Genomic DNA, 112394 nt, shown 5'->3' with positions numbered 1-112394 from the left:
CCGGGATGCGCCCCGAGGAGGCGGAGGAGGCGCTCGCCGAGGCGTTCGCCCGGGCCTGGTCGCGCTGGGCGAAGGTGCGGACCCTCGAGGCGCCCGAGGCCTGGGTCGTGCGGACCGCGGTGAACGCCAACATCTCCTGGTGGCGCAAGCGGCGCCGGGAGTCGCCGGCGGCCGTGCCGACCGACGCCACCCCGACCGGGGAGGACCACCGCGCCGACCTGGTCGCGGCCCTGCGGCTCCTGCCGCCCCGGCAGCGCGAGGTGGTGGTCCTGCGCTACCTGCTCGACCTCGACACCGCGCAGACCGCCGCCCGGCTCGGCATCGCGCCGGGGACGGTGGCCTCCCAGCTCCACCGGGCGCTGGCGACGCTCCGCTCACACCTCCACCAACCCGAGAGGAGCCACTGATGGACACGAGCAGGGACGTGCGGGGCGAGCTGCGGGCGCAGACGTCGCACCTGACCATGGAGACACCGGTCGAGAGCATCCTCGCCCGGGGCGACCGGCTCGGCCGGCGTCGCCGCCGGGCCGTCGCCGGCGGTGTGGTGGCCGCGGCCGCCGTCGGCGCGGTGGGCGTGCTGGGTACGTCGGTGATGGCGCCGCCGGGCAGCTCGCCGCTGGTGCCGGAGGCCCGGGCCGCGTGGGGACCGGCGATGGTGAACCTGCCGGCCCCGGAAGCCGGCGAGACCGGGCGGGAGTGCGCCCGGCACGTGCGCGACCTCGGCGCCGACCTGGCGCCCGGCGCGGACCCGGTGGCGGCCGACACCCGCGGGGGGCAGACCGTCGCGGTGTACCGGGCCGGAGGGAGCTACGCCCTCTGCACGCTCCGGGAGGAGGCCCGGCGCGGGACCCGGCTGCGCAGCGCGGTCGTCGGCCGCTGGGACGGCCTGCGGCCCGGTGCGGACGTCGGGCTGATCGGCCTGACCGCCGCCTCCGACGACCCGGACGCGCCGGCCCGCGACGTCGCCGGTGCGCTCCGCGTCGGGCCCGGCGTCGAGCAGGTCACGGTGGACGTGGACGGGCAGGTCCTGGACGCCGCGGTGGGCGGGGGAGTGGCGATGTTCTGGCTGCCCGACGGGCTCACGTCGCCGGAGCTGGCCGACGTGCGTGCGACGGCGTACGACGCCGACGGCACCGAGCTGTCGACGGCCACGCCGTTCTGAGCCCGCCGTCCTGAGCGCGCCGTCCTGAGCCGGCCCCGGCCGCGGACCGCGGCCGGGTCAGTCGCCCTTGACGTTGACCACCTGCCGCAGCGTGTGGCGCACCTCCACCAGGTCGGCGGCGTCGGCCATGACGACGTCGATGTCCTTGTACGCCGCGGGGATCTCGTCGATGAACGCGTCGGTGTCGCGGTACTCGATGCCGGCCATCGCCGTGCGCAGGTCGTCGCGGGTGAAGGTCTTGCGGGCCCGGGTGCGGGAGTAGTTGCGACCGGCCCCGTGCGGGGCGGAGCGGAGCGAGTCGGGGTCGCCCCGGCCGACGACGACGTACGACGCCGTGCCCATCGAGCCGGGGATGAGGCCGGGGCGGCCGGCCTCGGCGTTGGTCGCCCCCTTGCGGGAGAGCCACACGTCCTCGCCGAAGTGGTGCTCGGGCTCGGTGTAGTTGTGGTGGCAGTTGATCTCCTCGACCCGCTGCACCGGCACCCCGGTCCACCGCTCCACCTCGGTGACGAAGCGGTCCATCATCTCCTCGCGGTTGAGCAGCGCGTAGTGCTGGGCCCACTGCATCTCGCGGATGTAGGCGTCGAACGCCGGGGTCCCCTCGGCGAGCCAGGCGAGGTCCCGGTCGGGGAGCTCGACGCCCTCGCGCTCGCACCGCTGGCGGGCGACCGCGACGTGCTTCTGCGCGATCTTGTTGCCGACGCCGCGGGAGCCGGAGTGCAGGAAGAGCCAGACCCGGTCCTCCTCGTCGAGGCTGACCTCGATGAAGTGGTTGCCGGACCCCAGGGTGCCCAGCTGCAGCTCCCAGTGCTTCGCGTAGGACGCCGGGTCCAGGCCGATCCCCTCGGCCTCCCGCCGCAGCACCGCGAGCCGGTCGCGGGTGTGGTCCCGGGTGACCGCGTCGTTGCGGGCCCCGGCCGAGAGCGGGACCGCCCGCTCGACCGCCTCGCGCAACCGCCGCCGGTCGGCGGGCAGGTCGTCCGCGGAGTGCTGGGTGCGGACGGCGATCATCCCGCAGCCGATGTCGACGCCGACGGCGGCCGGGATGATCGCGCCCTTGGTCGGGATGACCGACCCCACGGTGGCGCCGAGCCCGAGGTGGGCGTCGGGCATCAGGGCGACGTGCGGATGGATGAACGGCATGGACGCGGTCGTGACGGCCTGGGCGCGCGTGCCCTCCTCGAGCACCGACGCCCAGCTGAGCAGGGTGGGGGAGATCCGTTCCACCCGGTGCCCGTACCCCGCGCGGTCCGCGTCGTGACCCCCGTTTCACCACCGTCCCCACGGGGCACTTGGGCGCGGTGAGGACACGAGCGATCGGCAACGACCACGTCGGCCAGGTGCAGGTCGGGGCCATCGGCCTCGGGCTGATGACCTTCGACCAGTCCGGGAGCCAGCCGCGCGAGCAGCTCGCCGACACCGTGCGGGCGGCGCTCGACGCGGGCGTCACGCTCTTCGACACCGCCGACGCCTACGGGCCGGGCGAGGAGAAGGGCGCGGACGCCCAGGGCGCCAACGAGCGGCTGGTCGCCGGCCTGCTCGACGAGCTCGGCGTGCGCAGCCAGGTCCTGCTCGCCACCAAGGGCGGGCACGTCCGCACCGAGGGCGGCGGCTGGGACACCGACAGCTCCCCCGAGCACCTCCGGCAGGCGGTCGACGCCAGCCTCCAGCGGCTCGGGGTCGAGCAGATCGCGCTGTGGCAGCACCACCGGCCCGACCCGGCGGTGCCGTACGACGAGGTCATCGGGACGCTCAAGGAGATCGCCGACAGCGGGAAGGTGCGGATGGTCGGCCTCTCGAACGCCGACCCCGACCAGATCCGTGCCGCGCACCAGGTGCTCGGCGGTGCGCTGGTGAGCGTGCAGAACCAGTTCTCCCCGGCGTTCCGCTCCAGCCGCCCCGAGATCGACGTGTGCGAGGAGCTCGGCCTGGCGTTCCTCCCCTGGAGCCCGCTCGGCGGCCTGGGCGACGCCAAGTCGCTGGCCGAGAAGCACCCGGCGTTCAAGGAGGTCGCCGACGCCCGCGGTGTCAGCGCCCAGCAGGTGGCCCTGGCCTGGGAGCTCGCCCAGTCGCCGGTCGTCATCCCGATCCCCGGCGCGAAGCGGCCGCAGTCGATCACCGACAGCGCCGCGGCCGCCGAGCTCGAGCTCACCGACGACGAGCTCTCCCGGCTGAACGCCGACTAAGACGTCCCTGTGGTGGTGGACGGGTACGACGAGGGTCCGCCGGCGGCGATCGACCGGCTGCTGGAGGAGTGCCGACGCGGTCTCGACCGGGTCCGGCCGGAGGACCTCCCAGCGGCCGTGGCCGCCGGCGCCCTCGTCGTCGACACCCGTCCGGTCGAGCAGCGCGAGCGCGACGGCGAGCTGCCCGGCGCGGTCGTCGTCGACCGCAACGTCCTGGAGTGGCGGCTGGACCCCGGCTGTGCGCACCGCCTCCCCGGCATCGACCACGACCCCGAGCGCCGGGTGGTCGTGGTGTGCAACGAGGGCTACAGCTCCAGCCTCGCCGCGCGCACCCTGCAGCGTCTCGGCCTGGTGAACGCCACCGACCTCGCCGGTGGGTTCCAGGCCTGGCTCCACGTGGACCCGCGCGAGGGTCTCCCCGCAGCCCGGTCGGGTACCGCCCCCGGCATGATCCGACGCGTCGTGGGTGAGGGACTGCTGGCCGGGGCCGTCGGGGTCGCGGTGATGACCCTGGGCGAGAAGCTAGAGCAGCGGCTGACCGGCCGCCCGGACTCCTACGTGCCCGCACGCGTGCTCGAGCGGCTCACCGCGCTGCCCGAGCAGGCCGGGGGCCGCGCGGTCGCCACCAACTGGGCGATGCACCACGGCCAGGCCGCCCTCGTCGGCGTCGTCCGCTCGGTCATGGCCCACGCCGGTCTCCGCGGGCCCGTGGCCTCGGCGAAGTTCGCGGTCATCCGGCTGACCACCGACCAGGTGCTCGAGAACGCCACCGGCGTCGGGGCGCCCCCGCAGACCTGGCCCCGCGGCGAGCTGGCCGTGGACCTGCTGCACAAGGGCGTGTACGCCGCCGTGACCGGCCTGGTGGCCGACGCGCTCGCGGCCCGCAACGGGCCCGGGCCCGGGCAGCGGCACGCCGCCGTGGCCCCCGGGCGGGTCGGCGACGTGGGGCCGCTCCCGCGCGAGGCGGTCGGAACGCCCTAGCCGGACCCCGGCCGCACCGAACGGGCCGCGGCTAGGCCTGCCAGGTGCGGACCCAGAGCCCGTTCTCGGAGGCCACGAGCTGCTCCAGCGAGCCGTCGGAGACCGGTGCGGCGGCGTCGGTGACGACGTACCCCAGCTCCCCGCGCGTGGCCAGCTGCTGGCCCAGCACGTTGTCGCCCTGCTCGGCGAGCATCTCGTTGAGCCGGGCCAGGACGCCGGGCACGTTGCGGTGCAGGAAGCCGAGGCGGTGGCCGGAGCCGAGCACCGGGACGTTGACGGCGGGGAGGTTCACCGACAGCGCGGTGCTGCCGTGCTGGGCGAACGACGCGAGCTTGCCCGAGACGAACCAGCCGATCTCCTCCTGCGCCTCCTGCGTCGAGCCGCCCACGTGCGGGGTGAGGATGACGTTGTCCAGGCCCCGCAGCGGCGACTCGAACGGGTCGCCCTGCGCCTTGGGCTCGACCGGGAACACGTCGAGCGCGGCACCGGCGATGTGGCCCGCGAGGATGTGCTCGCGCAGCGACTCGGTGTCGACGACCATCCCGCGCGCGGCGTTGACGAACATCGCCCGCGGCTTCATCTTCGAGAACTGCTCGTGCCCGAAGAGGCCGGCGTTGCCGGGGCGCCCGTCGATGTGCAGGCTCACCACGTCGGAGATCGCGAGCAGCTCGTCGAGGGTCGACATCCGCCGGGCGTTGCCGTGCGCGGGCCGGTCGGCGGTGTCGAAGAAGACGACCCGCATGCCGAGGGCCTCGGCGACGGTCGACAGCTGCGTGCCGATGTTGCCGTACCCCACGATGCCCAGGGTCCGCCCCCGCACCTCGTGGCTGCCCTTGGCCGACTTGTCCCACACGCCGGCGTGCATCTTCTCGATCTTCTCCGGCAGCCGGCGGGCCAGCGCGATGATCTCGCCGATGACCAACTCCACGACGCTGCGCGTGTTGGAGTACGGCGCGTTGAACACCGCCACCCCGCGCTCGGTCGCCGCCGGCAGGTCGACCTGGTTGGTGCCGATGCAGAAGCAGCCGATCGCCAGCAGCTCGGGCGCGTTGGCCAGCACCTTCGCCGTAACGTTCGTGTTGGAGCGGATGCCGAGCAGCGAGACGCCGGCGAGCGCCTCGACCAGCTCGTCCTCGGAGAGGGAGCGGCTCAGCAGCTCGACCTCGTACCCCTTGGCCTCGAGCGACTCGACGGCCACCTGGTGGATGTTCTCCAGCAGCAGTGCCTTCACGGTCACGACCCTAGGACCGTCCGACCCCGACCTCCGATTCGCCGCGGGGTGGTGAGACGGCGCGGGGACCGTGTGGGGGTGTGTGGTCGAGGAGGCAGGGAAGCATCAACATCCCAAGTGAACCTGGGATGTTGACGCTTCCCTGCTGTTGCAACGGCCGCGAAGCGTGAGAAAAGCGCGGCCAGTGGTCCCACTTGCCCCCAGACGCCCCACGCGCCCCAGGACCACAGGGGCCAGGCGTCCGGCGGGTGGCCGACGCGACGGTCAGGGCTTCAGCCAGTGCGGGTGCACCTTGTCGCCCTTGCAGACCCAGCGCCTGCCGGCGGCGTCCCAGCCGCTCTTGCCGTAGCTGGCCTGAGGGCAGAACTGGCCGCCCTTGATGCAGGTCCCGCTGGAGGTCTTGGTGCAGGGCTTCTTGGCGACGACGACGGAGACCGCGCCGTCGCCGACGGGGGCCGGCGCGGCGACGGAGGGGCCGCCCACGAGGGTGACGGCGGCGACGACGGAGGTCGCGAGCAGGGTGCGGATCTTCATGACGCCGAAGGTAAAAGGTTGCCGGCGTCAATGAGTGCGCATCGGGACACAACCGTGCTCCTGGCGCACTTGACCACCCGATCGGACCACGCCACCCCCAGGGTGCGACGGCGTCAGGCCGGCAGGTCCTCGGCGTCGACGATCCGGTAGGCGTACCCCTGCTCGGCGAGGAACCGCTGCCGGTTGGCGGCGAAGTCGGCGTCGACGGTGTCGCGGGAGACGATCGTGTAGAAGTGCGCGGTCTTGCCCTCGGACTTCGGCCGCAGCAGCCGGCCGAGGCGCTGGGCCTCCTCCTGGCGGGAGCCGTAGGAGCCGGAGACCTGGATGGCGACCTCGGCCGAGGGCAGGTCGATGGAGAAGTTCGCGACCTTCGAGACCACCAGCAGCCCGACCTCCCCGGAGCGGAACGCCTCGAAGAGCCGCTGGCGCTCCTTGACCGGGGTGTCGCCCTTGATGACGGGGGCGTCGAGGGAGGCGGCGAGCTCGTCGAGCTGCTCGATGTACTGCCCGATCACCAGCGTCGGCTGCCCCGGGTGCGAGGCGACGATGTCCCGCACGACGCGGGTCTTCTCGGCGGTGCACGAGGCGAGCCGGTAGCGCTCCTCGGGCTCGGCGACGGCGTACACCAGCCGCTCGTCGGTCGGCAGCGTCACGCGGACCTCGACGCAGTCGGCCGGGGCGATCCAGCCCTGGGCCTCGATGTCCTTCCACGGCGCGTCGTACCGCTTGGGGCCGATGAGGGAGAACACGTCGCCCTCGCGGCCGTCCTCGCGCACCAGCGTGGCGGTCAGCCCGATCCGGCGGCGCGCCTGCAGGTTCGCGGTCATCCGGAAGATCGGCGCCGGCAGCAGGTGCACCTCGTCGTAGACGACGAGGCCCCAGTCGCGGGCGTCGAGCAGCTCGAGGTGGGGGTAGACGCCCTTCCGCTTGGTGGTCAGGACCTGGTACGTCGCGATGGTGACCGGACGGACCTCCTTGACCGACCCGGAGTACTCGCCGATCTCGTCCTCGGTCAGGGAGGTACGGCGCACCAGCTCGTCCTTCCACTGCCGCGCCGAGACCGTGTTGGTGACCAGGATCAGCGTGGTCGCTTTGGCGTGGGCCATCGCGGAGGCGCCGACGAGCGTCTTGCCCGCCCCGCAGGGCAGCACGACGACGCCGGACCCGCCGTGCCAGAAGGACTCGGCCGCGTCGCGCTGGTAGTCGCGCAGCTGCCACCCGGACTCGTCGAGCTCGATCGGGTGGGCCTCGCCGTCGACGTACCCCGCGAAGTCCTCGGCGGGCCAGCCGATCTTCAGCAGCGCCTGCTTGAGGTTGCCCCGCTCGGAGGCGTGCACGACCACGGAGTCGTCGTCGATGCGGGCGCCGATCATGCCCTGCACCTTCTTGGCCCGCAGCACCTCCTCGAGCACCGGCCGGTCGGTCGAGGAGAGCACCAGCCCGTGGGTGGGGTGCTTCTCCAGTCGCAGCCGGCCGTAGCGGGCCATCGTCTCGGCCACGTCGACGAGCAGCGCGTGCGGGACGGCGTAGCGGCTGTACTCCAGCAGCGTGTCGACGACCTGCTCGGCGTCGTGGCCGGCGGCGCGGGCGTTCCACAGCCCCAGCGGCGTGAGCCGGTAGGTGTGCACGTGCTCGGGGGAGCGCTCGAGCTCGGCGAACGGCGCGATCGCCTTGCGGCAGTCGGCCGCGCGCTCGTGGTCGATCTCGAGGAGCAGGGTCTTGTCGGACTGGACGATGAGGGGGCCGTCGTTCATCGGGTGCTCACGCGGGGAGGACCGCCTTCTGCCGGGCGCGGTACGCCGCCACGTTGGCCCGCGAGGAGCAGCGGTCCGAGCAGTAGCGGCGCGACTGGTTGGGGGAGGTGTCGACGTACACCTGGTGGCACCGGTCGGCCGCGCAGACGCCGAGCCGGGTCGGACCGAGGTCGCACACGAGCGTCATCAGCCCGAGGAGCGACTCGCCGACGAGCAGCTCGGCCACCGAGGCGGTGCGGCTGGCGACGTGGACGTGCAGGCGGCCGTCGTGCCCGGAGATGCGCGGGCTGACCGGGTGCCGGGCCATCAATTCGTTGAGGCCGTCGACGACCGCGGCGACGTCGCGGGCCGCGGAGGCCTCGAAGACCGGGCGCAGGTCGCGCTGGTGCCGCCGCAGCAGCATGCAGTCGCGGTCGGTCGCGCGCTCCTGAAGCCAGGGCCGGTCCGCGAGGTGCGCGACGAGCGCGTCGACGTCGACGAGGTCCGCGTTGAGCAGCGCTGCCGACTGCTCGGCGTACCGGATGAAGTCCACCCGCGGAGTCTACGGAGACGGCTCAACGGGCCGGACGCTCGTGATCCGGTGGGCCGCGAAGGTGCGCAGGTCGTCGCTGCGGTGGTCGTGCGCGGTCAGCTGGCCGCCCTCGACGGAGACCGGGTCGACGATCCGCTCGGTGGAGGTGCCCTGGTTGTCGACGTAGGCGATCAGCACCGGGGTGCGGGACTCCACGGCCCCGCGGAGCGCGGCCAGCGAGCCGCTCGGGGACAGCTGGGCGGCCTGCGCGGTGGCCGGCCGTGCGGACGCGGCGCGGTCGCCGGAGCGGATCGCGGTGACGACCGCGGAGGCGGTCGCGGCCTGCCGGGCGGCGGTGCGGGCCGGGACCCGCCGGTCCTTCGGGGTGCGGGCGCGCAGCACGTCCGGGCGGGCGACGTGCACGGTGCCGTCCGGGGCCTCCACGACGGGTGCTCCGCCGAGCTCGCGCAGCCGGGGGAGGAGCACGTCGAGCGGGGTCGTCGAGACCAGCACCGTCGGCGCGATCCGGCGCAGCCCGAGCCCGGCGGCCCGCGGGTGGTGCTCGAGCTCGGTCAGCGCCGAGGTGTCGTCGGAGCGGAGGAAGGCCTCCACCGCGCCCACCCGGACCGCCCCGTAGGTGCGCGCGGTGTCGTCGACGAGGTACGTCAGCGGCTGGGGGACCGGGGTGCGGGAGACCGACGAGACGAAGTCGTGCAGCTCCACCGCCGTCCACCCCGAGTCGAGCGCCCGGCGCACCGAGCCGGGCGTGAAGCGGTAGACCGTCGCCCCGCCGCGCGACTCCACGTCCGCCACGACCTGCAGGCGCCGCGCGAGCGCGGACTCCAGCGGGCCGGGCGCGACCGCGGTGAGGTCGGCTTGCAGCAGCACGTGGTCGACCGGCTCGGGCAGCAGACCGGCCAGCGCCTCGGTGGGGTCCTCGCCCGCGAGCAGCGGCCGGGAGTACGTCGCCAGGCCGCCCAGCCCCGCCACGCCGAGCGCCGCGGCCTCGACCAGCGCGGCCGCGACCTGGTCGGCGCGCGTGCGGGGCCGGCGCGGGCGCAGCCATCCGACGCGCGCGACCACCGAGGGCGGACCGGTCCCGCTGGCGACGACCTGCCCCGCGGGCAGGCCGGCCAGCACCTCGAGCGTCATGCGGCGCGCCTCCGCGGCCGTCGCGGAGGACAGCTCGGGCTGCAGCGCGTTCCAGGCCTTGCCCTGGGGGTCGCGCTGGCCGACGAGGCTCGGCAGGCGGGGCGTGTCCAGCCAGGCCCGGGCCAGGGCGGCCCACCGCGGGGCGGGGTCCTGGGCCGACCAGGTGTCGAAGAGGTCGGTCGGCACCCACGCCGGGTTGCCGTCGCGGTCGGCGGTGGTCGCGACCAGCCCGGCGGCGTGCGCCACCTCGACGACGAGCGCCGCGGTCGGCTCGTCGAGGTGCAGCAGCACCGCGGTCGCCTTGAGGTCGCGCACCCCCAGGCCCCCGCTGCGCAGCGCCGTCGGCGGGCTGGTTCCCCAGTGGTCGAGGAGGAGCTCGACGCGGCGTACCAGCTCGAACGCCGCGCCGGCCGCCGCCCGGTCCACGAGCGTGCCCGAGCGGTCGGAGGTGACGACCTCGGGGACCTCGTCGACCGGCTCGCGGGTGGTGGTCCCGCCGCGGAGGGCGAGCCCCACCTCGCCGGGCAGCACGACCGTCCCGCCGCCGCGGGGGACGAGCAGCCGGCGTGCGAGCAGCTCCTCGGCGAGCGTCGCGGCGTCGGCGACGGACACGTGGTGCCTCGAGGTGCCGGTCGTGGCCTCGCCGCCCTGCTCGGCGACGACGTCGAGCAGCGTGCGGGCGGCCGGCGAGAGCTCGCCGATCCGCCGCTCGACCTCGGCGGGCGCGGGGGCGTCGGGGGAGCGGGGGTGCAGCCCGCTGGTGCCGCCGCCGCGGACGCCCGCCATCGCCTCGGGCACGCCCGTCAGCGCGCGCAGCCCCGCCGTGGACTCCCAGGCCAGGGCCAGGTCGAGCAGGCGGTCGAGCGCCGCGGTCGTGGCCTCCGGGCTGGCCCGGACCAGGGTGAGGAGTTCCTCGGGTGTGGTTTGACCTGCGACGACGAGGGCATCAAGGACGCAGAGCTCGAGCCGTGTGAGGTCGTCGAGCGCACGGACGAGGGACGAACGAGTGGCCGCGCGGGACGCCAGCTGGCCGGAGTCATGAGGGGCGGGAGTGGCGAGATCGGGACGCTCGTGCAGGAGCCGGGACAAGCGGTCGTCCGACCAGCTGCGCAGCTGGTCGGCGAGCGAGCGGTGTCCGGACATCCCCTCAACGCTACCGAGCGGCGCGTGAAGGCCGTCGAGCTCCACCACGGGGCGGCCACCGACGTCGGCCTGGTGCGGGAGGTCAACGAGGACGCCTTCCTCGCCGCGCCCCCGGTCTTCGTGGTCGCCGACGGGATGGGCGGGCACGAAGGGGGCGACGTCGCCAGCGCCATCGTCGTCGAGGAGTTCGGGCGGCTGGCCGACGCCGGCTACGACCCCGCCCGCGGCGCCGAGGTGATCGCGGCGACCCTGCGCGACTGCCAGCGCCGGATCTCCGAGTACGGCGCCGCCCAGCGTGCCCGGGGCGCCAGCCGGTTCCACGCGGGGACCACCGCGGTGGTCGCGCTGCTCGTCGAGGACGACGGGGAGCCCAAGTGGCTGCTGGCCAACCTCGGGGACTCGCGGATCTACCGGTACGTCGACGCGCGGCTCGAGCAGGTCAGCGTCGACCACAGCGTGGTGCAGGAGCTCGTCGAGGCCGGCGCGATCACCGAGGACGACGCCGCGGTGCACCCCGAGCGGCACGTCATCACCCGGGCGCTCGGCGGACCCGAGGGTGCCGAGGCCGACTACTTCCTCCTGCCGCTGCCCTCGGTCGAGCGGCTCGTGCTTTGCTCCGACGGCGTCACCGGCATGATCGGCGACGACCACATGGCCGAGATCCTCGGCCGTGTCGAGGACCCGCGCGACGCGGCCGACCACCTCGTCGGTGCCGCGCTGGCGGCCGGCGGCAAGGACAACGCGACGGTCGTGGTCGTCGATGTGGTGGGATTGGTCAGCGAGTTCTCCTACGACTCCGACGCCCAACGGGTGAGTCTCGAGCAGAAACTGGGAGCCCTTCCGTGAGCGAGCAGACGACGACCCGGTCCTACCGGCCGGGACAGTGGTTCGGGGTGCTCGGCAGCCGGACCACCGTGCTGCTGCCCCCGACCGAGCGCGCCCGCGCGGCGGCGCTGTGGCCGCTGGTCGACGACGGGGCCGACGCCGACGTCCTGCTGGACGCGCTGCTGTCCGACGGGTTGCGGGCGGTGCCGGCGTTCGTGCTGGCCACCACCGCCGAGGACGGCTCGACGCGCCTGCTCGTCCGCGGGCGGGTCCGGGTCACGGTCGCCGCCGACGGCGAGACCGTCGAGGTCGACGGCGCCTCGGCGACCACCTGGGTCGAGCGCTCGTGGGTGTCCGTCTCGGCGCTCTCGGTCGTCCTCGACGAGCGTCCCGGCGGCCCCGACCTCACCGTCGCCGACGGGCTCGTCCGCCTCTCACGGCTGCAGGAGCCGGCCGAGGCTCCCGGCGCCGGCCCGGTCGCCCGGCCGGTCGCCGACGAGCCGGAGTTCGGCCCGGAGCCGGAGACCGAGCTGGGCGAGGTCGCCGACGAGGAGACCGACCACGGGTCCGACCACGGGTCCGGACCGGACCGGACCGACGACGAGCCGCCGACGACGTCCCTCCCGCCCGTCCCGGCTCCGCCCTCGTCCCCGCCGCCCCCACCGCCCGCGCCGCCCGCGCCGCCCGCGCCGCCGACCCTTCCCCCGCCGCCCCCCGCGCCGCCGACGCCGCCTCCGCCGGTGCTGCCGCCCGACATCCCGCCCCCGCCGCCCGGCCCGCCGCCGGCACCGCCGGCTCCCCCGGCCGCGCCCGACACGGCCGCCACCGACGTGGTGGACCACGACGGCGAGACCCGGGCCGGCGCGGCCGACCCGGCGGCGTACGAGCGTCCCCACTCGGGCATCCCCGGCCAGCCCCAGGCGCCGGCGGTCACCTCGCGCCCGGTCGCCCGGCTGGTGGTGTCCAACGGCGAGACGATCGACGTCGACCGCGCCGTGCTCGTCGGGCGGGCGCCCGAGGCGCGCCGGTTCACCTCGACCGAGCAGCCGCGCCTGGTCACCGTGCCGAGCCCGCAGCAGGAGATCTCCTCGACCCACCTCGAGGTGCGTCCTGGCTCCGGCGCGGACCACGGCCTGGCCGTGGTGACCGACCTCGGCTCGACCAACGGCACCGTCCTGGTGCAGCCCGGCCTCGGGCCCGAGGAGCTGCAGCCCGGCATCGCCGTCCAGCTGATCCCCGGTGCCGTCATCGACCTGGGCGACGGCGTCACCATCCAGGTCACCAAGCCCTGATGGCCGGCGACGCACCCGCCGCCGCGACCACCTTCCCGGCGGCGGAGCTCGACCGGCGGTTCTACGCCTTCGCCGTCGACCGGCTCATCGCGTGGGGCGCGTACGCCGTCGCGGGCCTCCTCGCCTGGCGGTTCCTCTTCGAGGAGGGCCGGACCTGGACCGGGGTCGGCGTGCTGGTCGGTGTCGTCGTCGTGGTGTCCCTCCTCTTCTCCCTGCTCCTGGGCCTGCGCGGCACGTCGCCGGGACGCGCGCTGCTCGGCCTGCGCGTGGTCCACGAGTCGACGGGCGCGCCGATCGGCGTCCCTGCCGCGATGCTGCGCTCGCTCGTGCTCGGGCTGGCGGCCGTGCCGACCTTCGGGTTCGGCCTCGCGACGCTGGCCTGGACCGCCGTGATGGACCGCAGCGGCCAGCGCCGCGGCGCGCACGACCGGCTCACCCGTGCCGTCGTCGTCGACGTGCGGCCGGTGCCGGTCATCGTCGAGGAGGTCGCGGCGGCCCCGCGCCACGTCGTCAACCTGACGGCGATGCGTCTCGTCCCGGCACCGCCCGCGGTCACGACCCCGTCCGCCCCGCCGCGCGCCCCCCGCCCCGCGGCGCCGCCCCCCTCGGCGGTGCCCGCACCCGTCCTGCCCCCGCCCGCGGCCCCCCGGGCGGACCCGCCGCCCGCCCCGCCCCTGCCGCCGCCGCCCGCGCCCCCGACCACCACGACGCCGGCCACCACCACGACGCCGGTGCCGACGCCGGCGGCCGCACCCGCAGCGCTCACGCCGACCACGCCGACCACGCCGCCCCCGCCGCCGCGCGCCAAGCGCCGCAAGCTCGGCCCGCCGCTGGTCGACGAACCCGCCCCGACCACGCCGGAGTCGGCCGGCACGATCGGCCAGGGGACGCCCGCCCCGGCCCACGCGGCCGCTCCGCGCAGCCACACGACGGCCGAGCGGACCGTCATCCGCGCGAGCGGCACCGGTCCGGCCCGCTGGCGGGTGGGCTTCGACAGCGGCGAGTCGTTCGTGGTCGAGGGGCTCGTGCTGGTCGGCCGCCGACCTGAGCCGCGGCAGGGGGAGCCGGTGCGCCACCTGGTGCCGCTCCGCTCCGGCGACATGTCGCTGTCCAAGACCCACGCCCAGGTGCAGGTCGCGCCGGACGGCGTCCTGGTCGTGATGGACCGCGGCTCGACCAACGGCTCGGTCCTCGTGCGCCAGGGGGTCTCCCGGCCGCTGGCGGCCGGCAAGGCGACCACGTTGCTCGAGGGCGACCTCGTCCGGTTCGGCGACCGGCACATGACGGTCGCCCGGGAGGGCTGAGCCGTGGCCGGGGGCCTGGTCTGGTACGTCTCCTACGGGTCGAACATGGCCGCGGACCGCCTGGCCTGCTACCTGCAGGGCGGCTGTCCTCCCGGCGGCAACCGGCACAACCCGGGGGCCCGGGACACCTCGCCGCCGCTGCGCAGCATGCCGGTCGACCTGCCCGGCACGACGTACTTCGCCGGCCGGTCGCCGCAGTGGGGCGGCGGCGTGGCGTTCTACGACCACGCCCGCCCCGGGGCGACCGCGGCCCGGGCCTACCTGGTCACCGCCGGGCAGCTCGCCGACATCGCGGCCCAGGAGATGTACCGCCTCCCGGCCGACGGGGACCCCATCGAGGAGCTGGTGCTCGACCCGCTCGACGGCGGCCGGCACGAGGCCGGGCCGGGCCACTACGAGACCCTGGTCGAGGTGGGAGGGGTCGACGGCCACCCGCTGCTGACCTTCACCGCCCCGCACGGGGCCGACCACGTGCCGCACACCCGCCCCGCCGACGCCTACCTCGCCGTCATGGCCGCGGGGCTGCGCGAGTCCCGCGGCTGGTCGGAGGCGGAGGCGGCGGCGTACCTCGCGTCGCTCCAACGACCCGCGGGCGGGGACCTGCCCTAGGTTGCCTGGCATGACGTTCGAGCACGAGGAGTCCACGACCACCACCGCCGGCCCTGGCGCCGTCTGGACGCTGTGGGCCGATGTCGGCAGCTGGCACGCCTGGGACCCGGCGGTCGAGGCCGTCGCCCTGGAGGGCACGTTCGGCGAGGGTGCGGCCGGGACGATGACGCTCGCGGGCGGCGTCGAGGCGCCCTTCACCCTCGAGGTCGTCGAGCCGGGCAGGCGTTACCTGGACCGGCTGACCATGGGCGAGCTGGTCATCGAGATCGACCACGTCGTGCGGGCGGAGGGCGACGGGGCGGTCGTCACGGTCGCCACCACGGTCACCGGGCCCGGCGCCGGCGACGTCGGCCCCATGGTCACGCGGGACGCCCCGCTCGCCCTGGCGCGGCTCACCGCCCTGGCCGAGGGCCTCAGCGACGGCCGGTGACGGCCACGGGCACCCGCGTGGTCGTGCCCGACCCGCCGCGCCACACGACGTACCCGTCGTCGGGCCCGGCCGACACCGACACGGTGTAGGTCGCGCTCTCCCCGGGGCCGAGCCGGACGGCGGCCGGGCGCACCCGCACGCGGCCGGCGAAGCCCGTCGCCCAGGAGGAGAAGTAGCGCGCCCGGCCGGTGACGTTGGTGACGGTCCGGGTCGCGGTGCTCCTGCCGGTCAGCAGGATGGAGGGCGTGTTGAGGTCCCCGTCGAGCTCGCTGTCCAGCCAGGCGCGGTAGTCGCCCGGCGCGACGAGGTGGACCAGTCCCGGACGACCGGCGCGCTCGGGACGCAGCCGGCCCGCGCCGGTGCGCAGGACCCCGCCGGCGACGGGGGAGGCGGTCGTCGCCAGCGCCGAGCGCACGGCGGTCGCCGACCAGGTGGGGTGCCGCTGGCGCAGCAGCGCCGCGGCGCCGGAGGTGTACGCCGTCGCGGCGGACGTGCCCGCCGCGAGGTCCCACGGTGCCGCGCGGCCGGCGGCCGGGACCGCGGAGAGCACGCCGCTGCCGGGCGCGACGACGTCGGGCTTGACCAGGTCACCGGACGGGTCGCCGCCGCTCGACCAGGCCAGGACGCGGTCGGGGGCGGGCGCGGTGCCGACCGCCCGCAGCGTGGCCCGCCCGGCGGGGTGCCCGGCGAGCCAGCGGTCCAGGACCCGTCCGTTGCGCCGGTCCAGGTGGACGGTCGGGACGTGGTGGAAGTCGGCGTCGGTGGAGCCGGGGCGGACGTTGGTCAGCACCATGCCACGACCGTCGGCGTGCTCGACGGCCCGCGACTTCTCCACGCGCGCCACCGAGCCGCCGCGGTCGCAGACCACGACCCGGCCGGCGACCGCGGCGGCGTCGAGGCTGCCCGGTGCGCACACGCGGGCGCGCTCGCGGCCGGCGCCCGGCACGGCGACGTCGGCGCCGCGGACCAGCCGGGCCGGGCCGACCGCACCGGCCGAGGAGGTGGCCCCGGTCAGGGTGGGCCCGCCGGCCAGCGCGACCCGGCCCAGGCGCTGGGGCCCGGCGGCGGCACCGACCGTGGTGACCCACGGCCCCGGGTGCCCGGCGTAGGCCTTCCGGGCGTCGTTGCCGGCCGCGGCCACGACCGCGACGTCGGCCTCGGCCGCCCCGAGCAGCGCGCGCTCGAGCGCGTCGTACCCCTCGCCGCCGCCGACGGCGACGTTGAGCACGTCCACGCCGTCGGAGACGGCCTGGTCGACCGCGGTGACGAGGTCGGAGGTCGCGCAGCCGTCGTCGCGCGGGTCGGGTGCGGTCCAGCAGGCCTTGTAGACCGCCAGCCGTGCCTGGGGAGCGACGCCGCCGAACCGGCCGATGCGCCGGTCGCCGACCCGCACGGTGACGCCGCTGTTGCCGGCCGCGATGGAGGCGAGCTGCGTGCCGTGGCCGTCGTCGTCGACCGGGCTCAGCGAGGCGCCTGCGGCCAGGCGGTCCGCGCCGAAGCCACGGACGAACCAGCGGGCGCCCACGACCTTGCGGTTGCACCGCTCGCTCGGCCAGTCCGCGGCGGCCTCGCACTCACCGGCGAACCGCTCGGGTGCCCGGCCGAGGCGGGGCACGTCGGCGAACAGCGGGCTCCCCGGTGCCAGCCCGGAGTCGACCATGCCGATGACCACCCCGGCACCTCCACGCGTGCGGGCGACGCCGCCGGCCGGGGCGGTCGCGCGCGCGGCCCGGCCCGCCAGCGGGCGCACCTCGTCGCGCTCGACGAGGGCGACGGCGGGGTCGGCCCGCAGCGCAGCGACCTGGGCCCGTCCCAGCCGGACCGCGAAGCCGTTCAGCGCCGTGGTCCAGCGGTACGCCGGCGCCGGCGCGTCCACCGCCGCCAGGAGGGCGTCCTGCTGGCGCAGCAGCGCCTCGCGCGACCAGGGGGCGGGCAGCCCGCCGCGGTGACCGGCGAGACCCGGCCCGGCCAGGGTCACCAGGTGCATCCGCTGCCCGGCGGGCTCGAACGCGACGTCCTCGGCCGTCGCCGTCGCCGGGGCGGCCGGTCCGGCGAGGCCGGCCAGCACCAGGGCGGGCGCCGTCAGGGCGGCGGCGAGCACGCGTCGTACGCGCACGGTCGTCTGCCTCACTGCTGCCCCTTCCGTCCCAGGAGTCCTCCATTGTGGCCCACGCCCGCGCCTCGTGGGCGGGATCGTGCGCCTCGCGGTCTCCCGACTACCCTCGCCGGGTGTCTGCTGCTGCCTCGACCGACGACCGGCTGGTGGTCGGGTTCGACCTCGACATGACGCTGATCGACACCGCGCCGGGCTTCGGCTCGGTGCTCCGGGCGCTGGGTGCCGAGCTCGGCGTGGACTTCCCGGTCGAGGAGATGACGGCCCGCCTCGGACCACCGCTCGACCTGCTGTTCGAGCCCTACCTGGCCGCCGAGGCCATCCCCGCGGCCGGCGACCGGTTCCGCGCGCTCTACCCCGACCACGCCATCACCTCGGTACCGCTGCTGCCCGGGGCGCAGGAGGCGCTGCACGCCGTCCGCCGCCGGGGTGGTCGCACGATCGTCGTCACCGGCAAGTTCCCGGAGAACGCGCGCCTGCACCTGGACCACCTCGGCCTCGAGGTCGACCACCTCGAGGGCTGGGTCTGGGGCGTGGGCAAGGCCGCGGTCATGCGCCGCGAGGGCGCCTCGATCTACGTGGGCGACCACGTCCACGACGTCGAGGGGGCGCTCGCCGCCGACGCGCTCAGCGTCTCGGTGCTGACCGGCGGCTGCACCCGTGAGGAGCTGCTCGAGGCCGGCACGCACGTCGTCCTCGACAGCCTCGGCGAGTTCCCGGCCTGGCTCGACGGGCACCTCGGCGCGGCCTGACGCCGCCCTCCCGATCGCACCCGGAAGGCGGTGGCCGGGGGCTTGGCCGTCCTCGTAGGCTGTGCCGTCGCCCGGCAGGTCGCCGGCGCGCAGCGAGCAGAAGAGGTCAGACCGTGCCCACTGGCAAGGTGAAGTGGTTCGACGCCGGCAAGGGCTTCGGCTTCCTGTCCCAGGAGGACGGGCCGGACGTCTACGTCCACGCCGACGCCCTGCCCGAGGGCATCACCACGGTCAAGCCGGGCACCCGCGTCGAGTTCGGCATCGCCCAGGGCCGCCGCGGCGACCAGGCCCTCAAGGTCCGCATCCTCGACCGGCCGGCCTCGGTCTCGCGCCAGCAGCAGGCCGCCCGTCGGCGCCGGCCCGAGGAGATGGCCCCGATCGTCGAGGACCTGATCCGCCTCCTCGACGGCGTGGGGGAGGCCTACCGCCACGGCCGTCATCCCGACAGCCGCACCGCCGCCCCGACCGCCAAGCTGCTCCGCGCGCTCGCCGACGAGCTGGAGCTCTGAGCGGCCGGACCGGCTAGGTCGGCCCGTCCCGGCGCAGCCGCGGCATCGGCTGGGTGTCGGGCAGGTCGTCGTACGCCACGGGGGACCGCGTCGGCTGGTCGGGCTGAGCGTGCTCGACACCGCCGGGCGCCGGCTGGTCCGCCGGCTGGTCGTCGTACGGGTGCGCGGCGCGGGCCGCGGCCGAGCGTCGGCCGAGCAGGACGTACGCCGTCCACGCGCCGAGCACCGCGACCGCGACGCCGAGCCCGAGCCGGGCGGGCTCCAGCGGCAGCGCGATGCCGATGAACCCGCCGACCACCCAGGCCACCTGCAGCGTGGTGTCGCTGCGGGCGAACGCGCTGGCCTGCACCCGCGAGGGGATGTCGCGCTGGATCGTGGAGTCGAGGCAGAACTTCGCGAGCGACTGCGCGAGCCCGGCGGTCAGGCCCAGCACGGCCAGCCACAGGACGCCGTAGAACAGCGTGGCGAGCAGCACCGCGACCAGGTCGGCGACCAGCGCGAGCACCACGGTGAGCGCGGGGTTGATCCGCCGCAGCATGGAGGCGGCCGCGACGCCGGCGGTGTTGCCGAGCCCGGCGGCGCCGACGACCAGGCCGATCATCACCTCGGCGGACAGCGACGTCTCGGGTGGGTTCTCGCGCAGCAGGAACGCCATGAACATCAGCAGGAAGCCGGAGAGGAACCGCGGCCCGCAGTTGGCCCGCAGCGCGAACGCCACCGCCGCGGGGATCCGGGTGCGCGTCCGGCGCCCCGGCTCGGCGCCGGTCGACCCGCGCAGCACCATGTCCTCCTCGCCGACGCTGGAGTCGACGGCGGCCGGCAGGCGGATCGCGCAGACGGTGGCGAGGACGAAGAGCAGGAACGCGTAGCGCAGGCTCCACTCGGGGCCCGCGAGGGAGGCCAGCCCCGCGAGCGGGGCCGAAACGGCGGCCCCGACGATCCCCGAGAGGCTCACCCGCCCGTTGGCCTTGACGAGGGTGAAGCCCGCCGGGAGCAGACGCGGTACCGCGGCGGCCCGCGTCACGCCGTACGCCTTGGAGGAGACGAGGACGCCGAGCGCGGCGGCGAAGAGCCAGGGGGAGTCGCCGGTCACCGACGTCGCCAGCGCCCAGCAGAGGAACGCGCGCAGCGCCATCGTCGCGCCGATCGCCCACCGGCGGCCGTGGGCGAACCGGTCGAGGAACGGCCCGATCAGCGGCGCGACCACCGCGAACGGCAGCATCGTCAGCCCGAGGAACAGCGCGACCTGGCCGCGCGCCTCGCCGGAGGGCACCTGGAAGAACAGGGAGCCGGCCAGCGAGATCGCGACGGCCGCGTCGCCCGCGGTGTTGAAGAAGTGCATCTGGATGAGCCGGGCGAGCCCGGACTCGCCGGCGCCCTCGGCGTTCGCCGCGCGGGTCGCCTGCCGGCCCAGGTAGCGGCTGGCCCGCCCGGTCGCCCGTCCGGCCGCGGCGACGCCACGGGCGGTGGCGCGCGCGCCGGTGCCCAACCCGGTGCCCAGCCCGCTGCCCGCCCCGGCGCCCCGCCCGCTGCTGCTGGCTCCAGCCGCGCCGTCGGCCGCCCCGTCGGCGGCCGGGCCGGGCTCGGGACGGTCGGACGTCATGGGCCCATCCTGCCGTGCCCCCGGAGGCCGCCCGGTGCCGACACCCGCCCCGAGATGGCAGAGCGTGGGGCGATCAGTCACACTCTGGTCCGTGACGACTCTCGTGCGCGCCAAGCCCGACTCCGCCGCCGTGGCGGCGGTCGACGTCGCCCGCGCCGCCCTCGTGGACGAGGTCGGCCCCGCCGACGTCGGCGAGCACCTCGGCCACGTCGTCGAGGGCGAGCGGCTGGTCACCCACCTGTTCGCCTGCGAGCGCGCGGGCTACCGCGGCTGGCACTGGTCGGTGACCGTGGCCCGGGCGCCCCGCCAGAAGAACGTGACGGTCGACGAGGTCGTGCTGATGCCCGGCGACGACGCGATCGTCGCCCCGCCGTGGGTGCCCTACCGCGAGCGGATCAAGCCCGGCGACCTCGGCCCCGGCGACCTGCTGCCCGTCGAGGACGACGACCCGCGCCTCGTGCCGACGTACTCCTACGGCGACGACCCGCTCGACGCCGACGACCGCGCCCAGGTGCGCCAGGTCGCCCAGGACCTCGGCCTCGGCCGGGTCCGGACGCTCTCGCCGGAGGGTCGCGAGGCCGCCGCGCAGCGGTGGTACGACGGCGACCAGGGCCCGTCCTCGCCGCTGGCCCAGGCCGCGCCCGAGCCGTGCACCACCTGCGGCTTCCTGCTGCGCATCAACGGCCCGCTCTCGGAGCTGTTCGGAGTCTGCGCCAACGGCGACGCCAACGACGACGGCCGGGTCGTGTCCTTCGACCACGGCTGCGGTGCCCACTCCGAGGTCCGGCTGGCCAAGAAGCACGAGCCGCAGCCGCTCCCCGAGCCCGTGATCGACACGATCACCCTCGACGACCTCGAGCGCTTCTGACCCTCGGGGGTCAGTCGGCGGCCGAGAGCAGCCAGACGGCGTAGGAGTCGTCCGGCGGGTGCAGCTCGTAGCTGCCGGCGCGCAGGTCGACGCGGAGCCCCTCCGCCGCGGCGTCCGCGGTGAAGTCCGCGGCGGACCAGCGGCGTGCGGCCGCCGGGGCGCCGCTCAGGTGGAACCCGGCGAGCACGCGGCCACCCGGGGCCAGCAGCGAGCGCAGGTGCGCGAGGACGCGCCGCTCGGTGCCCTCGGCGAGGAAGACCAGCACGTTGCCGACGCACACGACCAGGTCGAACGTGCCGACGTCTGCGGGGGAGAGGGCCAGGACGTCGGCCTCAACGACCTCCAGCGCGGGATAGGTGCGCCGCGACTGGGCCACCAGGTCCTGGTCGGGCTCCACCGCGAGCACGTCGTGCCCGCGGTCGGCGAGGGCCGCGGCCACCCGGCCCATCCCGGAGCCGACGTCGAGCACGCGGGCGCCGCGGGGGAGCAGGGCGTCGGCCAGCCGCGCCTCGCCGTCCACGTCTGCGCCGGCCTCCACCAGGCGCGCGAAGTTCTCGGCGTACCCGCCCCGGGCGGAGCCCGCCAGAGCCCACCTGGTCGGCGGCGGGTCCCCGTCGGCGACCCGCCGGACGGGCTCAGCCATCCCGCTGCTCGTCGCGGGCGACGCGGGCCCTGCGGCGGCGACGGCAGTACTCCAGCCCGAACAGGCCGAGCCCGAAGCCGGCCAGGCAGGTCCACAGCCACCAGGTGCGGCCGTCGTCGGCGAGGCGGCCGTAGAAGGGCAGCAGCGCGAGGAACCCGACGAGCCAGAGCGCGACGCCGACCTCGACCGTGCGGACGCCGTCGACGTCCAGCGGCTCGACGTCGGCGACGTGGAAGGTCCGGCTGCCGAACTCGTGCTGCGTCGGCTGGTCGTCGCGGAGCTCCACGCGAGACAAGGTACTCCGGGGGCCGCCGGGTCTGACATGCTGACCGCCCGTGAGCATCGACTCCTACTTCCGCGTCAGCGAGCGTGGTTCGACGATCGGCCAGGAGGTCCGCGGCGGCGTCGTGACCTTCCTGACGATGGCCTACATCATCGTCCTGAACCCCCTCATCCTCGGTTACGTCCAGGACTCCGAGGGCAACTTCCTCGCCGGCGGCGCCGACGGTCCCAACCTCCCCGCCATCGCCGCCGGCACCGCACTGGTCGCCGGCGTGCTGACGATCCTGATGGGCGCGGTGGCCAACTTCCCGCTGGCGCTCGCCGCGGGCCTGGGCCTCAACGCCTTCGTCGCGGTCTCCATCGCGGCCCAGTCGACCTGGGCCGACGCCATGGGCCTGGTCGTCCTCGAGGGCATCGTGATCCTCGTGCTGGTGCTGACCGGCTTCCGCACCGCGGTCTTCCACGCCGTCCCGACCCAGCTGAAGGTCGCCATCTCGGTCGGCATCGGCCTGTTCATCGCACTCATCGGCTTCGTCGACTCGGGCTTCGTCAGCCGGATCCCGGACGTCGCACAGTCGACGGTCCCGGTCCAGCTCGGCACCAGCGGGCGGCTCGAGGGCTGGCCGGTGCTGGTCTTCGCGGCCGGCCTGCTGCTGCTGATCGCCCTGTGGGTACGTCGCGTGAAGGGCGCCATCCTGATCACGATCGTCGTGGCGACGGTCGTGGCGGTCGTGCTCGACGCCGTCCTCGACCTCGGCGGGCGCAGCGCCGACAACCCGGGCGGGTGGTCGCTGACCGTGCCGTCCTTCGACGGGTTCGTCGACGTCCCCGACTTCGGCACCCTGGGGGAGTTCTCGCTCTTCGGCGCCTTCGACTCCATCGGGATCGTCGCGGCGCTGCTGCTGGTCTTCTCGCTCATGCTCGCCGACTTCTTCGACACCATGGGCACGATGACCGCGATCGGCGCGGAGGCCGGGCTCAACGACGCCGAGGGCGTCCCGCCGCACGCCGAGCGGATCCTCGTCGTCGACTCGGTCGCGGCGATCGCGGGCGGCGCCGGCGGCGTCTCGTCGAACACCTCCTACATCGAGTCGGCCTCCGGCGTCGGCGAGGGCGCGCGCACCGGGCTGTCCTCGATCGTGACCGGAGTGCTGTTCCTGCTCGCGACGTTCTTCACGCCGATCGTCGAGGCGATCCCGTCCGAGGCGGCGGTCCCCGCGCTGGTCCTCGTCGGCTTCCTGATGATGCAGCAGGTCACCGAGATCAGCTGGCACGACCTGGAGATCGCCATCCCGGCGTTCCTGACCATCGTGCTGATGCCGTTCACCTACTCGATCACCGCCGGCATCGGCGGTGGCTTCCTCGCCTACCTGCTGATCAAGCTGGTCGTCGGCAAGGCGCGGGAGATCCACCCGCTGATGGCGCTGGTCGGGGTGCTCTTCGTCGTGTACTTCGCGATCGACCCGCTCACCGACTGGCTCACCTGACCGCCGCCGGTCGCCGGACCGGACCCCGTCGCAGAGGCCCTTCCCCGTCACCGGGGGAGGGCCTCTCCTCGTCGGAATAGTTAGCAAGGGTAATGAGTTACGCTAACGACATGCCCACCGTGGAGAAGATCGCCCGCACCGACGCCGGACTGGCGTCGGAGCTCCGGTTGTCCGTCATGCGGCTGCGCCGGCGGCTCGCGAGCGAGCGCCACCCCGACAACGAGCTGTCCATCGCCCACATGGGCGTCCTCGGCTGCCTCTTCCGCCACGGCGGGCTCACCGTCGGCGAGCTCGCCGCCGCGGAGCGGGTCCAGCCGCCGAGCATGACCCGGACGGTCAACGGCCTCGAGCAGGGTGGGTACGTCACCCGCCGCCCGCACGAGTCCGACGGCCGCCAGGTCGTCGTGGAGCTGTCCGACACCGGTCGCGCCACCGTGCTCGCCGACCGCCGCCGCCGCGACGAGTGGCTGACCCGGCGGCTGCGCGAGCTGACCCCCGACGAACGAGCGGTCCTGCGCCGGGCCGCCCCGATCCTGGAAAGACTGGCCAACGCTTGAGCCCCACCTTCCGCTCCCTCGCCAACCCCAACTACCGCCGGTACGCCGCCGGTGCCGTCGTCTCCAACACCGGCACCTGGATGCAGCGCGTGGCCCAGGACTGGCTGGTGCTGCACCTCGCCGTGAACGGCGGCACCGCCGTCGGCATCACGACAGGTCTGCAGTTCCTGCCCGCCCTGCTCCTCTCGCCCTTCGCGGGCGTCGTCGCCGACCGCTTCCCCAAGCGCCAGCTGCTGCAGGTCACCCAGGTGATGATGGCGGTGCCGGCGTTCCTCCTCGGCCTCCTCGCCGCGACCGGCGTCGCCGAGGTCTGGCACGTCTACGTCCTCGCCCTGGTCTTCGGCATCGGCACCGCGATGGACGCCCCGGCGCGCCAGTCGTTCGTCAGCGAGATCGTCACCGCCGACGACCTGACCAACGCCGTGGGCCTCAACTCCGCCTCGTTCAACGCCGCCCGCATCGTCGGCCCGGCGATCGCCGGCGTGCTGATCGGCGCGCTGGGCGGCGGCACCGAGGCGACCGGCTGGGTGATCATGGTCAACGCGGTCACCTACCTCGCGCCGATCCTGGCGCTGCGCGGCATGGACGCCAGCCGCCTCACGCCCGCTCCCACCCAGCGCCGGCACCCCGGGATGATCCGCGAGGGGGTGCGGTACGTCGCCGGGCGGCCCGACCTGGTCCTGGTGCTGGTCGTGGTCTTCGTCGTGGGCACCTTCGGCCTGAACTTCCAGATGACCTCGGCCCTGATGGCCACCGACGTCTTCGGCAAGGGCGCGACGGAGTACGGGCTGCTCGGCACCTTCATGGCCGTCGGCTCGCTGACCGGCGCGCTGCTCGCGGCCCGCCGCCCGGTGGTGCGGCTGCGGCTGGTGGTCGGTGCGGCGGTGGTCTTCGGCGTCGCCGAGGTCGTCGCCGGGCTGCTGCCGACGTACGTCGCGTTCGCGGTGTGGATGCCCGCCCTGGGCCTGTCCGCGCTCACCATGATCACCGCCGCCAACACCCTCATGCAGGTCTCCACCGCGCCCGCGCTGCGGGGCCGCGTGATGGCCCTCTACCTGATGATCTTCATGGGCGGGACCCCGCTCGGCGCGCCCGTCGTGGGCTGGGTGGGGGAGACCTTCGGTGCCCGCTGGACCCTCGTGGGCGGAGGGGCGATCACCCTGGTCGGCGTGGCCCTGGCGGTGGCGTGGTACCTGGCCCGCTCGGGCGGCCTCTCGCGCGTTTTGACCCCCGTAGGGGCGCCGGGTAACCTCGGTCCTCGTGTCTGGGACAACCAGGCCGTTGCGCGTGCGCAGAAGTAGTCGGCGGGAACGGACCGTCGTACTTGGAGCACGCAAGCCTCGCCACCGCCCCGGTGGTGGCGCCGTGTCGGGCGACACGCCCGACCTCGGGGGCGAGCAGCGCCGGTTGGGAGCACCACCCGGCACACCAGCAGGACATCGTGCGCAGCACCGTGCCGCGTACTGAGAGCCGACAAAGAAGGGGAACCACCCGGTGCCCACCATTCAGCAGCTGGTCCGCAAGGGCCGCCAGGACAAGGTGTCGAAGAACAAGACGCCTGCCCTGAAGGGCTCGCCGCAGCGCCGAGGCGTCTGCACGCGCGTCTACACCACCACCCCGAAGAAGCCGAACTCCGCCCTCCGCAAGGTCGCCCGCGTGCGCCTGTCCAGCGGCGTCGAGGTCACGGCGTACATCCCGGGTGTGGGCCACAACCTCCAGGAGCACTCGATCGTGCTCGTGCGCGGCGGCCGGGTGAAGGACCTCCCCGGTGTGCGCTACAAGATCATCCGCGGCACGCTCGACACCCAGGGCGTGAAGAACCGCAAGCAGGCTCGCAGCCGTTACGGCGCGAAGAAGGAGAAGAGCTGACATGCCGCGCAAGGGTCCGGCCCCGAAGCGGCCGATCGACGTCGACCCGGTCTACGGGTCGCAGCTGGTCTCCCAGCTCGTCTCCAAGGTGCTGCAGGACGGCAAGAAGCAGGTCGCCCAGCGCATCGTCTACTCCGCGCTCGAGGGCTGCCGCGAGAAGACCGGCACCGACCCCGTCGTGACGCTCAAGCGTGCGATGGACAACGTCAAGCCGGCCATCGAGGTCAAGTCCCGCCGCGTCGGCGGTGCGACCTACCAGGTCCCGATCGAGGTCAAGGGCACGCGCGGCACCACGCTCGCGCTGCGCTGGCTCGTCGGCTACGCGCAGGACCGTCGCGAGAAGACGATGTCCGAGCGCCTGATGAACGAGATCCTCGACGCGTCCAACGGCCTCGGTGCCGCGGTGAAGAAGCGTGAGGACACCCACAAGATGGCCGAGTCGAACAAGGCCTTCGCGCACTACCGCTGGTGACCTCGGGCGGGGGCGGCGCAGGTCGCCCCCGCTCCACCCGCAACCACCCACTTCTTTCAAGGGACGCTGACTAACGTGGCAGTCGACATCACCACGGACCTCAACACGGTCCGCAACATCGGCATCATGGCGCACATCGACGCCGGCAAGACCACCACCACCGAGCGCATCCTGTTCTACACCGGCATCACCTACAAGATCGGTGAGGTCCACGAGGGCGCGGCCACGATGGACTGGATGGAGCAGGAGCAGGAGCGCGGCATCACCATCACGTCCGCCGCGACGACCTGCTGGTGGAAGAACCACCAGATCAACATCATCGACACCCCCGGCCACGTGGACTTCACGGCCGAGGTCGAGCGCTCGCTGCGCGTCCTCGACGGCGCCGTCGCGGTGTTCGACGGTGTCGCCGGTGTCGAGCCGCAGACGATGACGGTGTGGCGCCAGGCCAACAAGTACTCCGTCCCCCGCATGTGCTTCGTCAACAAGCTCGACCGCACCGGTGCGGACTTCTTCCGCTGCGTCGACATGATGGTCGAGCGCCTCAACTCCACCCCGCTGGTCCTGCAGCTCCCCATCGGTGCCGAGAGCGACTTCCTCGGCGTCGTCGACCTGGTCGGCATGCGTGCCCTGACCTGGCGCGGCGAGACCAAGATGGGTGAGGACTACTCGGTCGAGGAGATCCCCGCGGACATGGCCGAGCAGGCCGCCGAGTACCGCGAGAAGTTCCTCGAGACCCTCTCCGAGGCCGACGACGCCATCATGGAGAAGTACCTCGAGGGCGAGGACCTCTCCGTCGAGGAGCTCGAGGCCGCGATCCGCCGCGCGACCCTGGCCGACAAGGTCAACCCGGTCCTGTGCGGCACCGCGTTCAAGAACAAGGGCGTGCAGCCCCTGCTCGACGCGGTCGTCAAGTACCTGCCCTCGCCGCTCGACATCGAGGCCATCATCGGCCACTCGCCGAAGGACGAGGCCGTCGAGATCGCGCGGAAGCCCTCCGACGACGAGCCGTTCTCCGGCCTCGCCTACAAGATCGCCTCCGACCCGCACCTGGGCAAGCTGATCTACGTCCGCGTCTACTCGGGCAAGCTCGAGGCCGGCTCGACCGTGGTCAACTCGGTCAACGGCAAGAAGGAGCGGATCGGCAAGGTCTACCAGATGCACGCGAACAAGCGTGAGGAGATCGCGTCGGTCGGCGCCGGCCAGATCGTCGCCGTCATGGGCCTGAAGGACACCAAGACCGGTCACACCCTCTGCGACCCGCAGAACCAGGTCGTGCTCGAGTCGATGACCTTCCCGGCCCCGGTGATCGAGGTCGCGATCGAGCCCAAGACCAAGTCCGACCAGGAGAAGCTGGGTCTCGCGATCCAGCGCCTCTCCGACGAGGACCCGACCTTCACGGTCAAGACCGACGAGGAGACCGGCCAGACGATCATCGCCGGCATGGGCGAGCTCCACCTGGAGATCCTCGTCGACCGGATGAAGCGCGAGTTCCGCGTCGAGGCGACCGTCGGCAAGCCGCAGGTGGCCTACCGCGAGACCCTCCGCAAGGAGGTCACGAACCACAGCTACACCCACAAGAAGCAGACCGGTGGTTCGGGTCAGTTCGCGAAGGTCGTCGTCTCCCTCGGCCCGAACATCGACCCCGAGACCGGTACCGGTGCGGGCTACGAGTTCGTGAACAACGTGTCCGGTGGACGCGTGCCGAAGGAGTACATCCCCTCGGTCGACCAGGGTGGCCAGGAGGCCATGGAGTTCGGCATCCTCGCCGGCTTCCCCATGGTCGACGTGAAGTTCTCGCTCGAGGACGGCGCCTACCACGACGTCGACTCCTCCGAGCTCGCGTTCAAGATCGCCGGCAACCAGGCCTTCAAGGAGGCCGCCCGCATGGCGAAGCCGGTCCTGCTCGAGCCGATGTTCGCCGTGGAGGTGACCACGCCGGAGAGCTTCCTCGGCACGGTCATCGGCGACATCAACAGCCGACGGGGCCAGATCCGAGCGCAGGAGGAGCGTCACGGCGACATCGTCGTCAACGCCCTCGTGCCGCTCTCCGAGATGTTCGGGTACGTTGGCGACCTGAGGTCCAAGACCTCCGGGCAGGCGTCGTACTCGATGGAGTTCGACTCGTACGCCGAGGTTCCCACGAACATCGCCGACGAGATCATCAAGAAGGTCCGCGGCGAGTGATCCTCGCCGGTCCGCTGAACATCCTTGTTCGGGGGACCGGACCCTCGGCACCACCCAGCTAGTACGAGTCAGGTAACAACCACACCAGGAGGAGCCCACCGTGGCTAAGGCGAAGTTCGAGCGGACCAAGCCGCACGTCAACATCGGCACGATCGGTCACATCGACCACGGCAAGACCACGCTGACCGCGGCGATCACCAAGGTCCTGCACGACAAGCACCCGGACCTGAACGCCGCCTCGGCGTTCGAGGACATCGACAAGGCTCCCGAGGAGCGTCAGCGCGGCATCACGATCTCGATCGCGCACGTCGAGTACCAGACCGAGTCGCGTCACTACGCGCACGTCGACTGCCCGGGTCACGCTGACTACATCAAGAACATGATCACCGGCGCGGCCCAGATGGACGGCGCGATCCTCGTGGTCGCCGCCACCGACGGCCCGATGCCGCAGACCCGCGAGCACGTGCTGCTCGCGCGCCAGGTCGGCGTCCCCGCCCTGGTGGTCGCGCTCAACAAGTGCGACATGGTCGACGACGAGGAGCTCATCGAGCTCGTCGAGATGGAGGTGCGCGAGCTCCTCAGCGAGTACGAGTTCCCGGGCGACGACATCCCGGTCGTTCGCGTCGCGGCGTTCCCGGCCCTGCAGGGCGACGCCAAGTGGGGCGACTCGATCGCCGAGCTCATGCAGGCGGTCGACGACTACATCCCGACCCCCGAGCGTGAGACCGACAAGCCGTTCCTCATGCCCGTCGAGGACGTCTTCACGATCACCGGTCGTGGCACCGTCATCACCGGTCGCATCGAGCGCGGCATCGTCAAGGTGAACGAGGAGGTCGAGATCGTCGGCATCCGCGAGGGCTCGATGAAGTCCACGGTCACCGGCGTCGAGATGTTCCGCAAGCTGCTCGACGAGGGCCAGGCCGGTGAGAACGTCGGTCTGCTCCTCCGTGGCACCAAGCGCGAGGACGTCGAGCGCGGCATGGTCGTCATCAAGCCGGGCACCACGACCCCGCACACCAACTTCGAGGCCTCGGTCTACATCCTCTCGAAGGAGGAGGGCGGCCGCCACACGCCGTTCTTCAACAACTACCGCCCGCAGTTCTACTTCCGCACGACGGACGTGACCGGCGTGGTGACCCTCCCCGAGGGCACCGAGATGGTCATGCCGGGTGACAACACCGAGATGTCGGTCGAGCTCATCCAGCCCATCGCGATGGACGAGGGCCTGCGGTTCGCGATCCGTGAGGGTGGCCGCACCGTCGGCGCCGGCCGGGTCACCAAGATCACCAAGTGATCCCCGCGGTCGCTGACCGCACCTGACACACCAGATCGGCCCCGGACCCCTGTGGTCCGGGGCCGATCTGCATTCCCGAGGAAAGGTCCCATGGAGCGCCCCGTCACCCCCGCCCGCCCGCACCACAAGCTGACCGAGGACGGTCGGCGGATGCGTGAGGTGCTCAGCTACTCGCGCCGGGGCAGCCGGTTCACCCCGCGGCAGGCCGAGGCGTGGGCCGCGCACCAGGAGGCGTGGGTCATCCCCGACGAGGCCGTCGACCGGCCCGGGTTCTCCCTCGAGCAGTGGTTCGGGCGGCGCGCGCCGCTGGTCGTCGAGATCGGCTCCGGGGTCGGCGAGGCGACGGCCGCGCTGGCGGCGACGCGACCGACGTACGACGTGCTGGCGTTCGAGGTCTGGCGCCCCGGCGTCGCCGACACGCTGTGGAAGCTCGCCGAGGCCGGCGCGGAGAACGTGCGCCTCTGCGGCGTCGACGCGGTCTGGTCGATGGAGCACCTGCTGGGGGAGGGGGAGGTCGAGGAGCTGTGGACGTTCTTCCCCGACCCGTGGCGCAAGACCCGCCACCACAAGCGGCGCCTGGTCTCCCCGGACTTCGCGCGGCTCGCGGCGAGCCGGCTGCGGCCGGGCGCGGTGTGGCGGCTCGCGACCGACTGGGCGGACTACGCCGAGCAGATGCAGGAGGTGCTCGACGCGGAGCCGGCGCTCGAGGGCGGCGTCGTCGAGCGCTGGGCCGAGCGGCCGGTCACCCGGTTCGAGCGCAAGGGGACCGAGGCCGGGCGCACGATCACCGACTTCTGCTACCGCCGCACCTGAGCGGCGTGTCGTACGTCGCGCGGCCGGCGGGCCGGGGTAGTGCCGGCGGATTTGGTCCCGGTCCTGATCTCTGCCAAGATGGTCCGGTTGCTCCGGCGGGTCGCCGGGGCGCGCCGCACATCTTGACTTCTGAATCGCGTCTCCCGCCCCCGGTCCGCCGGGCCTGGAACGAGTTCGGTGGTCGGCTGTGCGCCGCGCTGGACCAGGAGACCCGATCAGCCCGACGAACCGTCGGGCGCCAGCGCAAGAACCCAGCAGGATCCCGGTCCTGTGTCACGTCCAGAGGTCGCGACACGCCCGACCGCGGGGGTCGGGGGTTCGGGTGGTGGGGCCAGGGCGGGACAGACCCAAACCGGGGGACGTCCCGGGACATGCACGCGGCAGATGAGAAGTAAGGACGAGAGAGACCTATGGCGGGACAGAAGATCCGCATCAGGCTCAAGGCCTATGACCACGAGGTGATCGACACCTCGGCGCGGAAGATCGTTGACACGGTGACCCGCACGGGCGCCCGCGTGGCCGGCCCGGTGCCGCTGCCGACGGAGAAGAACGTCTTCGTCGTCATCCGCTCGCCCCACAAGTACAAGGACTCCCGCGAGCACTTCGAGATGCGCACCCACAAGCGCCTCATCGACATCATCGACCCCACGCCGAAGACCGTCGACTCGCTCATGCGGCTCGACCTTCCGGCCGGCGTCGACATCGAGATCAAGCTCTGAGGTCTGACGAGATGACTATCGAACGCAACGTGAAGGGCCTGCTGGGCACCAAGCTCGGCATGACCCAGCTCTGGGACGAGAACAACCGCGTCGTCCCCGTGACCGTGGTCGCCGCGGCCACCAACGTGGTCACCCAGGTCCGCACGCCCGAGACCGACGGCTACAACGCCGTCCAGGTCGGGTTCGGCGAGATCGAGGGCCGCAAGGTCACCAAGCCGCAGGCCGGGCACTTCGCCAAGGCCGGCACCACCCCCCGCCGCCACCTGCTGGAGATCCGCACGGCCGACGCCACGGCGTACACCGTGGGCCAGGAGCTCTCCGTCGACACCTTCGCCGCGGGCGAGGAGATCGACGTGACGGGCACCAGCAAGGGCAAGGGCTTCGCCGGAACCATGAAGCGCCACGGCTTCTCCGGTGTCTCCGCCTCGCACGGTGCGCACCGCAACCACCGCAAGCCCGGCTCGATCGGCGCCTGCGCCACCCCGGGCCACGTGTTCAAGGGCACCCGGATGTCGGGCCGCATGGGTAACGACACCGTCACCACCCAGGGCGTGACCGTCCACGCCGTCGACGTGGAGAAGGGCCTGATCCTGCTCAAGGGCGCCGTCCCCGGCCCCAAGGGCGGCCTCGTGGTCCTCCGCACGTCCGCCAAGTCCGTTTCTACTGGCAAGGAGGCGTGAGCATGGCCGCCAAGACCGTCAAGGTCGACCTTCCTGCCGAGATCTTCGACGTTGCCGTCAACGTCCCGCTGATCCACCAGGTCGTCGTCGCCCAGCAGGCCGCTGCCCGTCAGGGCACCCACTCCACCAAGACCCGCGGCGAGGTCCGCGGTGGTGGACGCAAGCCCTACAAGCAGAAGGGCACCGGCCGCGCCCGTCAGGGCTCGACCCGCGCGCCGCAGTTCGCCGGCGGTGGCACCGTCCACGGCCCGCAGCCGCGCAGCTACGACCAGCGCACCCCCAAGAAGATGAAGGCCGCTGCCCTGCGCGGTGCCCTCTCCGACCGGGCGCGCAACGACCGGATCCACGTGGTCGAGGGTCTCGTCGAGGGCACCGCGCCCTCGACCAAGGCCGCCATCGCCGCGCTCGCCGGTCTGTCCGACCGCAACCGCTTCCTCGTGGTGCTCGAGCGCACCGACACCGTCACCTGGCTGTCGCTGCGCAACGCCCCCGAGGTGCACATCGTCGCCGTCGACCAGCTCAACACCTACGACGTGCTGGCGTCCGACGACGTGGTCTTCACCCAGGGCGCGTACGACGCGTTCGTCACCGGTGCCGCCCGCGCCTCCGAGCGCAAGGCCACCATCGTCGAGGCCCCGGCCGACGACGCGCAGACCGAGGAGGCCTCCCAGTGAGCACCCTGCACAAGGACCACCGCGACATCCTGCTCGCCCCGGTCGTCTCGGAGAAGAGCTACGGGCTCCTCGACGCGAACAAGTACACGTTCCTGGTGCGCCCCGACGCCAACAAGACCGAGATCAAGATCGCGGTCGAGAAGGTCTTCGGCGTCAAGGTCACCTCCGTGAACACGATCAACCGCCCCGGCAAGACGCGCCGTACCCGCACGGGCATCGGCAAGCGCAAGGACACCAAGCGCGCGATCGTCAGCCTCGCCGAGGGCCACCGCATCGACATCTTCGGAGGTCCGGTCTCCTGACCGGGCACCCAGGACTAGAGGACTGAGCTAAATGGCTATCCGCAAGTACAAGCCGACCACCCCGGGCCGTCGTGGCTCGTCGGTCGCCGACTTCGTCGAGATCACCCGGACGACGCCGGAGAAGTCGCTGACGCGTCCGTTGCCCAAGAAGGGCGGCCGCAACAACCAGGGCCGGATCACCACCCGGCACCAGGGCGGCGGTCACAAGCGTGCGTACCGCATCATCGACTTCCGTCGCTACGACAAGGACGGCGTCCCCGCCAAGGTCGCGCACATCGAGTACGACCCGAACCGCACGGCGCGCATCGCGCTGCTGCACTACGCCGACGGCGAGAAGCGCTACATCGTGGCGCCCAAGGGCCTGACGCAGGGCACCGCGGTCGAGTCCGGCCCGAACGCCGACATCAAGCCCGGCAACAACCTGCCGCTGCGCAACATCCCGGTCGGCTCGACGATCCACTGCGTCGAGCTCCGCCCGGGCGGCGGCGCGAAGATCGCCCGCTCCGCCGGCAACAGCGCCCAGCTGGTCGCCCGTGAGGGCAGCCGCGCCACGCTGCGCATGCCCTCGGGCGAGATGCGCTTCGTCGACGTCCGCTGCCGCGCGACGGTCGGCGAGGTCGGCAACGCCGAGCAGTCGAACATCAACTGGGGCAAGGCCGGCCGCATGCGCTGGAAGGGCAAGCGCCCGACCGTCCGCGGTGTCGTCATGAACCCGGTCGACCACCCGCACGGTGGTGGCGAGGGCAAGACCTCGGGTGGTCGTCACCCGGTGTCCCCGTGGGGCAAGCCGGAGGGTCGTACGCGCAAGCGCAAGGCCTCCGACTCCCAGATCATTCGTCGCCGCAAGTCCGGCAAGGGTAGGAAGTAACTGACATGCCTCGCAGCCTGAAGAAGGGCCCCTTCGTCGACGACCACCTGATGAAGAAGGTGGACGCCGAGAACGAGAAGGGCAGCCACAACGTCATCAAGACCTGGTCGCGCCGCTCGATGATCGTCCCGGCGATGATCGGCCACACGATCGCCGTCCACGACGGCCGCAAGCACGTGCCGGTCTTCGTGACCGACTCGATGGTCGGCCACAAGCTCGGCGAGTTCGCCCCCACCCGCACCTACCGCGGGCACGTCAAGGAAGACCGGAAGGGACGCCGTCGATGAGTGTCACCGAACGTCAGCGCACGAGCGCGCGCCGCGAGTCGCTCCTCGGCGACCAGCCGGGCGCCTTCGCCAGCGCCCGCTTCACGCGGATCACGCCGATGAAGGCACGCCGCGTCGTGGACATGGTCCGCGGCATGGGTGTCGACGAGGCCCTGGCCCTGCTGCAGTTCGCTCCGCAGGCCGCCTCCGAGACCGTCTACAAGGTCCTCGAGAGCGCGATCGCCAACGCCGAGACCACCGAGGGCCTGGACCGTGCCGACCTGGTCGTCTCGGTCGCGCAGGTCGACGAGGGTCCGACGATGAAGCGGTGGCGCCCCCGCGCCCAGGGTCGTGCGACGCGCATCAACAAGCGCACGAGCCACATCACGCTCGTCGTCCAGCCGGCTGGCGTGGTCGCGGCGAAGAAGACCGCCCGGAAGAACGGAAAGAGTGCCTGATGGGCCAGAAGATCAACCCGAACGGCTTCCGCCTCGGCATCTCCACCGACCACAAGTCCCGGTGGTACGCCGACAAGCTGTACAAGTCCTACGTCGGCGAGGACGTCGCGATCCGCAAGCTGCTCTCCAAGGGCATGGAGCGGGCCGGCATCTCCAAGGTCGAGATCGAGCGCACGCGTGACCGCGTCCGGGTGGACATCCACACCGCGCGTCCGGGCATCGTCATCGGTCGCCGTGGCGCCGAGGCCGACCGCATCCGCGGCGAGCTCGAGAAGCTGACCGGCAAGCAGGTCCAGCTGAACATCCTCGAGGTCAAGAGCCCCGAGGTCGACGCGCAGCTGGTCGCCCAGGGCGTCGCCGAGCAGCTCTCGGGTCGTGTGCAGTTCCGCCGAGCCATGCGCAAGGCGATGCAGACGACGATGCGCTCGGGTGCCAAGGGCATCCGGATCCAGTGCTCCGGCCGCCTCAACGGCGCCGAGATGTCGCGCACCGAGTTCTACCGCGAGGGTCGCGTCCCGCTGCACACCCTGCGTGCGGACATCGACTACGGCTTCTACGAGGCCCGCACGACCTTCGGCCGCATCGGCGTGAAGGTCTGGATCTACAAGGGCGAGGTCGCCGGCACCCGTGCCGAGCGCCAGGCCCAGGCCGCTGCCCGCGCCGGTGTCCCCGGCCGCGGTGGCCGTCCGACCCGTGGTGGCGAGCGCCCGAGCCGTGGCTCGCGCGGTGACCGCCCCACCCGTTCCGACCGCGGCGGCGACGCCCCGGCCGTGACCGAGGCGCCGGCCGGCGGCGACACCGCCCAGGCCACCACCCCGGCAGAGACCCAGGAGGGCTGACCTCATGCTGATGCCCCGTCGTGTCAAGCACCGCAAGCAGCACCACCCCAAGCGGACCGGTATGGCCAAGGGTGGCACCACGCTCGCGTTCGGTGACTTCGGCATCCAGGCGGTCGAGGGTCACTACGTGACCAACCGCCAGATCGAGTCGGCGCGTATCGCGATGACGCGCCACATCAAGCGTGGCGGCAAGGTGTGGATCAACATCTACCCCGACCGCCCGCTGACCAAGAAGCCGGCCGAGACCCGCATGGGTTCCGGCAAGGGCTCTCCCGAGTGGTGGGTGGCGAACGTCAAGCCCGGCCGCGTCATGTTCGAACTCTCCGGTGTCACCGAGGACGTCGCTCGCGAGGCCATGCGCCGCGCGATGCACAAGCTCCCGATGAAGTGCCGGTTCATCTCGCGAGAGGCGGGTGAATTCTGATGGCCAACGGTACGAAGGCCCACGAGCTCGACGAGCTCAACGACGTCGACCTCGAGGCGAAGCTGCGCGAGGCCAAGGAGGAGCTCTTCAACCTCCGGTTCCAGGCGGCCACCGGCCAGCTGGAGAGCCACGGCCGGCTCCGCACGGTCAAGAAGGACATCGCCCGGATCTACACCGTGGTGCGCGAGCGCGAGCTCGGCATCCGCACCGCTCCGGGTACGGACAACGAGGATGGTGCCGCATGAGCGAGCAGACCCCGACCGCGGAGCGCAGCTCCCGCAAGGTCCGCGAGGGCCTGGTCGTCAGCGACAAGATGGACAAGACCGTGGTCGTGTCCGTCGAGGACCGCGTCAAGCACGCCCTGTACGGCAAGGTCATGCGCCGCACGAGCAAGCTGAAGGCGCACGACGAGGCCAACGAGTGCGGCATCGGCGACCGCGTGCTCCTCATGGAGACCCGCCCGCTGTCGGCGACCAAGCGCTGGCGCGTCGTCCAGATCCTCGAGAAGGCCAAGTAGCACCCTCCCCGCCCACCGGCGGGAGGTCCACGACAAGTTCGGCCAGGCTCGACGACCGTGAGTCGTCGAGAACCGGCACGACAACCAGGAGAAACTGATGATCCAGCAGGAGTCGCGACTCAAGGTCGCCGACAACACCGGTGCGAAGGAGATCCTCTGCATCCGTGTTCTCGGTGGCTCGGGTCGGCGCTACGCCGGTATCGGCGACGTCATCGTCGCCACCGTGAAGGACGCGATCCCCGGTGGCAACGTCAAGAAGGGTGACGTCGTCAAGGCCGTCGTCGTGCGCACCGTCAAGGAGCGCCGCCGTGCCGACGGTTCGTACATCCGCTTCGACGAGAACGCCGCCGTGATCCTCAAGAACGACGGCGAGCCGCGAGGCACCCGCATTTTCGGCCCCGTGGGCCGCGAGCTGCGCGAGAAGAAGTTCATGAAGATCATCTCGCTCGCGCCGGAGGTGCTCTGAGTCATGGCGAAGAGCGTGAACATCAAGAAGGGCGACACCGTCAAGGTGATCGCAGGCAAGGACAAGGGTGCCGAGGGCAAGGTCATCAAGGTCCTCCGTGAGGAGAACCGGGTGGTCGTCGAGGGCGTCAACCGGATGAAGCGGCACACCAAGGCCGTCAACCAGGGTGGCACCACGAGCACCGGCGGGATCATCACCGCCGAGGCCCCGATCCACGTCTCCAACGTGATGCTCGTCGAGGGTGACGGCGTGACGCGCGTCGGCTTCCGTCGCGACGAGGTCACCAAGCGCCGCCCGGACGGCTCGACGTACCAGGCTGAGCGCAGCGTCCGCATCTCGCGCAAGACCGGCAAGGAAATCTGATGACCGAGACCCAGACCTCCGCTGCGGCCACCCCGCGGCTGAAGACGCGGTACCGCGAGGAGATCCTCCCGGCGCTGCAGAGCGAGTTCGAGATCGGCAACGTCATGCAGGTCCCCGGTCTGGTGAAGATCGTGGTCAACATGGGCGTCGGCGAGGCGGCTCGTGACTCCAAGCTGATCGAGGGTGCGGTCAAGGACCTCACCGCGATCACCGGCCAGAAGCCGCTCGTCACCAAGGCCCGCAAGTCGATCGCGCAGTTCAAGCTGCGCGAGGGCATGCCGATCGGTGCGCACACCACGCTGCGCGGCGACCGCATGTGGGAGTTCCTCGACCGGCTGCTGTCGCTCGCGCTGCCCCGCATCCGCGACTTCCGCGGCCTCTCGCCCAAGCAGTTCGACGGCCGTGGCAACTACACGTTCGGTCTGACCGAGCAGGTCATGTTCCACGAGATCGACCAGGACCGGATCGACCGGTCGCGCGGCATGGACATCACGATCGTGACCACGGCCACCAACGACGACCAGGGTCGGGCGCTGCTCAAGCAGCTCGGCTTCCCGTTCAAGGAGAACTGACATGGCGAAGACCGCCCTCAAGGTCAAGGCCGCCCGCAAGCCGAAGTTCGCTGTGCGCGGCTACACCCGCTGCCAGCGCTGCGGCCGCCCGAAGGCCGTCTACCGCAAGTTCGGCCTGTGCCGGATCTGCCTGCGGGAGATGGCCCACCGTGGCGAGCTGCCCGGCGTGACCAAGTCCTCCTGGTAATCAACCCTCTACAACGATCGCTGCAGGTCGCACCTGAGATGCAGGTGCGAAACCACGGTGGAGAAAGGGCCTCACGGCCATGACGATGACTGACCCGATCGCAGACATGCTTACTCGTCTGCGCAACGCCAACCAGGCGTACCACGACGCGGTGTCCATGCCGTACAGCAAGCTCAAGCAGGGCGTCGCGGAGATCCTCCAGCAGGAGGGTTACATCACCTCCTTCGAGGTGAAGGAGCCGACCGAGGGCGAGGTCGGCAAGACGCTGACCATCACCCTCAAGTACGGCCGCAACCGCGAGCGCTCCATCGCGGGCGTCCGCCGCATCAGCAAGCCCGGTCTCCGGGTGTACGCCAAGCACACGGGTCTCCCGAAGGTGCTCGGCGGCCTGGGTGTCGCGATCATCTCGACCAGCCAGGGCCTGCTGACCGACCGCCAGGCCAACCAGAAGGGCGTGGGTGGGGAAGTCCTCGCCTACGTCTGGTGACGACGAGAACTGCGAAGGAGTACTAGAAGCATGTCGCGTATTGGCAAGCTCCCCGTCGCGGTCCCGTCCGGCGTCGACGTGGCGATCACCGGCCCGGTCGTGACGGTCAAGGGGCCCAAGGGCACCCTGTCCCACACCGTCGCCGAGCCGATCACCGTCGAGCAGGGCGAGGGCGTCCTGGACGTCAAGCGGCCCGACGACGAGCGCATCAGCAAGTCGCTGCACGGCCTGACCCGCACGCTGGTCAACAACATGGTCGTCGGCGTCACCGAGGGCTACGAGAAGAAGCTCGAGATCGTGGGCGTCGGCTACCGCGTCCTCTCCAAGGGTCCGACCCAGCTGGAGTTCCAGCTCGGCTACTCGCACCCGATCGTGTTCGACGCCCCCGAGGGCATCACGTTCACGGTGGAGGGCCCGACCCGCCTCGGCGTCCAGGGCATCGACAAGCAGCTCGTCGGCGAGACCGCCGCGAAGATCCGCAAGCTGCGCAAGCCCGAGCCCTACAAGGGCAAGGGCGTCCGTTACGCCGGCGAGCAGATCCGCCGCAAGGTCGGAAAGGCTGGTAAGTGACCATGGCCATCTCGCTCAAGAACAACAAGCACACGGCTGCCCGGGTCAAGTCGCGCCTGCGTCGTCAGGCCCGTGGCCGCAAGAAGGTCGCCGGCTCCGCCGAGCGCCCTCGCCTGGTCGTCACCCGTTCCGCGAAGCACATCACCGTGCAGGTCGTGGACGACAACGTCGGCCAGACCCTCGCGTACGCCTCCACCATGGAGTCGGACCTGCGGGGCTTCGAGGGTGACAAGACCGCCAAGGCCAAGCGCGTCGGCGAGCTCGTCGCCGAGCGTGCCAAGGCTGCCGGTATCGACGGCGTGGTCTTCGACCGCGCCGGGAACAAGTACCACGGTCGCGTCGCGGCCCTGGCCGACGGCGCCCGCGAGGGCGGCCTGACCTTCTGATCGCAAGAGCTGCAAGAGAGAGAAGAGGAACAGTCTCATGAGCGGAGCCCAGCGCAGTCAGCGCGGTGGCGAGCGCCGAGGCAACCGCGACGACCGTCGCGGTGGCCAGGCTGCTGACAAGACCGCCTACATCGAGCGCGTCGTTGCGATCAACCGTGTCGCCAAGGTCGTGAAGGGTGGCCGTCGCTTCAGCTTCACCGCCCTGGTCATCGTCGGTGACGGCGAGGGTCTGGTCGGTGTCGGCTACGGCAAGGCCAAGGAGGTGCCCGCGGCGATCGCCAAGGGTGTCGAGGAGGCGAAGAAGGCTTTCTTCCGCGTCCCCCGCATCCAGGGCACGATCCCGCACCCGGTCCAGGGCGAGAAGGCGGCTGGCGTCGTCATGCTGCGTCCGGCCGCGCCCGGTACCGGCGTCATCGCCGGTGGCCCGGTCCGTGCGGTCCTCGAGTGCGCCGGCATCCACGACATCCTGAGCAAGTCGCTCGGGTCGTCGAACCAGATCAACATCGTCCACGCGACGGTCGAGGCCCTGCGGATGCTCGAGCAGCCGGAGGCCGTCGCGGCCCGTCGTGGGCTGCGGGTCGAGGACGTCGCCCCGGCGGCGCTCCTCCGGGCTCGCCTCGAGGTGCCGGCGGGTGTCTCCGAGGAGGTGTCCTCCTGATGGCGCAGCTGAAGGTCCAGCAGAAGAAGTCCACGATCGGCTGCAAGGCCAACCAGCGCGAGACCCTGCGCACGCTCGGTCTCAAGCGGATTGGCGACGTGGTCGTCAAGGAGGACCGCCCGGAGATCCGGGGCATGGTCCACACCGTCCGTCACCTGGTGACGGTCGAGGAGGTCGACTGACATGACGCTCAAGCTGCACCACCTGCGTCCCGCCCCGGGCGCCAAGACCGCGAAGACCCGTGTGGGTCGCGGTGAGGGCTCCAAGGGCAAGACCGCGGGCCGCGGTACCAAGGGCACCAAGGCTCGCTACCAGGTCCCCTCCGCCTTCGAGGGTGGCCAGATGCCGCTCCACATGCGGCTCCCGAAGCTCAAGGGCTTCAAGAACCCGTTCAAGGTGGAGTTCCAGGTCGTCAACCTCGACCGCCTGGGCGAGCTGTTCCCCGAGGGTGGCCAGGTCACCGTCGAGGACCTCATCGCCCGCGGTGCCGTCCGTGACGGTCACCCGGTCAAGGTCCTCGGCCAGGGCGACATCTCGGTGAAGGTCCAGGTGAGCGCGAACGCGTTCTCCGCCTCCGCCAAGCAGAAGATCGAGGCTGCAGGCGGCACGACCACCGTCCTGTGATCGTTGTCCCGGGAGGGGCGCGGCGCGGCTGCTGAACTCAGCAGGCTCGTGCCGCGCCCCTTCCGCGCATCACCATCCGGTACGTCACTCTCCACCAGCGTCCCGACCACCCCGGTCGGAGACGTGACAGCGACACCTGCCTGTTAGGCTTCCGGGGCTCGCCGGTCGCCGGGAGGCGGCCTCCAGCAGGGAAAAGAGGAACTTCGTGCTCAGCGCGTTCGTGAACGCATTCCGGACTCCGGACCTGCGGCGCAAGCTGCTCTTCGTCCTGATGATCGTGGCGATCTTCAGGCTCGGGTCCCAGATCCCCGCGCCCGGTGTGAACGTCGGCAACGTCCAGTCCTGCATCGACCAGGTCGAGGACAACAGCGTCTACAACCTGATCAACCTGTTCTCGGGCGGGGCGCTCCTCCAGCTGACGATCTTCGCGCTGGGGATCATGCCCTACATCACCGCCAGCATCATCCTGCAGCTGCTCGTCGTGGTCATCCCACGGCTCGAGGCGCTGAAGAAGGAGGGCCAGGCGGGCCAGACCAAGATCACCCAGTACACCCGGTACCTGACGCTGGGGCTCGCGCTCCTCCAGGCCACCGGCATCGTCGCCCTCGCGCGCTCGGGCAACCTGCTGCAGGGATGCACCGAGCCGCTGCTGCACAGCAACGGCACCGGGACGTTCCTCGTCATGGTCGTCACGATGACCGCCGGCACGGCCGTCATCATGTGGCTCGGCGAGCTCATCACCGAGCGCGGCGTCGGCAACGGCATGTCGATCCTGATCTTCACCCAGGTCGTCGCGACGTTCCCGGCCTCGATGTGGGACGTCCAGAAGCAGCAGGGCTGGTGGACCTTCGGCATCGTGCTGATCGTCGGCCTCGTGATCGTCGCCGCGGTCATCTTCATCGAGCAGGCCCAGCGGCGGATCCCGGTGCAGTACGCCCGGCGGATGGTCGGCCGCAAGATGTTCGGCGGCAGCTCGACCTACATCCCGCTCAAGGTGAACCAGGCCGGCATCATCCCGGTCATCTTCGCCTCGTCGCTGCTCTACCTGCCCGCCATGGCGGTGCAGTTCAACAGCAACGCGGACTCCGCGCCGCTGCGCTTCATCAACAAGTACTTCGTGACGGGGGACAACCCGCTCTACATGGCGGTCTTCTTCCTGCTCATCGTCTTCTTCACCTACTTCTACGTGTCGATCACCTTCAACCCGACCGAGGTGGCCGACAACATGAAGAAGTACGGCGGCTTCATCCCCGGGATCCGGGCGGGCAAGCCGACCGAGGACTACCTGTCCTACGTCCTGTCCCGCATCACGCTGCCGGGCGCGGTCTACCTCGGTCTGATCTCGTTGATCCCGCTGATCGCGCTCGTGCTGATCAACGCCAACCAGAACTTCCCGTTCGGCGGCACGTCGATCCTGATCATGGTCGGCGTCGCCCTCGACACGGTGAAGCAGATCGAGAGCCAGCTCCAGCAGCGCAACTACGAAGGGTTCCTCCGTTGAGGCTGATCCTGATGGGCCCCCCGGGAGCCGGCAAGGGCACCCAGGCGAAGTTCGTCGCCGAGCACTTCGGCATCCCCGCGATCTCGACCGGTGACATCTTCCGCGCCAACGTCTCCCAGGGGACCGAGCTGGGCATCGAGGCCAAGCGCTACATGGACGCGGGGGAGTACGTCCCCGACGAGGTCACCAACCGGATGGTGCGCAACCGCATCGACGAGGAGGACGCCAAGCCCGGCTTCCTGCTCGACGGCTACCCGCGCACCCTCGCGCAGGTCGAGGAGCTCGACGGGATGATCGCCTTCACCGGCCACTCCCTCGACGCCGTGGTCTGCCTGACCGTCGACGCCGACGAGATCGTCCAGCGGCTGCTCCAGCGCGCGCAGGTCGAGGGCCGGGCCGACGACACCGAGGACGTCATCCGGCGTCGCCAGGAGGTGTACGTCGAGCAGACCGAGCCGCTCATCGCGGTCTACGGCGAGCGCGGCATCCTGGTCTCGGTCGACGGCATGGGCGAGGTCGACGAGGTCACGAAGCGGATCTTCGACGCCCTCGACGCCATCCCCGAGTCCTGACCGGGACGGGGCCGGGCTGATGGGGCTGCGCGACCGGGGCGTCGAGATCAAGACCCCCGAGCAGATCGCGTCGATGCGACGCGCCGGGCTGGTCGTGGGGGAGACCCTCGAGCTGCTGCGCGGCCACGTCCGCGCCGGCACCAGCACCGGTGAGCTCGACGCCATCGCCGAGGACAACATCCGCTCCTCCGGCGCGACGCCGTCGTTCAAGGGCTACCACGGCTTCCCCGGCTCGATCTGCGCCTCGGTCAACGACGAGGTCGTCCACGGGATCCCCGGCGACCGCGTGCTGGCCGAGGGCGACGTGGTCTCGATCGACTGCGGGGCCATCGTCGACGGCTGGCACGGCGACGCCGCGGTCACGGTCGCGGTCGGCGCCGTGCCGGCCGAGGTCACCGAGCTGATGCGGGTGACCGAGGAGGCGATGTGGCGCGGGATCGCGGCAGCCCGCCTGGGCGGCCGGGTCACCGACATCTCCCACGCCGTCGAGCAGCACGTGCGCTCGCAGGGGTCCTACGGGATCCTCGAGGACTACACCGGCCACGGCATCGGCTCGGCCATGCACCAGCCGCCCGACGTCCCCAACTACGGCCGGCCGGGCCGCGGCCCCAAGCTGGTCCGCGGCCTCGCGCTCGCGGTCGAGCCCATGGTCACCCTCGGCGGCAAGGACGTCTCGACGCTCGCCGACGACTGGACGGTCGTCACCGACGACGGCACCTGGGCCGCCCACTTCGAGCACAGCTTCACCCTCACCGAGCGCGGCGCCTGGGTGCTCACCGCGCTCGACGGCGGCGAGGCGGCCCTGACCGCGCTCGGCGTGCCGTACGGCGGCTCCTGAGCCGCCCGGCCCGCTCGCACCGCCCGGCCCGCGGGGGTCGCGGACGCCCGGGATGGGTAACGCACCCCCAAGCCCGTGCGAGGATGTCCCCCGCAGGGGGGAGTATTCCTTCGCCGCGGTCTCGTCAGCACGTCCGGTGATCCGAACCGGTCCGGGGCCGTGGGTCGCCACCGCGGCGGAAGAGACCTCTGACGTTCTGTCGTCCGCCTGACCAGGAGGAACCCTGTGGAAGTCTCCGCCCTCGAGTGGGGCATCACGATCGGCATCACCGTCGCGGTGCTGCTCTTCGACGTCGTCGTCATCGCCCGCAAGCCGCACGAGCCCTCGCTGCGCGAGTGCACGGTCTACCTGAGCATCTACGTCGGTGCGGCGATCATCTTCGGCGCCTGGGTGTGGATCTTCCACGGGCACGACTTCGGGATCGAGTTCTACACCGGCTGGTTGGTGGAGTACTCGCTGTCGGTCGACAACCTGTTCGTCTTCATCGTCTTGATGTCGGCGCTGGCGGTGCCGCGCAAGTACCAGCAGGAAGCCCTGATGGTGGGCATCATCCTGGCGCTGATCTTCCGCGCGATCTTCATCGCGGTCGGCTACCAGCTGGTCGAGAACTTCTCGTGGGTCTTCTACATCTTCGGCGCGTTCCTCATCTACACCGCCGTCAGCCTGGTGCGCAGCTACCGGGGCGGCGAGGAGGAGCACCCGGAGGAGAACCGCCTGGTGAAGTTCGCCCAGCGCCGGCTCAACGTCGCCGAGGACTACCGCGGCCTGAGCCTGTGGTGGAAGGAGAACGGCGTCCGCGTCGTGTCCCCGATGCTCATCGTGATCGTCGCGCTCGGTGCCACGGACATCATGTTCGCGCTCGACTCGATCCCGGCGATCTTCGGCATCACCCAGGAGCCGTACCTCGTCTTCACGGCGAACGTCTTCGCGCTGATGGGCCTGCGCCAGCTCTACTTCCTGCTCGGCGGGCTCCTGCAGCGGCTGGTCTACCTCTCGCTCGGGCTCGCGTTCATCCTGGCCTGGATCGGCGTCAAGCTGATCGTCCACGCGCTGCACGAGGGCCACGTCATCGGCTTCGAGGTGCCCACCCTGGCGAGCCTCGCGGTCATCATCCTGACCCTGGCGATCACCGCGTGGCTGAGCCTGGCCAAGACTCGGCGCGACGAGAAGGCCGAGATGACGGCCTCCAACCCGCCGGCGCCCAAGCCCTCGGAGTGACGGAATAGGGCGGGGCCGGGTCGGCGTTCCCCGGGGGATGACCGACCACAGCCCCGCCCTCTCCGTGCTCGACCTGGTCCCGGTCCGCAGCGACCAGGCGACCACCGACGCCCTGCGTGCGTCGACGTCGCTCGCCCGGGCGGCCGACCGCCTCGGCTTCCGTCGCTACTGGGTGGCCGAGCACCACAACATGGCTGCCGTCGCCGCCACCAACCCGCCGGTGCTCATCGGCGTGCTGGCCGCGGCGACGGAGCGCATCCGGCTGGGGTCCGGGGGAGTGATGCTCCCCAACCACGCACCGCTCGTGGTGGCCGAGCAGTTCGCGCTGCTCGAGGCGGCGTTCCCGGGCCGGATCGACCTGGGCATCGGCCGCGCGCCGGGCACCGACCCGGTGACGAGCTGGGCGCTGCGGCACGGCGCCGGCGGGGTGAGCGACGAGGCTGTCACCCGGTTCCCCGAGTACGTCGACAACGTGCTGGCGATGATGGACACCGCCGGCGTCGGGATCTCGGTCCAGGGCCACACCCACGCGCTGCGGGCGACCCCGGCCGCCACCTCGGTGCCGACCATCTGGCTGCTCGGCTCCTCGGACTACTCGGCGCGCCTCGCGGCGGAGAAGGGCATGCCCTACGTCTTCGCCCACCACTTCTCCGGGCAGGGGACCGCCGAGGCGCTCGAGCTCTACCGCAGCACCTTCCAGCCCTCGCCCGAGCTGGCCGAGCCGCGCACCTTCCTGACCGTCAACGCCGTCGTGGCCGACGACGCGGCGGAGGCACGCCGGCTGGCGCTGCCCCAGCTGCAGATGATGCTCGCGCTGCGCACCGGCCAGCCGCTGGGTCCGGGCCGCCTGGTCGAGGAGGCCGAGAAGCTGCAGGCCGAGATGCCGCCGGCGCACCAGCAGCTCATGGACTCCATGGCCGAGCGCTGGATCATCGGTGGCCCCGAGGAGTCCCGCTCGCGCCTGGCCGGGCTGGCGGCGACGTACGGCGTCGACGAGGTCATGGTGGCCCCGGTCGCCGCGGCGTACGTCGGCACCGAGCCGACCGCGAGCCCCACCCGCGAGCGCACGCTCGAGCTGCTCGCGGCCTGAGACGTCCTCCGGGCGGCACGCCCGGGGGTGTGCGCACCTCCCCGCACGGATTCGTGTTATGGGGCGCGGTGCGCCTAGACTGCAACGTCGGCCCAACGTGGGTCTGTTTCGTGGTGCCTCGCGGCTGCCCGGAGCCAGTGCGGACGTCCCGCTCCTCGGAGCGATCGTCGGTGCGTGCCGGGAAGAGGACCACGGACGGCTGCACGAGGTCCACCGGCGCGCTGGAGACAGCACGCCGGAGGTTCCCGGGCCACCCGCAGGCGGTCCGCGCCGCAGGCGGTGCAGACACGGTGGACGACGACCGACAACAGATTGTGGAGGACATGCCGAAGAAAGAAGGCGTGATCGAGATCGAGGGCACCGTCGTGGAGGCCCTGCCCAACGCCATGTTCCGCGTCGAGCTGAGCAACGGCCACAAGGTTCTCGCCCACATCAGCGGCAAGATGCGGCAGCACTACATCCGGATCCTCCCCGAGGACCGCGTGGTGGTGGAGCTCTCGCCGTACGACCTCACGCGGGGTCGCATCGTCTACCGCTACAAGTAGCAGCCGACCCACCAGAAGGGCCTGAACAATGAAGGTCAACCCGAGCGTCAAGAAGATCTGCGACAAGTGCCAGGTGATCCGTCGCCACGGCCGCGTCATGGTGATCTGCGAGAACCCTCGCCACAAGCAGCGCCAGGGCTGAGTCCCGCTGCCGCCGGCCCCCGGGCCGCGCACAACTGAACAACAACAACGTGATCGCTCACCCGCCACCCGGCGGGTCAACCACCTCCGGTGCAGAGGCCGGAGCCTGGTCCACCACGGACCAGGGCGCGACACGACCGACACCTCTGCGGAACTGCAAAGGAACGCCACATGGCACGCCTCGTTGGTGTGGACCTCCCGCGCGACAAGCGCATCGAGATCGCACTCACCTACATCTACGGCATCGGCCGTACCCGCTCCCAGCAGCTGCTCGCGGCCACCGGGGTCAACCCGAACCTCCGCGTGCACGAGCTGGGTGACGAGGAGCTGGTCAAGCTCCGCGACGAGATCGAAGCCAACTTCAAGATCGAGGGTGACCTCCGTCGCGAGGTCCAGGCTGACATCCGCCGCAAGATCGAGATCGGCAGCTACCAGGGTCGCCGCCACCGCATGGGCCTCCCGGTCCGCGGTCAGCGCACCAAGACCAACGCGCGTACCCGCAAGGGCCCCAAGCGCACGGTTGCCGGCAAGAAGAAGGCCAAGTGATCCGACGCCTCGGCGTCTCACTGCCTTCCACCTCACAGACCAGCTAACTCAGGAGATACTGCATGCCTCCCAAGAGCCGCAACGCGGCCGGCGCCAAGAAGGTGCGCCGCAAGGAGAAGAAGAACGTCGCCCAGGGCGAAGCCCACATCAAGAGCACGTTCAACAACACCATCGTCACGATCACCGACCCCACCGGTGCGGTGATCTCGTGGGCCTCGGCCGGCACCGTCGGCTTCAAGGGCTCGCGCAAGTCCACCCCGTTCGCCGCGCAGATGGCCGCTGAGGCCGCCGGTCGTCGGGCGATGGAGCACGGCATGAAGAAGATCGACGTCTTCGTGAAGGGCCCGGGTTCGGGCCGCGAGACGGCGATCCGCTCGCTGGGTGCGATCGGCCTCGAGGTCGGCACCATCCAGGACGTCACGCCCGCTCCGCACAACGGCTGCCGCCCGCCCAAGCGCCGCCGCGTCTGATCGCCCGCTGAGAACAGGAGACTTTGAGAAATGGCCCGTTACACCGGCCCCATGACCCGGAAGTCGCGCCGTCTCGGCGTCGACCTCGTCGGCGGTGACGGCGCGTTCGAGCGTCGTCCCTACCCCCCTGGCCAGCACGGCCGCGGCCGCATCAAGGAGAGCGAGTACCTCCTGCAGCTGCGCGAGAAGCAGAAGGCCCGCTTCACGTACGGCGTGATGGAGAAGCAGTTCCACAACTACTACACCGAGGCCTCGCGTCGCGCCGGCAAGACCGGTGACAACCTGCTCCAGCTGCTGGAGTGCCGCCTCGACAACGTGGTCTACCGCGCCGGCTTCGCCCGGACCCGCCGCCACGCCCGCCAGCTGGTCGTCCACGGCCACTTCAAGGTCAACGGCAAGAAGGTCGACATCCCGTCGTACCAGGTGAGCGCCCACGACGTCATCGACGTCCGGGAGAAGTCGCTCGAGACCACGCCGTTCATCGTGGCCCGCGAGACCCACGGCGAGCGCGTCGTCCCCGCCTGGCTCGAGGCGCTGCCGACCCGCATGCGGATCCTCGTGCACCAGCTCCCCGTCCGGGCCCAGATCGACATCCCGGTCCAGGAGCAGCTCATCGTGGAGTACTACTCCAAGAAGTGATCCGAGGGGGCTCCGCCTCCTCACCCCTCGTCGGGGTCCGGCCGGCTCCGGCCGCCGGGCCCCGTCGGGACCCAGCTACAACTTCCGCCGACTGCAGTTCGGGCCCGTCATATAGCGGGTGGGCCCGGGAAGGAAAACACCAGTGCTGATCGCACAGCGCCCCACCCTGTCGGAAGAGACCGTCGACGAGTTCCGCTCGCGGTTCGTGATCGAGCCCCTCGAGCCCGGCTTCGGCTACACGCTCGGCAACTCGCTGCGCCGTACCCTCCTGTCGTCGATCCCCGGTGCCTCGGTCACGAGCATCAAGGTCGACACCGTCCTCCACGAGTTCTCGACGATCGAGGGCGTCAAGGAGGACGTCACCGAGATCATCCTGAACCTCAAGGGCCTCGTCGTCTCCTCCGAGCACGACGAGCCGGTCACCATGTACCTGCGCAAGTCCGGTGCCGGTGACGTCACCGCCGCCGACATCGCGCCCCCGGCCGGTGTCGAGGTGCACAACCCCGACCTGAAGATCGCGACCCTCTCGGAGAACGGCAAGCTCGAGATGGAGCTCGTCGTCGAGCGTGGCCGCGGCTACGTCTCCGCGGTGCAGAACAAGGGCGCCGACAACGAGATCGGCCGGATGCCGGTCGACTCGATCTACAGCCCCGTGCTGAAGGTGACCTACAAGGTCGAGGCCACCCGAGTCGAGCAGCGCACTGACTTCGACAAGCTCGTCATCGACGTCGAGACCAAGCCGTCGATCCGTCCCCGCGACGCGATCGCCTCGGCCGGCAAGACCCTCGTCGAGCTCTTCGGCCTCGCCCGTGAGCTCAACGTCGAGGCCGAGGGCATCGACATCGGCCCCTCGCCCGTCGACGAGCAGCTCGCCGCCGACCTCGCCCTCCCGGTCGAGGACCTGCAGCTGACCGTCCGGTCCTACAACTGCCTCAAGCGCGAGGGCATCCACACCGTGGGTGAGCTCATCAGCCGCTCGGAGCAGGACCTGCTCGACATCCGCAACTTCGGTGCGAAGTCGATCGACGAGGTCAAGGCCAAGCTGGTCGAGATGGGTCTGTCCCTCAAGGACAGCGCCCCCGGCTTCGACGCCGCCGCCGCCCTCGCGGCGTACGGCGACGACGACGACGACGCGTTCGTCGAGGACGAGCAGTACTGAGCTGGACGGCGGGAGCGTGTCGCCAGTGGGACTCCGTCCCACGCGGCTTCGCCGCCGGGCGACACGCTGCCCCGCTCAGCAGTTGACGTGGGTGCCGCTCGAGGTCCACTGGCGGCCCTCGGGCCGCCATCTCGGGTGACCACCGCGTCGCACGACTGAGACAAGCTGACCGAGGGCGAACCCGCCCGCGGCCTACTACCCCGGTACCTGGTACGGCCGGGGAGGAACGAGAGAGACATGCCGAAGCCCACCAAGGGTCCCCGCCTCGGCGGCGGCCCGGCGCACCAGCGCCTCATCCTGGCGAACCTGGCCACCCAGCTCTTCGAGCACGGCCGGATCGTCACGACCGAGGCCAAGGCGCGCGCGCTGCGCCCGCACGCCGAGAAGCTGATCACCAAGGCGAAGAAGGGCGACCTGCACAACCGCCGCGAGGTCCTCAAGACCGTCCGCGACAAGGGTGTCGTCCACACGCTCTTCACCGAGATCGCGCCGACCTTCTCCGAGCGCCCGGGTGGCTACACCCGGATCACCAAGCTCGGCCCCCGCAAGGGCGACAACGCCCCCATGGCGGTCATCGAGCTGGTGACCGAGGCCTACGCCCCGTCGGCCCCCAAGGCGAAGGCCGCGCCGGCCGCCGCCGCGGCGCCCGCCGAGGAGACCGTCTCGGAGGACACCACCACCGAGGCCGGCCCGACCGAGCTCGCCGAGGAGGCCTCCCCCGAGGAGAGCGTCGTCGCCGAGGAGGGCACCGAGCTCACCGAGCCCGTGTCCGAGGAGGCCGCCGAGGCCGAGGCCGCTGCGGAGTCCGAGGACGAGTCCAAGGCCTGATCGGCCGCAGCGATCCACCTGCACCACCACCGACCCGCCCGGTCCTCCGGGCGGGTCGGTGCCATTTCCGGGGGCGCGCGGCCCGGCGGCTACCAGCCGCCCTCGACCAGCCGGACCGCCTCGGGGAGCGTCAGCCCCGCGCGGCGCGCGGCAGCGACGTACGCCGCCCCTGCCCGCTCGGCCTCGGCCCTGGTCCCGGCGTCCGCCCCGGCGGGCCGGGAGGCGACGAAGGTGCCGCGACGGCCCTCGGTGACCACGACGCCGTCGGCCTCCAACGCACGGTAGGCCTTGGCGACGGTGTTGACCGCCAGACCCAGCTCGGCGGCGACGCCCCGCACCGTCGGGAGGCGCGTGCCGGCGGGTAGGTCGCCGGCGGCCACGCGACCCGCGAGCTGGGCCCGCAGCTGCTCGAACGGCGGGGTCGGGTCGGCGGCGTCCAGCGGGTGCACCTGCATGGCGTCACCCTAGGGTGGCGCCATGGAGCCGGGTGCGGAGCAGGACGTGCTGGTGGTGGGGGAGTCGCTCGTCGACGTCGTGCGCGCGGCGGACGGGACGACGCGCGAGCACCCCGGGGGCAGCGCGGCGAACGTCGCCGTCGCGCTGGCCCGGCTCGGGCGGCCCGTGCGGTTCGCGACGGCGTACGCCGAGGACGACCACGGGGCGATGCTCGCCGAGCACCTCGCCGGCTCCGGCGTCCGGCTCGCCACCGACCCCGCGACGATCAGCCGCACCTCGACCGCGCTCGCCACGATCGGCACCGACGGGGCGGCCAGCTACACCTTCGACCTGGCCTGGGAGCTCGGGCCGGTGGACCCGGACCCCGCGCCCGTCGTGGTGCACACCTGCTCCCTGGGCGCGGTGCTGGCGCCCGGCGCGGAGGACGTCGTCGCGCTGCTCCGGCGGCTGCGGGACCGGGCGACGGTGACGTACGACGTGAACGCGCGGCCGGCGGTCACCGGCACCGGACCGGACGTGGTCGCCCGGGTGGAGCGGGTCGCGGCACTGGCGGACCTGGTCAAGGCCAGTGACGAGGACCTCGCCGCCCTGTGGCCGGACCTCGACGAGGCCTCCGCCGTCTCCCGCCTGCTGGACCTCGGGCCGGCCGCGGTGGTGGTGACGCGGGGTGGCGAGGGGGCGACGTGGACCGGTGCGCGGAGCGCGGTCGAGGTGGCCTCCCTGCCGGTCGAGGTCGCGGACACGATCGGGGCCGGCGACACCTTCGGGGCGGCGCTGGTCGACGCGCTGTGGGAGCGGGGCCTGCTCGGCGCCGACCGGCGCGCGGCACTGGGCGCGATCGGCGACGAGGAGGTGGCCGCCGTGCTCGACCACGCCGCGCGGGCGGCGGCGGTGACGGTGTCCCGGCCCGGCGCCGACCCGCCGTACCGCCACGAGCTCTGACGCGGCGGCCTGAGGCAGCTCGCTAGGGCGCCAGCCACTGGTGGACGAGCGGCACCACCGAGGCGCCCTCGCCGCTCGCGGCCGCGACCCGCTTCATCGAGCCGGCGCGGATGTCGCCGGCGGCGAAGACGCCGGGCAGGGTCGTCGCGAGGTTGGCGGGCGGCAGGCCGTCGTGCCAGCGGTCCTTGGGCACGTCGCGACCGGTGAGCACGAAGCCGCGGTCGTCGCGCGCCACGGCGTCGGGCAGCCAGTCCGCCTGCGGCTCGGCGCCGAGCAGGAGGAACAGGCCTCCCACGCTGCGTCGCGTGAGGGTCCCGTCGCGGGTGTCGCGGACGGAGATCCACTCCAACCGGCCGTCGCCGCCGCCGTCGACCACCTCGCTGCAGGTGGTCACCGTGATCCGGGGGTTGTAGGCGATCTCGCCGAGGAGGTACTGCGACATGGTCTCGGCCAGGCTGGGGCGGCGGACGAGGACGGTGACCGAGCGGGCGAAGCGGGCCAGGTGCACCGCGGCCTGGCCGGCGGAGTTGCCGCCGCCCACGACGACCACGTCCTGGTCCTCCATCTCGCGCGCGGCGGTCATCGCGGCACCGTAGAAGACGCCGCTGCCCACCAGCTCCTCGAGCGGCTCGACCCGGAGCTTGCGGTAGGCGACGCCGGTCGAGACCACCACGGCGCGGGCGGCGACGTCGCCGCCGTCGGTGCGCACGACGTGCGGCACCTCGCCCTCGCCGGGCACCAGCCCGTGCACGGTCCAGCCGGTGACGAAGCGGGTGCCGAACCGCAGCGCCTGGTTCCGCGCCCGCTGGGCCAGCCGCATCCCGGAGATGCCGCGCGGGAAGCCCAGGTAGTTGCGGATCATCGAGCTGGTGCCGGCCTGCCCGCCGATGGCCTCGGCCTCCAGCACCACGCAGGTGAGCCCCTCGGAGGCGGCGTACACCGCCGTCGCCAGCCCGGCCGGCCCGCCGCCGACCACGCACACGTCGACGGTGCCGTCCACGTCGAGGTCGCTCGGCGCGCCGTACAGGCTCATCGCCACGGTGCGCACCGTGGCGTCCTCGACGACCGGGCGCTCGGGCGCCCACACGAGGGGGTACGCCGCGTCGTCGGAGCCGTCGCCGAGGAGGTGGCGCGCGACGGGGTCGTCGGGGTGGTAGACGCGGCTGGCCATGCCCATCCGGTCCAGGAAGTCGCGGATGGCGAGCACCCGGCCGTCGCGGACGGGGCTGATGATCTTCGCGGAGACGACCTCCGGCTCCGCGATGGTGGCGCCCCAGTCGCTCAGCAGGTCGGTGACGGCGTGGTGGAACTCCTCGTCGCGGGTGCCGCGCGGCATCAGCAGGTAGGCGTCGTACTTGCCCTTGGCCATGCCCGCGCGCAGGGCGGGGGCGTCGGCCAGGAACCGGTCCCAGTGCGCGGCGATCATCCGGCGGGCGTTGGGGACGACGGCACGCCAGCGGTGGAAGCCCTCGAGCACGTGGCAGTCGGGCAGCACCGACTCGGCGACGAACATCGCGACCGTGCCGCCGCCCGCCACGATGTCGCGGGCGACCTCCTCGGCCTCCGCGCAGCTGCGGGCGCAGCGCACGTCGTACTCCCGCTCGTAGCGTCCGAAGGCGTCCTGGAGGTCGTCGACGTGGTGCTCGGAGACCAGGACGATCGCGGGGGGTGCGCTCACGGGGACAGCGTACGGAAGGATGAGGGGGTGCGGATCCGGATCGACCTCGCCTACGACGGCGGCGGCTTCCACGGCTGGGCGGCCCAACCCGGTCTGCGGACCGTGCAGGGGGAGCTCTCGGCAGCCGCGGCGACCGCGCTGCGGGTGCCCTCCGTGCACCTGGTGTGCGCGGGCCGCACCGACACCGGCGTCCACGCCCGCGGGCAGGTGGTCCACCTCGACGTCGAGCCCGAGGCACTGGCCCACTCGGCCGGCCGCTCCCCGGACCCGCCGCTCGAGGCGCTCGTGCGGCGGCTCAACGGCATCCTCCCCGCCGACGTGCGGGTACGCCGCGCGGTCGAGGCGGCACCGGGCTTCGACGCCCGCTTCTCCGCGCTGTGGCGGCGCTACGCCTACCGGGTCGCCGACAGCCCGGCGGCCGTCGACCCGCTGGTGCGCGGCCACGTGCTCGCGTGGCCGCGCCCGCTCGACGTCGACCTCCTCAACGAGGCCGCCGTCCTGCTCGTCGGCCAGCACGACTTCGCGTCGTTCTGCAAGCAGCGCGAGGGCGCGACGACGATCCGCGTGCTGCAGGAGCTGTCCTGGCGGCGGCTGCCGTCGGGCGTGCTGGAGGCGACCGTGCGCGCCGACGCGTTCTGCCACAGCATGGTGCGCTCGCTGGTGGGTTGCCTGATCGCCGTCGGCGAGGGCCGCCGGCCGGTGGCCTGGGCCGGCGACGTCCTGGCCGCCGAGCGCCGCGACGCCTCCGTGGCCGTCGTGCACGCGCACGGACTGACGTTGGAGGAGGTGGCTTACCCGCCCGACGCCGAGCTCGGGGCGCGGGTCGAGCTCACCCGCGCGAGGAGGACCGCACCGTGACCGATGCCCACCCCGAGGACCAGCCCGAGGACCAGCCCGAGGACCAGCCCGAGGACCTGCCCGGGCAGGACGAGCACTACTTCTCCGCCGACCCGACCGTGCCGTTCAAGCGGGCGGCGGTGACCGCGGAGGTCTGGGGGCGGAGCCTGTCCCTGGTGAGCGGTTCCGGCGTCTTCGCGCGCGGTCGCGTCGACATCGGGACCGCGGTGCTCTTCCGCGAGACCGAGCCGCCCGCCGGCGGGCGGGTCCTCGACCTGGGCTGCGGCTACGGCGTCATCGGGCTCGCGGTCGCGGTCTGCGCGCCGGGGTCGACGGTCACCGCCGTCGACGTCAACGAGCGGGCGGTGCTGCTCGCCAACGAGAACGCCGCGGCGCTCGGCGTCGCCGACCGCTACCGCGCCGCGGTGCCGGACGCCGTCGACCCGCACGCGACGTACGACGAGATCTGGTCGAACCCGCCGATCCGCATCGGCAAGCAGGCGCTGCACGAGCTGCTGCTCACCTGGCTGCCGCGGCTGGCGCCGCACGGGCGGGCGGTCATGGTCGTCGGGAAGAACCTGGGCGCGGACTCGCTGCAGCGGTGGCTGGGCGACCAGGGCTTCCCGACGACCAGGCTCGCGTCGGCCAAGGGCTTCCGCGTGCTGGAGTCGCGCCGGGGCTGAGGCCGCCCCGGCCCGCCGTCAGGCCGTCAGGGGGCGAGCCGGCCGAGGAACCCCGTCTTCTGCTCGGTCGCGCGCTGCTGCTCGCCGGCGAAGGAGCTCACGACGACCAGCGCGCCGGTCAGCGCGGGCACCACCCACTGGAGCGCGGCCAGCTGCTTCTGGGCCTTCGCGACCTCCGGCGGGGTCCCCGCCTCGGGCTCGGTGCCCGAGGCTGCGGGCATCTGGGTCTCCTGGGAGACCTTCTTGCCCAGCGCGCGGGAGTACGCCGTCGCCCCGAGCGCGGCCGCGGTGAGGGCGGTCTTCGCGACCACCATCGAGCCGACGCCCTCCTGGCCGGCGACGCGGGTCTTGTTGCCGCCGAGCTGGCCGATGCTGCCGACGAGGTGGGCGCCGATCGCCGCGGCGTTCACGGGGGTCCAGCGGTCCCAGCCGGTGTTGGCCACGGCGCCGACGTCGGTGGAGGAGGTGGCCTGCGCGGCGGCGGGGTTGAGGGCGACGGCGTTGGCGAGCGTGCCGCCGAACCAGGCCGCGAGGCCGACGTCGTGCAGGGAGCGGGAGAGCGTGTTTCGAGCCATGGTCGGGTGACCTCCGGGGTCGATGGGGGAGCCCTCGCGGTACCCGTGGGGTGCCTGCGGATACGGCCGACGGCGCCTTGTCGGTGTGGCGTCGGCGTGGCGTCAGATGCGCTCGATGCTGAACGCCACGATGAACCCGACCGTGGCGAGCAGCCCGGCGTAGAGATGGGTGTCCTCGAACGCCTCCGGGATCATCGTGTCGGCGATCATCGCGAGGATCGCCCCGGCCGCGACTGCGGTGATCACGGCGATGGTGGTCGGCGAGGCGCCGTCGAGCAGGAGCGCGCCGAGCAGGCCGGCGAGGCCGCTGGCCACCGCGATGCCGCCCCAGACGCCGAAGACGTAGCGGGCGCCGCGGCCGCTGCGCTTCATGCCGGCCGCGGAGGAGAGGCCCTCGGGCAGGTTGGAGATGAAGATCGCGGCGAGCACGGGCACCCCCACGCCGCCCCCGCCGAGCAACGAGATGCCCAGGACGACCGACTCCGGGATCCCGTCGAGCAGCGCGCCGACCGCGATGGCGGCGCCGCTGCCCTGCTGCTCCTCCTCCGAGGCCTGCTGGTCCTGCGAGCGCTTGCGGTGACGGGCGCCGCGGCGGGCCAGGGCGATGTTGGCGGCGACGTACACCACCGCGCCGCCGAGGAAGCCGGTGGCGGTCGCCGCGAGGCCGCCGGTCCGCTCGGCCTCGTCGACGAGGTCGAAGGCGAGGGCGGACACCAGCACGCCGGAGCCGAACGCCATGACGCCGGCGACCACCCGCTGCGGGACGGCCACGAACCACGCGACGAGCGCGCCGACCACGAGCGCGCCACCGGCCAGGAGCCCCCAGCCGCCGGCCTGGAGCCACACGGGTACGTCGGTCACGGAGCCACGGTGTCCCGCCGGGCGCCGGCCAATCAGTCGTGCCCCCTCCCGGCCTGTGTCGGTCGAGCGGCGAGCCCCGGCGAGCGTCGTCGAGACCCCGCGCTGCTGGTCGAGCAGCGAGCCCCGGCGAGCGTCGTCGAGACCCCTGGCAGCCGACCTACGGCCTGCGGGTCGTGGGTGGTCGCGGTGGAGGCAACTAGAGGACGGGCACACCGTGGGTCGCGCGCCGTCGCCGGCCCGCTGCTGGTCGAGCAGCGAGCGCCAGCGAGCGTCGTCGAGACCCTGCACCGCTGGTCGAGCAGCGAGCCCCGGCGAGCGTCGTCGAGACCCCCTGTCGCCGATCCACAACCGTGCGCACGAACCTTCCATTCGAACACACGTACGAGTATAATAAGACCATGGCCCTCACCGCGACCCTCGAGCACCCGCTGGACACCCCAGCCGACGTGCTGCGCCTCGCCCGGGCCAGCCAACGCGCCGCGAACGCCGCCGAAGCCGAACTCCTCCAAGCCGCGGTCCAGTGGTGCGTCATGCACCCCGCCGAATCAATCAGCACCGCCTCGGCGTGGTCGACGCTGAAGGGGTTCGGCGACAAAGCCATCGGCCTCGCCGGGGACGGCGCACCGTTGGTGAGCGAGTTCGCCGTCATCGAGTTCGCCGCCGGGATCGGGAAGTCCGAGGACGCCGGCCGCGCCTACCTCGCCGAGGCCCTCGAGCTGCGCTACCGCCTCCCCCGGACCTGGGCGAAGGTCACCAACCTCGCCCTCCCCGCCTGGAAAGCCCGGTCCATCGCCCGCCGCACCCTGCACCTGCCCAAAGCCGGTGCAGGATTCGTGGACACCCACGTCGCCCCCGTCGCCGCCACCATCGGCCCCGCCGCGCTCGACCGGCTCCTCGACGAAGCACTCGTCCGGTTCGACCCCGCCGAAGCCGAACGAGTCCGGCACGAACGCACCGAAGCCCGCCACTTCACCATCCAGACCCAACAGGTCTCCTACGACGGCCACGTCGACATCTGGGGCACCCTCGACCTCGCCGACGCCCTCGACCTCGAGGATGCGATCACCAAGGGCGCCGCCCGCCTCGCCCAACTCGGGTCAACAGAGGCCGAAGGCGCACGGCGGGCGATGGCCGCCGGCGACATGGCCCGCCGCCAGCTCCAGCTGCAGTTTGACACCGACCCCACACCCCTCGTCGTCCACGTCCACCAGGCCCCCGGCCCCGATGGGGAACCGGTCCTGGACGGCGTGACCCGGGTCGAAGCCACAAGGGGGTTCGTGCTCACCACCCAGCTCGCCGAGTGGTGCACCCGCGCCGCCCGCGACGGCGCACACATCACCATCAAGCCCGTCATCGACCTGACCGAACGGATCCACGTCGAGGCCTACGAGGTCCCCGACCGCCTCTCCGCCCAGACCAGGCTGCGAGACCACCACTGCGTCTTCCCCTGGTGCACCCGCCCCGCCCACACCACCAGCAAGGTCGACGACGACCACGTCGTCCCCCACAGCAGGGGCGGCCCCACCGCCACCGAGAACCTCACAAGTTGCAAGTACGCCCTCCGCCGCCAGCTGCTCGCGGCGCGTCGATGTGGCACCCGGCGCTCGTCAATTACCGTTGGTCCGTGGGAAGAAGCTTCGGAAATTTAGTTGAGATCGGTGGCGTCGTCGCCGGATTGGGCGGTACCTTCGCGGCCGCCTTCTGGATCTATGCCGCAGAGGCAGATGGTGTCTCCGTCTGGCAATGGCAGATGTGGATCGCGGTGTCGGCAATCGCACTTGGTTTAGTTCTCATGATCGCGGGAGCGACTGGCGGCGGCGCCGGAACACCACCGTCCCAAAGCCAGCGCGGCGGGAAGGGATCCCGAAATTTTCAGGCAGGGCGCGATCTGACGGTGCGTATGGACGGAGGTGACGAGTGAGGCAGCGTCCGAACGAGCAAGAGCAGTCCGGCGGGGAGAACTCGACAAATCTTCAAGCCGGTGGCGATCTCGTCTATATCGGCCCCTCGCGCGAAGAAGTCAAGGAAATCGCACTGGCGGTCTTCCAACAGAACTTCTTGGAACTCCGGGGAATCGCTGAGGACGTTGCTCTTGCCCGAGCAGACAAGATCACAACCGAGTTTCTCACTAAAATGTACGCAGAAGCGCCCGAGGCTGCGGAACGTTTCAGTGATCCAGATGTCCAGCGGTCCGTCTTCAATGCTCAGCGCGAGTACGCGTGTTCAGGTGAGGACGACCTCGGCCAGGTCCTAGTGGACTTACTGGTCGACCGCGTGAAAGAAGACGATCGCAATCTGCGAACCCTCGCTTTGAACGAGGCGATAACTGCCGCTCCCAAACTCACCGAGGCCCAACGGCGGGCGATCGCACTTGCCTTCCTCGTTCGCTACACACGCGTGCCTGCTATCTTGCCCAATGCGCAGTCGGTCATCGATGTTCGGTTGCGTGGCACGATGCTGACCCTTCCAGTTCCGACGGAACCGTTGCGGGACGTTGACTTCCAGCACATCGAATATGTGGGAGCCGGGGCGGTCTCCATCAGTGAGGTCGGACTCGGTGACGCAATCAGAACGTCGCAAACCTCCGCATTCACAAACGGTTTCTCCGCGGAGCAAATGCCAGAGGACCTGCGTGATTCCCCACTTCGACACCGATTGCTAATGCCGTGTTTCAGAAATCCAGAGAATTTTCAACTCCAGGTTCCGGCGACACAAGACGTGGACGACCTAATCAAGACCTTGGGTGCAGAGCACCTGCGCAGTTCCGTGGTTCAAGTTCAGGAGCTCGGGGTGTTGAGCGGAGCTGAGGTCGAAGCCGACCTGAAGGCACGCGCTCCTGATGTTGCGGCCCTGTTCGAAGAATGGAATGGGACGGCCCTGAAGAACGTTACGCTCACGTCGGTGGGGCTGGCACTCGGACACGCATACTGGAGACGGTTCGGCGGAGACGCCCCACTCAGCGTGTGGCTGTGAGGGCGAGGGTCGTGGTCCGCGATGCGAGGGCTCTTGACTTGAAGTAGCAACGTAACTCGGGACGCGCCGGGGCTGGACCCCGTCGCGGCGAGAGGTGGTCGGCGGGCCGGGGGGTGGGGGTGTCTCTCGGGTCGCAGGGGCCCCGGGCGCGCGAGGGACGAGCGCGGTTGGGGTGGCGACACACCCCCGCCCGGCCCGCCGATCGCCGGACAGGTGGAGCGGACCTGTGCCACGATGCGTTCAGCAACTCGTGCTGCGGCACCTACACCTCAGTTCTTACATGCGCACTCCGGGTCCGTGGGCCGTCCTGCGGGGAAGTAACTAGGCGCGTTACCGGCAGCTTCGACATAGCAAGCACCCGTTGAACGACGGGGCAGACGGCTTGGGCCCCGCCTTGCGTTCGATGGCTGCCGCCGTTGCTGTGGCGACTCCGGGATCTCCGGGCGGGACCGACATTCCCTGTCGGCTCGTCACACGGAGTGTTCTCGTGTCTGAATCTCGTCTCATCCAGCCCGACGCGGGCTGGGTTCTCTCGCTCCACCCCCCGCCGGTGAGGCCGGTGGCTGTTTCGTTCCCTCCTACCGGCCCGCGCGGGCGTGGGTGCCTGCGGGCGCTGCATCTGATCCGGAGCGGTCGCGCCTGGAGGCCGCGCGCCGGGCGAAGAAGAAGGTCCGGGTCTACTGCGCCGGTAACCGACTCAACCGGCTCGGGACGTTGACCTACGCCGGGGCTGGGTGTCACGACCCCGCGCAGCTTCGTCAGCATGTGGCGGCGTTCTTCCGGGCGCTGCGTGCGGAGATGGGCGGCAAGCCCTTTCCGTACGTGTGGGTTCCGGAGTGGCACAAGTCCGGCCACGGGCTGCACGTGCACTTCGCGGTTGGCCAGTTCATCCCTCGCGGGCGGATCCAGTCCGCGTGGGGTCGTGGGTTCGTCCACATCAAGCGGCTCTCGGACCTCCCGGTGGGCTCGACCTCCTTGAATGAGGCACGCCGCGCGGCGGGATACCTGTCGAAGTACGTGACCAAGGCGTTTAACCCCGCCGAGCGCGAGCACCTGCTGGGGCTGCACCGCTACGAGGTCGGCCAGGGCTTCCAGCCGCCGGTCCTGCGCCTCTCGGGCATCTCTTCGGCGATGGTGCTGCACAAGGCGTCCACGGTCATGGGTGGTCCGCCGTCGCGGTCGTGGTCCTCGGCCGATGCGGAGGATTGGAAGGCGCCGCCGGCGGTGTGGTTCGCATGGGACTAAGCCAGTTCTCTGCCGAGGAGGTCGCGGCCTTCGTGCGGGCCTCGTGTGCCGCGCAGGGAGTCCAGGTGAAGGTCACCGATCCGCTGGTCGTGCGGCGGGTGGGGGTGCTGCTGGGCGGGCCGCCGGGTGGCTCGCGCGCGCACCCGCGGAGCGGGAGCACGCGAGACGCCGGGGGTCGCTCAGTGGCGCCACACGACGCAGACGCGGCCGGGGTCCAGCGCCTGGGCCCCGGGGGTGCCGGGCCCGATCACGACGTGATCGACCAGGGCCTCGACGATCGCGTGCTGCCGGGAGAGGTTGAGCGATTGCCACGATCGGCTTAGCGCCTCCCCGTTGCCCACCAGCCCGGTCAGTGCGGTGGTGTGGGTGATCGCTGCGAGCTGCCGTTGGGTGGTCATCAATCGCTGCTCGATGGGCTTCCTGGCGGTCATCCACTCGCGCATGCTGATGTCGCCGTTGGCGAATGCCAGGGCGAGCTGCTCCAGCCGCTCGGTCGCCTCGTCCAAGGCTGTCGTGAGGTCAGCGGCACGCTCGTCGCTGCTGCTGCGCCCGGCCAGGGTGTCGGCCAGTTCGCTGGTGTCGAGCCGGTAGAGCACGGCATCGGCCACGAAGCGCTCCAGGGGATCGGCGGTGATGGCCAGGCCACCGCATCCCCCGTGGTCGGGGCCTGAGAGGCACACGTAGCGGCGGCTGGTCTTGCGGGCGCTGGAGTACAGGCGGACGCCGCACTTTCCGCAGCGCAACATGCCGGAGAGCAGGTAGCGCTGGGGGGCGCGGCGTCCGCTGTTCTTCTTCTCGGCGTACTTGGCAAGGATCTGGCGGTGCTGCTCCTCGGTGATGATCGGGTCCCATTGTCCAGTGGCGGCGATCTGACCCCGATGGACCCGGAACCCGGCGTACCGGGGGTTGATCAGCATGTTCTTCAAGGTGCTGGTCTGCCAGTCCGAGCCGGTCACCGTCGGCACCTCATTCGCGCTCAGCCAGGCCGCCAACGAGCGGGTCGACTCACCGGCCAGGAACCGGGCGACCAACTGGCGGTAGACCTCGGCCTCGTCTGCCCGGACCGTGACGAAGTCGGCCTCGTAGCCGAAGGGCCGAGTGGCGCCCTTGTGCGGCTTGCCCTCGGTCGCGTTCTGCTGGTGCTTGCGTGCCACCCGGCGGGACTTGTCAGCCGATTCCTTCGCCGCCATCGCCGCCATCACCCGCGCCATCATCAGGCCGTCGCCAGAGAAGACGTCGGTGTCACCGGTGACGAACTTGACCTGGCGCACCCGCGCCCGGTCCAAGGCGCCTAGGAACTCTTCGAGCTCGATGGGTCGCCGGGTGAGGCGATCGATGTGGTACACCAGCACGCCATCGACCAGCCCGTCGGCCAGGTCCGCCAGCATGCGCTCGTACTCCGGCCTGCGCTTGCCGGAGTAGGCCGAGATGTCGTTGTCGACGTACTCCCCGGCGACCTGCCAGCCCAACCCAGCGGCCAACTTTCGGCAGTCCTCGACCTGCCGAGCGACGCCCGCGCCGGTTCCCTCGATGTCACTGGAGATCCGGGCGTAGACCGCTGCGCGGTTCGGGGTGCTCACGGGCGGTCACATTAGCGACGAACGAGCAACATCGCCCCACTGTGCAGGCGCCACCACCGCGTCAAGACCCACACCGGCTGGCACCAACACACACCCCAACCAGGGACCTACCTCTGGCGCAGCCCCACCGGGCAGACGTACCGGGTCGACCACCGAGGCACCCACGACCTCGACACCCACGCCCCTGGCCCAGCCCCACCCGACCAATAGCCCACCCCGCCCCACACCCCGCCGGAGCAACCAACCGGCGGGGCACAGGCACGCCCGCCGCGACCTCGACCGTGGTGTGCTGGTGCCATGAGGGCGACGCGTGCAGGAGGGGCCGTGCTGCTCGTGGTCGTCCTGGGCGCATGCTCCCCGGGAAGCGGCGGTGAGGACACTCCCGGGTCGGGCCCGGGTCCGGTCGACGAGGTGGCGGCGGTCGACGGGCCGCCGTGCCCGCCGCGGCTGCCTCAGGCGGAGGACGGGACCAGCGGGTTCGGGACGACCGAGCCGGCCGCTTCGACGCCCGACCTGGCTGGCGCCGATCGGGCGTGGACGTGCAGCTACCGGGCGGTCGAGGGCCACCGGTCGTCGGTTGGCGCGGTGTACCGCTGGGAGCGCCAGGGTGCGCCGACGACGGTGCCGGAGGCCCGTCTCGTCCGCGTGGACCGAGCACTCGCCGCCCTGCGCCCGGTCAAGGCGACGCGGGCGTGCACGGCCGACCTCGGTCCGCGCCACCTCCTGGTGCTGGCACACGAGGGCGACCTGACCGCGGTTGCCGTCGACGACTTCGGTTGCGACGACGTGCGACTGAGCGACGACCCGTCGACGACGGCACCCGGCGAAGGACGAGGCGAGGGCGAGGGCGAGCACGGCCGAGCGGTCCCCGGCGTGCTCGCCGGCGGCGGGGAGCTGCTCGACGCCCTCGGCCTCGGCTGACCGCGACCCGGGGTGTGCCCGGGGTGTGCCCGGCGGGTCAGCCGTGCAGCACCGCGCGGAACAGCGCGCAGGTCTCCTCGACGGCCGCCTGCGCGGCGGCCGAGTGCCGACCCATGTCGACGAATCCGTGGATGAGGCCGGGGAAGGTCCGGTTCTCGACCGGGACCCCCGCATCGGCGAGCGCCCGGGCGTAGGCGTTGCCGTCGTCGCGCAGCGGGTCGAACTCCGCGGTCACCACGACGGCGGGGGCGAGGCCGTCGAGGCGGCCGTTGAGCGGCGAGAGACGCGGGTCGGACAGGTCGCCGGCGGTGCCGACGTACTGCGCCCCGAACCACTCCATCGTGCGCTGGTCGAGGAAGTACCCCTCGGCGTTGTCGGTGTGCGAGGGGTAGGACCCGCCCATGTCGGTGACGGGGTAGACCAGCAGCTGGCCGGCGAGCGGACGGTCCTCGTCGCGGAAGGCCTGGGCGACCACGGCGGACAGGTTTCCGCCGGCCGAGTCGCCGGCCACGGCCATCCGGTCGTCCCCGCCGAGGTCGGCGAGGGAGTCGGAGACCCAGCGGGCGGCGGCGAGGGCGTCGTCCACGCCGGCGGGGAACGGGTGCTCCGGCGCGAGCCGGTAGTCGACCGAGACGACGACGGCGTCGGACAGCGTGGCGATGGTGCGGCAGGTCAGGTCGTGGGTGTCGAGGTCGCCGATGACGAAGCCGCCGCCGTGGAAGAACGCGACGGTCGGGAGGGTGTCCGCACCCGCGCGGGGGCGGTAGACCCGGGCCGGGCGCTCGCTGTCGCCACCGGGCACGGTGATCTCCTCGACCACGTCGACGGCGGGGACGGACGCGGGGTCGCGCAGGTCGACGGTGAGCACCCGGAAGCCCTGGCGCGCCTGCTCGGGCGACTGCTGCCACATCGGCGGGTGGCCGGCGCCGGCCATCAGGCCGAGCAGGCCGGCGAGCTGGGGGTCGAGGTCCGGGTGCAGCGTCACGAGCGTCCTCCTGGGAGCCGGGTGCGGGTGGGGTGGAACCGGGTCAGACGAAGGCGTTGATGCCGGTCTCGGCACGCCCGATGAGCAGCTTCTGCACCTGGCTGGTGCCCTCGTAGAGCGTCATCACGCGAGCATCGCGGAGGTACTTCTCGACCGGGTGGTCGTCGACGTACCCCGCGCCACCGTGGACCTGGATCGCGTTGTTCGCTGCGCGGACGGCGGCCTCGGAGGCGAAGAGCTTCGCCTTGGAGGCGGCGACCCCGAACGGCTCGCCGCGGTCGATGAGGTCCGCGCACCGCCACACCAGCAGCCGCGCGGCGTCCGCGTCGAGGGAGATGTCGGCGATCATGTCCTGGACGAGCTGGAAGCCCGCGATGGGGCGGCCGAACTGGGTGCGGCTCGTGGCGTACGAGACCGCCGCCTCCAGGCAGCCCTGGACGATGCCGACGCAGCCGGCGGCGACCGAGACCCGGCCCTTGTCCAGGGTGGTCATCGCGATCTTGAAGCCCTGGCCCTCCTCGCCCAGCCGGGCGTAGGCGGGGACGCGCACGTCGTCGAGGTAGAGCTCGGCGGTGGCCTGTCCCCGGAGCCCGAGCTTGCCCTTCACCTCGCGTGCCTCGAAGCCCGGCGCGTCGGTGGGGACGAGGAAGGCGCTGACCCCGCGGGCGCCGGGTCCGCCGGTGCGGGCGAAGACCAGGGCCACCTGCGCCCAGGTGCCGTTGGTGATGAAGAGCTTGCGGCCGGTGATGACGTAGTCGTCGCCGTCGCGCACCGCCCGCGAGGTGAGGTTGCCGGCGTCGGAGCCGGTGTCGGGCTCGGTCAGCCCGAAGCAGCCGAGGACCTCGCCCGACGCGATCCGGGGCAGCCACTCCTGCTTCTGCTCCTCGGTCCCGGCCGCGAGGATCGACTTGCCGACCAGGCCGTTGGAGACCGACACGATCCCGCGCAGCGCGGAGTCGGCCCGGCCCAGCTCCTCCATCGCCAGCACGTACGTCAGGTAGTCGCCGCCGAGCCCGCCGTACTCCTCGGGGATGGTCAGCCCGAAGAAGCCGATCTGCGCCATCGCGGGGATGATCGCGGTGTCGACGGCCTCGCGACGGTCCCACTCGGTGCGGTGCGGCACGGCTTCGCGCTCCAGGAACTCCCGCGCCAGCGCCCGGAAGCCCTCCTGCTCGTCGGTGAGGCTGAGGTCCATGCGGTCATCCTGCCCGGGCGGGCCGAACCGCGGGGCAGGACCCGGGGGTCAGTGGTGGGCGGGCGCCCGGTCCTGCCGACGCTCCCACCAGCCGCAGCCCGCGAGGACCAGCCCGGCGAGCGCGCCGCCGGCCACCACGTCGACGACGTAGTGCTCGGCGAAGTAGACCAGCGCCAGCGACATCGCGAGCGGGTACGCCGCGAGCAGCCACCGCCAGCGGGTGCGCAGCCGCAGGATCCCGTAGCCGGCGACGAGGAACGCGATGCCGGCGTGCAGCGACGGCATGGCGGCCACGGGGTTGCCGACGCCCTGCAGGACCAGGTCGAAGCGACCCAGGCCGAGGTCGGCCCAGCCCCGGCTGGTGATCCGGGTGACCTCGCCCATGTAGCCGTCCCGCGACGCCATCCACGGCGGCGCCATCGGGTAGAGGATGTAGACGACCAGGGCGCCGAAGTTGATCGCCAGGTAGCGCCGCATCCAGCGCACCCACTCCGGGCGGCTGCGCAGCCACAGGACCGCCGCGAGGGTCAGGCCGGTGACGAAGTGCGAGGCGTAGACGGTCGTCAGCGCGACGTCGTACCAGCGAGGCGCGGAGTCACGCACGCACGGGTCGCCGCACCACGCCGCCTGCAGGTGCTCGGTGGGGGTCGTGCCGCCGCCGAGCCACTCGTCGACGCGGATGGGCATCGTGACGTGCACCGGCAGGCCGAGCTCGTCGGTGAGCCCGCGGCTGTAGAAGTAGACGACCAGGCCGACCACCGGCGGCCACCAGTCCCGCAGGAACTGCAGGTGGTACCGCGGTCGTTCGCCGACGTTCCAGGCGATCGTGCCGAGCCAGAGCCACACGAACACCTGCACGGTGTCGTTGGGGATGCCGAGCACCTCGGACCAGGCGACCAGCGCGACGACGTAGACGGCCATCGCGACGACCCGTGCGGGGCGGCGGGTACGCCGCGCCGGCGCGAGGCCGGGCTCGGCCGAGGGGTGCTCGGGCACCTCCTCGACCTGTGTCACGCGCCTCATCCTAAAGAGGGGTCTGGGTCGTCCGCGAGCACACCGCGGAGACCTGCGCGACACCTCGGGTGCAACCCGAGCGGGCGGGACGGCGGGCGGGACGGCGGGGGGACAGTTAACGAGGTGCGCCGCCGGGGTCGGCTCGCGCACAATCAACGCTCGTGGGCCATGTGGACGTCGCCGGGGTGCGCTACGAGCTGCCGGACGGGCGGGTGCTGCTCGACGAGGTGTCCTTCCGGGTGGGGGAGGGCCAGAAGGTCGCGCTGGTCGGCGCGAACGGCGCCGGCAAGACCACGCTGCTGCGGATCATCACCGGCGAGCTCCAGCCGCACGCCGGCGTGGTGACCCGCAGCGGTGGGCTGGGCGTGATGCGTCAGCAGGTCGCGCACGGGTCGACGACGGTGGCCGACCTCCTGCTCAGCGTCGCCCCGCCCCGGGTCCGCGCGGCGGCTGCCGAGGTGGACCGCCTCGAGCTGGCGCTCATGGACACCGACGACGAGCGCACCCAGCTGGCCTACGCCACGGCCCTCGCGGAGTACGCCGACGCCGGTGGCTACGACGTCGAGGTCACCTGGGACGTCTGCACCACGGCCGCGCTCGGCGTGTCGTACGACCGGGCGAAGTACCGCGAGCTGACCACGCTCAGCGGCGGCGAGCAGAAGCGCCTCGTGCTGGAGGTGCTGCTGCGCGGGCCGGACCAGGTCCTCCTGCTCGACGAGCCGGACAACTACCTCGACGTGCCCGGCAAGATCTGGCTCGAGGGCCGGATCCGGGAGTCGGACAAGACCGTGCTGATGATCAGCCACGACCGTGAGCTGCTGGACAACACCGCCACGCGCGTCGTCACCGTCGAGCTCGGCAGCGGCGGGCACGCCGCCGGCAACACCGTGTGGACGCACCCGGGCGGCTTCACCTCCTACCACCAGGCGCGCGCCGACCGGTTCGCCCGCTTCGCCGAGCAGCGCAAGCGGTGGGAGGAGGAGCACGCCAAGCTCAAGCAGCTGGTGCTCCACTACAAGATCAAGTCCGAGTACAACGACGGCATGGCCTCGCAGTACCGCGCCGCCCAGACCCGGCTGCGCAAGTTCGAGGAGGTCGGCCCACCGACCGAGCAGCCCCGCGAGCAGCAGGTCACCATGCGGCTGCGCGGCGGGCGCACCGGCAAGCGGGCGGTGGTGTGCGAGCAGCTGGAACTCACCGGGCTGATGCGCCCCTTCGACCTCGAGGTCTGGTACGGCGAGCGGGTGGCCGTGCTCGGCTCGAACGGGTCGGGCAAGTCGCACTTCCTCCGCCTGCTGGCGGCCGGCGGCAGCGACCCCGACGTCGAGCACCGGCCGGTCGGGGAGGTCGCGGTCGCGCCGGTCGCGCACACCGGCCGGGCCAAGCTGGGGGCCCGGGTGCGCCCGGGGTGGTTCGTGCAGACCCACGAGCACCCCGAGCTGGTGGGCCGCACCCTGCTGGAGGTGCTGCACCGCGGCGACGGGCACCCCGGCGGGCGCCAGGGCCTGGGGCGGGAGCAGGCCGCACGCGTGCTGGACCGCTACGAGCTGGCGCACGCGGGCGAGCAGACCTTCGAGTCGCTCTCCGGCGGCCAGCAGGCGCGGTTCCAGATCCTGCTGCTCGAGCTGTCGGGCGCCACGCTGCTGCTGCTCGACGAGCCCACCGACAACCTCGACGTCCAGAGCGCGGAGGCGCTCGAGGAGGGGTTGGCGGCGTTCGACGGGACGGTGCTGGCCGTCACGCACGACCGCTGGTTCGCCCGGGGCTTCGACCGCTTCCTGGTGTACGGCGCCGACGGGGCGGTCTACGAGTCCGACGGCCCGGTGTGGGACGAGGGCCGGGTGGCCCGGGCGCGGTGATCGGCCCCGGGGCCGCCCGGCCCCTGCCGGCAGGGTTCAGTCCTGCGTGGCGTCCGAGTCGAGCTCGAGGGTGACCGTCTGCTCGTCGTCACCGCGGAGGAAGGTCACCTCGACCTCGTCGCCGGGGCGGTAGGAGCGGATGGTGGCCACCAGCGAGTCGGCGCTGGAGATCATCGTGTCGTCGACCTTGGTGATGACGTCGTCGGACTCGATGCCCGCCTCGTCGGCGGTCGAGCCCGGGGTGACCTCGCCGACCCGGGCGCCGACCACGTCGCTGTCCTGCTCGGGCTGCTGCGGCTGCTGCTGCGGGCCGAGCTGGCCCTCGAGACCCTCGGGGAGCTGCACGGTCGCGGCGTCGCCGACGGTGATCCCGAGCCGGGCGTGGGTCGGCGTCTCGCCGTCGGTCATCTGCTCGACGATCGGCATGACGGGCTCCATCGGGATCGCGAAGCCCAGGCCGATCGAGCCGGACTCCGAGCCGGCGCTGTCCGAGGCGGTGCGGATGGAGGAGTTGATGCCGATCACCTGGCCGGCCATGTTGACCAGCGGGCCGCCGGAGTTGCCGGGGTTGATCGCGGCGTCGGTCTGGATCGCGGGGTAGGTGGTGGCGTTCTGCTGGTCGTCGGTGCCGACGTTCACGGGGCGGTCCAGCGCGCTGACGATGCCGCTGGTGACCGTGGACTCCAGGCCGAACGGCGACCCGATGGCCACGACCTGCTCGCCGACGTCCAGCGCCTCGGAGTCGCCGATCGTCGCCGGCGTGAGGTCCTCGACGTCCTGGGCCCTGATCACCGCGGTGTCGGTGAGCGGGTCGGTGCCGAGCACCTCGGCGTCGGCGCGGGTGCCGTCGTTGAACGCCACCGTGATCTCGCCGCCGTCGGCGGCCAGGTCGACCACGTGGTTGTTGGTCAGGATGACCCCGTCGGAGCTGAGGACGATCCCGGAGCCGGAACCGGCCTCCTGGCTCCCGGTGACCTCGATCTGGACGACCGACGGCAGCACCGTGGCGGCGACCTGCTGGACCGACCCCTCCGGGGCCGGCTCGTCGGAGGTGCTCACGACCTGCGAGGTCGTCCGGTCGCTGCCGCCGGTCGAGGACGAGCCGTCGTCGTCGTACGCCGACCAGAGGGCCGCGCCGCCGATGCCGGCGCCGCCGCCGACCACGAGGGCACCGGCCAGCACGGCCGCGGCGAAGCCGGACCGGCCGCGGCGCGGGGGAGCGCCGGCGGGTGCCGCGGGCGCGGCGCCGGCGGGCGGGCCGGTCGGCGCCGGCCCGGCGGGGTACGCCGGCTGCGCGGTGGTCGGCTGGTCGTCCCCAGCGGGGCGGCCCCCGGTGGGGGCGCCCCCGGTCGGACGCAGCGGGGCGGTGTCGTCGTGGGGGAATCGGTCGCGCTCGGTCATGTCTCCACGGTGCCCAGCGGGTCTGTGACGATCCTGAGACTGCGCTGGAGGTCTGTGCAGAACCCTCGACGGCACTTGTGATCTGAGCCACAATCACGCCCATGACGGCTACCGCACCTAACCCGGACCTCGACGCCCCCGCCCCCGCCCCGGTCTTCGTCGACGACCGCCTGGCGCACTGGGCGCGCACGACCCCCGACGCGGAGGCGATGACCTACCTCGGGCGCACCTGGACCTGGGCGCAGTGGGACGAGCGGGTACGCCGCGCGGCCGGCGCCCTGCAGGACCTCGGGGTCGGGCGGGGGGACGTCGTGGCGTTCCTCGACAAGAACCACCCGGCGTGCGTGGAGCTGTCGATGGCGGCCGGGTCCCTGGGGGCCGCGAACGCGATCATCAACTGGCGCCTGGCCGGCGACGAGGTCGACTACGCGGTCAACGACTCCGGCGCGAGGGTGCTGGTCGTCGGCCGCGAGCTGATGCCCACCATCGAGGCGATCCGCGACCGGCTGCCCCGCGTCGAGCACGTCGTGGAGGTGACTCCGGAGGGGGAGGAGGGCGACGGGTGGGAGCGGCTGCTCGCCGCCGCCACGCCGGTCGGCCGGCAGCCCGACGTCGAGCCGGGCGACGTGTGCCTGGTGATGTACTCCTCCGGCACGACCGGTCGACCCAAGGGCGTCATGCTCACCCACGCCAACATGGTCAGCCACACGGTCAACGCCCACGACGGGTGGGGCTTCGAGCCGGGTGACAAGTCGATGGTCGCGATGCCGCTCTTCCACGTGGGCGGCTCGTCGTACGTCCTGTTCGGCATCCACGACGGCATCCCCAGCGTGATGACCCGCGACCCCGACGGCATGTCGCTGGCCGGCGCGATCCTCGCCGGGGCGAACCGCACCTTCCTGGTCCCGGCGGTGCTCGCCCAGGTGCTGCAGTCCGGCGAGGACGCGGTCAAGCTGTTCGGGGCGCTCAAGACCTACACCTACGGCGCGGCGCCGATGCCGCCGCCGCTGCTCCGGGCGGCGATGCAGGCCTGGCCCGACACCGACTTCATGCAGGTCTACGGGCTGACCGAGGTCGCCGGCGTGGCCACGCACCTGATGCCCGAGGACCACCGCACCGCCGAGGCGTCGGGCCATCCCGAGCGGCTGGTCTCGGCGGGCAAGGCGGTGCCCGGGGTCGAGATCCGGATCGTCGACCCGGCCACGCTCGAGGACCTCCCGGTGGGCACCCACGGCGAGATCTGGCTGCGGACGCCACAGCTGATGAAGGGCTTCCTGAACAAGCCCGAGGCGACCGCCGAGGTGGTCGTCGAGGACGGCTGGTTCCGCAGCGGCGACATGGGCCGGCTCGACGAGGACGGCTACCTCTTCGTCGAGGACCGGCTCAAGGACATGATCATCAGCGGCGGCGAGAACATCTACAGCCCCGAGGTCGAGCGGGTCCTCGCCGAGCACCCGGCGGTCATGGAGGTCGCCATCATCGGCGTCCCCGACGACACGTGGGGGGAGTCGGTCAAGGCGGTCGTCGCGCTGCACCCGGGCGCCTCGGCGACCGAGGAGGAGATCGTCGCCTACTGCCGCGAGCACCTCGCCCACTACAAGTGCCCGCGCAGCGTCGACGTGCTCGAGGCGCTGCCGCGCAACCCGACGGGCAAGATCCTCAAGCGCGAGCTGCGCGCGCCGTACTGGGAGGGGCGCAGCCGCGGCGTGAACTGAGGCAGGAGGAACGGGCCGGGACCGCGCCGGCCACGCCGGGGTAACAGTCCCCCCACAACCCCCACGGCACCGCTCCGCCCCTGCGAGCGTCCCGCGGGATCCGCAACAGGGGGAGTGGTGTCGCCATGCGTGCACGCGTGCGTGGAGGTCGGGGTCGAGCCCTGGTCGGTGTCGTAGGGGCCGTCGGAACCGTAGGGGCCGTGCTGACCGGACTCGTCCTCCCGCCGGGCGCCGCGGTGGGCGCCGCCTCGGCACCCGCGGCCACGGCCTGCGTGGAGGTGACCAACGCCTTCGGGGAGGCGACCGGCTGGACGGAGTTCGTCGCCGGCGACGGCCGGCGGACCTCGGAGTCGGAGGGGACCGTGGCGTACGGCGGCGACCTGGTCGAGAGCTGGATGACCGTCGGTGGCCACCTGCAGGGCAGGTGGCCGGCGGGCGACCCCGCGCTCGTCGTCGCCGGCCGGGCGGGCACCTTCAACCTCAACGCCGGGAGCGCCTGGTTCGGGCCCGGGCAGGGCGCCGGGCACCAGGTCAACTACAACGGCGGGGGCCGCCTGCTGGCGAGCAACCCCGTCGACTTCGCTGCCGGCTTCGCGCACCTCGAGGCGCTCTCGGCCACGCTGGGCGCAGCCGCCGACACCGGCGCCGTCGTCGAGCAGGGCGACCTGCAGAACCGGGTGCTGGTCCTGCGGGGCACCGACCCCCGGCTCAACCTGGTGACGCTGACCCCGGCGCAGCTCGCCACCGCCCGGACCATCGCGTACGACGTGCCGTCCGGCTCGGCGCTCGTCGTCAACGTGCCCGGCGCCTCGGTGGCCTTCCCCGACCACGTGAAGAACACGCTGACCCCCGGCGGCGCGCAGCCGACCACCGCGGGCGTCCAGGCGCGGGGGCCGGTCATCTGGAACTTCCCCGGCGCCACCGACGTGGCGCTGCGCCTCGGCTCGGACCTCGGCGGCCACGTGCTCGCGCCCCGCGCAGCGGTGAGCGCCCGCAACGTGGTCGTCGGCCAGGTCATCGCCGCGTCCTTCGACTCCACCAACGAGACCCACGTGGCCTTCCTGCCCACCTTGGTCTGCCTGCCGGGCACGCCCGCCACCCCGCCCGCGCGGCCGGACGTCGCCGTCACCAAGACCGCCTCGACGCCCACCCCCGCCGGGGGCTCGACGCTGACCTGGACGCTCACCGCGCGCAACGTCGGCACGGCCCCGGCGCCGGCGACCGTGGTCACCGACGTCCTGCCCGCGGGCGTCACCCCCGGGCCGCTGCCGACCGGCTGCACGCTCGCCGCCCGGACCGTGACCTGCGCCGCCGGGACGCTCGCGCCCGGGGCGAGCGACTCCTTCCCGGTCGTCGTCGTGGTCGACCCGGTCGCGGGCGCCGGGGCGCCGGCCGACCGGTGGCTGCTGCACGAGCTCACCCCCACCAAGCAGGAGCAGCACGTCGACCTCGGGCCCGGCGAGACCCGCTCGGTCACCGCGACGTGCGCCGCGCCCGACGCGCTGGTCAGCGACGGGCAGGCCCGGGTCGACCACGTCGACCAGGGCACCGGCTCCCTCACCGACGTGCGCGTGCTGCGCTCCGAGGCCACCGGACCCCGGTCGTGGAAGGTCGTGCTGCGCAACGACGCCACCGGTCGCGCCCAGGCGAAGCTGTTCCTCGTGTGCCTGCCGGGCAGCACCGAGGTCACCGGGGGCCACCGGCACCCGCTCGCCCTGGACCCGGCGGCCGTCGCCGCGACGCCGACGTGGGGCACCGGCCGGCAGACCGCGACGCTGGCGTGCCCCGCCGGCACCGCGCCGGTCGCGCCCGGCTTCGCGCTGGCCGGCGGCGCCGCCCGCTGGTCGGGGTCCGAGTCGGTCACGGGCGGTTGGCGCTTCACCTTCGACGTCACCGACCCCGCCACGGTCGCCCTGTCGCTGCGCTGCCTGCGCCGGGAGGTCGCCGCCGTCGACGGGCACACCCACGACCTGCGGCTCGACCACGTCGTCCGGACCGTCACGCTCCCGCCCGGCCGGGTCGTCGAGGAGCAGGTCACCTGCGCCGACGACGCCAAGGGGGTCCTCGCGACCTGGTCGCTGCCGACCGGGGTGGTCCAGCTCGGCAACGACCCGCGGCTCAAGGCGCGCGCCTTCCGGCTGCTCAACACCACGAGCGTCCCGCAGCAGGCGGTGGTCGACCTCGAGTGCCTCGCCGACCGGCCGGGCCCGGAGGTCCGCGGGCACGACCTGCCCGTCGTCCTCGCCAACACCGCGACGGTCACCACGAGCGGCGACGACGCCAGCGCGTCAAACGACACCGCCACCTCGGTCGTCACCGTGACCCCGGGCCGGACCACCGCGGTGCCGGCGGCGGCGCGGGTCGCCGGGCGGACGGTCGTGCTGCCGGTGGTCTCCTCGATGCCCGGTGCGGCCACGATCACGGTGCGGGGGAGCGGCGCCCGGGCGCTCGGGCGCGCGACGGTCGTGCTCCGCCCCGGCGGCGTCGCCACCGCGCGCGTGCGGCTCACGGGGTCCGGCCGCACGGCGGTGCTGCGCTCCGGCCGGGTCGCCGTCGAGGTCGACCCGGCCCGGGGGCCCACCACGCGGCGTACCGTCCGGGTGGGGTGAGCCGGCGGCCGCGCAGCCTCAGACGGGCAGGCCGGCGGCGCGGAGCCGGGCGCGGGTGTCCTCCGCGCCGGTGAACAGGACGCCGGTCATGCCGAGCGCCCGCGCCGCCTCGCTGTTGCTCGCCCGGTCGTCCACGAACGCCAGGGCGGCCAGCGGCAGGCCCATCCGGTCGGCGACCAGTTCGTAGGCGCGGCGGTCGGGCTTGGCGACCCGCTCGGTGCCGGAGACGACCACGCCGTCGAGCAGCGCGATCACCTCGAAGCGCTCCGGCGCGTGCGGGTAGAGCTCGTCGGACCAGTTCGTCAGCCCCCACTGCGGCACCCCCGCCGCGTGCAGCTCGCGCACCAGGTCCGCGGTGCCGGGGACCTCACCGAGCAGGGAGGCGGCGAAGTTCGCCCGGTAGGCCAGCGCGTGCTCGACCCAGTGCGGGTGGGTACGGCGCACCTCGGCCTCGGCGTCGTCCCAGGTGCCGCCGGAGTCGGGGCCGTGGTTCCACGCCATGAAGTCGAAGTCGGTCGCGGCCAGGAAGCGCCGCGCCTCCTCCTCGCCCACGCCCGCCGCGATCGCGGCGACCGGGTCCCAGTCGATGAGGACGTTCCCGAAGTCCCACACCACCCCCTCGACGCGCACGACCCCGGACGGCTGGCCGTCCGGGGTCGTGGGGTGGTGCGGGTCGCCGGTCAGGCCCACCGCTCCGAGGCCGGGACGAAGTCCAGGCCTCGGTCGCCGGTGTAGATCTGCTTCGGGCGGGCGATCTTCTGCTCCTTGTCCTGGACCAGCTCGTGCCACTGGGCCAGCCAGCCCGGGGTGCGGCCGATCGCGAAGAGGACGGTGAACATCTCCGGCGGGAACTGGAAGGCCTCGTAGATCAGGCCGGAGTAGAAGTCCACGTTGGGGTAGAGCTTGCGCTTGACGAAGTACTCGTCCTCGAGCGCGATCTTCTCCAGCTCCAGGGCGATGTCGAGCAGCGGGTTGGTGCCGGTCACCTCGAAGACGTCCGTGGCGGCCTTCTTGATGATCCGGGCGCGCGGGTCGTAGTTCTTGTAGACCCGGTGGCCGAAGCCCATCAGGCGCTCGTTGCCGTCCTTCACGCCGGCGATGAAGGCCGGGATGTTCTCCTTCGAGCCGATCCGGCGCAGCATCCGCAGCACGGCCTCGTTGGCGCCGCCGTGCAGCGGGCCGTAGAGGGCGCCGACGCCCGCCGCGACCGCGGAGTACGGGTCGACCTGGGTCGAGCCGACCGAGCGCACGGCGTTGGTCGAGGCGTTCTGCTCGTGGTCGGCGTGCAGGATGAACAGCACGTCGAGCGCCTTGACCAGCCGCTCGTCGGCCTCGTACTTCGACTCGCTCATCTTGAACAGCATCGAGAGGAAGTTGGCGGTGTAGCCGAGGTCGTTGTCGGGGTAGACGTACGGCTTGCCCTGCGCGTGGCGGAACGACCAGGCGCCGAGGGTCGGCATCTTCGCGATCATGCGCACGATCTGCATGTGCCGGTTGTCGTCGTCGCTGATGTTGCGCGCGTCGGGGTAGAACGTCGACAGGGCCCCCACCGACGCCATCAGCATCCCCATCGGGTGCGCGTCGTACCGGAAGCCCTGCATGAAGCTCTTGACGTTCTCGTGCACGAACGTGTGGTAGGTGATCTCGTGCACCCAGGCGTCGTACTGCGCCTTGTCGGGCAGCGATCCGTGGATCAGCAGGTAGGCCACCTCGAGGAAGGTGGACTTCTCCGCCAGCTGCTCGATGGGGTACCCGCGGTACTCGAGGATCCCCTTGTCACCGTCGATGTAGGTGACCGCGCTGCGGCACGAGGCGGTGTTCACGAAACCGGGGTCGTAGACGGCCAGGCCCGGAGCGTCCTCTCCGGCCTTGATCTTCCCGAGGTCGGCGGCCTTGATGGTGCCGTCGAGGATCGGGACGTCGTACTCCTGTCCGGTGCGGTTGTCGCGGACGGTGAGAGAGTCAGTCACGCTGCCCAACCTAGACCGCGGTTGGCAACCGCGTTAACCCGGTGTCCCGCGAGGCGGTCATCGGGGCCCTCTCGTTTTGACCGGGCCCGCGCCCCAGCCGTAGTCTTGCCGGTCGCGACTCCTGCCGCGCTCGTCCCGTTCCGCGGGGTGGGTGCAGATCCGGACGCCGACGTACGTCGGGCGAGCCGGGCCGTGTTCGTCAGAAGCCGCAGCAGCACCACCCGGCCGGGCCCACTGGCCGGGAACCACGAACGAAGAGAGCAGAACAGACGTGCGTACGTACGCCCCGAAGCCCGCTGACATCCAGCGCGAGTGGCACGTGATCGACGCGACCGACATCGTCCTCGGTCGCCTCGCCGTGCAGAGCGCCAACCTCCTGCGTGGCAAGCACAAGCCGATCTTCGCGCCGAACGCCGACACCGGCGACTTCGTCATCGTGATCAACGCCGAGAAGGTCGCGCTGTCGAGCAACAAGAAGACCACCAAGATGGCCTACCGCCACTCCGGCTACCCGGGCGGCCTCTCGGCCACCCCGGTCGGCGAGCTCCTCGAGAAGGACGCCCGCAAGGTCATCGAGAAGGCGGTCTGGGGCATGCTCCCCAAGAACCGCCTCGGTCGGCAGATGCTGAAGAAGCTCAAGGTCTACAGCGGCCCGAACCACCCGCACCAGGCCCAGAAGGCCGTCCCGTTCGAGATCACCCAGATCTCCCAGTAATCGACTGCCCTACCGAAAGTCTGAGTGAGGATCACCGTGGCTGAGACCACCGACACCACCACCGAGGTCGAGGAGACCTACGAGGTCAACGAGCAGGGCGTCGCCTACAGCTCGGAGAGCGCGCCGTCCGCCGACGCGCCGGCCCGTCCCGCGACCATCGCCCCCGGCGCGGCCACCGGCCGCCGCAAGGAGGCCGTCGCCCGCGTCCGCATCGTGCCGGGCACCGGCGTCTGGACCGTCAACGGACGGACCCTGGACTCCTACTTCCCGAACAAGCTGCACCAGCAGGTCGTGAACGAGCCGTTCGCCGCCCTGCAGCTCGAGGGTCGCTTCGACGTCATCGCCCGCATCCACGGCGGCGGCATCACCGGCCAGGCGGGCGCCCTGCGCCTCGGCGTGGCCCGCTGCCTCAACGCGATCGACCTCGACGCGAACCGCCCGACCCTGAAGAAGGCCGGGCTGCTCACCCGCGACGCTCGCGTCATCGAGCGCAAGAAGGCCGGTCTGAAGAAGGCGCGCAAGGCGCCGCAGTTCAGCAAGCGCTGACGTCCCGCGTGGGTCGTCTCTTCGGCACGGACGGGGTCCGGGGCCAGGCGAACGGTGTGCTCACCGCTTCGCTGGCCCTGGACCTTTCCGTTTCCGCCGCTCGGGTCCTCGTCGACCGAGGCGAGTTCAGCGGGTCCCGCCCGCTGGCCGTCGTCGGTCGCGACACCCGCATCTCCGGTCAGTTCCTCGAGCACGCGGTCGTCGCGGGCCTCGCGTCCGCGGGCGTCGACGTGCTGCGCGTCCGCGTCGTGCCCACGCCCGGCGTGGCGTACCTGACCGACGCGCTCGGCGCCGACGTCGGCGTCGTCATCAGCGCCTCGCACAACCCGATGCCCGACAACGGCATCAAGTTCCTCGCGCGCGGCGGCGTCAAGCTCGACGACGCCCTCGAGCAGGCGATCGAGGGGCTCATGGGCCAGCCCTGGCAGGCCCCGGTCGGCGGCGACGTCGGCCGCGTCACGCCGTACGCCACGCCGATCGACGAGTACGTCGACCACCTGGTCGGCACGGTGCAGCCGCTCCGCGGGCTCCGCGTCGTGCTCGACTGCGCCCACGGCGCCGCGTCCGTCGCCGGGCCGCGTGCCCTCGAGGCCGCCGGTGCGACCGTGATCGCGATCAACGCCTCGCCCGACGGCCTCAACATCAACGACGGCTGCGGCTCCACCCACCTCGGCCCGCTGCAGGCGGCCGTCCGCGAGCACGGCGCCGACGCGGGCTTCGCGCTCGACGGCGACGCCGACCGCTGCCTGGCGGTCGACGCCTCCGGCGAGGTCGTCGACGGTGACCAGATCCTCGCCATCCTCGCCCTCGGCCTGCGCGACGCCGGCCACCTCAAGGACGACTCGGTCGTCGCCACCGTGATGAGCAACCTCGGCTTCGTCCGCGCGATGCGCGAGGCCGGGATCGCGGTGCGCCAGACCGCGGTGGGGGACCGGTACGTCCTCGAGGAGATGAACGCCCACGGCTTCTCCCTCGGCGGCGAGCAGTCCGGCCACGTGATCATGCGCGAGCACGCCACCACCGGCGACGGCACCCTGACCGCCCTGCACGTGCTGGAGCAGATGGCGATCACCGGCCGCTCCCTGGCCGACCTCGCGTCGGTCATGACCCGCTTTCCCCAGGTCCTCGTCAACGTCCCCGGCGTCGACAAGACCCGCACCGACGACGAGGCCCTCTCCGCCGCGGTCGCCGCGGAGGAGGCCGCCCTCGGCGACACCGGCCGGGTGCTGCTGCGTCCCTCCGGCACCGAGCCGCTGGTGCGCGTGATGGTCGAGGCGCCCACCGAGGACGCCGCCCGCGGCGTCGCCGACCGGCTCGCCGGCGTCGTCCGCGACCGGCTGGCCCTGGCCTAGCCGGACCCGGCCCGGCCCGGCTGGGCTGGGTCGGGCCTGGCCGGGGTCCGGCTAGAGCTTGCGCAGCCGCACGTACCGCACCGAGTGGTCGCGGTCCTTGCGCATGACCAGGGTGGCGCGGGAGCGGGTGGGGAGGATGTTCTCCACCAGGTTGGGGCCGTTGATGGTGTCCCAGATCCGCTCGGCCTCGGCGACGGCCTCCTCGTGGGTCAGCGCGGCGTACTTGCTGAAGTAGCTGCCGGGGTCGCGGAACGCGGTCTCGCGCAGGCGCAGGAACCGGGAGACGTACCAGTCGCGGATCTTGTCGCGACCGGCGTCGACGTACACGCTGAAGTCGAAGAAGTCGCTGACTGCCAGGCTCGTGCGGCCGTCGTCGCGCACCCGGGCGGGCTGCAGGACGTTGAGGCCCTCGACGATGACGATGTCGGGCCGCTTCACGACGACCTTCTCGCCGCGGACGACGTCGTAGACCAGGTGTGAGTAGACCGGCGCCTCGACCTCGTCCTTGCCGGACTTGATGTCGACGACGAAGCGCAGCAGCGCGCGCCGGTCGTAGGACTCCGGGAAGCCCTTGCGGTGCAGGATGCCGCGCCGCTGCAGCTCGGAGTTGGGGTAGAGGAACCCGTCGGTGGTGACCAGCGCGACGTTCGGGTGCTCGGGCCAGTGGGCCAGCATCTGCTGGAGCACGCGGGCGGTGGTCGACTTCCCGACCGCGACCGAGCCGGCGACGCCGATGACGAACGGCGTGCGCGGCGGCGTGCGCCGGTGCAGGAAGTCCTCCTGCTTGCGGTGCAGCCGGCCCGCGGCCTCGACGTACAGGCTCAGCAGGCGGCTCAACGGCAGGTAGACGTCGCGGACCTCGTCGAGGTCCAGGTTGTCGCCGAGGCCGCGCAGGGTGCGGATCTCCTGCGCGCTCAGCGGGCTCTCCGCGCCGGTGCCGAGGGCGGCCCAGGCGCTGCGGTCGAGCTCGATGTAGGGCGACGGCTCCTTGTGGGACTCGTCGTGGTGCGCGGAGCCGGGTCCGACGACCGGACCCGCCGTGCCGGACGACCCATGCGACATGGCGGCGATTGTTGCAGCCGCGCGACGAAGCGGGGCGCGCGGTCCCACGTCGTTAGAGTGGGGCCCATGTGCGGGATCGTCGGGTACGTCGGGGACAAGCAGGCCCAGGACGTCGTCATCGAGGGGCTGCGCAGGCTGGAGTACCGCGGGTACGACTCTGCCGGGATCGCCCTCGTCGACGGCGGAACCATCGCCTCTGCGAAGAAGGCCGGGAAGCTGGCCAACCTGGAGAAGGTCATCGCCGACCAGCCGTTGCCGGCGTCGACGACCGGGATCGGGCACACCCGGTGGGCGACCCACGGTGCGCCCAACGACCCGAACGCCCACCCCCACCTCGGCTCGGCGGGCCGGGTGGCGCTGGTGCACAACGGCATCATCGAGAACTTCGACGACCTCCGCGCCCGGCTCGAGGCGGACGACCACGTCCTGCTCTCGGAGACCGACACCGAGGTCGCGGCGCACCTCCTGGAGCTCCAGGTGGAGTCCGGCGTCGACCTGACCACCGCCATGCAGCGGGTGTGCCAGCAGCTCGAGGGCGCGTTCACGCTGGTCGCGGTGGACGGCCAGGACCCCTCGCGGGTGGTGGCCGCCCGCCGGAACTCCCCGCTGGTCGTGGGCCTGGGCGAGGGCGAGAACTTCCTCGGCTCGGACGTGGCGGCGTTCATCGAGCACACCCGTGAGGCGCTCGAGCTGGGCCAGGACCAGGTCGTGACGATCACCCGCGAGGGTGTGGAGGTCACGACGTTCGACGGTGCGCCCGCCGAGGGCGTGCGCTACCACGTGGACTGGGACCTCTCGGCCGCCGAGAAGGACGGCCACGACTGGTTCATGCGCAAGGAGATCTTCGAGCAGCCCCGCGCGGTCGCGGACTCGCTGCTGGGGCGCCACACGCGGACCGGTCTGCTGCAGCTGGACGAGATGCGCCTCTCCGACCAGGAGCTGCGCGACATCGACAAGATCATCATCATCGCGTGCGGCACGTCGTTCTACGCGGGCCTGGTGGCGAAGTACGCGATCGAGCACTGGACGCGGGTGCCAGTCGAGGTCGAGCTGGCCAGCGAGTTCCGCTACCGCGACCCGATCCTCGACTACTCCACGCTGGTCGTGGCGATCTCGCAGTCGGGGGAGACCGCGGACACCCTGCAGGCGATCCGGCACGCGCGCACCCAGCGCTCGAAGGTGCTGGCGATCTGCAACACCAACGGGTCGACGATCCCGCGGGAGTCCGATGCGGTGATCTACACCCACGCGGGCCCGGAGATCGGGGTGGCCTCGACCAAGGGGTTCCTGACCCAGCTGGTGGCCTGCTACCTGTTGGCGCTGTACCTCGCGCAGGTCAAGGGCACCCGGTACGGCGACGAGATCACCGAGATCATGCACCAGCTCGAGGCGGTGCCCGACCAGATCGCGTCGGTGCTGGAGCGCTCCGAGCAGGTCTACGAGCTGGCGCGCTCGCACGTGGAGACCCGGTCGGTGCTGTTCCTGGGGCGGCACGCGGGCTACCCGGTGGCGCTGGAGGGGGCGTTGAAGCTCAAGGAGCTGGCCTACATCCACGCCGAGGGGTTCGCGGCCGGCGAGCTCAAGCACGGGCCGATCGCGCTGGTCGAGGAGGGGCTGCCGGTGCTGTGCGTCGTACCTCCGCGGGGTCGGGACCAGCTGCGGGAGAAGATGGTCTCGGGGATCCAGGAGGTCCGGGCGCGCGGTGCGCGGACGATCTGCCTGGTCGAGGAGGGTGACGACTCGATCGAGCCGTACGCCGACCACGTGATCCGCCTGCCGCGGGTACCGGTGCTGCTGCAGCCGCTGGTGGCGGTCGTGCCGCTGCAGCTGTTCGCCTGCGAGCTGGCCACCGCGATGGGCCACGACGTCGACCAGCCCCGCAACCTGGCCAAGTCCGTCACCGTCGAGTGAGGGCGGTCCGGTCGTGCCGGTGATCGGCGTGGGGATCGACGTCGTCGACATCGAGCGGTTCGGGGTCTCCCTGTCGCGGACGGCGGGGCTCAGCGCGAGGCTCTTCACCCCCGAGGAGGCGTCGCGCCCGCTGGCCTCGCTGGCGGCCCGGTTCGCCGCCAAGGAGGCACTGGCCAAGGCCCTCGGCGCGCCCGTCGGCCTCGCCTGGCACGACGCCGAGGTGGTCTCGGAGTCCTCCGGCCGCCCATTGATGGAGATGCGCGGCTCGGTGCTCGCCCGGGCCGAGGAGCTCGGCGTCGCCTCCGTGCACCTCTCGCTCTCCCACGACGCCGGCGTCGCCTCCGCCGTCGTGGTGCTGGAGTCCTGAGCCGCCTCCGGATCGCGGTCGTGTGCCCCAGGACGCGTCAGGCCGCGGCGTCGGGCACACAACCCGGCACGCCGAGCGCCAGCAGGTCGCGCGCGACGTCGTCGGGCTCGTGCAGGAGCTCGTACGCCGTGCAGCGGACGACGATCCGGTCGCGGCCCGCCAGCCGCCGGGTGCGTCGCAGGTCGTCGGTGTACTGGCGGACCTCCATGTGGAAGTCGCCGTCCACCTCGAGCACCAGCGTGGTGCCGTCGGGAAGGGGCCACTCGCAGTCGGTGAAGCGGCGACGGCCGGCGGAGTCGACGCGAGCGACCTGGCGGCGTGGCTGAGGCATGCCGTAGCGGCGGCAGAGCCGTCCGACGGCACGCTCCGCGCCGGAGTGGGCGCCGGCGTCGGCGTGGCTGAGGGTGGCCGAGAAGGACCGGCCGCCCCGCAGGGGGCGCAGCTGGTCGATCCACTCGATCATCCGCGACGGGGTCGAGAGGCGCTGCTGGACGCAGGCGGCTACCAGGGCGTGGGCCGGGCGGACCGGTGCGACGTACGCCGCGTGCAGGAGGACCGCGGGCTCGAGCTCGCAGCGCGGGATACCTGGCCTCGTGGACCGGAGGAGGTCGAACGGCCGTCGGCTCCGGAAGAACCGCACGCCGTCGACCGCCTCGAAGGCGAGCTGGTCGTCCACGAGGACGGTGACCTCGGTCGCCTCCCACCCCCGGAGGCCGTGACGAGCCGCGGCGGTCAGGCCGCCGAGCATGCTCCGGGGCCCGGCGTGGAGGACGGCGGACCACTCGCGCTGCTCGGCGGTCAGGGTGCCGGTCACCGTGCTGACCACCCGGGGGGTCGCGAGGGTCCAGCGCCCGGCAGCCAGCTGGTTCCGGACCCGGTCGGCGTCGATCCCGAGCGCGAGCAGCTGGCGCCGTGCGACCACGCCGTGCTGGCGATCCAGCAGCGTCGTCAGGGCGGGCTCCATGGCGACGAGGGTGACCGGTCCGCGCGTCTCGTGCTGGAGCCTCTCCACAGCCCACCCGCCCAGTCCGGGTCGTGTGCCCGAGGACGCGACGGAGCGCGTCGTCAGGCACACGACCCGTCGCCGCGCCCTCCACGTCCCGGATAGCGTCGCGCCCATGCGGTACGCCCACACGGTCGAGCAGGTGCGAGCGGCGGAGCGGGAGCTGATGGCCCGGGTGCCGGAGGGGACGCTCATGCAGCGGGCGGCCACCGGGCTGGCGCACGCGGTGGTCGACCTCCTCGGGAGCGCGTACGGCGCACGCGTGCTGCTGCTGGTCGGGCCCGGGGACAACGGGGGCGACGCGCTGCACGCCGGGGCGCTGCTGGCCCGGCGCGGCTGCGCGGTGGAGGCGGTGCTGGTGGCCGAGCAGGCCCACGAGGGCGGGCTGGCCGCGCTCCGGGCGGCCGGCGGACGGGTCGTCGACCGACCGACGCGCAGGCCGGACGTGGTCGTCGACGGCATCGTCGGCATCGGGGGCCGGCCGGGGCTGGCACCGGCGGCGCAGGCGGCGCTGGAGCAGGTGGCGGGGGTGCCGGTCGTGGCGGTCGACGTCCCGTCCGGCGTCGACGTCGACACCGGACGGACCGACGGCGCGCACGTGGTCGCCGACCTGACCGTCACCTTCGGCACCCACAAGGCCGCGCACCTCGTCGACCCCGCGGCCGAGGCGTGCGGCACGGTCCACCTCGTCGACATCGGCCTCGACCTGCCGCCGGCGGGCGTCGAGGCGCTGCAGGCCGAGGACGTCGCCCGCCTGCTGCCGCGCCCCCGGCCGCAGGACCACAAGTACACGCGGGGCGTGGTCGGCGTCCGCGCCGGCTCGGCGCAGTACCCGGGCGCCGGGCTGCTCAGCGTCGCCGGTGCCGCGTGCGGCCTCGCCGGCATGGTGCGGTACGTCGGCGAGCAGCCGGTCGCGGACCGGGTGCGCGAGGCCCACCCGGAGGTGGTCGGCGCCGGCCGCGTCCAGGCGTGGGTCGTGGGGTCGGGCGGTGGCGAGCACGCGGACGAGGCGCTCGAGGAGGCGCTGGCCGACGAGGTCCCGACCGTCGTCGACGCCGACGCGCTGCAGCACGTCCGGCGCGGGCCGCGCGACCTCGTGCTGACCCCGCACGCCGGCGAGCTCGCCGCGATGCTCGGGCGCGAGCGCGCGGAGATCGAGTCCGACCCGCTCGGCTGGGCCCGCACCGCCGCGGGGGAGCACGACGCGGTGGTGGTGCTCAAGGGCCGCCACACGGTGACCGCGCGGCCCGACGGGCGGGTGCGCATGACGACGACCGGGACCCCCTGGCTGGCCACGGCCGGCGCCGGGGACGTGCTCGGCGGGGTGATCGGGGCGCTGCTCGCCGCGGGCCTCGAGCCGTTCGACGCGGCGAGCGTCGGCTCGTGGCTGCACGGGGCCGCCGCGACCCTGGCCGGCGCCGGTGGCCCGCTCGTCGCGACGGAGGTCGCTCGCGCCCTGCCCGCCGCGGTGCGGAGCCTGCCCCGACCCTGAGCGGGGCCGGGTGGGAGAATGGCCGGCCATGAGCCCCCTGCCGGTCCCGCGCGCCGAGGTCGTCGTCGACCTCGCGGCCGTCCGGCACAACGTCCGCCGGCTCACCGAGCACTGCGGCGTGGCGATGATGGTGGTGGTCAAGGCCGACGGGTACGGCCACGGCATGGTCGAGGTCGCCCGCGCGGCCCGCGCCGCCGGCGCGCCGTGGCTCGGGGTCGCCACGATCGACGAGGCGCTCGCGCTGCGTGCGGCCGGCGACACCGGTCGGGTGCTGTGCTGGCTGACCGTCCCGGGGGAGGACTACGACCGCGCGATCGCCGCCGACCTCGACCTGACGGCGTACTCCCTTGCCGAGCTGACCGAGGTCGAGGCCGCCGTCCGCCGCACCGGCACCCCCGCCCGTCTCCAGCTCAAGATCGACACCGGTCTCTCCCGGGGCGGCGCGACGCCCGCCGACTGGCCGGCGCTCGTCGCCGCGGCGCGCGAGGGCGAGCTCGGCGGCCACTGGCGCGTCACCGGTACCTGGTCCCACCTCGCCGCCTCCGACGAGCCCGACCACCCGGCCAACGACAGCCAGGAACGCGTCTTCCGCGAGGCCCTGGCGGTCGTCGAGGCCGCCGGCCTGGAGCCGGAGGTCCGGCACCTCGCCAACAGCGCGGCGGCGGTCCTGCGGCCGAGCGCCCGGTTCGACCTCGTGCGGTGCGGGCTCGCGTCGTACGGCCTGGACCCCGCGCCGGGCCACACCCCCGACCTGGGCCTGGTCCCGGCGATGACCGCGCGGGCGACGCTGGCGATGGTCAAGGACGTCGAGCCCGGCGCCGGTGTCTCCTACGGCCACACCTGGGTCGCGGACCGGGCCACGACGCTGGGCCTGGTGCCCGTGGGGTACGGCGACGGCGTGCCGCGCTCGGCCAGCGGCGCCGCCTCGGTGGCGGTCGCCGGGAAGCAGCGGCCGGTCCGCGGCCGGGTGTGCATGGACCAGCTCGTGGTCGACCTCGACGGCGACCGGCCCGAGCCGGGGGAGGACGTCGTGCTGTTCGGCACCGGGCACGACGGCGCGCCGACGGCGCAGGACTGGGCCGAGGCCGCCGGCACCATCAGCTACGAGATCGTCACGCGGATCGGCGGCCGGATGACCCGCACCCACCTCCACGGCGAGCCCGACGGCGAGCCCGACGGCGGGCCCGAGGCATGAGCCCCCGCCGTGCTCTCGCCGGCGCCGCCCTCGGCGCGACCGGCATCGCCGCCGCCGGCACCGTCGTCGGCGTCACCCGCCGCCGACGCGAGCTGTCCCGCCGGCCGGCCCCCGGCACCGCCGACCACCCCGACGTCCCGCTGGGGTCGCTGCGGTCCGAGCCGCTGACGGTCGTCGCGGACGACGGTGTGCCGCTGCACGTGGAGGTCGACGAGCCGGAGGTCCCCAGCGACGTCACCGTCGTGCTGTGCCACGGGTACGCCCTCACCCTGGACTGCTGGCACTTCCAGCGGCTGCACCTGCGCCGCGCCGGGGTCCGCGCCGTCCTCTACGACCAGCGCTCGCACGGCCGCTCGGGCCGGTCCGCGGGCGAGGACGCGACGATCGACCAGCTCGGCCGCGACCTGCACCGGATCATCGAGGAGGTCGTCCCCGACGGGCCGGTCGTCGTCCTGGGCCACTCGATGGGCGGGATGACGGTCGTCGCGCTGGTCGAGCAGCACCCCGAGCTCTTCGGCGACCGGGTCACCGGGGTGGGCCTGGTCTCGACCACGGCCGGCGGCCTCGACGTCGGGCGCCTGCTGCTGCCGGTCGTCCCGGCACGGATCGGCCTGCCGCTCGCGCAGCGGACGATCGCCACGCTGGCCCGCCGGCACCGCAGCGTCGACCGGTTCCGCCGGCTCGGCAAGTCGGTCGCGATGGTCGCCACCGACCTGTTCGCGTTCGGCGACGACGTGCCGGCGTCGTACGTCGAGTTCGTGGACTCGATGCTCTCGGCTACGCCGTACGAGGTGGTCGCGCAGTTCTTCCCGGCCTTCGGCGGCCTGGACAAGTTCGACGCCGTGGAGGTGCTCGGCCGCGTGCCCACGACGATCATCTGCGGCACGTCGGACCGGTTGACGTCGATCGGGCACAGCCGCAAGCTGCACGCCCGGATCGCCGGGTCCCGGCTGGTCGAGTGCGAGGGCGCCGGCCACATGGTGGTGCTGGAGCGGCACCAGCAGGTCGACGCGGAGCTCGACCGGCTGCTGGCCGCCGTGAGCGAGGAGGCGGTGGCCCGGTGAGCGACGTCCAGGTGGTCCGCGTGGGGCCGGAGGCCGCCGCGCAGGTGCTGCAGGTGGTGCGGGAGGCGTTCGCCGCCCGGCCGCCCCTCGACCCGCCCGCCGACGCGCTCGGCGAGACCGAGGAGACCATCGCGACGATGCTCGCGCCGCACGGCGGCCTCCTCGCCCTCCTCGACGGGGAGCCGGTCGGCGCGCTCGTCCTCGACCCGGTGGGGAACACCGTCTACCTGCGGCGCTTCGGGGTCGTCCCCACGGCGCAGGGCCACGGCATCGCCGGCAGGCTCATCGAGGCGGTCGTCGACCACGCCGAGGGGTACGACGACGTCACCGTCGTGGCCCGTGAGGAGCTGCCGCGGACGATCCGGTTCTGGGACCGGCAGGGCTTCCGCGAGATCGCCCGGCGCTCGCCGCTGGTCGAGATGCGCCGCCCCCTGCGGACCGCGGTCTTCCAGGCACCGACGCCCGACGCGATGCACGCGCTCGGGCGCTCGCTGGCCGGCCAGCTCGCCCCCGGCGACCTGATCGTGCTCAGCGGCGAGCTGGGCGCGGGGAAGACCACGCTGACCAAGGGGATCGGCGCCGGCCTCGGTGTCCGCGGGGAGATCACCTCGCCCACCTTCGTCATCGCGCGCGTGCACCCCTCGCTCGTCGGGGGCCCGGACCTCGTCCACGTCGACGCCTACCGGCTCGGTGGCATGGAGGAGCTCGACGACCTCGACCTCGACACCGACCTCGACCACGCCGTCACGGTCGTGGAGTGGGGCGAGGGCCTGGCCGAGGGGCTCACCGACTCCCGGCTCGAGGTCCGGATCGTGCGGGCCCTGGCCGACGAGGTGGCCGACGACCCCGACGACGAGCTCGACCCGCGGCGGGTCGAGATCACCCCGGTGGGCCCCCGGTGGCACGCCCTCTCCTTCCGAGGACTCGGATGACCCTGCTGCTCGCCCTGGACACCGCCACCCCCTACGTCACCGTCGCGCTGCACGACGGCGACGACGTCGTCGCCGAGCTCGTCTCCGAGCGCGCCATGAAGCACGGTGAGCAGCTCGCCCCGCTCGTCGCCGACGCCCTGGCGCAGGTCGGCGCCGTCCGCCAGGACCTCACCGCGGTCGCCGCCGGTGTCGGGCCGGGCCCCTTCACCGGCCTCCGCGTCGGGCTGGTCACCGCGCGCACGCTCGGGTTCGTGCTGGACGTTCCGGTGTACGGCGTGTGCTCGCTCGACGTGCTCGCCGCGGAGGCCGTCGCGGCGGGGATCGGTGCCGACTTCTGCGTGGCGACCGACGCCCGGCGCAAGGAGGTCTACCTGGCGACGTACGACGCCGACGGCACGCGCCTGGACGGGCCGGTCGTCGAGCGCCCGGCCGCGGTGGCGAGCGAGCGGCCGGTCGTGGGCGAGGGCGCGGTGCTCTACCCCGAGTCGTTCCCCGACGCCCGTGGCCCGGTCCGCCCGAGCGCCGGCTGGCTCGCGCGGGTGGTGACCGAGGAGCGCGCCGAGCTGCTCGACCCCGAGCCCCTCTACCTCCGCCGGCCCGACGCCGAGCTGCCGGGCAAGCCGAAGCCGGTCTCGTGACCGTCCGGACCGCCACCCCCGAGGACCTCGACGCGGTCGTCGCCCTGGAGGACACCTGCCTCGGCGACGACGCCTGGTCGCCCGGGCTGGTGGCCGAGGGCCTGGCCGGGAACGTGCCGACCGTGGTCTACCTGGTCGCCGAGGCCGGGACGACCGTGGTGGGCCACGCCGTGGCCAGCATCGTCGCCGACATCGCCGAGCTCCAGCGGATCGCCGTCGACCCCGACCACCGCCGGGGCGGGCACGCGAGCGCGCTGCTCGACGAGGTGGTGCGCCGCTCGAAGGAGGGCGGCGCCGAGCGGCTCCTGCTCGAGGTGCGCGAGGACAACGCCGGGGCGCTGGCGTTCTACGCGGCGCGCGGGTTCGTCGAGGTCGACCGCCGACGGCGGTACTACCGCGACGGGGCGACCGCCGTCGTGCTGCGCCGCGGGCTGCGCAAGGGCTGCTGAGCGGCCCGCGTCGGGGCCAGCACCCACCTCGCGCGCGGCGCGCCGCACGGCAGCGCGCACAATGGGGGCGTGACGGACGCGCCCCTCGTGCTCGGTATCGAGACCTCCTGCGACGAGACCGGTGTCGGCATCGTCCGCGGCCACGACCTGCTGGCCGATGCGGTCGCCAGCAGCGTCGACGAGCACGCCCGCTTCGGCGGCGTCGTGCCGGAGGTCGCCAGCCGGGCCCACCTCGAGGCGATGGTGCCGACGATCGAGCGGGCCTGCGAGACCGCCGGCATCCGGCCCTCCGACGTCGACGCGGTCGCGGTGACCAGCGGCCCCGGCCTCGCCGGCGCGCTGCTCGTCGGCGTCGCCGCCGCCAAGGCGCTCGCGATCGGGCTCGACAAGCCGTTGTACGGCGTGAACCACCTCGCCGCGCACGTCGCCGTCGACCAGCTCGAGCACGGCGCCCTGCCCGAGCCCTGCATCGCGATGCTGGTGAGCGGCGGCCACTCCAGCCTGCTGCGGGTGACCGACGTGACCGGTGCCGAGGGCGGGGTGGACCCGATGGGGGCGACCATCGACGACGCGGCCGGCGAGGCCTTCGACAAGGTCGCGCGGCTGCTCGGCCTGCCGTTCCCCGGGGGGCCGCACATCGACCGGGCGGCCCGGGAGGGCTCCTCGGTCTACGTCGACTTCCCGCGCGGCCTCACCTCCCGCCGCGACCTCGAGCGGCACCGGTTCGACTTCTCCTTCTCCGGCCTCAAGACCGCCGTGGCGCGGTGGGTCGAGGCCCGTGAGCGGTCCGGCGAGCCGGTGCCCGTGGCCGACGTCGCCGCGTCCTTCCAGGAGGCGGTCTGCGACGTGCTGGTGCGCAAGGCGCTCGACGCCGCCGCCTCCGAGGGCATCGAGGACCTCCTCATCGGCGGCGGGGTGGCGGCCAACTCCCGGCTGCGCCACCTGGCCGAGGAGCGGGCCGCGAAGCTCGGCATCCGGGTCCGCGTGCCGCGGCCGGGCCTGTGCACCGACAACGGCGCGATGGTCGCCGCCCTCGGCGCCGAGATGGTCGCCCGCGGCCGGACGCCCTCCGCGCTGGACCTGCCCGCCGACTCCTCGCTGCCGGTCACCGAGGTCCTCGTCTGAGTCGTGCTCGGCAGTCCCGTGCCGGGATCAGCCGGCCGGGCCCGGGGTGAGCAGGACGGTCCAGGTCGTGGCCTTGGCCGACGCGGCGTCGGCGGTGGCGGCGAGACCGCCGGTGCTCCCGGTGGGGACCGGACCGCCCGGGTCGGTCAGCAGGGTGGTGGTGCGTCCGCCGCCGGTGCCCGCGGAGGCCGAGCGCACCTGCTCGCCGGCCGGTGGGGTCCAGGCGGTCGTGGACGAGGACCGGTCCGACCAGTACGACACGCGCCAGGTCCCCGGCGAGGCCACCGTGGCGAGGGGTGTCACGTGCACGGCGGTGCGCGCCGGCTCGCCGGCGGCGACAGCCCCCGCGAACGGCCCGGTCGTCCGGGTGCCGCGGTACGCCGCCAGGGTGAGCGACCCCTTCACCAGCTGGGTCGGGAAGCCGACCGCCACGTCGGAGCCGGCGTCCTCGGCCGTCGCGACCCGCTGCCAGGCCGTCGTCCGCAGGGTGCCGTCGGTGACGGAGCCCAGCCGCGTCCACCCGGGCCCGGGGCCGCTCAGGGTCTCGGTGCCGGTGCCCCGGGAGAGGAAGAGCAGCAGTCCGTCACCCGGCTCGACATCACCCGGCACGGTGACCGACCAGGTCCTGGCGTTGCCGTCGTCGGCCGCGGTGCCGACCGGCGCGATCGTGCCCGGGTCCGGGCCCGGCGGGGAGCCGGTCGGGACGACGGTCTCCAGGGGGACGTACTTGAAGCTCTGGTTCCCCTCCTCGCCGGGCGCCACGTTGTGGTCGTCCTGGCAGACGAAGACGCCGTCCGGGAACGCCGGACCCAGGTCGGCGGTGCTCGCCGTGATGCCGTCGGTGCGGTCGCAGTCGTCGGCCGCCGAACCGTCCCCGACCCGGAACGACGAGACGTGGTCGTTGGTCACCCGGTCGTAGACGACGAAGTAGCTGGCGCCGGGGTCGGCGGCGTGCTGGGCCGAGGCGATCACCTGCCCCGACCCGTCGGGCCGGTCGACCAGCGTCACGCCCTCGATGTCCAGGGCGAGGTGGCCGCCGGTGTCGGTGACGGTGTCGACGACCTCGCGCGAGGCGCCCGCGGACGGCTCGGCCCCGTAGCGCCACAGCGCCCGCTCCTCCTCGCTGACGTAGAGGGCGCCGGTGTCGTCGTCGGCCACGCACCCCTCCGCCTCGGAGCCGACCTGCAGGTCGCGGACCAGGGTCCCGTCGAGCAGGCCGTCGGCGTCGGCGTCGTCGAGCCGGTACTGCCGCAGCCGGCCGCCGATCGTGATGAGGACGACGTAGGTCTCCCCGGTGGCCGGGCTGGTGTAGAGGCACAGGCCCTCGCCGTCGCCGTCGACCCCCGCCCCCTCGGTCGTCCGCCGCAGCTGCCTTGTGCTCGCGTCGACGTCGTAGAGCTGCAGGCCGTCGTGGTAGACCGCGACCACGTCGCGCACGGCCCCGCCGACCTCGACGCCCTGGCGCACGTCGACGTTGCCCCAGAACGTCGTCCCGCCCGACAGGCGCTCGACCAGCCGGCCCTCCATGTCGTAGGTCTCCAGGCCGCCGAGCTTGTCGTTGCCGATGACCAGCGACCTCGCCGGGTCGTCGGGGTGCACCCACACGGCGGGGTCGTCCAGCGCGTCACCGGCGTGGGCGACCGGCGCCGTCTCCCGCAGGGCGGGCACCACCGTGACCGGGTCGGCCGCCACCGCGGGCGGCACCACCGCCGCGCCGGCGCCGAGGAGGGCGAGCCCGCTGAGGGCGACCAGGACCTGTGCGCGACGACCGTTCACCAGTGCCTCCCGAGGACTCGTCCCGGGTGACGCTAGGCACCGGGGGAGCCACGGTGGCCGCCGGCCGGGCAGGACCCCCAACGTTGGGGATCCGCCCGGACGGCGGCCACCGAGAGGGCCTACCTCCCGGCGGAGACCTCCGCGCCGGGCTCGGAGGTGCCGGGCTCGGAGGTGCCGGGCACGGAGGCGGTGGAGTCCTCGGCGTCCGAGCCGTGACCGGGCCGCTTCTCGTCGCCGTGGCCGGGCCACCAGGCGGCGTGCCCGATCAGCGCGGTGAGGGCCGGGGTGAAGAACATCGACATCACGAACGCCGCGACCAGGATGCCGAACGACAGCGCGAAGCCCATCGACATCATCAGGCTGTTGCCGCTCAGCATCAGCGAGGCGAACGTGCCGGCGAGGATGACACCGGCCGCCGCGATCGTCGGCCCCGCGTGCTTCACGGCCTCGGCGGCGGCGTCGCGCGGGCTGCGGCCCTCCCGCGCCTCCTCCCGGAGCCGGGCGATCATCAAGATGTTGTAGTCCGTGCCGAGCGCGGTGACGAAGAGGTAGATGTAGATCGGCAGCATGAAGATCAGGCCCTCGTCCCCGCCGATGTGCTGGAAGACGATCACCGTCGCGCCCAGCGTCGCGGCGAAGCCGAGTCCCACCGCGGCCATCAGGTACCACGGGGCCACCAGGCTGCGCAGCAGCAGCGCCAGGATCACCATGATCACGAGCGCGGCGACCGGGAAGACCACCGAGTAGTCGCGCGCCATCGCGTCCTGGAGGTCCGCGAAGACCGACGGGGTGCCGCCGACGTACGCCTCGGTGCCCTCGGGCGCCTCGCTGTGCGCGACGTCGCGGATCGGGCCCTCGACGTCCTTCATGGCGGCGTCGGAGGCGGGGTCCTCGGCCAGCACCAGGCTGATCTGCGCGGTGCTGCCGTCCTCGGAGAGCTGCGGCGGGTAGACCTGGTCCACGCCCTCGGCCTCGCCGAGCGCCGCGGCGTACGACTCCAGCGCCGACTCCTCCAGCGTGCCGCCCTCGTCGGCCCGCACGATCACCGGGACCGGCTCGGAGGCGCCGGCGGAGAAGTGGTCCTGGAAGGTCTCGAGCGCCTGGGTGGACTCCACGTCCTCGGGCAGGCTCGCGCTGAAGTCGAAGGACGGGCTGAACTGCAGAGCGAAGAGCGCGAGCACCGCCATCAGCAGCCCCGAGGCCGCGGCGAAGACACCCGGGCGACGGCCCAGCGAGCGGCCGGCCTGGGCGAAGCGGGCCGCCTCGGGCTCGCGGCGCCACTTCTTGGAGGGCCAGAACAGGGCCCGGCCGAGCACCGTCACGACCGCCGGCACCAGGGTGAGGGCGGCGACGAGGGTGACGGCGACGGCGATCGCGAGGGCGGGGCCGATCGCCTGGAAGATGCCGAGCGAGCTGAGCAGCAGCGCGAGGAACGCGACGATCACCGCGCCGCCGGCCGAGGCGATGGCCTCGCCCGCGCGCTCGAGGGCGTGCACGACCGCCGCCCTGGTGTCGGCGCCCTGGCGCAGCCGCTCGCGGTAGCGGAAGAGGAAGAACAGGATGTAGTCGGTGCCGATGCCGTAGAGCACGACCACGAGGATCGTCTCGATGGAGGAGTCGGCCTTGAGGTCGAAGGCCTCGTTGGCCCAGCCGATGAGGCCGGTGGCGATCATCGAGACGAGCGTGACGATCACGACCGGCATCAGGCAGATGATCACGCTGCGGAAGATGATCGCGAGCAGGCCGACGATCAGCACGATGGTGGCGATGCCGACGATGGCCAGCGAGCGCTCGCTGGAGTCCTGGGAGTCCAGGCCCTGGAGGACCGAGCCGGTCGACTGCACCTCGAGGTCGGTGCCGTCGGTGAGGTCGGCGAGGTCCTCGCGCAGGGCCTCGCCGTCCTCGAACGCCTGCGGGTCGAACCCGGTGGCGCCCTCGGCGAGGCCGATCACGCCGAGCTGGGCCAGCCCGTCCTCGGCGAGCTGCGGCTGTCCGTCCGGGGTGATCGTCACGACCTGGGGGACGAACGTCTCCTTCCCCAGCCGAGGCCCGAGCTCCTCGGCGATCCGGCCGACCTCGGCCTGGTCGTCCTCGGTCAGGGCGGCTCCGTCGGCGCGCTCGAAGACGAGGATCGCCGCCGGCGTGGTGGCGCCGGGGAACTCCGTGGACTGCAGCTCGGTCGCCTTGACCGACTCGTAGTGGTCGGGCAGGAACTCCGACTCCTCCTGCGTGGTCTGCAGGGCGGGCGCGAAGGCGACCACGCCCACCGCGACGACCACCCACGCGGCGATGACGAACCAGGGACGACGGGAGGCGAGGTTGCCGAGGGCTCTGAACACGGCTCTCACCGTAGTGCTCGGCGCCGACGCCGCGCCTCCGATTTCCGGCCGTCCCAGGGGAACACCAGGGGAACCGTCAGGGGTGCCCCGGGAACCACCGAGGTGCCCCGCAGAGGGCTCAGGGTGCCGTCGGCAGCACGTACGGCGACGAGACCTCCGCGATGTCCCCGGGCAGCGGGGCGGCCGGCCCCGCGACCCTCGTCTCGCTGCCGTCGGTGCCGATCCGCACCACCGACCACTTGCCGTCATCCAGGACCGCGACCAGGACGTGCTCCTCGTCCTCCCAGACGAAGCCGTCGAGGGCGTCGGCGATCGGGATCTCGTGGAGCACCGCCCCGGAGCGGGCGTCCCGCAGCCGCAGCTCCCGCGCGCCCGCTCCCTCGGCGAAGGTCGTGGCGACGCGCGTGCCGCCGGGGGAGAAGACGTGGACGTTCTCCACGCAGTCCTCCCACAGCGGCCCCGCCGCCCCAGGCTCCCAGACGGCCGTGCACAGGTGGAGGTCGTCGGGCGCGGGCCGGTCGACCCCGGCCACGAGCGCGTCGTCGGGTGCGACGGCGGTGACCAGCGGGATCTGCGGCAGGTAGGGCTCGACCGGCCCCTCGGTCGGGACCAGGTACGTCGGCCCGAACCCCGCCTCGCCGTTCTCGGTCACCACCACGCCGCAGTCCTCCGGGCACTCGCCCACGATGCCGCGCGGCTGGAGCTCGGTGCCGCCGGTGACCCGGCCGAGCCGGGTCGTCTCCCCGGTGGCCCCGTCGAGCAGGACCACCTCGCCGCCGGGCAGCAACCAGGCCGCGTGCCGTCCGTCCCCGTCGACGACGAACGACGCGCCCGGCGAGACCGGCCACGTGGTCCGCAGGGAGCCGTCGGCGTCGTGGAGGGAGACGACCTCGGTCCCCTGGCGCGTCGCGCCGGCGACGTACCCCTCGCCCACGGCGGCCCAGCCGCGCACCGCCCGCACGCCGGCGAGCGGGACCTCGGTGCCGTCGAGCAGGCGGACGGTGCCGCCCTCGAGGTAGCCGGGGTCCGGCACGGACACCGCGGGCGCCGGCTCGACGACGCGGTCGTCACCGCCGGAGGCGGCGAGGACCCCGAGCGGCACCCCGACCGCCACGAGCAGCACGGCCACGGCCCCCGCGGCGGCGCCCCGCCGGCGCCGCCGGATGGTGCGGGCCGCGCCCTTGACGTCGTGGAGGGTGAGCGGGGCGTCCAGGAGCAGGTCGGCGCGGGAGCGCAGGTCCCGCTGCAGGCGGTCCTCGAAGGTGTCGGTCATCGCTCCTCCTCCCGGGAGGTCGGGTCCAGGTGGCTCGGGGTGCGTTCGCGCAGCGTCGCGAGGGCGCGGCTGCACTGGGACTTCACGGTGCCGACGGAGACGCCGAGCGCCTCGGCGGTCTCGGCCTCGGTCAGCTGCTCGTAGTAGCGCAGGACGAGCACGGCGCGCGCCCGCCGCGGCAGCGTCTGGACGACGGACCACAGCTGGCCGCCCGTCCCGTCGTCGTACGCCGGGAGCACCGGCGGTGGCTCGGGGACCTGGTCGGTCGCGTGCTCGCGCTTCCGCCAGCCGCGGCGCCACAGCGAGGTGTGCTCGTTGACCATGATCCGGCGGACGTAGGCGTCGACCGCGCCCCGGTCGCGCACGCCGTCCCACGCCAGGTAGAGCTTGGCCAGCGAGGTCTGGAGCAGGTCCTCGGCCGTGTGGCGGTCGCCGCCGGTCAGCAGGTACGCCGTGCGCAGCAGCGCCGGCTGCCGGGCGGCGAGCCAGTCGGTGAACTCGCGGTCGCGCGCGACCTCGCGATCAACCATGGCTGCAGTGTCGGTGCCCGTCGCCGCGACGAGCCTGGTGGGTGGCATGTCGACCTCCGTGGTGTCTCGTGCAGAGGACGCCACGGCCCTGCGGAAGGTTGCAGCCCTCCGTCCTAGGGTGATGGCAGCCCAGCACCACAACCCAGGAGGAGCACCGAATGCAGCAGGTCAAGGCGGTCGTCGCCCGCGGCAAGGGACAGCCGGTCGAGGTGACGACGATCAACGTGCCGGACCCGGGCCCGGGGGAGGCGGTCGTGGCGATCCAGGCGTGCGGGGTGTGCCACACCGACCTGCACTACCGCGAGGGCGGCATCAACGACGAGTTCCCGTTCCTGCTCGGCCACGAGGCCGCGGGCGTGGTCGAGGCCGTCGGCGAGGGCGTCACCGACGTGGCCCCGGGCGACTTCGTCGTCCTGAACTGGCGCGCGGTGTGCGGCGAGTGCCGCGCCTGCAAGCGCGGCGAGCTCCAGTACTGCTTCAACACCCACAACGCCACCCAGCGGATGACCCTCGCCGACGGCGACGACGCCGGCACCGAGCTGAGCCCCGCGCTGGGCATCGGAGCCTTCGCGGAGAAGACGCTCGTCGCGGCCGGCCAGTGCACGAAGGTCGACCCCTCCGCCCGCCCCGCCGCCGTCGGCCTGCTCGGGTGTGGCGTGATGGCCGGCATCGGAGCGGCGATCAACACCGGTGCCGTCACCCGCGGGAAGTCGGTCGCGGTCATCGGCTGCGGCGGCGTCGGCGTGGCCGCGGTCGCCGGCTCCGCGCTGGCCGGCGCGAGCCCGATCATCGCGATCGACATCGACGCCCAGAAGCTCGAGGCCGCGAAGCGGCTCGGCGCGACCCACACCATCGACTCCTCGAGCGAGGACGTGCTCGCGCGCGTCAAGGAGATCTGCTCGGCGACGTACGAGGGCGCCGAGGGTGCGGACGTCGTCATCGAGGCCGTCGGTCGCCCGGAGACGTGGGAGCAGGCGTTCTACGCCCGCGACCTGGCCGGCACCGTCGTGCTCGTCGGCGTGCCGACCCCGGACATGAAGGTGCCCGAGCTGCCGCTGATCGACGTCTTCGGCCGCGGCGGCTCCCTGAAGTCCAGCTGGTACGGCGACTGCCTGCCCACCCGCGACTTCCCGATGCTGGTGGACCTCTACCAGCAGGGCCGGCTCGACCTCGACGCCTTCGTGACCGAGGAGATCGGCATCGACGACGTGGAGGCGGCGTTCGAGAAGATGCACCACGGCAACGTGCTGCGCTCGGTGGTGGTCTTCTGATGGCCGAGGGCAGCAGCGCCGGCGCGGTCCGGGTCGACCACGCCGTCGTCAGCGGCACGTTCAGCCTCGACGGCGAGACCTTCGACGTCGACAACAACATCTGGGTCGTCGGCGACGACTCCGAGTGCGTCGTCGTGGACGCCCCCCACGACGTCGAGGCGATCATGGACGTCGTCGGCGACCGGACGGTCAAGGCGATCCTGCTGACCCACGCCCACGACGACCACTGCCGGGTCGCCCCGGCGCTGCGCGAGCGGGTCAACGGCGGGTCGGGCGCCCCGATCCTGCTGCACCCCGACGAGCGGCCGCTGTGGGAGCTCACCCACACCGACCGCCTCTGGGACCTCGACCTCGCCGAAGGGTCGGAGGTCACCGTGGCCGGCGTGGTGCTGCGCGCGCTGCACACCCCCGGCCACGCGCCCGGTGCGGTCTGCTTCTCCGCGCCGGACCTGGGGTGCGTCTTCACCGGGGACACGCTCTTCCAGGGCGGGCCCGGCGCGACGGGTCGCTCCTACAGCGACCGCCCCACCCTCGAGGCGTCGATCCGCGCGAAGCTGTTCGCGCTCCCCGACGAGACGGTCGTCCACACCGGGCACGGTGACGACACCACGATCGGCGCGGAGAAGGCGGCGCTCGGGGCCTGACCGAGACCCTCGGCCCGGGACCGGTGGCGTTGGAACGCTCCAAGAATGTGGGGCGCCGGTTCCGGGCAGAGGAGCGCGTGGACCAAGCTCGGGCGGACTACTGGGGCGCGCTGCGCGAGGGGGACCGGGCCGGTGCGCTCGCGGCCGTCAAGCGGATCCGCGACGCCGGCCGGACCCACCTGGAGATCATCGACGAGGTCATCGTCCCCGCCCAGGAGCGGCTCGCGCAGTGCTGGTTCAGCGGCGAGTGGACCCTGGAGCAGGAGCAGGCGGCCACCTCGATCAACGAGGGCCTGGTGCACTGGCTGTGCTCGTTCGCGCCGGCTCCGCCCGCGGACCGGCCCCTGGTCGTCGTCGCGACGCCCGACCGCCAGGAGCTGCCCGCACTGGTGCTGGCCGAGGGGCTGGCGGCGTCGGGCTACCGCACGACCTTCGTCGGCGGCGCCGCGGTGGGGACCGACCTGCTGCGCCAGGTCCTGACCCGCAAGCCCCGGGCGCTGCTGGTGACCGCCGGGCGCACCTCGTCGCTGGCGGCGCTCAAGCCGCTGCTCGAGAACGTCCGCGCGACCGGCATCCCGGTCCTCGCCGGCGGACCCGCCTTCGGTGGCGACCCCGCCCGGGCGACCGCCGTCGGCGCGACGGCGTACGCCGCCTCGGTCGCCGAGGTCGTCGTGCTGCTCGAGCAGCTGCCCCGGCGGCTGCCGACGCGGGCACCGGAGCCGGCGAGCCCGGCGGAGGTGGAGGCGGCCTGGCTCGCCGAGTTCCGCCACGAGATCACGCCGTACGTGCTCCGGGCGCTGGCCGCCCGGCACCCGTTCGCCGTCCGGCCGGCGTGGTGGGCCGAGCTCGAGGAGCACGTCGAGCACGTCCTCGGCTGCCTGGCGTCCTCGCTGGTGACCGGTGACGAGACGATCATGGTCGAGGTCCGCGACTGGCTGACCCAGGTGCTCGCGGCCCGCGGTGCGGACGCCGTGCTGGTCCAGGACCTCTGGGAGCTGCTCGCGGTCCCGCTGCGCGGCCACCCGCTGGCCCGGGTGCACCTGGCCGGGTCCGCGCCCGTGGGCGGGACGACCGACGGCGGGTTCACCGACGGCCTCGCGACCTCGGTCTAGCCGCGCTCAGGCCAGCGGGCGCACGAGCAGCGCCGTGCCGGCGCCGGCGACGCGCGTGAGCACGACCGTCCCCGCCTCGTCCCCGCTCAGCGCCAGCCGCTTGCGCAGCTGCTCCGGCACGACGTCGACGCCGCGCTTCTTGATCGTCAGCGTGCCGATGCCGCGCTCGCGCAGGGCGGCGCGCAGCGCCTTCTCCCGGTACGGCAGCTCCTCGAGCACCTCGTAGCCGCGCGCGACGGGCGAGCGGTACGCCGCGTCGCCGGTGACGTAGGCGATGTGCTCGTCGACCAGCCCGCCCTGCACGGCGGCCGCCACGGCGGTCACCAGGCCGGCGCGGACGACGGCACCGTCCGGCTCGTAGAGGTAGCGGCCGACCGGGCGCACCCCGACGCCCGCCTCGCCGAGCGGCGGGGCGTCCTCGTCGGTCAGCGTGGCCAGGCCCCCCTCGCCGATCACGGTCGCGCGGCGGCCGGTCGTCGCGAGGCCGCCGGACCACAGCGCGGCCTCCTTGACCTCGCCGTGGTCGCTGACCCACTCCGCCTCGACCCCGTCGGGCACCAGCGCGTGCGGGATGCCGGGGGCCACCTTCACGCAGGAGTCGCGGCGCAGGAGGCGCTCGACGAACGGCCAGGGCGGGGTCCAGTCGTCGACGTCGAAGGTGCGCCCGCGGGCGCCCCGGCGCGCGGGGTCGGCGAAGGCGACGTCGAAGGGGGAGGGGTCGACCGTCGTCGCGTCGGCGACCATGACGGCCCCGGGCAGGTCGAGGGCGGCGAGGTTGGCCTCGGCGACCGCGACGCGGACCGGGTCGAGGTCGACCCCCGCGCAGGTGAGGCCGGCGCCGGCCGCCGCGACCAGGTCGCCGCCGATCCCGCAACCGAGGTCGACGAGCGTCCGCGCGGCGTACGCCTGCAGGCGGGCGGCGCGGTGCCGCGCGACGGGCAGCCGGGTGGCCTGCTCGAGGCCGTCGGGGGTGAAGTACATCCGGGCGGCCAGGTCGCCGAACTTGGCGCGCGCCCGCTCGCGCAGCCGGGCCTGGGTCAGCGCCGCGGCGGCGTGCTCGGGCGTCGCGTCCCGCCGCAGCGCGGTCTGGGCCGCGAGCGGCTCGGCCTCGACGAGCTCCTCGGCCCGGTCGAGCAGGGCCTGGCCGGCGTCGGTGAGCAGCCAGCGGAAGGCGTCGAGGTCCACCCCGCGATCCTCGCAGGCCGGGGGTCCCTGGCACTCGCGCGAGGTGAGTGCTAGTTTCTGTCCTGGCACTCTCCCCGTGAGTGTGCCAGCGCTTGCCTACCGAGCACGACCCCCGCGACGGCGTGCTCCGGGACCGCAGGCACCAGACGTGCACCACCCGCCTGAGACATCTGAGTTTGAAAGTGGAGGTCGACATCGTGTCGGTCAACATCAAGCCCCTCGAGGACCGCATCGTCGTCAAGCCGCTCGACGCCGAGCAGACCACGGCCTCCGGCCTGGTCATCCCGGACACCGCCAAGGAGAAGCCCCAGGAGGGCGAGGTCGTGGCCGTCGGCCCCGGCCGCTTCAACGACGACGGTGACGAGCGCGTCCCCATGGACATCTCCGTGGGCGACAAGGTCATCTACAGCAAGTACGGCGGCACCGAGGTGAAGTACTCCGGCGAGGAGTTCCTCATCCTCTCCGCGCGCGACGTCCTCGCGATCGTTTCCTGATCTCTCCCGGGTCGTGTGCCTGACGACGCGCTTCGGCGCGTCGGACGGCACACGACCCGGTCCTCTTTCCCGCACCACCTGCTAGGAGAGTCATGCCCAAGATCCTGGAGTTCGACGAGTCCGCCCGTCGCGCGCTCGAGCGCGGCGTCGACGCGCTCGCCAACGCCGTCAAGGTGACGCTCGGCCCCAAGGGCCGCTACGTCGTCCTCGACAAGAAGTGGGGCGCCCCGACGATCACCAACGACGGCGTGACCGTCGCCCGTGAGATCGAGCTGGACGACCCGTTCGAGAACCTCGGCGCCCAGCTGTGCAAGGAGGTCGCCACCAAGACCAACGACGTCGCCGGTGACGGCACCACCACCGCGACCGTCCTCGCCCAGGCGATGGTCCACGAGGGCCTCAAGGCGGTCACCGCCGGCGCCAATCCGATGGGCCTCAAGCGGGGCATGGACGCCGCGGCCGAGGCCGTCGGCAACGCCCTGCGCGACGCCGCCCGCGAGGTCGAGACCCGCGAGGACATGGCGTCGGTCGCGACGATCTCCTCGCGCGACAGCCACATCGGCGACCTGCTCGCGCAGGCCTTCGACAAGGTCGGCAAGGACGGTGTCATCACCGTCGAGGAGTCCAACACCATGGGCACCGAGCTGGACTTCACCGAGGGCATGCAGTTCGACAAGGGCTACATCAGCCAGTACTTCGTGACCGACCCCGAGCGGATGGAGGCCGTCATCGACGACCCCTACATCCTGCTGCACCAGGGGAAGATCTCCTCCGTCTCCGAGCTGCTGCCGCTGCTGGAGAAGGTCATCCAGGCCGGCAAGCCGCTCTTCATCCTCGCCGAGGACGTCGACGGCGAGGCGCTGTCGACGCTGGTGGTCAACAAGATCCGCGGCACGTTCAACGCCGTCGCGGTCAAGGCCCCCGCCTTCGGCGACCGCCGCAAGGCGATGATGCAGGACATCGCGACCCTGACCGGTGGTCAGGTCATCGCCCCCGAGGTCGGCCTCAAGCTCGACCAGGTGGGCCTCGAGGTCCTGGGCCGGGCGCGCCGCGTCGTCGTCACCAAGGACGAGACGACGATCGTCGACGGCGCCGGTGACGCCGCCGAGGTCGAGGGCCGCGTCAACCAGATCAAGGCCGAGATCGAGAACACCGACTCCGACTGGGACCGCGAGAAGCTCCAGGAGCGCCTCGCGAAGCTGGCCGGCGGCGTGTGCGTGATCAAGGTCGGCGCCGCCACCGAGGTGGAGCTGAAGGAGAAGAAGCACCGCATCGAGGACGCCGTCTCCGCGACGCGCGCCGCGATCGAGGAGGGCATCGTCCCCGGCGGTGGCTCCGCGATCATCCACGCCGTCTCCGTCCTCGACGACGACCTCGGCCTCACCGGTGACGAGGCCGTCGGCGTCCGCGTGGTCCGCAAGGCGGCCGACGAGCCGCTGCGCTGGATCGCCGAGAACGGTGGCGAGAACGGCTACGTCGTGACCACCAAGGTCCGCGAGCTCGGCGTCGGCAACGGCTACAACGCCGCCACCGGCGAGTACGGCGACCTGGTCGCCCAGGGCGTCCTGGACCCGGTCAAGGTCACCCGCTCCGCGCTGGTCAACGCCACCTCGATCGCGGCGATGCTGCTGACGACCGAGACGCTGGTCGTCGACAAGCCCGAGGAGGAGGACGAGACCGCGGCCGCAGGCCACGGTCACGGCCACGGTCACTGAGACCCAGCACCACCAGCACCACCAGCACCGAGACGGCGCCGGTCCCCGCGAGGGGGCCGGCGCCGTCGGCGTTCCCGAACCTGCCGCGAGCTCTGCCTCGTGATGCCCAGCGAGCGCCCCGGCGCCCGCTGGGCATCACGAGGCAGGAGCGGAGCGGCCCTCAGCAGTCGACCTCGAGCGCGGGCCGGTCGAGGCCGCGCAGGAGGTAGACCGGCCGGTCCGAGCAGCCGGTGCCGTGCCGCTCGTAGCGGGCCCGCACCGCGTCGTGCAGCTCCTCGGCGCCGGGGGCGCCCCACGCTCCCCACGGCACCCAGGCGACCAGCCAGGTCGGCGCGTCGGGGCCCTCGACCAGGGTGCGCAGGTCGCCGTACCGGTGGTCGAGGGTGCGCATCGGCAGGCTCCACAGGTGGGGGTACGGCGTGGCGAGGCCACTGCTCAGCTGCAGGTCCGCGCGGCCGCCGAAGACGACCAGGGTGTCGCCCGGCTCGGCGGCGGCGGCGATGGCGGTGCCGGTGTCGGCCTCGTGGAACTCCTGGTAGTCCAGCGCGTTCCAGCCCGCCCAGCCCAGCAGGCAGACCAGGGAGGAGACGGCGCTGAGCCCGATGACCACGCGCATCGTCCGGCCACGACCGGTGCGGTGCCGGGCCAGCAGCGCCGCGCACAGCGCGGTCGCGGGGACCAGCCCGAAGAGGTAGTCGCGCCAGTAGCTGCCGCCGAGCGCGAGCGCGAGGCCGTCGGCGACGACGATCCCGACCGTCGCGGCGGTGACCACCGGGTCGGCGCGCCACTCGCGGCGGACGTGGACGAGGAAGCCGCCGATGACCAGCAGCATCCCCGCGGCGAGGGCGGCGAAGGCGAGCGTCGCAGCCCGGGCGGCCGGTGCGTCGGCGCCGCTGTCGCCGAGGACGGCGGTCGCGTCGGTGCGGAAGCCGTAGACGGTGTACCAGACCTCCTCGAGGTGGACGCCGGCCGCGAGCGCCCAGGCCACCGTGGCCAGCACGGGTACGGCGACCCCGCCGACCGCGGCCGCGGCCAGGCGGGCGAACGTGCGCGTGTCCAGCCGGCCGGTGAGCCGGGCGGCGACCAGCAGGACGGCTCCGAAGGCCAGCCCGCCGACCAGGCTCTGCTTCATCCCGAGGGCGGTGGCCGCCAGCAGGCCCGCCAAGAACGCGTGCCCGGCCGAGTGGCGCTCGAGGGCCTCGAGCGCCAGCCAGATCGAGCCGAGCAGGAACGGCAGCGCCAGGATCTCGCCCTTCACCGCGACGGCGTCGATCACCGTGTTGGTGAGCAGCGCGGCGACGGCCACCGCGGTCCACCGCGCGGCCCGCTCGCTGGCCACCCGCCGGGCGACCGCGGCCGCGGCGAGGACGGCCAGCACGCAGGCGACCGCGCCCAGGACGCGGATCGCGTGCTCGCCGCCGACCCGGTCGGTCAGCGCGAAGACGGCGATCACCAGCGGGTGCCGGTCGACGAAGAGGTCGCCGTACACGCTGTCGGGGCGGGGGTCCCAGCTCCGGGCGACCAGCGTGAACCCGGCCTCGTCGGGGCGCAGCGGCCGGGTCAGGCCCGGCAGCCGGAGCAGGAACGCCAGGGTCGCGGCGACCGCGACCGTCCACCGCGAGTCGATCCGGGCACCGACCCACCGCGCCTGGTGCTGCAGCCGGTCGAGCATGCGGCACAGGTTCCCAGACGCCGCCCGCCGAGCCGCGGCCCCCACCCGTGTGACCTGGGGGAAACACCGGCGACCCGGTCCGGCAACCTCGCCGGGCGAGGGTGGCGGCATGTTGTGGCGAGTGCGGACGACCCTGCCCGACCGACCCGGAGCGCTGGCCGTGCTGGCCGAGCACTGCGGACGGGCCGGCGTGAACATCCTGGGCCTGCAGATCTTCCCCGGCGTCGAGGCCGTGACCGACGAGCTGGTGCTGAGCACCCCCGGTGGGTGGGGCGCCTCGGCCACCGCCCACCTGGTGGAGCGGGCCGGCGGCCGCTCGGTCGTGGTCCAGCCCTGCACGGAGGCGGCGCTGTCGGACCAGCCGACCCGGTACGTCCAGGCCGCCCGCACCATCCTCGCCTCGCCGATGTCCTTCCCCGACGTGGTCGCGCGGCTCTTCGACGCCGAGGCCGACCCGGTCGACCCGGCCGGGCCGCCGCAGGACGTCATGGAGATGACCGTCGGCGACGTGCAGGTGCAGGTACGCCGCACCGCGGCGTTCACCGCCACCGAGCACGCCCGCGGAGCGGCGATCGCCGACCTGGTCAGCGACGTGCTGCAGCGGACCAAGGCCGAGTCGGCCATCGCGGTGACCCCCGGGCGGCGGATGGGCGGCGGCACGATGCCCGAGCACGTCGTCGACGGGGACTCCATCAGCGCCGTCGTCGACGGTGTGGTGGTCGGCCTCGCGACCGTCCAGGGCGAGCTCGAGGAGGACCCGGGCGCCCGGCAGGTCGTGCTCCGGGTGGACCCGGCGTGGCAGCGACGGGGCATCGGCACCCGGCTGCTGGTCGACGCGGCCCGCCTCGCGCACACGCTGGGTGCGGGGGAGATCGTGCTCACCACCCGCTCGGACAACCAGGCGGTGCTCCCGATGGTGCTCGCGGCCGGCATGCGCGGGCGGATCCGGATGGCGGCCGACGTGCTGACCGTCCGCATCGCCGTGCGCGAGCTGCGTCCGCTCACCGCCTGACCCACCCGCGGGCGACTACTCCTCAGGTGGAACCGGCACTTCTCAGGCGATGCATCCCCCGAGAAGTGCCGGAATCCCCGGGGCCCCGGGGATTCCGACGCGCCCCCACGCCCGCCCACCACCATCCGGCCGGTCCGAGGAGCGTCGTCGACGCCGGTAGGCTGGACGGGTGGAGCTCCCTGACAAGTTCGCCGCTCTCGGCCTCACCTACGACGACGTCCTGCTGCTGCCGGGGTACTCCGACCTGGCGCCCTCCGACATCGACACCACCAGCCGGCTGACCCGCGAGATCAGCCTGCGGGTGCCGCTGGTCAGCGCCGCGATGGACACGGTCACCGAGTCGCGGATGGCGATCGCCATGGCCCGCCAGGGCGGACTCGGCGTGCTGCACCGCAACCTCTCGATCGAGGACCAGGCCTACCAGGTCGACCTGGTCAAGCGGACCCAGACGGGGATCATCTCCAACCCGGTGACGATCGGTCCGGACGCGACGCTCGAGCAGCTCGACCAGCTGGCGGGGGAGTACCGCGTCTCCGGCTTCCCGGTCGTCGACGGCGAGCAGCGCCTGCTGGGCATCATCACCAACCGCGACCTGCGGTTCACCCCGGTCGCGGAGTGGGCCACCACCAAGGTCGACGAGGTGATGACGACCGAGGGCCTGGTGACCGGTCCCGCGGGCATCTCGCGCGACGACGCCACCGTGCTCCTGCGGCGGCACAAGAAGGAGCGGCTGCCCCTCGTCGACGAGCAGGGCCGCCTGGTCGGGCTGATCACCGTCAAGGACTTCGTGAAGTCCGAGCAGTTCCCGCACGCCTCGAACGACGGCTCCGGCCGGCTCATGGTCGGCGCCGCGATCGGCTACTTCGGCGACGCCTGGGAGCGCGCGACCACCCTGATCGACGCGGGCGTCGACGTGCTCGTCGCCGACACCGCGCACGGCCACGTGCGCCTGCTGCTCGACATGGTCCGCCGACTGAAGTCCGACCCCGCGACCAAGCACGTCCAGGTCATCGGCGGGAACGTCGCCACCCGCGACGGCGCGCAGGCGTTCGTCGACGCCGGCGCGGACGCGGTCAAGGTCGGCTTCGGCCCGGGCTCGATCTGCACCACCCGGGTCGTCACCGGCGCCGGCGTGCCGCAGGTGACCGCGGTGTACGAGGCGTCGCTGGCGTGCAAGCCGGCCGGCGTGCCGGTCATCGCCGACGGCGGCCTGCAGCAGTCCGGTGACATCGCCAAGGCGCTCGTCGCCGGCGCCGACAGCGTCATGGTCGGCTCGCTGCTGGCCGGCTGCGACGAGTCGCCGGGCGAGCTGATCTTCCTCAACGGCAAGCAGTTCAAGGCCTATCGCGGCATGGGCTCGCTGGCGGCGATGTCGAGCCGGGGCAAGAAGTCCTACTCCAAGGACCGCTACTTCCAGGCCGAGGTCCTCAGCGACGACCTGATCGTGCCCGAGGGCATCGAGGGCCAGGTGGCCTACCGCGGGCCGCTGGCGGCCGTCGCCCACCAGCTCGTCGGCGGCCTCGCGCAGTCGATGTTCTACATCGGCGCCCGGACGGTGCCCGAGCTGCAGGAGAAGGGCCGGTTCGTGCGGATCACGTCGGCCTCGCTCAAGGAGAGCCACCCCCACGACGTGCAGATGACCGTCGAGGCCCCGAACTACAACGGCCGCTGAGCCGGAGCAGAGGACAGATGACCGAGATCGAGATCGGCCGGGCCAAGCGTGCTCGCCGCGCCTACTCCTTCGACGACGTGGCGATCGTGCCCTCCCGGCGCACCCGCGACCCCGAGGAGGTCAGCACCGACTGGCAGATCGACGCCTACCGGTTCGACCTGCCGGTCCTGGCGGCCCCGATGGACTCGGTGATGTCGCCGGCGACCGCGATCGCCTTCGGCGAGTTCGGCGGCCTCGGGGTGCTCAACCTCGAGGGCATCTGGACGCGGTACGACGACCCGGAGCCGCTGCTGGAGGAGGTCGCCGGCCTCGAGGGGCACGACGCGACCCGGCGCCTGCAGGAGATCTACCTCGAGCCGGTGAAGGCAGAGCTGATCACCGAGCGGCTGCGCCAGGTGCGCGAGGCCGGCGTGACCGTCGCGGGCTCGCTGTCGCCGCAGCGGACCAAGGAGTTCGCCAAGACCGTGGTGGACGCGGGCGTCGACATGTTCGTCATCCGCGGCACGACCGTCTCGGCCGAGCACGTCTCCTCCCAGGCCGAGCCGCTGAACCTCAAGGAGTTCATCTACGAGCTCGACGTGCCGGTCATCGTCGGAGGCTGCGCGACCCACCAGGCGGCGCTGCACCTGATGCGCACCGGCGCGGCCGGTGTCCTCGTCGGCTTCGGCGGCGGCGCCGCGCACACCACCCGCACCGTCCTCGGCGTCGCCGTGCCGATGGCCTCCGCCGTCGCCGACGTCGCCGCGGCGCGCCGCGACTACCTCGACGAGTCCGGCGGCCGCTACGTGCACGTGATCGCCGACGGGTCCATCGGCCAGTCCGGCGACCTGGCCAAGGCGATCGCCTGCGGCGCGGACGCGGTCATGGTCGGCTCGCCGTTCGCCCGGGCCAGCGACGCGCCTGGCCGCGGCTTCCACTGGGGCACCGAGGCCCACCACGCCGACCTGCCGCGCGGCCAGCGCGTGCAGTTCGAGACGGTCGGCACGCTCGAGGAGATCCTCTTCGGCCCCTCCCGCGTCGCCGACGGCACGATGAACCTCATCGGCGCGCTGAAGCGGTCGATGGCCACGACGGGCTACACCGAGGTCAAGGAGTTCCAGCGCGTCGAGCTCGTGATCGAGTGAGCGCGGTCGACGAGCGCCCCGTCACCATCCACACCGACGGGGCCTGCGTGCCCAACCCCGGCCCCGGCGGCTGGGGCGCGCTGCTGCGGCAGGGCAGCCACGAGCTGGAGCTGTGCGGCGGCGAGGTCGAGCCCACGACGAACAACCGGATGGAGCTGACCGCGCCCATCCGCGCGCTCGAGGCGCTCAAGCGGCGGTCGGTCGTGCACCTGTTCACCGACAGCACCTACGTGCGCAACGGGATCACCTCCTGGGTCGTGGGGTGGCAGCGCAACGGGTGGCGGACCAGCACGAAGCAGCCGGTCAAGAACGACGACCTGTGGCGCCAGCTGGTCGCCGCCTGCGCCGAGCACGACGTCGAGTGGCACTGGGTCAAGGGCCACAACGGCGACGAGGGGAACGAGCGCGCCGACCGGCTCGCCGCCCGCGGCCTCGCCGAGGCGCTGGCGGCCGCGCGCGCATGACCGGGCTGCTCCTGGGCGCGGGCCAGGCCGAGGCGGTGCCCGGGGACCTGCGCGCGAACGTCGCGACCGCCGCCCGGCTGGCCCGGCGGGCCGCCGACCGGGGCGTGCGCGTGCTCGTGCTGCCCGAGGCGTTCCTGACCGGGTACGACGCCTCCGCGTTCGACGGCGTGCTCCCGACGGCCGAGCGGGTGGCCGGTCCCGAGCTCGACCCGCTCCGCGAGGCGGCCGCGACCGGCGACCTGGTGGTGGTCGTGGGCACGGCGCTGCAGCGCGCGGACCGCCGTACCCTCTCCTCGGTCGTGGTCCGGCCCGGCGGGGAGGTGTCGGTGCCCTACGACAAGCAGCACGTCGACCACGACGAGCTCGCCTGGTTCACCGCGGGGGACGCCGGCTGCTCGATCACCGTCGACGGGGTCGAGCTGGGACTGAGCATCTGCTACGACGGCTGCTTCCCCGAGCACGCCCGGGCGGCCTCCGACGACGGGGCGCTGGGCTACCTCAGCTCTGCGGCGTACTTCCCCGGCGGGGCGCACCGGCGCGACCTCTACTACGCCGCCCGTGCGGTGGAGAACTCCTTCTACGTCGTCTTCTCCGGGCTCACCGGCCGGTGCGGCGGCAGCTCGTTCATCGGTGGTTCGGCGATCCACGACCCCGAGGGCCGCCCGCTCGAGCGGCTCGGCGAGGAGGAGGGGATCGCGGTCGGCGAGCTGGACCCCGGGGTGGTCGCGGCGACCCGGGAGCGGCACCGCATGCACCACGACCACCGCCGGTCGCTGGGCGACCGGGTGCGCGCCTGACCTGCCTCTTGTCGGGTGTCGGCGGGCGGTCCTAGGGTCCTGCCCTCACCACTTGGTGACCGCCATCACTCGGGAGGCGTCGTGCGCCGTACTGCTCCATCCACCCTCGTCGCGGCGACCGCCGCGCTCGCGCTGGTCTGGCCGGCGTCCCCGGCCCTCGCCGCCGGTGCGGACGACGACCCCGCGCGCCACGCGCTGCGCAGCGGCGTCACCGAGGACAGCTTCTACTTCCTCATGGCCGACCGCTTCGCCAACGGCGACCCCGGCAACGACACCGGCGGGATCCCCGGCGGCAAGGACGAGCACGGCTTCGACCCGACCGCGAAGGGCTACTTCAACGGCGGCGACCTCGACGGCCTGCGCGCGCAGCTGGACTACGTCGAGGGCCTCGGCACCGACGCCATCTGGCTGACCCCGGTGTTCCAGAACAAGGCGGTGCAGCTCGAGGACGGCCCGTCGGCCGGCTACCACGGCTACTGGATCACCGACTTCACCCGGATCGACCCGCACCTGGGCACCAACGCCGATCTCGCCGAGCTCGTCGACGCCGCGCACGACCGCGGGATCAAGGTCTTCTTCGACATCATCACCAACCACACCGCCGACGTCATCGGCTACGAGGAGGGCGCGCGGACGGCGTACGTCCCCAAGGACGTCGAGCCCTACCGGACGGCCGGCGGGGCGCCGTTCGACGACCGCGACCACGCGGGCACCGGCGACTTCCCCGACCTCGACCCCGCGACGTCGTTCCCCTACACCCCGGTCCTCGCGCCGGGGGAGGAGGACCTCAAGGTCCCGGCCTGGCTCAACGACCCGACGCTCTACCACAACCGCGGCAACACCACATTCACCGGCGAGGACAGCCAGTACGGCGACTTCTTCGGCCTCGACGACCTCTTCACCGAGCACCCGCGCGTCGTCGACGGGATGATCGACATCTACCGCACCTGGGTCGAGGACTTCGGGATCGACGGGTTCCGCATCGACACCATGAAGCACGTCGACGACGCATTCTGGCAGGCCTTCGGCCCCGGCATCCTCGACTTCGCCCGCAGCCACGGCAAGCCGGACTTCTTCATGTTCGGCGAGGTGGCCCTCGACGGCAGCGACGCCGCCGCCAAGGCCTTCACCTCCCACTACACCGGCCACAACGGCATGCAGGCGGTGCTCGACTTCCCCTTCCAGTGGGCGGCCCGCGACTTCGTCTCCCGGCAGCGCAGCGGGCGCGCGCTCGCCCGGTTCTTCCGCGACGACGACTGGTACACCGACGCCGACAGCAACGTGCACTCCCTGCCCACCTTCCTCGGCAACCACGACATGGGCCGCTTCGGGCACTTCCTGGCCGTCGACGACCCCGACCGCAGCGCGGCGGAGCGACTGCGGCGTGACGTCCTCGCCCACCAGCTCATGTACCTCTCCCGCGGCAACCCGGTCGTCTACTACGGCGACGAGCAGGGCTTCACCGGGACCGGCGGCGACCAGCTGGCGCGGCAGTCGATGTTCGCCAGCCAGGTCCCCGAGTACGCCGACGACGACCAGCTGGGCTCCGCGGAGACCCCGGCCTCCGACAGCTTCGACACCGACCACCCGCTCTACCGCACGATCGCCGGCCTGGACCGGCTGGTGGAGCGGCACCCGGCGCTGAGGCGGGGCGCCCAGCAGGTCCGGTCCGCCGACCGCGACGTCGTCGCCTTCTCCCGGATCGACCGGCGGCAGCAGCGGGAGTACGTCGTCGTCCTCAACACCGCGGAGCGCCCGCGGGCGCTGCGGGTCCCGACCTGGGTCCGCGACGGCCGGTTCCGCAAGGTCCTCGGCCAGGGCCCCGCGACTCGCGAGAGCGGCCGCGACGGCGACCTGCGGGTCACGGTGCCGGCGCTCGGCGCGGTGGTCTACGCCTCCACCGCGCGGATCCCGGCCTCGCGGCGGGCACCCGCGGTCCGGCTGGCAGAGCCGGCGCCGACCAAGGTCGCCCGCAGCCGCACCAAGGTGGTGGCGAAGGTCGGCGGCGACTCGTTCTACGAGGTCACCTTCCAGGCCAAGGTCGGCGGCGGGCGCTGGCGCGACATCGGCACCGACGACTCCGCGCCGTACCGCGTCTTCCACGACACCCGGGACCTCGCCACCGGGACCCGCGTGCAGTACCGCGCCGCCGTCCTGGACAACCGGGGTCACAGCCGCACCAGCGGCGTGCGCGCGACCCGGGTGGCACCGCCGACCGTCGACCTGACCACGTCCGGGGAGCGCGGCACGGTGAGCAACGTCGACCCGGTGACGGTCACCGCGGTCGTCGACCCCGAGCGCCCGGCGCAGTCGGTGCGGTTCGAGCGCAGCGTCGCCGGCGGGGCGTGGGAGGTGCTCGGCACCGACACCTCCTCGCCGGCCTACCAGGTCAGCGACGACGTCTCCGCCCTCCCGCTGGGCACGCGGGTCCGCTACCGCGCGGTGCTCGTGGAGCGCGGCACGCCTCGCGTCGTCGGCGGTCCGGTGACCGTCACCACGGCGGCGCCGACGCCGGCCCGGGAGTCGGTCACGTTCGCGGGCAGCCTGCAGTCGGAGATCGGCTGCGCCGCCGACTGGGACCCCGCGTGCGAGGAGAGCCGGCTCGCCTTCGACCCCACCGACGGCCGGTGGCACGCGACGTTCGAGCTGCCGGCCGGCAGCTACGACTGGAAGGTCGCGGTCGACGGGTCCTGGGACGAGAACTACGGGGCCGGCGGTGCGGCGGGCGGCGACAACCTCACGCTCGTCGTGCCCGAGGGGGGCGCGACGTACCGCTTCACCTGGGACCAGGTGAGCAAGGAGCCGTCGGCCACACTGGTGCCATGACCCGCCCCGGCGCGCCCGTCCGACCCGACCCGAGCGCGCTGGGACCTGCCGCCCGGCAGGCGGCTCTCGACGAGCTGGCCGCCCCCGACCGCGAGCTGGACGTGCTCGTGGTCGGGGGCGGGATCGTCGGCACCGGGGTGGCCCTCGACGCGGTGACCCGCGGCCTGTCGACCGCGCTCGTCGAGCAGCGCGACCTCGCCAGCGGCACGAGCAGCCGCTCCTCGAAGCTCGTCCACGGCGGCCTGCGCTACCTCGAGATGCTGGACTTCGGACTGGTCCGCGAGGCCCTGCACGAGCGCGGCCTGCTGCTGACCCGGCTGGCGCCGCACCTGGTCCGGCCGGTGCCCTTCCTCTACCCTCTGACCCACCGCGGCTGGGAGCGGCCCTACGTCGGCGCGGGGCTCGCGCTGTACGACGGGCTGGCCGCCCTCGCCCCGGGCGGGTCCGGGCTGCCGCGGCACCGGCACCTCACCCGCCGCCAGGTCGCCCGGATGGCCCCGGACCTCCGCGTGGACAGCGTCACCGGCGCCATCCGGTACTTCGACTGCCAGGTCGACGACGCGCGCCTCGTGCTCACCGTCGCCCGGACCGCCGCGGCGCACGGCGCCGCCGTCGCGACGCGGACGAAGGTCACCGGCTTCCTGCGCGAGGGGGAGCGCGTCGTCGGGGTCCGGGCCACCGACCTGGAGACCGGACGCGAGCTCGAGGTGCGCGCCAAGGTCGTCGTGAACGCCGCCGGTGTCTGGACCGACGAGGTGCAGGAGATGGTCGGCGGTCGCGGCGCCCTGCACGTGCAGGCGTCCAAGGGCATCCACCTGGTCGTGCCGCGGGACCGGATCCGCTCCGAGGCGGGCTTCATCGTGCGGACCGAGACCTCGGTGCTCTTCGTCATCCCGTGGGGGCGGCACTGGGTGATCGGCACCACCGACACCGAGTGGGACCTCGACAAGGCGCACCCCGCCGCGAGC

Annotated in this window: 117 protein-coding genes (2 of these 117 cut by a window edge); 88 read left to right on the top strand and 29 right to left on the bottom strand. The window is 72.8% G+C overall.

The window, feature by feature from the left end; translation table 11 throughout:
• Nucleotides 1–407, top strand: partial view of a sigma-70 family RNA polymerase sigma factor gene (locus tag OSR43_RS17965; protein WP_302268124.1) — the 3' portion only. 70 nt of this gene lie to the left of the window's left edge; the window shows 407 of its 477 coding nt (coding positions 71–477); its start codon lies off the left edge, out of view; its stop codon occupies nt 405–407.
• On the top strand, nt 407–1162 hold the full coding sequence (locus tag OSR43_RS17960) for a hypothetical protein (RefSeq protein ID WP_302268123.1): 756 nt from the start codon (nt 407–409) through the stop codon (nt 1160–1162). The genes OSR43_RS17965 and OSR43_RS17960 overlap by 1 nt, the downstream gene beginning before the upstream one ends.
• A 57-nt stretch (nt 1163–1219) precedes the next feature.
• On the opposite strand, the gene OSR43_RS17955 is transcribed toward OSR43_RS17960, so the two are convergent.
• Nucleotides 1220–2389 carry an RtcB family protein gene (locus tag OSR43_RS17955; RefSeq protein WP_302268122.1) on the bottom strand — a complete coding sequence of 390 codons (1170 nt, stop codon included), beginning with the start codon at nt 2387–2389 and terminating at the stop codon, nt 1220–1222.
• A gap of 74 nt (nt 2390–2463) precedes the next feature.
• Here OSR43_RS17955 and OSR43_RS17950 point away from each other — a divergent pair, with 74 nt between their 5' ends.
• Together OSR43_RS17950 and OSR43_RS17945 are read left to right on the top strand one after the other, a co-directional pair.
• The gene (locus OSR43_RS17950) at nt 2464–3348 is read left to right on the top strand and encodes an aldo/keto reductase (RefSeq protein WP_302268121.1); all 885 of its coding nucleotides are present in this window, start codon (nt 2464–2466) and stop codon (nt 3346–3348) included.
• 15 nt (nt 3349–3363) lie between these two features.
• Nucleotides 3364–4329: a rhodanese-like domain-containing protein gene (locus tag OSR43_RS17945; protein ID WP_302268120.1), complete on the top strand. Its 966-nt coding sequence runs from the start codon at nt 3364–3366 to the stop codon at nt 4327–4329.
• A 31-nt stretch (nt 4330–4360) separates the two neighbouring features.
• Here OSR43_RS17945 and serA read toward each other — a convergent pair whose 3' ends face one another.
• From serA to OSR43_RS17920, 5 genes are all read right to left on the bottom strand, one after another.
• Entirely contained in the window at nt 4361–5560 is a 1200-nt protein-coding gene (serA, locus tag OSR43_RS17940; RefSeq protein WP_302268119.1) for a phosphoglycerate dehydrogenase, read from the bottom strand.
• Nucleotides 5561–5824: 264 nt separating this feature from the next.
• The gene (locus OSR43_RS17935) at nt 5825–6094 is read right to left on the bottom strand and encodes a hypothetical protein (RefSeq protein WP_302268117.1); all 270 of its coding nucleotides are present in this window, start codon (nt 6092–6094) and stop codon (nt 5825–5827) included.
• 113 nt (nt 6095–6207) lie between these two features.
• On the bottom strand, nt 6208–7848 hold the full coding sequence (locus OSR43_RS17930) for a DNA repair helicase XPB (protein ID WP_302268116.1): 1641 nt from the start codon (nt 7846–7848) through the stop codon (nt 6208–6210).
• Nucleotides 7849–7855: 7 nt separating this feature from the next.
• Nucleotides 7856–8380 carry a CGNR zinc finger domain-containing protein gene (locus OSR43_RS17925; protein ID WP_302268115.1) on the bottom strand — a complete coding sequence of 175 codons (525 nt, stop codon included), beginning with the start codon at nt 8378–8380 and terminating at the stop codon, nt 7856–7858.
• 9 nt (nt 8381–8389) lie between these two features.
• Nucleotides 8390–10654 carry a helicase C-terminal domain-containing protein gene (locus OSR43_RS17920; protein ID WP_302268114.1) on the bottom strand — a complete coding sequence of 755 codons (2265 nt, stop codon included), beginning with the start codon at nt 10652–10654 and terminating at the stop codon, nt 8390–8392.
• A gap of 24 nt (nt 10655–10678) precedes the next feature.
• On the opposite strand from OSR43_RS17920, the gene OSR43_RS17915 reads away from it, so the two are divergent.
• Genes OSR43_RS17915 through OSR43_RS17895 form a run of 5 tightly spaced genes read left to right on the top strand, consistent with a single transcriptional unit; the run spans nt 10679 to nt 15114 of the window.
• Nucleotides 10679–11500 (top strand): PP2C family serine/threonine-protein phosphatase, encoded by an 822-nt coding sequence (locus OSR43_RS17915; RefSeq protein ID WP_302268113.1) that lies wholly within the window; start codon nt 10679–10681, stop codon nt 11498–11500.
• A complete protein-coding gene (locus OSR43_RS17910) occupies nt 11497–12771 on the top strand; it encodes an FHA domain-containing protein (RefSeq protein ID WP_302268112.1) in 1275 nt (424 codons plus the stop codon). The genes OSR43_RS17915 and OSR43_RS17910 overlap by 4 nt, the downstream gene beginning before the upstream one ends.
• A complete protein-coding gene (locus tag OSR43_RS17905; protein WP_302268111.1) occupies nt 12771–14075 on the top strand; it encodes an RDD family protein in 1305 nt (434 codons plus the stop codon). Before OSR43_RS17910 ends, OSR43_RS17905 begins: the two co-directional genes overlap by 1 nt.
• 3 nt (nt 14076–14078) lie before the next feature.
• Nucleotides 14079–14684 (top strand): histone deacetylase, encoded by a 606-nt coding sequence (locus tag OSR43_RS17900; RefSeq protein ID WP_302268109.1) that lies wholly within the window; start codon nt 14079–14081, stop codon nt 14682–14684.
• Nucleotides 14685–14694: 10 nt separating this feature from the next.
• The gene (locus OSR43_RS17895) at nt 14695–15114 is read left to right on the top strand and encodes an SRPBCC family protein (RefSeq protein ID WP_302268108.1); all 420 of its coding nucleotides are present in this window, start codon (nt 14695–14697) and stop codon (nt 15112–15114) included.
• On the opposite strand, the gene OSR43_RS17890 is transcribed toward OSR43_RS17895, so the two are convergent.
• Nucleotides 15098–17245, bottom strand: a complete 2148-nt coding sequence (locus OSR43_RS17890; protein WP_302268107.1) for a S8 family serine peptidase — start codon at nt 17243–17245, stop codon at nt 15098–15100. The genes OSR43_RS17895 and OSR43_RS17890 overlap by 17 nt on opposite strands.
• Before the next feature lie 98 nt (nt 17246–17343).
• On the opposite strand from OSR43_RS17890, the gene OSR43_RS17885 reads away from it, so the two are divergent.
• Entirely contained in the window at nt 17344–17979 is a 636-nt protein-coding gene (locus OSR43_RS17885) for an HAD family hydrolase (RefSeq protein WP_302268105.1), read from the top strand.
• A 113-nt stretch (nt 17980–18092) separates the two neighbouring features.
• Complete coding sequence (locus OSR43_RS17880; RefSeq protein ID WP_302268104.1) at nt 18093–18488, top strand: cold-shock protein; 396 nt, start codon at nt 18093–18095, stop codon at nt 18486–18488.
• Between the two features lie 13 nt (nt 18489–18501).
• Here the strand turns inward: OSR43_RS17880 and OSR43_RS17875 are convergent, their stop codons facing one another.
• The gene (locus tag OSR43_RS17875) at nt 18502–20091 is read right to left on the bottom strand and encodes an MFS transporter (protein ID WP_302268103.1); all 1590 of its coding nucleotides are present in this window, start codon (nt 20089–20091) and stop codon (nt 18502–18504) included.
• 91 nt (nt 20092–20182) lie between these two features.
• Here OSR43_RS17875 and OSR43_RS17870 point away from each other — a divergent pair, with 91 nt between their 5' ends.
• Nucleotides 20183–20959, top strand: coding sequence for a DUF3027 domain-containing protein (locus OSR43_RS17870; protein WP_302268102.1), 777 nt, complete (start codon nt 20183–20185; stop codon nt 20957–20959).
• 10 nt (nt 20960–20969) lie between these two features.
• Here the strand turns inward: OSR43_RS17870 and OSR43_RS17865 are convergent, their stop codons facing one another.
• Both OSR43_RS17865 and OSR43_RS17860 read right to left on the bottom strand, forming a co-directional pair.
• On the bottom strand, nt 20970–21602 hold the full coding sequence (locus tag OSR43_RS17865; RefSeq protein WP_302268101.1) for a bifunctional 2-polyprenyl-6-hydroxyphenol methylase/3-demethylubiquinol 3-O-methyltransferase UbiG: 633 nt from the start codon (nt 21600–21602) through the stop codon (nt 20970–20972).
• Nucleotides 21595–21888, bottom strand: a complete 294-nt coding sequence (locus tag OSR43_RS17860; protein ID WP_302268100.1) for a DUF2530 domain-containing protein — start codon at nt 21886–21888, stop codon at nt 21595–21597. The genes OSR43_RS17865 and OSR43_RS17860 overlap by 8 nt, the downstream gene beginning before the upstream one ends.
• 49 nt (nt 21889–21937) lie before the next feature.
• Between OSR43_RS17860 and OSR43_RS17855 the strand changes: the two genes are divergently transcribed.
• From OSR43_RS17855 to rplQ, 41 genes are all read left to right on the top strand, one after another.
• Nucleotides 21938–23371, top strand: coding sequence for an NCS2 family permease (locus OSR43_RS17855; RefSeq protein ID WP_302268098.1), 1434 nt, complete (start codon nt 21938–21940; stop codon nt 23369–23371).
• Between the two features lie 110 nt (nt 23372–23481).
• Nucleotides 23482–23928, top strand: a complete 447-nt coding sequence (locus OSR43_RS17850) for a MarR family winged helix-turn-helix transcriptional regulator (RefSeq protein ID WP_302268097.1) — start codon at nt 23482–23484, stop codon at nt 23926–23928.
• Nucleotides 23925–25229 carry an MFS transporter gene (locus tag OSR43_RS17845; RefSeq protein ID WP_302268095.1) on the top strand — a complete coding sequence of 435 codons (1305 nt, stop codon included), beginning with the start codon at nt 23925–23927 and terminating at the stop codon, nt 25227–25229. The genes OSR43_RS17850 and OSR43_RS17845 overlap by 4 nt, the downstream gene beginning before the upstream one ends.
• 193 nt (nt 25230–25422) lie before the next feature.
• The gene (gene rpsL / locus OSR43_RS17840; protein WP_011757353.1) at nt 25423–25797 is read left to right on the top strand and encodes a 30S ribosomal protein S12; all 375 of its coding nucleotides are present in this window, start codon (nt 25423–25425) and stop codon (nt 25795–25797) included.
• A 1-nt stretch (nt 25798) separates the two neighbouring features.
• The gene (rpsG, locus tag OSR43_RS17835; RefSeq protein WP_300952935.1) at nt 25799–26269 is read left to right on the top strand and encodes a 30S ribosomal protein S7; all 471 of its coding nucleotides are present in this window, start codon (nt 25799–25801) and stop codon (nt 26267–26269) included.
• Nucleotides 26270–26344: 75 nt separating this feature from the next.
• Entirely contained in the window at nt 26345–28456 is a 2112-nt protein-coding gene (fusA, locus tag OSR43_RS17830) for an elongation factor G (RefSeq protein ID WP_302268094.1), read from the top strand.
• A gap of 100 nt (nt 28457–28556) precedes the next feature.
• Nucleotides 28557–29750, top strand: coding sequence for an elongation factor Tu (gene tuf, locus OSR43_RS17825; protein ID WP_300952933.1), 1194 nt, complete (start codon nt 28557–28559; stop codon nt 29748–29750).
• Nucleotides 29751–29840: 90 nt separating this feature from the next.
• Nucleotides 29841–30563 (top strand): tRNA (guanosine(46)-N7)-methyltransferase TrmB, encoded by a 723-nt coding sequence (gene trmB / locus OSR43_RS17820; protein WP_302268090.1) that lies wholly within the window; start codon nt 29841–29843, stop codon nt 30561–30563.
• Nucleotides 30564–30973: 410 nt separating this feature from the next.
• Nucleotides 30974–31282, top strand: a complete 309-nt coding sequence (rpsJ, locus tag OSR43_RS17815; protein WP_154615492.1) for a 30S ribosomal protein S10 — start codon at nt 30974–30976, stop codon at nt 31280–31282.
• An 11-nt stretch (nt 31283–31293) separates the two neighbouring features.
• Entirely contained in the window at nt 31294–31962 is a 669-nt protein-coding gene (rplC, locus tag OSR43_RS17810; protein ID WP_302268089.1) for a 50S ribosomal protein L3, read from the top strand.
• A gap of 2 nt (nt 31963–31964) precedes the next feature.
• Entirely contained in the window at nt 31965–32636 is a 672-nt protein-coding gene (rplD, locus tag OSR43_RS17805) for a 50S ribosomal protein L4 (protein ID WP_302268088.1), read from the top strand.
• Nucleotides 32633–32938, top strand: a complete 306-nt coding sequence (rplW, locus tag OSR43_RS17800; RefSeq protein ID WP_302268087.1) for a 50S ribosomal protein L23 — start codon at nt 32633–32635, stop codon at nt 32936–32938. The genes rplD and rplW overlap by 4 nt, the downstream gene beginning before the upstream one ends.
• A gap of 31 nt (nt 32939–32969) precedes the next feature.
• Nucleotides 32970–33806: a 50S ribosomal protein L2 gene (gene rplB, locus OSR43_RS17795; RefSeq protein WP_302268086.1), complete on the top strand. Its 837-nt coding sequence runs from the start codon at nt 32970–32972 to the stop codon at nt 33804–33806.
• A gap of 5 nt (nt 33807–33811) precedes the next feature.
• Nucleotides 33812–34093: a 30S ribosomal protein S19 gene (gene rpsS, locus OSR43_RS17790; RefSeq protein WP_302268085.1), complete on the top strand. Its 282-nt coding sequence runs from the start codon at nt 33812–33814 to the stop codon at nt 34091–34093.
• Nucleotides 34090–34530, top strand: a complete 441-nt coding sequence (gene rplV, locus OSR43_RS17785; RefSeq protein ID WP_302268084.1) for a 50S ribosomal protein L22 — start codon at nt 34090–34092, stop codon at nt 34528–34530. The genes rpsS and rplV overlap by 4 nt, the downstream gene beginning before the upstream one ends.
• Nucleotides 34530–35369, top strand: coding sequence for a 30S ribosomal protein S3 (gene rpsC / locus OSR43_RS17780; protein ID WP_166195678.1), 840 nt, complete (start codon nt 34530–34532; stop codon nt 35367–35369). Before rplV ends, rpsC begins: the two co-directional genes overlap by 1 nt.
• A 4-nt stretch (nt 35370–35373) precedes the next feature.
• Complete coding sequence (rplP, locus tag OSR43_RS17775) at nt 35374–35793, top strand: 50S ribosomal protein L16 (RefSeq protein WP_302268083.1); 420 nt, start codon at nt 35374–35376, stop codon at nt 35791–35793.
• A complete protein-coding gene (gene rpmC, locus OSR43_RS17770) occupies nt 35793–36038 on the top strand; it encodes a 50S ribosomal protein L29 (RefSeq protein WP_302268082.1) in 246 nt (81 codons plus the stop codon). The genes rplP and rpmC overlap by 1 nt, the downstream gene beginning before the upstream one ends.
• Nucleotides 36035–36310 (top strand): 30S ribosomal protein S17, encoded by a 276-nt coding sequence (rpsQ, locus tag OSR43_RS17765; RefSeq protein WP_166195674.1) that lies wholly within the window; start codon nt 36035–36037, stop codon nt 36308–36310. Before rpmC ends, rpsQ begins: the two co-directional genes overlap by 4 nt.
• 97 nt (nt 36311–36407) lie before the next feature.
• Nucleotides 36408–36776, top strand: a complete 369-nt coding sequence (rplN, locus tag OSR43_RS17760; protein WP_116570784.1) for a 50S ribosomal protein L14 — start codon at nt 36408–36410, stop codon at nt 36774–36776.
• 3 nt (nt 36777–36779) lie between these two features.
• Entirely contained in the window at nt 36780–37139 is a 360-nt protein-coding gene (gene rplX, locus OSR43_RS17755; protein WP_302268080.1) for a 50S ribosomal protein L24, read from the top strand.
• Nucleotides 37139–37711, top strand: coding sequence for a 50S ribosomal protein L5 (gene rplE, locus OSR43_RS17750; RefSeq protein WP_302268079.1), 573 nt, complete (start codon nt 37139–37141; stop codon nt 37709–37711). The genes rplX and rplE overlap by 1 nt, the downstream gene beginning before the upstream one ends.
• Before the next feature lies 1 nt (nt 37712).
• The gene (locus OSR43_RS17745) at nt 37713–37898 is read left to right on the top strand and encodes a type Z 30S ribosomal protein S14 (RefSeq protein ID WP_011757321.1); all 186 of its coding nucleotides are present in this window, start codon (nt 37713–37715) and stop codon (nt 37896–37898) included.
• Between the two features lie 79 nt (nt 37899–37977).
• Nucleotides 37978–38385, top strand: a complete 408-nt coding sequence (gene rpsH, locus OSR43_RS17740) for a 30S ribosomal protein S8 (protein WP_166195670.1) — start codon at nt 37978–37980, stop codon at nt 38383–38385.
• Between the two features lie 30 nt (nt 38386–38415).
• Nucleotides 38416–38955 (top strand): 50S ribosomal protein L6, encoded by a 540-nt coding sequence (gene rplF / locus OSR43_RS17735; RefSeq protein WP_302268077.1) that lies wholly within the window; start codon nt 38416–38418, stop codon nt 38953–38955.
• A gap of 2 nt (nt 38956–38957) precedes the next feature.
• Nucleotides 38958–39341, top strand: coding sequence for a 50S ribosomal protein L18 (gene rplR / locus OSR43_RS17730; RefSeq protein WP_300952985.1), 384 nt, complete (start codon nt 38958–38960; stop codon nt 39339–39341).
• Between the two features lie 37 nt (nt 39342–39378).
• A complete protein-coding gene (gene rpsE, locus OSR43_RS17725) occupies nt 39379–39999 on the top strand; it encodes a 30S ribosomal protein S5 (RefSeq protein ID WP_302268076.1) in 621 nt (206 codons plus the stop codon).
• Nucleotides 39999–40181: a 50S ribosomal protein L30 gene (gene rpmD / locus OSR43_RS17720; protein ID WP_165228353.1), complete on the top strand. Its 183-nt coding sequence runs from the start codon at nt 39999–40001 to the stop codon at nt 40179–40181. Before rpsE ends, rpmD begins: the two co-directional genes overlap by 1 nt.
• A gap of 1 nt (nt 40182) precedes the next feature.
• Entirely contained in the window at nt 40183–40623 is a 441-nt protein-coding gene (gene rplO, locus OSR43_RS17715; protein WP_302268075.1) for a 50S ribosomal protein L15, read from the top strand.
• A gap of 205 nt (nt 40624–40828) precedes the next feature.
• Entirely contained in the window at nt 40829–42124 is a 1296-nt protein-coding gene (secY, locus tag OSR43_RS17710) for a preprotein translocase subunit SecY (protein WP_302268074.1), read from the top strand.
• Entirely contained in the window at nt 42121–42696 is a 576-nt protein-coding gene (locus OSR43_RS17705) for an adenylate kinase (RefSeq protein WP_302268073.1), read from the top strand. Before secY ends, OSR43_RS17705 begins: the two co-directional genes overlap by 4 nt.
• A 16-nt stretch (nt 42697–42712) precedes the next feature.
• Nucleotides 42713–43534 (top strand): type I methionyl aminopeptidase, encoded by an 822-nt coding sequence (gene map / locus OSR43_RS17700; protein WP_302271710.1) that lies wholly within the window; start codon nt 42713–42715, stop codon nt 43532–43534.
• A 225-nt stretch (nt 43535–43759) separates the two neighbouring features.
• Nucleotides 43760–44752, top strand: a complete 993-nt coding sequence (locus tag OSR43_RS17695) for a TerC family protein (RefSeq protein WP_302268072.1) — start codon at nt 43760–43762, stop codon at nt 44750–44752.
• A gap of 37 nt (nt 44753–44789) precedes the next feature.
• Complete coding sequence (locus OSR43_RS17690; protein ID WP_302268071.1) at nt 44790–45842, top strand: LLM class flavin-dependent oxidoreductase; 1053 nt, start codon at nt 44790–44792, stop codon at nt 45840–45842.
• A gap of 323 nt (nt 45843–46165) precedes the next feature.
• A complete protein-coding gene (infA, locus tag OSR43_RS17685; RefSeq protein WP_011757309.1) occupies nt 46166–46387 on the top strand; it encodes a translation initiation factor IF-1 in 222 nt (73 codons plus the stop codon).
• 28 nt (nt 46388–46415) lie between these two features.
• The gene (gene rpmJ, locus OSR43_RS17680; RefSeq protein ID WP_056862094.1) at nt 46416–46529 is read left to right on the top strand and encodes a 50S ribosomal protein L36; all 114 of its coding nucleotides are present in this window, start codon (nt 46416–46418) and stop codon (nt 46527–46529) included.
• A 170-nt stretch (nt 46530–46699) separates the two neighbouring features.
• Nucleotides 46700–47074, top strand: a complete 375-nt coding sequence (rpsM, locus tag OSR43_RS17675) for a 30S ribosomal protein S13 (protein ID WP_302268065.1) — start codon at nt 46700–46702, stop codon at nt 47072–47074.
• 62 nt (nt 47075–47136) lie between these two features.
• Nucleotides 47137–47544 carry a 30S ribosomal protein S11 gene (rpsK, locus tag OSR43_RS17670; RefSeq protein WP_154615536.1) on the top strand — a complete coding sequence of 136 codons (408 nt, stop codon included), beginning with the start codon at nt 47137–47139 and terminating at the stop codon, nt 47542–47544.
• A 30-nt stretch (nt 47545–47574) separates the two neighbouring features.
• Entirely contained in the window at nt 47575–48183 is a 609-nt protein-coding gene (gene rpsD / locus OSR43_RS17665) for a 30S ribosomal protein S4 (protein ID WP_302268063.1), read from the top strand.
• A 142-nt stretch (nt 48184–48325) separates the two neighbouring features.
• Complete coding sequence (locus tag OSR43_RS17660; RefSeq protein WP_302268062.1) at nt 48326–49342, top strand: DNA-directed RNA polymerase subunit alpha; 1017 nt, start codon at nt 48326–48328, stop codon at nt 49340–49342.
• A gap of 237 nt (nt 49343–49579) precedes the next feature.
• A complete protein-coding gene (rplQ, locus tag OSR43_RS17655) occupies nt 49580–50170 on the top strand; it encodes a 50S ribosomal protein L17 (protein WP_302268061.1) in 591 nt (196 codons plus the stop codon).
• 89 nt (nt 50171–50259) lie between these two features.
• On the opposite strand, the gene OSR43_RS17650 is transcribed toward rplQ, so the two are convergent.
• The gene (locus OSR43_RS17650; RefSeq protein WP_302268060.1) at nt 50260–50625 is read right to left on the bottom strand and encodes a GntR family transcriptional regulator; all 366 of its coding nucleotides are present in this window, start codon (nt 50623–50625) and stop codon (nt 50260–50262) included.
• 22 nt (nt 50626–50647) lie between these two features.
• Here OSR43_RS17650 and OSR43_RS17645 point away from each other — a divergent pair, with 22 nt between their 5' ends.
• Nucleotides 50648–51568 (top strand): carbohydrate kinase, encoded by a 921-nt coding sequence (locus OSR43_RS17645; RefSeq protein ID WP_302268059.1) that lies wholly within the window; start codon nt 50648–50650, stop codon nt 51566–51568.
• A 22-nt stretch (nt 51569–51590) separates the two neighbouring features.
• Here the strand turns inward: OSR43_RS17645 and OSR43_RS17640 are convergent, their stop codons facing one another.
• A complete protein-coding gene (locus OSR43_RS17640) occupies nt 51591–53246 on the bottom strand; it encodes an FAD-dependent oxidoreductase (RefSeq protein WP_302268058.1) in 1656 nt (551 codons plus the stop codon).
• A 27-nt stretch (nt 53247–53273) separates the two neighbouring features.
• Between OSR43_RS17640 and truA the strand changes: the two genes are divergently transcribed.
• Together truA and OSR43_RS17630 are read left to right on the top strand one after the other, a co-directional pair.
• Nucleotides 53274–54104, top strand: a complete 831-nt coding sequence (truA, locus tag OSR43_RS17635) for a tRNA pseudouridine(38-40) synthase TruA (RefSeq protein ID WP_302268057.1) — start codon at nt 53274–53276, stop codon at nt 54102–54104.
• The gene (locus OSR43_RS17630) at nt 54101–54766 is read left to right on the top strand and encodes a class I SAM-dependent methyltransferase (RefSeq protein WP_367891501.1); all 666 of its coding nucleotides are present in this window, start codon (nt 54101–54103) and stop codon (nt 54764–54766) included. Before truA ends, OSR43_RS17630 begins: the two co-directional genes overlap by 4 nt.
• 26 nt (nt 54767–54792) lie before the next feature.
• On the opposite strand, the gene OSR43_RS17625 is transcribed toward OSR43_RS17630, so the two are convergent.
• Together OSR43_RS17625 and OSR43_RS17620 are read right to left on the bottom strand one after the other, a co-directional pair.
• The gene (locus OSR43_RS17625; RefSeq protein ID WP_302268056.1) at nt 54793–55341 is read right to left on the bottom strand and encodes a hypothetical protein; all 549 of its coding nucleotides are present in this window, start codon (nt 55339–55341) and stop codon (nt 54793–54795) included.
• A gap of 102 nt (nt 55342–55443) precedes the next feature.
• The gene (locus tag OSR43_RS17620) at nt 55444–56202 is read right to left on the bottom strand and encodes a ZIP family metal transporter (RefSeq protein ID WP_302268055.1); all 759 of its coding nucleotides are present in this window, start codon (nt 56200–56202) and stop codon (nt 55444–55446) included.
• A gap of 398 nt (nt 56203–56600) precedes the next feature.
• Here OSR43_RS17620 and OSR43_RS17615 point away from each other — a divergent pair, with 398 nt between their 5' ends.
• The 4 genes from OSR43_RS17615 to OSR43_RS17600 all read left to right on the top strand — a co-directional run bounded on the left by OSR43_RS17615 (nt 56601) and on the right by OSR43_RS17600 (nt 60420).
• Nucleotides 56601–57851, top strand: a complete 1251-nt coding sequence (locus OSR43_RS17615; RefSeq protein WP_302268054.1) for an HNH endonuclease — start codon at nt 56601–56603, stop codon at nt 57849–57851.
• A complete protein-coding gene (locus tag OSR43_RS17610; RefSeq protein WP_302268053.1) occupies nt 57827–58123 on the top strand; it encodes a hypothetical protein in 297 nt (98 codons plus the stop codon). The genes OSR43_RS17615 and OSR43_RS17610 overlap by 25 nt, the downstream gene beginning before the upstream one ends.
• Entirely contained in the window at nt 58120–59175 is a 1056-nt protein-coding gene (locus OSR43_RS17605) for an LPO_1073/Vpar_1526 family protein (protein ID WP_302268051.1), read from the top strand. The genes OSR43_RS17610 and OSR43_RS17605 overlap by 4 nt, the downstream gene beginning before the upstream one ends.
• Before the next feature lie 765 nt (nt 59176–59940).
• Complete coding sequence (locus tag OSR43_RS17600) at nt 59941–60420, top strand: hypothetical protein (protein ID WP_302268050.1); 480 nt, start codon at nt 59941–59943, stop codon at nt 60418–60420.
• Nucleotides 60421–60599: 179 nt separating this feature from the next.
• On the opposite strand, the gene OSR43_RS17595 is transcribed toward OSR43_RS17600, so the two are convergent.
• On the bottom strand, nt 60600–62000 hold the full coding sequence (locus tag OSR43_RS17595) for a recombinase family protein (RefSeq protein WP_302268049.1): 1401 nt from the start codon (nt 61998–62000) through the stop codon (nt 60600–60602).
• 324 nt (nt 62001–62324) lie between these two features.
• Between OSR43_RS17595 and OSR43_RS17590 the strand changes: the two genes are divergently transcribed.
• Entirely contained in the window at nt 62325–62921 is a 597-nt protein-coding gene (locus OSR43_RS17590; RefSeq protein WP_302268048.1) for a hypothetical protein, read from the top strand.
• Between the two features lie 37 nt (nt 62922–62958).
• Here the strand turns inward: OSR43_RS17590 and OSR43_RS17585 are convergent, their stop codons facing one another.
• Genes OSR43_RS17585 through OSR43_RS17575 form a run of 3 tightly spaced genes read right to left on the bottom strand, consistent with a single transcriptional unit; the run spans nt 62959 to nt 66115 of the window.
• Nucleotides 62959–63906: an alpha/beta hydrolase gene (locus OSR43_RS17585; protein WP_302268047.1), complete on the bottom strand. Its 948-nt coding sequence runs from the start codon at nt 63904–63906 to the stop codon at nt 62959–62961.
• 43 nt (nt 63907–63949) lie between these two features.
• Nucleotides 63950–65101: an acyl-CoA dehydrogenase family protein gene (locus tag OSR43_RS17580; RefSeq protein ID WP_302268046.1), complete on the bottom strand. Its 1152-nt coding sequence runs from the start codon at nt 65099–65101 to the stop codon at nt 63950–63952.
• A gap of 48 nt (nt 65102–65149) precedes the next feature.
• Nucleotides 65150–66115 (bottom strand): phosphatase PAP2 family protein, encoded by a 966-nt coding sequence (locus OSR43_RS17575; protein WP_302268045.1) that lies wholly within the window; start codon nt 66113–66115, stop codon nt 65150–65152.
• Nucleotides 66116–66276: 161 nt separating this feature from the next.
• Between OSR43_RS17575 and OSR43_RS17570 the strand changes: the two genes are divergently transcribed.
• A complete protein-coding gene (locus OSR43_RS17570) occupies nt 66277–67974 on the top strand; it encodes an ABC-F family ATP-binding cassette domain-containing protein (protein ID WP_302268044.1) in 1698 nt (565 codons plus the stop codon).
• 36 nt (nt 67975–68010) lie between these two features.
• On the opposite strand, the gene OSR43_RS17565 is transcribed toward OSR43_RS17570, so the two are convergent.
• Nucleotides 68011–69375, bottom strand: coding sequence for a S1C family serine protease (locus OSR43_RS17565; protein ID WP_302268043.1), 1365 nt, complete (start codon nt 69373–69375; stop codon nt 68011–68013).
• Nucleotides 69376–69476: 101 nt separating this feature from the next.
• Here OSR43_RS17565 and OSR43_RS17560 point away from each other — a divergent pair, with 101 nt between their 5' ends.
• Nucleotides 69477–71090: a long-chain-fatty-acid--CoA ligase gene (locus tag OSR43_RS17560; RefSeq protein WP_302268042.1), complete on the top strand. Its 1614-nt coding sequence runs from the start codon at nt 69477–69479 to the stop codon at nt 71088–71090.
• 200 nt (nt 71091–71290) lie between these two features.
• The gene (locus tag OSR43_RS17555; protein WP_302268041.1) at nt 71291–73699 is read left to right on the top strand and encodes a choice-of-anchor A family protein; all 2409 of its coding nucleotides are present in this window, start codon (nt 71291–71293) and stop codon (nt 73697–73699) included.
• Nucleotides 73700–73717: 18 nt separating this feature from the next.
• Here the strand turns inward: OSR43_RS17555 and OSR43_RS17550 are convergent, their stop codons facing one another.
• Together OSR43_RS17550 and OSR43_RS17545 are read right to left on the bottom strand one after the other, a co-directional pair.
• Nucleotides 73718–74389: an HAD family phosphatase gene (locus tag OSR43_RS17550; RefSeq protein WP_302268040.1), complete on the bottom strand. Its 672-nt coding sequence runs from the start codon at nt 74387–74389 to the stop codon at nt 73718–73720.
• The gene (locus OSR43_RS17545) at nt 74380–75669 is read right to left on the bottom strand and encodes a citrate synthase (RefSeq protein ID WP_302268039.1); all 1290 of its coding nucleotides are present in this window, start codon (nt 75667–75669) and stop codon (nt 74380–74382) included. The genes OSR43_RS17550 and OSR43_RS17545 overlap by 10 nt, the downstream gene beginning before the upstream one ends.
• A 271-nt stretch (nt 75670–75940) precedes the next feature.
• On the opposite strand from OSR43_RS17545, the gene rplM reads away from it, so the two are divergent.
• Genes rplM through glmM form a run of 3 tightly spaced genes read left to right on the top strand, consistent with a single transcriptional unit; the run spans nt 75941 to nt 78282 of the window.
• Nucleotides 75941–76384 (top strand): 50S ribosomal protein L13, encoded by a 444-nt coding sequence (gene rplM / locus OSR43_RS17540; protein WP_300961843.1) that lies wholly within the window; start codon nt 75941–75943, stop codon nt 76382–76384.
• A gap of 36 nt (nt 76385–76420) precedes the next feature.
• Nucleotides 76421–76930 carry a 30S ribosomal protein S9 gene (gene rpsI, locus OSR43_RS17535; RefSeq protein ID WP_300952885.1) on the top strand — a complete coding sequence of 170 codons (510 nt, stop codon included), beginning with the start codon at nt 76421–76423 and terminating at the stop codon, nt 76928–76930.
• A gap of 8 nt (nt 76931–76938) precedes the next feature.
• Nucleotides 76939–78282: a phosphoglucosamine mutase gene (glmM, locus tag OSR43_RS17530; RefSeq protein ID WP_302268036.1), complete on the top strand. Its 1344-nt coding sequence runs from the start codon at nt 76939–76941 to the stop codon at nt 78280–78282.
• A 51-nt stretch (nt 78283–78333) separates the two neighbouring features.
• Here the strand turns inward: glmM and coaA are convergent, their stop codons facing one another.
• Nucleotides 78334–79344, bottom strand: a complete 1011-nt coding sequence (coaA, locus tag OSR43_RS17525; RefSeq protein ID WP_302268035.1) for a type I pantothenate kinase — start codon at nt 79342–79344, stop codon at nt 78334–78336.
• A gap of 66 nt (nt 79345–79410) precedes the next feature.
• Here coaA and glmS point away from each other — a divergent pair, with 66 nt between their 5' ends.
• Nucleotides 79411–81255, top strand: coding sequence for a glutamine--fructose-6-phosphate transaminase (isomerizing) (gene glmS, locus OSR43_RS17520; protein WP_302268034.1), 1845 nt, complete (start codon nt 79411–79413; stop codon nt 81253–81255).
• A gap of 13 nt (nt 81256–81268) precedes the next feature.
• Nucleotides 81269–81622: a holo-ACP synthase gene (locus OSR43_RS17515; RefSeq protein WP_302268033.1), complete on the top strand. Its 354-nt coding sequence runs from the start codon at nt 81269–81271 to the stop codon at nt 81620–81622.
• A 37-nt stretch (nt 81623–81659) separates the two neighbouring features.
• Here OSR43_RS17515 and OSR43_RS17510 read toward each other — a convergent pair whose 3' ends face one another.
• The gene (locus tag OSR43_RS17510) at nt 81660–82586 is read right to left on the bottom strand and encodes a hypothetical protein (RefSeq protein WP_302268032.1); all 927 of its coding nucleotides are present in this window, start codon (nt 82584–82586) and stop codon (nt 81660–81662) included.
• Nucleotides 82587–82740: 154 nt separating this feature from the next.
• On the opposite strand from OSR43_RS17510, the gene OSR43_RS17505 reads away from it, so the two are divergent.
• The 7 genes from OSR43_RS17505 (at nt 82741) to tsaD (ending at nt 89520) form a co-directional block, all read left to right on the top strand.
• Nucleotides 82741–84117 (top strand): NAD(P)H-hydrate dehydratase, encoded by a 1377-nt coding sequence (locus OSR43_RS17505; RefSeq protein ID WP_302268031.1) that lies wholly within the window; start codon nt 82741–82743, stop codon nt 84115–84117.
• 28 nt (nt 84118–84145) lie between these two features.
• On the top strand, nt 84146–85312 hold the full coding sequence (gene alr / locus OSR43_RS17500; protein ID WP_302268030.1) for an alanine racemase: 1167 nt from the start codon (nt 84146–84148) through the stop codon (nt 85310–85312).
• Nucleotides 85309–86376 (top strand): alpha/beta fold hydrolase, encoded by a 1068-nt coding sequence (locus OSR43_RS17495; protein WP_302268029.1) that lies wholly within the window; start codon nt 85309–85311, stop codon nt 86374–86376. The genes alr and OSR43_RS17495 overlap by 4 nt, the downstream gene beginning before the upstream one ends.
• The gene (gene tsaE, locus OSR43_RS17490) at nt 86373–87308 is read left to right on the top strand and encodes a tRNA (adenosine(37)-N6)-threonylcarbamoyltransferase complex ATPase subunit type 1 TsaE (protein ID WP_302268028.1); all 936 of its coding nucleotides are present in this window, start codon (nt 86373–86375) and stop codon (nt 87306–87308) included. Before OSR43_RS17495 ends, tsaE begins: the two co-directional genes overlap by 4 nt.
• Nucleotides 87305–87946, top strand: a complete 642-nt coding sequence (gene tsaB / locus OSR43_RS17485; protein WP_302268027.1) for a tRNA (adenosine(37)-N6)-threonylcarbamoyltransferase complex dimerization subunit type 1 TsaB — start codon at nt 87305–87307, stop codon at nt 87944–87946. The genes tsaE and tsaB overlap by 4 nt, the downstream gene beginning before the upstream one ends.
• Complete coding sequence (gene rimI, locus OSR43_RS17480) at nt 87943–88395, top strand: ribosomal protein S18-alanine N-acetyltransferase (RefSeq protein ID WP_302268025.1); 453 nt, start codon at nt 87943–87945, stop codon at nt 88393–88395. Before tsaB ends, rimI begins: the two co-directional genes overlap by 4 nt.
• Before the next feature lie 69 nt (nt 88396–88464).
• Nucleotides 88465–89520, top strand: coding sequence for a tRNA (adenosine(37)-N6)-threonylcarbamoyltransferase complex transferase subunit TsaD (gene tsaD, locus OSR43_RS17475; protein WP_302268024.1), 1056 nt, complete (start codon nt 88465–88467; stop codon nt 89518–89520).
• 27 nt (nt 89521–89547) lie between these two features.
• On the opposite strand, the gene OSR43_RS17470 is transcribed toward tsaD, so the two are convergent.
• The 4 genes from OSR43_RS17470 to OSR43_RS17455 form a co-directional block, all read right to left on the bottom strand.
• Entirely contained in the window at nt 89548–91296 is a 1749-nt protein-coding gene (locus tag OSR43_RS17470; RefSeq protein WP_302268023.1) for a phytase, read from the bottom strand.
• A gap of 119 nt (nt 91297–91415) precedes the next feature.
• A complete protein-coding gene (locus tag OSR43_RS17465; RefSeq protein ID WP_302268022.1) occupies nt 91416–93635 on the bottom strand; it encodes an MMPL family transporter in 2220 nt (739 codons plus the stop codon).
• Between the two features lie 118 nt (nt 93636–93753).
• Complete coding sequence (locus OSR43_RS17460; protein ID WP_302268020.1) at nt 93754–94908, bottom strand: hypothetical protein; 1155 nt, start codon at nt 94906–94908, stop codon at nt 93754–93756.
• The gene (locus OSR43_RS17455) at nt 94905–95438 is read right to left on the bottom strand and encodes a SigE family RNA polymerase sigma factor (RefSeq protein ID WP_302268019.1); all 534 of its coding nucleotides are present in this window, start codon (nt 95436–95438) and stop codon (nt 94905–94907) included. The genes OSR43_RS17460 and OSR43_RS17455 overlap by 4 nt, the downstream gene beginning before the upstream one ends.
• Before the next feature lie 158 nt (nt 95439–95596).
• On the opposite strand from OSR43_RS17455, the gene OSR43_RS17450 reads away from it, so the two are divergent.
• From OSR43_RS17450 to OSR43_RS17440, 3 genes are all read left to right on the top strand, one after another.
• Nucleotides 95597–96709 carry an S-(hydroxymethyl)mycothiol dehydrogenase gene (locus OSR43_RS17450; RefSeq protein WP_302268017.1) on the top strand — a complete coding sequence of 371 codons (1113 nt, stop codon included), beginning with the start codon at nt 95597–95599 and terminating at the stop codon, nt 96707–96709.
• Nucleotides 96709–97353, top strand: coding sequence for an MBL fold metallo-hydrolase (locus OSR43_RS17445; protein ID WP_302268016.1), 645 nt, complete (start codon nt 96709–96711; stop codon nt 97351–97353). The genes OSR43_RS17450 and OSR43_RS17445 overlap by 1 nt, the downstream gene beginning before the upstream one ends.
• A gap of 77 nt (nt 97354–97430) precedes the next feature.
• Nucleotides 97431–98465, top strand: a complete 1035-nt coding sequence (locus OSR43_RS17440) for a B12-binding domain-containing protein (protein WP_302268015.1) — start codon at nt 97431–97433, stop codon at nt 98463–98465.
• Between the two features lie 6 nt (nt 98466–98471).
• Here the strand turns inward: OSR43_RS17440 and OSR43_RS17435 are convergent, their stop codons facing one another.
• Complete coding sequence (locus OSR43_RS17435) at nt 98472–99650, bottom strand: class I SAM-dependent methyltransferase (protein ID WP_302268014.1); 1179 nt, start codon at nt 99648–99650, stop codon at nt 98472–98474.
• Nucleotides 99651–99847: 197 nt separating this feature from the next.
• Between OSR43_RS17435 and groES the strand changes: the two genes are divergently transcribed.
• The gene (gene groES / locus OSR43_RS17430; RefSeq protein WP_166195350.1) at nt 99848–100144 is read left to right on the top strand and encodes a co-chaperone GroES; all 297 of its coding nucleotides are present in this window, start codon (nt 99848–99850) and stop codon (nt 100142–100144) included.
• Nucleotides 100145–100236: 92 nt separating this feature from the next.
• Nucleotides 100237–101859 carry a chaperonin GroEL gene (gene groL, locus OSR43_RS17425; protein ID WP_302268013.1) on the top strand — a complete coding sequence of 541 codons (1623 nt, stop codon included), beginning with the start codon at nt 100237–100239 and terminating at the stop codon, nt 101857–101859.
• 160 nt (nt 101860–102019) lie between these two features.
• Here groL and OSR43_RS17420 read toward each other — a convergent pair whose 3' ends face one another.
• Nucleotides 102020–103531, bottom strand: a complete 1512-nt coding sequence (locus OSR43_RS17420; RefSeq protein WP_302268012.1) for a glycosyltransferase family 39 protein — start codon at nt 103529–103531, stop codon at nt 102020–102022.
• Nucleotides 103532–103640: 109 nt separating this feature from the next.
• On the opposite strand from OSR43_RS17420, the gene OSR43_RS17415 reads away from it, so the two are divergent.
• The 7 genes from OSR43_RS17415 to OSR43_RS17385 all read left to right on the top strand — a co-directional run.
• Nucleotides 103641–104543: a GNAT family N-acetyltransferase gene (locus OSR43_RS17415; protein WP_302268011.1), complete on the top strand. Its 903-nt coding sequence runs from the start codon at nt 103641–103643 to the stop codon at nt 104541–104543.
• 169 nt (nt 104544–104712) lie between these two features.
• Entirely contained in the window at nt 104713–106215 is a 1503-nt protein-coding gene (gene guaB / locus OSR43_RS17410; RefSeq protein ID WP_302268009.1) for an IMP dehydrogenase, read from the top strand.
• Nucleotides 106216–106232: 17 nt separating this feature from the next.
• Nucleotides 106233–107339: a GuaB3 family IMP dehydrogenase-related protein gene (locus OSR43_RS17405; protein ID WP_302268007.1), complete on the top strand. Its 1107-nt coding sequence runs from the start codon at nt 106233–106235 to the stop codon at nt 107337–107339.
• Entirely contained in the window at nt 107336–107803 is a 468-nt protein-coding gene (gene rnhA, locus OSR43_RS17400) for a ribonuclease HI (RefSeq protein WP_302268005.1), read from the top strand. Before OSR43_RS17405 ends, rnhA begins: the two co-directional genes overlap by 4 nt.
• Nucleotides 107800–108600 carry a carbon-nitrogen hydrolase family protein gene (locus OSR43_RS17395; RefSeq protein WP_302268004.1) on the top strand — a complete coding sequence of 267 codons (801 nt, stop codon included), beginning with the start codon at nt 107800–107802 and terminating at the stop codon, nt 108598–108600. Before rnhA ends, OSR43_RS17395 begins: the two co-directional genes overlap by 4 nt.
• Nucleotides 108601–108681: 81 nt before the next feature.
• On the top strand, nt 108682–111426 hold the full coding sequence (locus OSR43_RS17390; RefSeq protein WP_302268003.1) for an alpha-amylase family glycosyl hydrolase: 2745 nt from the start codon (nt 108682–108684) through the stop codon (nt 111424–111426).
• Nucleotides 111423–112394, top strand: partial view of a glycerol-3-phosphate dehydrogenase/oxidase gene (locus OSR43_RS17385; RefSeq protein WP_302268001.1) — the 5' portion only. 774 nt of this gene lie beyond the right edge of the window; the window shows 972 of its 1746 coding nt (coding positions 1–972); the start codon lies at nt 111423–111425; its stop codon lies off the right edge, out of view. The genes OSR43_RS17390 and OSR43_RS17385 overlap by 4 nt, the downstream gene beginning before the upstream one ends.

The organism is Nocardioides sp. Arc9.136 (assembly GCF_030506255.1).
In the GTDB taxonomy this organism is placed as follows: Bacteria; Actinomycetota; Actinomycetes; order Propionibacteriales; family Nocardioidaceae; genus Nocardioides.
The sequence above is the reverse complement of the archived record's forward strand: the minus strand, read 5'-3'. Positions and strand labels throughout refer to the sequence as shown.

Bases quoted from the DNA above. Each gene is read 5' to 3' on its own strand.
- OSR43_RS17960 (WP_302268123.1), top strand. From the start codon at position 407: ATGGACACGAGCAGGGACGTGCGGGGCGAGCTGCGGGCGCAGACGTCG.
- OSR43_RS17935 (WP_302268117.1), bottom strand. From the start codon at position 6,094: ATGAAGATCCGCACCCTGCTCGCGACCTCCGTCGTCGCCGCCGTCACC.
- OSR43_RS17930 (WP_302268116.1), bottom strand. From the start codon at position 7,848: ATGAACGACGGCCCCCTCATCGTCCAGTCCGACAAGACCCTGCTCCTC.
- OSR43_RS17920 (WP_302268114.1), bottom strand. From the start codon at position 10,654: ATGTCCGGACACCGCTCGCTCGCCGACCAGCTGCGCAGCTGGTCGGAC.
- OSR43_RS17905 (WP_302268111.1), top strand. From the start codon at position 12,771: ATGGCCGGCGACGCACCCGCCGCCGCGACCACCTTCCCGGCGGCGGAG.
- OSR43_RS17895 (WP_302268108.1), top strand. From the start codon at position 14,695: ATGACGTTCGAGCACGAGGAGTCCACGACCACCACCGCCGGCCCTGGC.
- OSR43_RS17875 (WP_302268103.1), bottom strand. From the start codon at position 20,091: ATGACGTCCGACCGTCCCGAGCCCGGCCCGGCCGCCGACGGGGCGGCC.
- OSR43_RS17865 (WP_302268101.1), bottom strand. From the start codon at position 21,602: ATGGCTGAGCCCGTCCGGCGGGTCGCCGACGGGGACCCGCCGCCGACC.
- OSR43_RS17850 (WP_302268097.1), top strand. From the start codon at position 23,482: ATGCCCACCGTGGAGAAGATCGCCCGCACCGACGCCGGACTGGCGTCG.
- rpsG (WP_300952935.1), top strand. From the start codon at position 25,799: ATGCCGCGCAAGGGTCCGGCCCCGAAGCGGCCGATCGACGTCGACCCG.
- trmB (WP_302268090.1), top strand. From the start codon at position 29,841: ATGGAGCGCCCCGTCACCCCCGCCCGCCCGCACCACAAGCTGACCGAG.
- rpsJ (WP_154615492.1), top strand. From the start codon at position 30,974: ATGGCGGGACAGAAGATCCGCATCAGGCTCAAGGCCTATGACCACGAG.
- rplC (WP_302268089.1), top strand. From the start codon at position 31,294: ATGACTATCGAACGCAACGTGAAGGGCCTGCTGGGCACCAAGCTCGGC.
- rplD (WP_302268088.1), top strand. From the start codon at position 31,965: ATGGCCGCCAAGACCGTCAAGGTCGACCTTCCTGCCGAGATCTTCGAC.
- rplB (WP_302268086.1), top strand. From the start codon at position 32,970: ATGGCTATCCGCAAGTACAAGCCGACCACCCCGGGCCGTCGTGGCTCG.
- rpsS (WP_302268085.1), top strand. From the start codon at position 33,812: ATGCCTCGCAGCCTGAAGAAGGGCCCCTTCGTCGACGACCACCTGATG.
- rplV (WP_302268084.1), top strand. From the start codon at position 34,090: ATGAGTGTCACCGAACGTCAGCGCACGAGCGCGCGCCGCGAGTCGCTC.
- rpsC (WP_166195678.1), top strand. From the start codon at position 34,530: ATGGGCCAGAAGATCAACCCGAACGGCTTCCGCCTCGGCATCTCCACC.
- rplP (WP_302268083.1), top strand. From the start codon at position 35,374: ATGCTGATGCCCCGTCGTGTCAAGCACCGCAAGCAGCACCACCCCAAG.
- rpmC (WP_302268082.1), top strand. From the start codon at position 35,793: ATGGCCAACGGTACGAAGGCCCACGAGCTCGACGAGCTCAACGACGTC.
- rpsQ (WP_166195674.1), top strand. From the start codon at position 36,035: ATGAGCGAGCAGACCCCGACCGCGGAGCGCAGCTCCCGCAAGGTCCGC.
- rplN (WP_116570784.1), top strand. From the start codon at position 36,408: ATGATCCAGCAGGAGTCGCGACTCAAGGTCGCCGACAACACCGGTGCG.
- rplX (WP_302268080.1), top strand. From the start codon at position 36,780: ATGGCGAAGAGCGTGAACATCAAGAAGGGCGACACCGTCAAGGTGATC.
- rplE (WP_302268079.1), top strand. From the start codon at position 37,139: ATGACCGAGACCCAGACCTCCGCTGCGGCCACCCCGCGGCTGAAGACG.
- OSR43_RS17745 (WP_011757321.1), top strand. From the start codon at position 37,713: ATGGCGAAGACCGCCCTCAAGGTCAAGGCCGCCCGCAAGCCGAAGTTC.
- rpsH (WP_166195670.1), top strand. From the start codon at position 37,978: ATGACGATGACTGACCCGATCGCAGACATGCTTACTCGTCTGCGCAAC.
- rplF (WP_302268077.1), top strand. From the start codon at position 38,416: ATGTCGCGTATTGGCAAGCTCCCCGTCGCGGTCCCGTCCGGCGTCGAC.
- rplR (WP_300952985.1), top strand. From the start codon at position 38,958: ATGGCCATCTCGCTCAAGAACAACAAGCACACGGCTGCCCGGGTCAAG.
- rpsE (WP_302268076.1), top strand. From the start codon at position 39,379: ATGAGCGGAGCCCAGCGCAGTCAGCGCGGTGGCGAGCGCCGAGGCAAC.
- rpmD (WP_165228353.1), top strand. From the start codon at position 39,999: ATGGCGCAGCTGAAGGTCCAGCAGAAGAAGTCCACGATCGGCTGCAAG.
- rplO (WP_302268075.1), top strand. From the start codon at position 40,183: ATGACGCTCAAGCTGCACCACCTGCGTCCCGCCCCGGGCGCCAAGACC.
- OSR43_RS17690 (WP_302268071.1), top strand. From the start codon at position 44,790: ATGACCGACCACAGCCCCGCCCTCTCCGTGCTCGACCTGGTCCCGGTC.
- infA (WP_011757309.1), top strand. From the start codon at position 46,166: ATGCCGAAGAAAGAAGGCGTGATCGAGATCGAGGGCACCGTCGTGGAG.
- rpmJ (WP_056862094.1), top strand. From the start codon at position 46,416: ATGAAGGTCAACCCGAGCGTCAAGAAGATCTGCGACAAGTGCCAGGTG.
- rpsM (WP_302268065.1), top strand. From the start codon at position 46,700: ATGGCACGCCTCGTTGGTGTGGACCTCCCGCGCGACAAGCGCATCGAG.
- rpsK (WP_154615536.1), top strand. From the start codon at position 47,137: ATGCCTCCCAAGAGCCGCAACGCGGCCGGCGCCAAGAAGGTGCGCCGC.
- rpsD (WP_302268063.1), top strand. From the start codon at position 47,575: ATGGCCCGTTACACCGGCCCCATGACCCGGAAGTCGCGCCGTCTCGGC.
- rplQ (WP_302268061.1), top strand. From the start codon at position 49,580: ATGCCGAAGCCCACCAAGGGTCCCCGCCTCGGCGGCGGCCCGGCGCAC.
- OSR43_RS17650 (WP_302268060.1), bottom strand. From the start codon at position 50,625: ATGCAGGTGCACCCGCTGGACGCCGCCGACCCGACCCCGCCGTTCGAG.
- OSR43_RS17645 (WP_302268059.1), top strand. From the start codon at position 50,648: ATGGAGCCGGGTGCGGAGCAGGACGTGCTGGTGGTGGGGGAGTCGCTC.
- OSR43_RS17625 (WP_302268056.1), bottom strand. From the start codon at position 55,341: ATGGCTCGAAACACGCTCTCCCGCTCCCTGCACGACGTCGGCCTCGCG.
- OSR43_RS17615 (WP_302268054.1), top strand. From the start codon at position 56,601: ATGGCCCTCACCGCGACCCTCGAGCACCCGCTGGACACCCCAGCCGAC.
- OSR43_RS17580 (WP_302268046.1), bottom strand. From the start codon at position 65,101: ATGGACCTCAGCCTCACCGACGAGCAGGAGGGCTTCCGGGCGCTGGCG.
- OSR43_RS17565 (WP_302268043.1), bottom strand. From the start codon at position 69,375: ATGACCGAGCGCGACCGATTCCCCCACGACGACACCGCCCCGCTGCGT.
- OSR43_RS17560 (WP_302268042.1), top strand. From the start codon at position 69,477: ATGACGGCTACCGCACCTAACCCGGACCTCGACGCCCCCGCCCCCGCC.
- coaA (WP_302268035.1), bottom strand. From the start codon at position 79,344: ATGTCGCATGGGTCGTCCGGCACGGCGGGTCCGGTCGTCGGACCCGGC.
- glmS (WP_302268034.1), top strand. From the start codon at position 79,411: ATGTGCGGGATCGTCGGGTACGTCGGGGACAAGCAGGCCCAGGACGTC.
- OSR43_RS17510 (WP_302268032.1), bottom strand. From the start codon at position 82,586: ATGGAGCCCGCCCTGACGACGCTGCTGGATCGCCAGCACGGCGTGGTC.
- OSR43_RS17505 (WP_302268031.1), top strand. From the start codon at position 82,741: ATGCGGTACGCCCACACGGTCGAGCAGGTGCGAGCGGCGGAGCGGGAG.
- alr (WP_302268030.1), top strand. From the start codon at position 84,146: ATGAGCCCCCTGCCGGTCCCGCGCGCCGAGGTCGTCGTCGACCTCGCG.
- OSR43_RS17495 (WP_302268029.1), top strand. From the start codon at position 85,309: ATGAGCCCCCGCCGTGCTCTCGCCGGCGCCGCCCTCGGCGCGACCGGC.
- tsaB (WP_302268027.1), top strand. From the start codon at position 87,305: ATGACCCTGCTGCTCGCCCTGGACACCGCCACCCCCTACGTCACCGTC.
- OSR43_RS17460 (WP_302268020.1), bottom strand. From the start codon at position 94,908: ATGACCGACACCTTCGAGGACCGCCTGCAGCGGGACCTGCGCTCCCGC.
- OSR43_RS17455 (WP_302268019.1), bottom strand. From the start codon at position 95,438: ATGGTTGATCGCGAGGTCGCGCGCGACCGCGAGTTCACCGACTGGCTC.
- OSR43_RS17450 (WP_302268017.1), top strand. From the start codon at position 95,597: ATGCAGCAGGTCAAGGCGGTCGTCGCCCGCGGCAAGGGACAGCCGGTC.
- OSR43_RS17445 (WP_302268016.1), top strand. From the start codon at position 96,709: ATGGCCGAGGGCAGCAGCGCCGGCGCGGTCCGGGTCGACCACGCCGTC.
- groL (WP_302268013.1), top strand. From the start codon at position 100,237: ATGCCCAAGATCCTGGAGTTCGACGAGTCCGCCCGTCGCGCGCTCGAG.
- OSR43_RS17420 (WP_302268012.1), bottom strand. From the start codon at position 103,531: ATGCTCGACCGGCTGCAGCACCAGGCGCGGTGGGTCGGTGCCCGGATC.
- OSR43_RS17415 (WP_302268011.1), top strand. From the start codon at position 103,641: ATGTTGTGGCGAGTGCGGACGACCCTGCCCGACCGACCCGGAGCGCTG.
- OSR43_RS17405 (WP_302268007.1), top strand. From the start codon at position 106,233: ATGACCGAGATCGAGATCGGCCGGGCCAAGCGTGCTCGCCGCGCCTAC.
- OSR43_RS17395 (WP_302268004.1), top strand. From the start codon at position 107,800: ATGACCGGGCTGCTCCTGGGCGCGGGCCAGGCCGAGGCGGTGCCCGGG.